This window comes from Halobacillus faecis, assembly GCF_007991335.1.
Classification (GTDB): domain Bacteria; phylum Bacillota; class Bacilli; order Bacillales; family Halobacillaceae; genus Halobacillus; species Halobacillus faecis.
Genome location: NZ_BJYD01000002.1, coordinates 1 through 104,483, shown reverse-complemented (window position 1 = coordinate 104,483; position 104,483 = coordinate 1). Strand labels below are relative to the sequence as shown.

Here is a 104,483-nt window from a genome sequence, read left to right as displayed (position 1 = left end):
TAAAAGTCTCGAAACTGAGTCTTCAAGAAACCTGCCAGTTAGTTTAATAACTCTATTCTCTTCTTTAATGAGATGGTTTATTGGAATTCGTTGTTTTGGTCAATTTGGACTTCGCCCTGGTCGTTGATGGTACATAAAGATATTTCCTTGAAAGAATGAAATCCTTGTTTTCGGACTTCATTTACAAGCCACTGTTTGTTTTTTCGAATTGTTTGAAGGCCACTGTATTGCACTTCGCCATCAGCAATTAATACAACTGCATAATCAGAGCTTCCGTCATCTTTCGTTTCGAATACAGACAGCTTCCCTGATGGTTCCAAAATAGCGTAAGCAACGTCTCCGACTTGTTGAATGCCATGTTCTCGTAATTGTAATAACAAATCGTTGAAATTATAACGTTGCCGTCTCATCTCTTTTTCATCTACTTTTCCATGTTTAATAATGATGGAAGGTTTTCCATCGAACCAATTTCTAAACCGCTGGTTTTTCAAAGAAATCCATGCACTCCCTATTTGAATCGCAAGGAGGACAGCCATGGGGACGATGGCTTTCCAAATAGCTTCACTTGGATTTTCGATAAGAAAGACCGCAATTTCAGCGAGCATAATAAATACGACCAGATCCATAACACTAAGTTCACCAATTTCTCTTTTTCCCATAAATCGAAAAACAAAAAGGATGATCAAATAGGTGATAAGCGTGCGAATGATAATGCTGAATACGAGCAATCCGAGCACAACCTTTCCTAAAGGTTTCCCTCTAGTTAACATCACCTATTTTTCCTGTTTTATTAGAGGAATGGAAGCAAATAGCGGAACCAGACGTAAATGGATGATACCACTAAGGAAAGGATTAAAACCGGAAAGCCGTAAAGGGAGAACTTTATGAAAGGAATCGGTTTATTATGGCTGGCAGCTAAGCCGGCAACAACCACATTGGCGGATGCTCCGACAAGTGTGCCGTTTCCTCCAAGACATGCCCCTAGCGCTAAAGACCACCAGACTGGATCAACGTTCATCATTCCATATCCTTGAAGTTCTTGAACGACAGGAATCATAGCGGCAACGAACGGTATATTGTCAACTACACCCGAAAGGATTCCTGCACTCCAAAGCATCACCATCGAAGTGACCGGCATATCCCCGCCAGAGATCCATACCATTCCTCTAGCTAATTCATCAATGACTCCAACCGTCTCTAATCCACCTACAAGCATAAACAAGCCCATGAAGAAAAATAATGTCACCCATTCAACTTCTTGAAAGACATGTTCAACATCAAGCTCTTTCTCAGACAAAAACAACAATAAGAGTGCTCCACTGACGGCAATAGTCGTAATATCCATATGGATAAATGGATGCATCATGAAACCGACGATGGTAAGAAGCATGACTGAGATGGATTGGAAGAGCAATGGAGACATTTTCAAGTGTTCTTTTGCATCTACTCTCATTAAATCTTCGGCTAATGCCTGATCATACGAAAGGCCTTTGCGGAACAACAAGATGACGCCTATTGTTACGAGGATAAAGATAATTAATACCACCGGACCTAGATGATAAAGGAAGGAAACAAAGCTGAAATGGTCCACCGCCTGTCCGATCATAATGTTCGGTGGGTCACCAATAAGCGTAGCGGTCCCCCCAATGTTAGAGCTGAAAATCGTCATGATGAGATAGGGAAATGCCGGTAGCTTCAAGCGATCTACGAGTGTTAATAACACAGGTACAAACAAGAGGACCGTCGTAACATTATCTAAAAAAGCAGACCCCACCGCAGTAAACAGAGCGGTTACTAGCAACAGAGGAACAGGCCTTCCTTTTACAAGCTGCGCTAACCAAATAGCTAAAAAAGTGAAAATTCCTGTCTTTTTTGTGATAGAAACCAACACCATCATAGAAAAAAGGAGGGCAACGGTATCCCAGTCTATAAAACCAAATGCTTGTTCCCACTCATAAATCTTTGTCATTAAAAGAAGTACGCCACCTGCTACAGCTACCAGTGCACGGTTTAACTTCTCCGTCATAATCAGTACATAGCTAGCTACAAAGATAAGGATTGCGAGTACAGTTGACATAGATCTTCCCCTTTTTGGACGGACTTTACTAATACTTATTCAAGTCCAGAGGAAAATATCTGCTTCTATCTATAGAGTTTTCGTGCATATAGATAAAAGTGACAAGCATATCAAGGGGGGATAGGATGAAAAAGCTATTGTCAGGGGTCCTGGGGTATGGAGTCGGCTCTATTTTTATTCTCATGATTGTGTTTGCTGGCGTATTAGCACTTTTACTAAGGTTCACTGGAATGGAATATGAAACGCTCAATCAAATGGCATTAGTCGCCGGTATTAGCATACTCGCCATTGGGGGCATGCTCGCTGCCTATAAGGGGGAGCAAAAGGGATGGCTCTCTGGAGGGATGACAGGGCTGATCTTCGTCAGCGCCATGATTTTATTTCAGGTTGTTTTTGAAAACTCCTGGGTGTCCCTGCCTCAGTTGAGTTATTTTGGAGGACTGGTTCTTGCGGCCTGGCTTGGAGGAATGATAGGGGTCAACCTACCGCGAAAAACTGTAAAAAGATGATAAAACGTAAAATCCCGCTACAAGGATATGTAGCGGGATTGCATTTGATTAGCTCAATTTTTCACGTACGGACGAACGATCGAATTTCAGTTGAGTACCATCTTGTACAGAAATTACAAGAGTACCTTCATCAATCGCATGAATCGTTCCGTGAAGTCCTCCGATTGTTATAACTCTATCGCCTTTTTGGAGGTCCGACTGCATTTGTTGTACTTGCTTCTGTTTCTTTTGCTGCGGTCGAATCAATAGGAAATAGAAAATGACAAACATTAGAATAATTGGCAATAAACCCACTAATGTATCCATTTATTTTCCCCCTTTCTAAAAGTTCTTTGCGTTTGGTTTGTTGAAACCATACATTTCAAAGAATTCTTCTCTAAAGTCACCGAGTCGATCTTCTCTAATGGCTTCACGCACTTGCCTCATTAAGTTTAACAGAAAATAAAGATTATGATAAGTCGTAAGTCTGAAACCGAATGTTTCGTTAGCTTTGACTAAATGGCGGATATAAGCCCGGCTGTAATTTCGGCATGTGTGGCAATCACAATTCTCATCAATTGGACGGAAATCACGCGCGAATTTCGCGTTTCTCACCACGAGTCTTCCCTCAGAGGTCATCAGCGTCCCATTTCTTGCAATTCGTGTTGGGAGCACACAGTCAAACATATCAATGCCCCTGATGCTTCCATCAATTAAGGAGTCCGGTGAACCAACACCCATCAGGTAACGGGGCTTTTGATCCGGCATAAGAGGCGTAGTGAATTCAAGCACACGGTTCATGACGTCCTTCGGTTCACCCACAGACAGTCCCCCGATCGCATAACCCGGAAAGTCCATGGATGTCAGGTCCCGAGCACTCTGACGGCGGAGGTCTTCATACTCTCCACCTTGGATGATTCCGAACAAGCCCTGATCATGCGGACGCTTGTGTGCTTCCAAGCAACGCTCAGCCCACCGGCTTGTACGCTCGACAGAATCTTTCATGTACTTATGCTCGGCTGGATATGGGGGACACTCATCAAAGGCCATCATAATATCCGGTCCAAGGGCATTTTGAATGTGCATTGCTTTTTCCGGAGATAAGAAAAGCTTTTCTCCACTAATATGGTTACGGAAATGGACACCTTCCTCTTCAATCTTTCTAAGATCACTCAAACTGAAGACTTGGAATCCGCCAGAATCGGTTAGGATAGATCCGTTCCAGTTCATGAACTTGTGAAGACCGCCCGCCTCTTCAATGATGTCTTCTCCGGGACGGAGCCACAGGTGATACGTATTCGAGAGGATGATTTGTGCGCCCATGCGCTCTAACTCTTCCGGACTCATTGTCTTTACAGTTGCTAGTGTACCGACAGGCATAAACATCGGTGTTTCAAATGACCCGTGTGGAGTATGGACCTTTCCTAGACGTGCGCCTGTCTGCTTACATGTTTTAATCAATTCATATGTGATTGCCATGATTTCTACCCTTTCTCACTCTTGATCCATAAGATCATTTAATGAACATCGCATCTCCAAAACTGAAGAAGCGATACCTTTCTTCTACTGCCTGTTTATAGGCTTCCAAAATAAAATCGCGTCCAGCAAAGGCGCTTACCAGCATGATTAATGTGGACTTCGGCAAATGGAAGTTTGTAATTAATCCATCGATGGCTTTTAGCTGTTGAGGGGGATAAATGAAGATATCCGTCCAACCGCTTGCCTCTTTGAATGTTCCGTGATCACGGATAATCGTCTCGAGGGTTCTCGTTGAGGTCGTCCCAACAGATATGATCCTTCCGCCTCTTTCTTTGACAGCATTCAGCTGATTGGCTGTTTCTTCACTCAACTGATAGAACTCGGCATGCATATCATGTTCCTCCACTTGATCTACACTGACAGGTCGGAAGGTGCCAAGCCCTACGTGAAGCGTCAAATAAGCAATTTCAATTCCCTTTGCCTGCAAATCCTCCAACAGTTCTTCGGTAAAGTGCAATCCGGCTGTAGGAGCAGCTGCTGAGCCTTCTTCTTTCGCATAGACGGTCTGATATCGATCTCTATCAGACAATTGCTCTTTGATGTACGGAGGCAAAGGCATCTCTCCCAGAGATTCCAATACTTCAAGAAAAATACCTTCGTAGCGGAATTTGACCTTGCGTCCTCCATGCTCCTGCAGTTCCGTACACTCGGCTACAAGTTTCCCTTCTCCGAAGACAATCTTTGTACCTACTTTCACCTTTTTCGCGGGTTTGACAAGCACGTCCCACTCATCATCTTCAGTCTGGTGAAGAAGAAGAACCTCGACTTTCCCACCGGTCCCCTCTTTAGCTCCATATAAGCGAGCTGGTAAAACCTTCGTATTATTTAATACAAGGCAGTCACCTTTTTCTAAGTAATCGGTGATTTGAGAAAAATGACGATGTTCAATGGTTTGCTCTGTTCGATCACAAACCATGAGCCGGGAAGCTGTCCGATCTTCCAATGGAACTTGAGCGATCAGCTCTTCCGGTAAATCAAAATCGTATTGCTTAATTTCCATGTGAATCCCCTATTCTTATGTTTAATGTATCAAAATTTCCTTATGAAATAGAAAATCAACGAAAGGACAATGCTCACGATTATGGATGTCATAATCGGAAAGTAAAACGTGACGTTTCCTTTTTTAAAGGATAGGTCACCTGGTAACTTTCCAAATATACTCCATAAAATTCCGATCACGATGAACACAATCCCTATCACAATAAAGATTTTACCAAAGCCCGTCAAGAGCCAGGCACCTCCCTGTTGAAGTGAGCGTAAGCTTTCGGTGTGACCACCCGGCCTCTAGGCGTTCGTTGGATATAACCAATTTGCAGAAGGAAAGGCTCATAAACGTCCTCGATGGTCTGAGGCTCTTCTCCAATCGTTGCGGCTATCGTATCCAAACCTACGGGCCCCCCCTGGAAGCTGTCCATGATTCCTTTCAGCAGCTTGTGGTCGATAAAATCAAGACCTTCCGCATCTACTTGAAGCATTTCGAGTGCTTCCTGCGTCGTTTCCTTGCTGATGACAGTCTCCCCTTTTACCTGAGCAATATCGCGGACACGCTTCAACAAGCGGTTGGCAATTCTTGGTGTCCCTCTCGAACGACGTGCCACTTCGACAGCTGCCGCAGCATCGATTTCAACAGAAAGGATTTCTGCTGTCCGTTCTACAATTGCACAGAGCGCCTTCGTATCATAATATTCCAGACGGCTGTGCACTCCGAAACGATCCCTCAGAGGGGCAGAAAGCAATCCGGCTCGAGTCGTGGCTCCGACCAAAGTGAAAGGCGGAAGGTCAAGTCTTACGGATCGCGCGCTTGGACCCGTACCTACAACAATATCAAGACAAAAATCTTCCATTGCAGGATAGAGGACTTCTTCAACAGAACGTGGAAGGCGATGGATTTCATCAATGAAAAGAACATCTCCTGGTTCCAATGATGATAGAATCGCTGCTAAGTCCCCGGCTCTTTCAATGGCTGGACCAGCTGTTGTCCGAAACTGTACGCCCATCTCATTTGCAATAATCGAAGCAAGTGTTGTTTTACCTAAACCGGGAGGTCCATACAACAACGCATGATCAAGCGGCTCGTTTCTCATTTTTGCCGCTTCAATGAAGATGCTTAGATTATTTTTCACCTGATCCTGACCAATATACTGCTTCAGAGTTTCTGGTCGCAAACTAAGCTCAATCTCCTGATCGGTATCCTGTTGTTCCCCAGATATCATGCGATCTTCCAACATTCATCCCTCCTCACCTTAAGATTTCATCAATAGTTGCAGCCCTTGTCTGACATAATCATCTACGCTGCCATGTTTGGCTTTTTCAAGTTCTGTACGGACAAACTTCACTTCTTTTTCTGTGTACCCTAACGCTTTTAATGCTTCGATTGCGTCGTCTACTACGGCCCTTTTCTCTTTCGAGGTCAAATCTTCCTGATAGAAAAGGGTGTCCTCATTATCTTCATCAGGAAGCCAGACAATCAGTTTCCCTTTCAAATCAAGAATCATCTGACGAGCTGTCTTTTTTCCTACTCCCGGAAATTTCGTTAAGTATTTATCGTCTTCCTGCTCAATGGCCGAAACGAATTCTGGTACGCTGACTGTTCCAAGAATAGCAAGCGCTCCTTTAGGGCCGATCCCGGAAACGTTAAGTAATTGAGCAAATAGCTGCTTGTCTTCTTTTTTCTTAAATCCAAAAAGCGATTGATTATCTTCTCTTATATAATGGTACGTATGTACTTTGACTTCCTTGTTCATCGAATCTTGAAAATGATATGGATTGGCACATAACACTTCGTATCCAATGCCGCCTGTTTCTATTGTCAACGACCCTTCATCGAGTGTCGTCAATTGACCTTTCACGTAACTAATCATTGTAAAATTCCCTCTCTACCCTTTATTGCTATCCTTCCTATTGTAACATACAAGCACATGTTCGCCCATGAATAAAAGCCGTGAATCCCCCTTGAAACGGCATAAAACAGCCACTATAATTCGTGGCTGTTTCACTTCATTTATACTTCCTCTTCTTTGGAGAATTGACGCACGACCTGCTCAAAATGACGATGATCTTTGATTTTGATGCCCTGTTTCAACTCTTTCTCTCTTTTTGTCTCCAAAGGCTTTATAGGTACAGGTTTAAAGGATTCTATGACTTTTCCCTGATCAGGAAGGCCTTGAAAGACAGCTAACTCCCCATCCTCTGTCAATCCAAAATACCCCGTCTGTTTAGTCAAAGGAGAAATATCATTTACTTTCCTTTGGAAAACTACTTGATCCAATTCCTGTTCTTCAACCGTCCATCCCTCATACGAAGCCCAGAAATCCATCATAGACCAAATGGTTTCTTCTTTCTTCGTGGTCTCTGTCACACCATCTATATAATGCTCTTTCAGAATGACCGTGAGTTTCAAAGGTTCAGGCTTCACCAATGTTACCACCGCTTCTGATTGACTCCCTTTACCCTGGATGACTCTTTGGGGCGTGTTATCTTTAATGGTCTTCTGAGGAGTATGATCGATCATCGCCCAACTCAATACGGCCATCCCTATGGCTAACCCAACAATTAAGGCCCATCGTTTCATGATAGGATCCCCCCTAAATAAAAATAACTTCTGTTTCTAGTGTGTCCAGAAACAGAAGTTATTATCATAGCAACGGGAGATCACGATAATTTTTCTAGAATGGCTTCATCAGCATCAAGGTTGTGATAGACTTCTTGAACGTCGTCATTATCCTCGAGCATATCGATCAGCTTCAACATCTTTTCTACGCCTTCTTCACCGAGTTCCGTATAGGTTTCAGGAATCATGGTCACTTCACTTGTAGTAAATGCATAGCCGCTTTCTTCGAGGGACTGTTTCACATCAGAAAAAGATTCGGGATCTGTATAAATCTCAAATTGCTCTTCTGTTGTTTCCATTTCTTCTCCACCAGCTTCAATAACTTCAAGCATCAGCTCTTCTTCATCTGCCTCGGTGGTCTCTCTGTCAATAACAAGATAGCCCGAGCGGTTAAACATGAAAGAGACGCAACCATTTTCCCCTAAATTGCCGTCGTTTTTATTAAATGCGTGTCTCACGTCTGCAGCTGTACGGTTTTTATTGTCCGTCAATACTTTAACCATGACCGCTACCCCGCCAGGGCCGTATCCTTCATACGTATATTCTTCATAATTGACACCTTCAAGGTCACCGGTCGCTTTCTTAATGGCGCGGTCGATGTTATCTTTCGGCATATTGTTTGATCTTGCTTTATCTACAGCTATGCGCAGCGCAGGGTTGGTTTCTTGATCCCCGCCTCCTTGTTTTGCCGCCATGAATATCTCACGGGCAAGCTTCATGAAGAGTTTTCCGCGTTTCGCATCTTGAGCACCTTTTCGATGCTTGATATTACTCCATTTTGAATGGCCAGCCATTGGACATTCTCCTCTCCCTGACAAATCTTATAGTTTCATGTAACTTTACGTAAGTTTACTTACGCATTGGTCTCTACTCTCTAATATATCACAATCCCCATTTTTCTTGAAAGCGAACCTTATCCCCTATTCTTGGTTGAAGAAGTTCTGAAATCTTTGCCTGATTTTGTCAGGTGCTTCCCTTTCTCTTGCGTTGAAGTTTTTCATTTCATCCCAGCTATTGTTATTCGTATAGACAATCAAATCTTTATCTGTCACTTGCTTTACCTTAGCTTCTATTTTCTCCGGGATCGACTTATCTCTGAGGTCATATGGATTGATCATGACTGCCACATACATACGATCATCGGTTGAATAGGCTTGAGCCATCGTAATTTCTTTCAATTCATTAACTTTCTCCACAACTGCCATGGCATCTTCATTATTGAAATCATTGTCGTGGGAACGATTAGTTTCGCTGTATTTCGCATTTCTAAACTCTTCTTCTGCTGTTCGTTTGAAATAACTGTCTTTCCCTGTAGGAATCTGCCCCCGTCGTTCAATGGCTCCATCTTGTGCGTAACCAAGAGGCTGATAAGGGGAGGATTCATCTTCTTTCGGCTCCGCGGTTTCATCCGCCTGACACGCAAACATGAATAACGAGGTTAACATAAGGATACTAACGATTTTCCACATAAAAACATTCTCCTTTTACCCTTACTATGGGTTCAAGAAGAATGTTTTAGTCTGTCAATATTCGCCAAGCTTATTTCGGAGGAGCAGGAGGCATTTGACGTTTATGGGCAGAGCGTTTGTGCATCGCTTCAATAATCTTTCGGTCTTCTTCAGGGATTTCTTCCCCTTTCAGGTGACGATCAATCATATCATAACTCGTGCCCATTTCGTTCTCATCTGTCTGCCCTTCCCACAACCCTGCACTTGGTTGTTTATGGATAACTTCATTAGGCACACCCAAATATTTAGCCATTTCTCGAACTTCACCTTTGGTGAGGTTGGAAATAGGAACGAGATCCACGCCTCCATCCCCGAATTTCGTGAAGTACCCGGTGTACCATTCGGCTGCATTATCTGTCCCGACCACTAAATATTTATGGTTGGTTGCTATTGTATAGAGAGTACTCATTCGTAAGCGGGCTCTCAAATTAGCATCCGCTAACTTTTCTTGTTCCTCCTTGAAAGAACCAGCATCATTCAATTGCTGTTTAATTGTTTGGAACATGACGTTGTGTGTTTCCGTTAAATCAACGGTCATAACTGGAAGATCGCATGCTTCCACCACGTTTTTTGCATGCACTTGGTCATCGGATTGACTTTTACATGGCATGATGACACCCAAAGAGTTATCGGGGAATGCTCTCTTTATCAGGTTGGCAACGACAGCGGAATCGATTCCACCACTGACCCCGACGACCAAACCTTCTACATTTGCTTCTTTGACTTGTTCCTGAAGCCAGGATACGATTTTTTCAACTTTTTGTTCCACCGGATTGTTCATCCTTTCACACATATGATACCTAATCATAGCATATGCTCAGCATATCGGACAAACTTCTTCCGGTTTTCCCATGCTTTTTCTAATTTTCTCATATGACGGGGCATCGATGCTTCTTCTCTTAAGCTTAAACGGTATCCATATAGCCATTCCCTTAAAAGATCAGCAGGGACGAGAACCCCCTTCCACCAGATTTCCTTGTCAGTAACATGTGGGAAGTATGGCAACAGTGTAGATTTTCTAAGCTCAAGGTATGGTAAAAAACGTTGAGCCAATTGAATGTGATCATATAAACGCGGCCCTGTATGCAAAAGGTCAAAATCAATCATTTTTATATTCTTATCCGCATCCACCATGAAATTATGATGGGCTACGTCACCGTGGAGCCATTCATGACGGTCCCATGCCTTCTCCTCAACTTCCCCCCAGGGATGATCCGTAAAATCCTCCAAGCGCTTGCTCATGCAAGTGTGGAGTTCCTGGAACATTTCCCGCTTCCCTAATTCTGTGAATACATCTTTCGTTTCTTCAAATTGTTCTAAGCGCCTTTCCCATTTTACATACAATGGGTCCTTAGGAATGGATAATACTCCAATCCCCTTGGTCGTTCGATGAAAATGATGGAGAATACGGACCGCTTGTTTTCGATCCTTATGCCGGTTAAAATCTGCATGCCTTCCTTCCACGCGTTCAAATAATGCCCAGTCACAGCCTAATTTACTGATGGTAAAAACACGATCATAGAAAGGATACGGTCTTGCAGCTATTTTATAGGCATAATTCCAGTGATCGAAAAACTCCACTTGTTTTTCAATCACATGAAACCTGCGATATCCCTTCAAAATAAAGGGCTGCCCTTCAAACTTTACTTTATACACCTTCGGTTTGATGGTCTGTTCATATTCAATCGGAAGCTTTTCCTCCGTTTGCATCCATTGAAAAAGGCGATCCGTGTATGAATCGCCCATTCGATGTTCAGCTTTCATCTACATCATCTTCCCTCCAAGGCTGCTGATAACCTTGGCCCATCTGCTGTGGATCCCACTGTCCCATGTGTTGTGGATTCGGTTGACCAAAGCCTTGCTGTGGCTGCCCCCAACCCATGTGGGGAGGTTGCTGCGGTCCATAACCCATTGGATGCTGCATACCCCCATATGGCGCTTGCTCCCATGGCTGTTGAGCACCATAAGGAGAGTGACCCCATGGTCCCATCATTGGCCCATATGGTTGCTGTCCCTGTCCGCCTCCACACCCACAGTCTCCACCTGCTTGCACGCCTTGGACCATATCATCGCTTGATTCATCCCCCATCATGGGCTGCTGCATCGGCATTGGCTGTTGGTACATCGGCATGTGCATGGGCATCATCACAGGATACGGCGGGCAGCAATAATAGTCTGTATGAACCAACTGTGGCTGCATAGGTTGCTGCATAGGTTGTTGCATAGGTTGCTGCTGCATTGGCTGCATCGGCTGATAATAAGGCTGCTCAGCCATAGGAGCTTGTTCCGGAGACTTCATCCCCTTTAATTCCTCCATTTTTTCTCCTTTGACTTCTTCTTTTAGTGCTTCTTTCGGCGATTCTTCTTTCGGTTGAGGCATAGGCATTTGCGGGAGGTGGAAAGTTGTATAATAATTTTGCATCTGCTGATCGATGCTCGGCATGGTAATTGGCATATTCATGTTTATAGGCTGCATCGGCTTCATCGGTTTTTCCATAACACCTTTAGCTACAGGCTTCTTCTCATCTTCTTTAATTTTAGGAATTGGCTTTGGTGTCGTATCTTTATATGGTGGTTGAGAAGGCATTTCCTTCTTAGGTGCTGGTGCTTGCTGTTTAGGGGCTTCTTTCTTAGGAGCTTCTTTTTTCACTTGCTTCGTACCTTGAGGGACTTTGATCTTCATACCCGGCATAATCATATCAGGATTGGAAAGCTGGGTATTCATGGATTTCAACTGTTCAAAGTCGACCCCGTATTTCTTGGCAATGTTCCAGAGTGTATCTCCTTTTTGTACAATGTGAATTCTCACATCTGCAACTCCCTTCCTGTAATTCTGTAAAAACAATAAGGCAATAATAGCTTCATAACACTCTATGCAACACAAGCCAAAACATTGATGAAAAAGCCTATAATAATTTGATAAAAAATATAAACAAACCCCTGAATCCCTATTAACAAAGGGATTCAGGGGTTATGAAAGCCAAGCTTATTTCACAGGGGCCGGAACATCGACCTGGTAACTCGGATACGTTCCGAGCACCTTCAACTGACAACCTAACGCTTCAAGTTCTGCCTGCACGCCAGGAAAAAGCACGTGATCATAAGGTTGATCAACATCTATTAAGAAAAAGTAGTTACCAAGACCGGTCTTCAGCGGCCTGGATTCAATTTTTGATAAGTTCATTTTTCTCCATGCAAAGGCCGCAAGTACTTGATGCAGGGCCCCGACATAATCCTTCGGTAATGTTACCATGACCGTCGTTTTGTGCTTCGTGACAGGGTGGTCCTTCACTTTCAAAGTGGTCGGTACCTTTTGAACGACTGCAAACCGCGTATGGTTATTGTCATAATCATGGATGTCTGTATCCATAAATGCTAACCCGTTTTGCTCTGCCGCTAAATGATTGGCAATGGCAGCAACACCTGGACCTTCACTTGCTACAATTTCTGCCGCTTTCCCTGTCGAAGCTGTATATTCAACTTCAGCATCCGGGTACTTTGTATGCAAATACTGGTGACACTGGGCAATGGCATGGCTATGAGAATAAACTTTCATGATTTCCCCTTCATGATCCGGATGGACGAGGAGGTGTTGTTTAATTGGGACCGTTAACTCCGCAATAATCGATTGATTTACGTGATGCACGAGGTAATCGACCGTCAAATGTACGGAACCTTCGATCGCATTTTCAATCGGGACAACGGCTGTACTGATCTCCCCTGCTTCTACCGCGTCCAGACAAGCAGGAATGTTTTCGTAACCGATGAACTCTCCACCTTCAAACAAAGCATCCACTGCCATTTTTGTAAACGTACCCTTTGGTCCTAAATATCCAATCCGTTGTTCCGTCATGATTTCCCCTCCAATTAAGCTCCCGTACTTAAGATCTCTACACGATCTACAAAATCTAACTTGTGCAACTGCTGCAACAGTTTTTCTATGCTGTCTTCCATTCCGGAAGTATTCAAAGAAAGCGTCACATTCGCTTTCCCTTGAAGAGGAATTGTCTGATGAATGGTCAAAACATTACAACCCGACTGAGCAACCGTCATTAATAAATTCGACAACGTTCCTTTTCGATCTTCAAGATGGAAAAACAATGTAATCATCTGTTCCTTGACCATCGCCTGAAAAGGAAAAACAGCATCTCTATATTTATAAAAAGCACTGCGGGATAAGCCCACTTGCTGGACAGCCTCAAAAATGGACTCTACTTTCCCCCGCTCTAATAATTCTTTCGCCTCGATGGTCTTCATCATAGCTTCAGGAAGAATGTCGCTACGGACTAAATAAAATTTCTCATTGTAATCCGCCATGAAAAATCCTCCCCTTTAATCGACAAACTCGAATTCATAATCCATTAATCTGACCGTGTCGCCATCTTTCGCGCCACGTTTTCTGAGCGCTTCATCCACACCCATACTCCGCATCTGACGGGCAAACCGGTTGATGGATTGATCATGAGAAAAGTCCGTTCTTTTGAACAGGGATTCAATCTTCTCCCCATAAAGGACATAGGCACCATCATCATCACGGGTAATCTTAAATGGCGCTTCCTCTTTTTCAAATTTGTAGATGACCCGCTCATCCACTTCTTCGACCTGTTCTTCCTGCTTCGGAATTTCATCCAGTTTATCCGCTACGGCATACAACAATTCATCCAGCCCGTCCCGTGTAACTGTAGAAATGGAATAAATGGGAATGTCATCATTGCCAAGCTGCTCCTTGAACAATTCTAAATTGTCTTTTGCATCAGGAATATCCATTTTATTCGCTACAATGATTTGAGGACGATTTTCCAACCGTTGATCATAAGACGATAATTCATTATTGATCGTTACATAATCCTCATAAGGATCGCGGCCTTCCATTCCAGACATATCAATAACGTGCAGCAGCAAACGTGTCCGTTCTACATGCCGCAGGAATTGATGACCAAGACCGACTCCTTCATGCGCTCCTTCGATAAGTCCGGGAAGATCGGCCATCACAAAACTACGATGGTCCTGACTTTCTACAACCCCAAGGTTTGGAGAAAGAGTAGTGAAGTGATAATCCGCAATCTTCGGTTTCGCTGCGGTTACAACGGATAAGAATGTTGATTTACCGACACTCGGAAAACCGACTAATCCTACATCTGCCAACAATTTTAGTTCGACAACAACATCAAGTTCATCTCCTGGTTCCCCATTTTCAGCAATTTCAGGAGCTGGATTTCTAGCTGTAGCAAAGCGAGCGTTCCCTCTTCCACCGCGACCACCTTTAGCAATGACCGCTCTTTGTTTATGATCCGTCAAATCAGCGATCACTTTATCTGTCGCCGCATCTTTCACTGTTGTCCCAGGAGGAACACTGACGACTAATGGGTCAGCGTTCTTCCCATGCTGCTTCTGGTTCATCCCATTCTCACCTTTAGCCGCTTTAAAATGGTGTTGATACCTGAAGTCCATCAACGTATTGAGCCCTTCATCGACTTCAAAAATGACATCTCCGCCATTTCCACCATCTCCACCTGCAGGTCCACCTCTTGGTACGAACTTTTCACGACGGTAAGCCACAAGGCCATTTCCACCGTCGCCACCTTTTACAAATACTTTCACCTGATCGACAAACATGTCTATTCACCTCTTCATTCTATTGTCATTTCAATAGAAAGTTCTTTACTGTCAAAAATCGTTGCAATAAATCCTTCTTCATTGAGCGTTTCTTTTAAACGTTCCGGCTCATGAAACAGACCTTCCCACTCCCAGCTCAACCCAAGTGTATCCTGACCACCTACATAGATGGTACATGTGCCTTCATAAAGTTCTTCATTTCCAATATGTCCATCCATGATTTCAATCATCCGTTTTCCATAAGCCAACAATGTAGGATCATGACGGGATAAATCAACTTCTCCCCTAATGAAATACCGGAGTCGGTAGGTTTTATGTACCCAATTAAAAGATAGCAGCCACAAAGGAAATTTCAGAGCATCACTGTTCAATAATTTCCGTTCTTCTTCTGCCTCTTCTTTAATTTCTTCCATTTGTGCAAGCAAGCGATCCTGCTTTCCCAGGGTAGCGTATCCTTGTAGCAATTGAATTTGATTCATCCAGTCATGACGCTTATGTCTCAGCAGCTCAATGATTTCTTTTTCTTCCATCCTTTCAGCTCCCTCGTTCAACCCATAATAATAAAAAGTATAGCAAAAATCCAAGGAAACAAAAAACCTTAACGTATAGGTTCCGTTACGATTGTGCAGGTGAATGGAGGTCAGTGTGAACCCGCTAATCATCCATGGGTTCATTTGGACTGGTGAATCTCTTTCCCCACAAAAAAATCCCTTTTAACCTGCTGAATAGAAAAATGAAGTTGAAGATATAAAAAAGCCGCGCTTATGCGAAAAGCAAAGCGCGGCTTTTTTGCTGATGGACTATTCGCTTACGCTTCCTGTGCTACAGGATAAACGCTGACTTTTTTACGGTTACGTCCGTAACGTTCGAATTTAACAACACCGTCCACTTTCGCGAACAATGTGTCGTCTCCACCACGGCCAACGTTCGCACCAGGGTACACCTTTGTACCGCGTTGACGGTAAAGGATGGAACCAGCAGTTGCTTGTTGTCCGTCTGCACGTTTAGCTCCAAGACGTTTGGACTCAGAGTCACGACCGTTTTTTGTACTACCTACACCCTTCTTCTGGGCGAAAAACTGCAAATCAAGACGTAGCATGAGTCTTCACCTCCTTATCGTTGGGATATTTTCATATATTGATCGTATTCTTGTTCAATCGTTTCCAAGGACACCTGCATGCCTTCCAATAAGGTTTGAGCTTTTGAATGAACGAATTCATCCAAATCTTCGGGAAGAGTGATTTTTAAATAACCACCTTCACCACCTTGTTCGACATCAGGTTCAAATCCACAAAGACTTATAACAGCATTGACAGCACCGAACGATACAGCTGATACGGCTGCACAGACGAGATCATGACCATAAGGGCCACTCTCCGCATGTCCGGAGATTTCAAAGCCTGTAATGTCTCCTTGTGAGCGAAACATCGATACTTGTATCATCCGATACGAACCTTACGCGTTGATCGCTTCAACGACAAGTTTCGTGTACGGCTGACGGTGACCTTGTTTGCGCTTGTAGTTCTTTTTAGGCTTGTATTTGAAGACAGTCAATTTCTTCTGAAGGCCTTGTTTTTCAACTTTAGCTGTTACAGAAGCACCGTCAACGTAAGGAGCACCAACTTTTGTGTTGTCTCCACCTACGAAAAGAACTTTGTCAAAAGTGACAGATTCACCAGCTTCTACGTCCATCTTTTCAACATAGATCTCCTGGCCTTGCTCTACTTTTACCTGCTTACCACCAGTTTCAATAATTGCGTACATACTTGCACCTCCTCAATATACTCAGACTCGCCATTCAGGTACCGGAAATCGGTTTAAAAACCTGTTCTGTGCGGTTGTAGCAACGGAGTGCTACTAGAATAACAAAACAATGTTACCACAGATCAAAACAAGTTGTCAACATGATATCCGCGACGCTGAACAGCTTCCCGGATCATGTCTAAAGACCCTTCAAGCTCTACTTGATAGCCAGAGATGTCAGCATCCTGCCTAACAAACAGCTCCTGTGGAATTTTACTAGAAATCGGCTCAGAAAGCAATCGTTTTTTGCAATCCATAACCGTCGGATGCACCGCGATCATCAAGGCCTCCGCTTCTCTCTTTTGAAGAAGCTCTCTTTCTAAACGATAAACGGCCGTCTCATCTGTAAAACTCACTTCCCTGGAATTGGCTAATTGAGAATTCAGGCTGTCGTTCTCCCTCTTCCTCGTCATTTCCATAAGCCCTAACCTTGTCATCCCGAACACATTCGTTTTCGTAGGATCGTCTTTCACCAGCCTCCTCATTTCTGAAATGAGCTGTTTCTCATTGTTTTCATTTTTCATTGAAATGAAATCAATAAGAATGATGCCGGATAGATTTCTTAAACGTACCTGCTTTTGAATTTCTTTTGCAGCAAGGATATTGACATCAAGAGCCTGGGAGTTTGAAAAGGACCGCCCTTTAACTTTATGACTGTTGACATCGATCACTGTCATGGCTTCTGTTTCTTCAATGACTAAGCTCACCCCATTGTTCAACTCAACAAGAGGAGTAATGATTTGTTCCTGGAGACGCGACAAGGAAACAGGCAGTTTTCTTTCCACATCATTTTCCCAGCGTATGCGTTCTGCCAACGAAGGAAACTTCTCCTTTAAACGCTTAGATGTGCTCGCATCATCAATGAGCACTTCCTGAATGGTAGTCGCTGGAAATTTACGAATCAATGCATCTGGGATGTTCGGCTCACTCCATAAGCGGCCGATTGGATTTTTCTTTCTCTCATCCAACGTTTTCCACTCATCCCTAAGCCCTCTTAGCTCTTCAATAATCGTCTCGGGGTCCACGCCTCCAGCTGCCGTCCGGATGATACAACCTTCAGCACTTTTCAATTCCTTCTCTAACCATGATTCGACCTCAGCTCTTTTCTCGCTCTCAAGCTTTCGAGAAATAGAAACCTTCCCTTGAGCAAAAGGCTGGTAGACTGTGTACAGTCCTGGCAAAGTCACGTCAGCGGTCAATTGAGCACCTTTGCTCCCAACAGGATCCTTGATCACTTGAACAATAACCCTTTGTCCTACATTCAATGCCGCTGATAATTTCCCTTCACACCAAGGGATCATTTCCTTCCGCAGAAAACCTGAGCGTCCCTCTCCTATATCTATAAAGGCGGCGGCCAATCCTTGTTCCACCCGTTCTACTTTTCCGAAAAAAATAGAGCCCGTGAGCTTTTCAGCACCGGGCCGGTCGATCACATATTCAAGGATTTCCCCATTTTCAATGACCACTCCCGATTTTTCAGCTGCCTTTGTATGTAATAGTAATTGTCTCATGTCATCCCTCATCATATAGCGATTTCAGCAATGTCCCGCACTTTTAAATGGGGCTTCTTTTGTTCAAAGAAAGCCCGGAGACACTCTTGTTCATCTACTATATAGAAAGGATTCGTATGTTTCAATACATACTTGTGGCGCCTGTTGGAGTGAATGTTCTTCAGGACATCACGAACGAGCGTTTCTTCATGAACATTGACGTACTTAGCCTTTAATCTTTCCCTGTCCTGATACGTACAATAAAGAAGATATCGCATCATTGTGTAAGATTTCCTTTTCCACTCGAGGACATTTTCAATGAATAAAAAGGCGGTCAGAAGGATGGCGGCTAACGTCCATCGTCCTTCCGTAAACATCCAGAATCCAGCGCTTACCATGAAAAAGAGAGATAGGCTAAGAGTAACCACCAAACTCACCCTGAATGCAAACAAACGATTCAATAAATAAAAGAGCAGCTTCCCACCATCTAACGGCCAAACAGGGAGCATGTTGAATAGAAAAATGACTCCATTATAAAAGAAGGCGGCGTCTAATAAAGGATGAACACCTATGATGAATTGAATGGTTAGAAGCAGAACAAAGATCCACAAATGCTGGAATGGACCCGCCAGGACCACAAGCACCTGCTCTCGGAAGGGCCTTGTGTTGTGTTCTTCGCTCACGACTGCCCCGCCGAACAGCCAGATTTCCATCTTTTCCACGCGCCAGTCGAACCGTTTGGCCATAAGGAAATGGCCCAGTTCATGAACAATGACTATAGAAAACAAAACGACGAATTCATAGATGGCTCCTGTCAACAAAGCTGAAAGAGCGAGCAAAAAGAAGAGGGGGTGGATATGGATATAGTCGTGAAACTTAAGGACCTTCATTCACTTTGATCACCTGTACTGGATCTAAAAATGTATTGTCTTTTTCGATAGCGAAGAAAAACTCTGCGGCCTGCCCCTCTTCCGCTTTCACGGACCCCAAATCCATTTGTGATTGGACATGTTCATATAAATGGACATCGATGGATGATAAATATCCGTACGTTGTTTTCGTTCCATCTTCATGCTGTAAGACGACGGTCTTTCCTGATTCCGGGTCATTACCTGCAAAAATGACGGTCCCTTCACGCACCGCTTTTACTTGAGATCCATTTTCCGTCGTTAAAATGATTCCCTTTCCGTCATTTTGGAATGAGGTCGTCACCGTACCATTCACCGGCATTGCGAGAGGTTCCTGACCCGTTTCATCTTCGGGTTGAATGACCTGTAAAGGATCTCCGAAACGGTCGCTGTACCATGCGGTTACTTTAGCAAAAGGAAATTCTTCCTGCATTTGGCTGGCCGCCCAATCCCCTGGCACTTTAACAACTGCGAGATCTGTATTTTTTCCTAAAGCAACAACGGCAAACAGTAAAACCGCAAAAAACACCTGCATGCCTATACGGCTCGTTGCACTTGTCGGTTCTTCTTTCTTTACTGGTTTATGGCTATAGCCGTTAACTAGTGGGGGATAGCCATGCATTTCTTCATCCTGTGGTGGAGAGAAACCTCCAGGCGGGCTTGTCCCCTGACGATGCATCTTTCTCTTTTTTCGATCCGCTATATTCTTGCGTACATCACGAATGTTCTTTTTCACAACCAAACCCCTCTCTACGTCTTTTTCTATCAGTCTATGGGACAAGGAGGTGGTTTATTAATTCAAAATAAAAAAACCTGCCACAGGATGTGACAGGTAAAACAATCGTTACGTGCGCATGCCGAAGAATTTCTTCACTTTCGCTAGAACACCTCGTTCTTCATCAAGCTTCATTAGGGGTACCGTTTCCCCTAAAATTCTTCTAGCAATGTTTCGATAAGCAAGAGAAGCTTTGGAATTAGGTTTCATGGCCACGGGCTCGCCACTATTGGATGCTTTTATGACCGCATCATCATCAATAACGATGCCGAGTAGATCAATAGACAGGACATTGACAATTTCGTCCACATCAAGCATGTCCCCGTTTTTCATCATGTGATTCCGGATCCGATTGATTACAAGCTTCGGAGATTCCATTTCTTCTTGCTCCAAAAGTCCAATAATTCGGTCTGCATCACGGACGCTTGATTTTTCAGGAGTCGTAACGACAATCGCCTTATCCGCACCTGCGACCGCATTTTTATACCCCTGCTCAATCCCGGCAGGACAATCGATGACGACATAATCGTATTCTTGCTTTAGTTCCTGAACAATGGCCTTGACCGCTTCTGGAGTCACTTCTGATTTATCTGATGTCTGGGCCGCTGGAAGCAAATGCAGGCAATCAAAGCGCTTATCCGTAATTAAGGCCTGTTTCGTCTTGCAGCGTTCGTTTACGACATCGACAATGTCATAGATGATGCGGTTTTCAAGCCCCATCACGACATCCAAATTTCTGAGACCGATATCAGTATCAACGAGACACACCTTCTTATTCTGCAAGGCCAAAGCGGTCCCCAGGTTCGCAGTAGTTGTCGTTTTTCCGACTCCTCCCTTTCCAGAGGTAATGACTATCGCTTCACCCATTGATCATTCTCCTTTCAAAACTAACCAGATCCGGTCTCTTTTTTACAACCTCTTGAATTCGATCGATACGAATTTTTTCCATGGACTCATCAATGAATCCACATTCCATATACACACCCTCAGATTCATAGTCCGGTGACCGGCTTAATTGATCGGCGATCCTTAGTTGGCTCGGCTGCATGTAGGAGGATGCAATAACCGCATTCGTATCCCCTTCAAATCCTGCATGAGCAATTCCACGCAAACTTCCCATGACAAAAATGTTGCCCGTGGCTTTGATTTGTCCTCCGGGATTCACATCACCAATCAAAAGCAGATCTCCCTTGACTTCAACTAATTGCCCAGACCGGACGGTTTTAGCGACAGGGGTGATTTCCGTATTCTCTTTCCACTCAAGAGCTTCCTTTTTCGTCAAAACGTCTGACTCGATTTTTTCCACCACGAGTTTTTGTTTTTCCCGGACAACCTCTGTGAGCTTTTCTTTTTGTTCTTCATTTAAATACCTATTGCCAAGCTTGATCGTCACACGGATCATCGGATGTTCATCGGTCAGTCCGTTCATTGACAATTGGTTTTGCAATTCTTTTAAAAGGGATGAGTAGGAACATTGATCATCCAAATGCAAGGTCAGACCGTCTCTTGTTCCTTTAATCATCACCTTTTGTACATTAGCAGCCATAGGCTCTTTCACCTCAAACCTCAAACATTTCCACCAGATTAGATATTGCTCACTTCTTCTCCCCAGGCATACACTTTTTCCTTCACGAGTGGATAGAGGAGGATAAAGAAAATCATATTCGCTGCCAAGGTCGGCAGCAGCCTCAATAGAGCGTAATCTCCCCAAGTCATGGATGTAATTTGTACGAATGAATAAATGATATAAAGCATCGTATCAGCTAAAGCCACTCCGACGACAGCCAATAAGGATGCCGCAAAAAAATTGGCGTGCAGCCACTTGTTTAAACCATGTATGGTATAGATGATCAAGGTATATGTAACCATATATACCCCGAGCACGCCCGTGTAGACGACATCAATCAATAAGCCGAAAGCAAGACCATACCAGACAGCATTGTACGTATCGTCCTTGTCATAGAAAATCGCAATAATCAGAAGGAAAATCAATATCCAATGCGGGGTCATCAGCAAATCAGAGTAAACAAGATTAGCTGGCAGCATACTCATGGCCATCCCCTGCATGATCAAGAAAAACAAACATAGGAGTGCAATGAAGTATCGACTCATGATGCTTCTTCCTCCTGTTCAGGTTCCGGATCTACCGTTTCTGCTGTACGATCCACTACCATCACATGGTTGATATCAAACAGATCGGCAAACGGTTCTACATAAGCGGTTTGTGTCAGACCAAACTGATCATTGACGACTTCTTCGACCGTTCCAATTCTCAAGTTGCTCGGGAAAACGCCTCCTAATCCAGAAGAGATGACCGTGTCGCCCGGCTTGAGCTCTTCATCAAGCTTAATCTCCTCTAGCAATAGACGCCCCGTTTCATCATCATAACCTTCAATCAGACCGAAAGCTTCATCCTGATCCTCCCGAACGACCCAAGCAGAAATTTTGTTCGAACGATCGAACCCGCTTAAGAGTTGAACGGTGGAATGAAAAGCCCCAACGGACTTAATTTTCCCGATTAGGCCGTCACTTGTCATGACAGCCATATCTTTTTCAACGCCGTGCTCTTCTCCTTTGTTAATGGTCATCTGCTCAAACCAACGGTCTGAACTTCTTGCAATCACCGTTGCCTGCACGGGAGAATAGTCACTCAAACTATCGGACTTATCCAATGTTTGCTGTAGTTCATCAATTTCACTACGAAGTCTTTGGTTTTCCTGAATGACACCTTTGTATTCAGAAAGCCTTGCTTTCAATACTTCGTTTTGTTCATAAACACCAAACATGTCTTGAATATTTTCAATGGTATTGTCTACAAGACTGACCGGTTTATGGAAGACGGTTTGCATCCAACCGATCGAATCCTGTAGAAATTTTTCAGGTGTGCTTAACGAATCACGGTCACGGATTGAAAAGCCAATCAATGCTACGAGTACGATAAATCCTACTAATACAATCATCAGTCTTTTTCTACGAAATAACGAAGGCATAACGAGTTAAACTACTCCATTTTCGCCCGGCTTGCTACATTCGGCTGGGAACGGAAATGATGGATATACTCCAAAGACTTCCCTGTTCCAACCGCCACACAATCAAGTGGATTGTCGGCAATAAATACGGGCATGTTCGTTTCTTCACTGATGACTGTATCGATGTTCCTTAGCAAGGCGCCTCCCCCGGTAAGGACAATCCCGCGCTCCATAATATCCGCTGCCAGTTCTGGAGGTGTTTTTTCTAACGTGTTCTTGACCGTTTCAATAATTGAATCAATCGTATCTTTCATAGCACTTACTATTTCATCACTTTGGATTGTAATGGTTTTCGGCAAACCACTGAGCAAATCCCGTCCCCTAATATCCATTTCGTCAACTTCGGAGACTTCTCCTGCTCCACCCAATTCCATTTTCACTTCTTCAGCCGTCCGCTCACCAATCATCAAATTGTACTTCTTGCGTACATGCTGAATGATGTTGTCATCCATCTCATCTCCGGCAACACGGATGGACTGGCTTGTAACGATTCCACCAAGAGAGATAATCGCCACCTCTGTTGTGCCACCACCAATATCAACGACCATGCTTCCGGTTGGTTCCCACACAGGAAGGCCTGCACCGATCGCTGCCGCAAACGGTTCCGCAATCGGATAAGCTTCTTTTGCTCCCGCCTGTTTCGTCGCATCAATGACCGCACGCTCTTCAACCATCGTAATGCCTGAGGGTACACAGACCATGACATTCGGTTTACTTGCAAAAGAGGAACGCGTTTTTAACGCCTTTTTTATATAATATTTCATCATTTGAGCAGTCGTATCATAATCGGCAATCACGCCATCCTTCATCGGTCGGATAACATTTATGTAACCTGGCGTACGCCCGATCATATTTCGTGCATCATTTCCGACAGCTTCGATGTCACCGGTTTGTGTATTTTTGGCAACAACAGAAGGCTCTCTGACAATGACCCCTTTTCCTTTCAAAAAGACAAGTGTATTGGCAGTGCCCAAATCAATTCCTAAATCTTGAGAGAATCCAAAAATCCCCAATAATATCTTCCTTTCTAAAACCCGTTTTCCTATCAACGGGGGTTAGGCATCTATATAGAATCATGATTAGAAGAAGCGCCTATTTATAAGAAAATCCTATAAATGGCGCTTTTTCTTTTTCATCTATTTAATTATACGAAAAATCCACAAAAATAGATAGTGTTACAAATAGCCTTTTTCTTTAAGGCTAATGAATTTGCGATCACCAATGACAAGGTGATCCAATAATTCAATGCCAATCATCTTTCCGCATTCTTTCAATCTGCGTGTCACTTGGATATCTTCTTGTGATGGAGTCGGGTCTCCGGAAGGGTGGTTGTGGGCGCATATGATGGAGGCGGCAGACCTTTTCACCGCTTCTTTGAACACCTCTCTAGGATGGACAATCGAAGCATTCAAGCTGCCGATAAAGATGGTTTGTCTATGGAGGACCTGGTTTTTCGTATTTAAAAACAAACAAATGAAGTGTTCCTGCTTTAAATCTCTCATTTCTTCCATAATAAAATCCGCCCCGTCTTCCGGGCTTCTAATCATATAACGTTCCACAGGTTTCATCTTCTGCATTCGTTTCCCTAATTCAATCGATGCCAGGAGCAGAACCGCTTTTGCAGATCCAATCCCCCGGATAGCTGTCAGTTCTTCAATCGTGGCATCTTTCAGAAGCATGATCCCTTCAAAATGGACAAGAAGCCGGTTGGAAAGCTCCATGACAGACTCACGTTTGGTTCCACTTCCTAACAGGATAGCGAAAAGTTCTTGATTGGATAAATGAGAGGCTCCGAGCTCAATCAGCCGTTCTCTCGGCCGGTCTTGTCTCGGAACATCTTTAATCATTACACTTGTTTGAGTCAATGATTCGCATCCTTTCCTTCTAAGTCCCCACGCAAGAAGGAATCACTCAGGGAAGATGCCTAACCTCTTAAGTTCACGTGCGACCCGTGACAGTGGCAAACCGACTACACTGTAATAATCTCCATTAATTTTCTCAACAAACAAGGACCCTTTCCCTTGGATGCCGTATCCTCCTGCCTTATCCCAAACCTCTCCTGTCCGTATATAGGCATCAACCTCTTCTTCTGACAACGCGTAAAAGGTCACTTCTGTCTGGACATAAAACAGATCCACGGATTGGTTTGTCTTTAAACAAACTCCCGTATATACCTTGTGTGTCGTACCACTTAATGTTCTTAGATACAACCTTGCTTCTTGATCATCCTTAGGTTTCCCTAAAATTTCACCATTCAAAGCAACGACAGTATCCGAAGTGAGCAACACCTCACTCTCATCAACCTTTACGTTTTCAGCCTTTACCCTTGCCAAGTGAAGAACGGCTTCTTCGGGTGACATCCCTTCCTCGATCACTTCTTCAGCGTTCGAAGGGCGGATATCAAACTCAAAGCCTGCAAGCTCAAGGAGTTCTTTTCTTCTTGGGGATTGTGATCCTAAAACTAAGCGCTTCATCCCAAACCTCATCCTCTCTACACATGGGGCTCGTTCTATTCTACAAGATTTCCATGAGACAGTAGATTATAGAAAGAACCATCTTCTACAAGAAAAAGATATAAAAAAAGAGTTTCCCGTTAAGAAAACTCCTTTTTCCTTAGAATATCACGTGGTGTATTCCTTATTCTAATGATTGAGCAACTTTTAACCAATTGATATTGGTATCATCCTGAGATTCCCATTCATTCAAAGCTTGTCCAAGTGATGTATTCTCACCCACTTCATCCATGAGTTTTTTTCTTTGATTTTCGGAAAAATCTTTCATTGCATGTGTCTCCATCGGAGTAACCAGTTCTTGCGGAATTTCTTTTTCAATCGTTACAACAAAGGGTTTCACATAGGTTTCAATGCTCTTTGCCGCAAGACGTCCAGCAATCTGATCGGCTTCCTGTTTATTCGCTGCACTCCCAACAAATAAATAATATTGCCCATCCCTCTGCCAGACGATGGAGGGTACAAGGAGAGCTGTCAGTTTGCTCTTCCATTCATTCGCTTTTCCCTCTGTGGAAAAAGCCCCTGCTTGAACGATATACGTATCAAACGTCTGCGTAGGACCACTTGGAAGATCAGACATGGGCTCCTCTTGAGAAGCGACCACTTCTGTACCTGTGTTCCCCTCACCAGACACTGGCACGGTTTCCGTTCCTGTCGTAGAAGAATCTGTCAAAGACACAAACATACGAAGCAGCAAGAAACCAAGCCCAAGACTGACAAAAAGGGCGGTCAAAGCTGTTGTGATTAACGGCCTGACTGGTGTTGAAGAAAAGCGTTTCTTTTTAAAAGGAATGTGGTACACCCGGGTTGCAGGACGTTCATCTTCCTTATCTTCCTCAACTGCTGCGGCTTGTTCCTTTTGTGTCCGAACAACCTCATGTTTCGTTTCCTGCTGATGTTCGTTCCGAAATGAGATGGAGATCTTATTTTTGGAATCCATGGTTTGATCACTCCTGCAAGGTTTGTTCCCACCCTATCACAGGAGTTTTAAAAACCACGCTGAAATTTGTCAGTAGGTCTTCGACAATTTTGGCTTACAATTGACTCTCAATTTCTGATTCTGAGGGTTCTTCCTCTTCTTCTTCACTATCACGATTTCCCTCATCTACAATCTCTTCCTCATCCACTTTCTCTGTTGTTGTAGATACACGTTGGTTCGGATCATCCCATTGTTCCATGGTGAAAGGGTCCACCTTATTCGGACTTCCACCGTAATGGTATTGCGGTGCTTCATTCGCGAGGCTGGCATATAATGGCTGATAATAGCTATTCATGACGATGGAATAGCCCAGTTCATTTTCGCTTTCAGGTGCATCAAACTGGATCGACTCGATCTGTATAACCCGTGATAAAGATTGAATCTCACTCATAAAAGAGACCATTTCATCATAATTTTCAGAAGTCACATCAAGGGTGAATTGAAGGGTATGTAGACCTTCAATGAGTCGCTCCGCCTCATCTTCCACAGGCTCATCAACTACATCTTCATTTAAATTCTCTTCCTCACCGTTATTGACGCCATTTTCCTCTCGGTTATTCTCTGTTGCTATTATAGGGATAACTGACTCTGAATCAGAAATAGCCATACTGTTGATTATGCTCGTTGTGGCATTTTCTGCCCGATCAAGGCCAATCAATAGTTGATCCATAAGAGGAATAACCGGCAACTCCTGCTGAATGGTACGAGAAGTGAGGATTTGTTCTCTTTCGGTACCTTTCTGATTGTTCTCTATAGCGGAAAGAATCTTTTGTTCTTGAGTTAAGATGGCTTCTTTTTCCACCACCTCTTCCTGGTATGGAGCCAGGATGACTCTCTGACCGAGTATGTAGAACACTAGGACAAGTACGACTCCTGCAATGATGATCCATAGACTTTGACGATTCCATTCAATCTTCATTGGGGAGACACCCCCTCAGCAGCGAGCGTCGATTCTTCGAGAACAATATAATAACTTGCTATGTAACGAGGTTGATAATCATACAAATCTTCTGTATCGTCCACAACATCCGTATCTACTCCGGCCAATTCCACATCAGAGATAAATGATTGTTGAATTAAGGTATTCGTGTATTTCGCCGCTTCCTGGATGGTATCGAACCTTACATTCACAGTGACTTCAGAGGCACCGGTTAACGCGAATGATTCAAAGAACCCTCGCTCAGGCAGCAAGGAAACAAGCTCTTCCACCACAGGAATGGTAGGGATAACCGTGCCTTTCAGCTGCTCGAGGGAATTTTTCAACTGTTCTCTTTCGGTACCTTCTCCTCCAGATGTGGCTGCAAAACTTTCCTGCTCAACCTGTACCTGCGAAATCCGCTCGTCCAAGCGAGAAGATTCTTCGACCAGGCTTGCCTTTTGAGCATTGAATACGATTCCCAAGACTAATAAAAGGAGAGCAAAGAAAGTGACAACTAAATACGGGAGGATATTTCTCTTTTCTTTTTGTTCCAGTAAATTAATTTCTACTACCATTCTCTCATCCCCCTTATGGCTTGATGGACAATCCAATCGCATCCATGTATTCAACGCTCGCAGGTTGGTCTGAATTCAAAAATACGTCTGCATCTTTCAAGGCGGCGACCTGGATCCCTCTTTCTTCAAGCAACTCTCTTACCAGACCATTCTCCGGCCAGTCTCCAGTGAGAAGGACTTTGGATACGGAGGCTTCTCCATTCATCACAGAGAATTTGTAAAAATCCATGATTCTTTCCACTTCATTCAACTGATCATAAGTAAATTCAGTCGGACCGCCGCCATCATCCCCCTGCCAAACGTAACGGCCGTTTTCCCTTTTCCATAACGTCATAGAAAGCGGACTTCTTGTGTGATTGATAAATGCCGGTACATGCTCGTTAAAGACCGTCAACACACACCCGTCCAAGTTCCAGTCGATGATCAGAAGGTGTTCCCCCTCTGACGTTAAATCCAAATACTCGTATAGACGATAAATAGAAAGGGCACTAATATCCGCCGCTTTCGTTTTCAGTTTGGCATCACTAAAAACCTGGTCTAACATACGGATTTGTTCTTCTGGAAAAGCAAAAAGAAGCAGTTTTTTCTTTTCTTCATTCTCACTCATCACACTGAAATCAAATGCAGGGTCATCAAAAGGGAGGTGCAGCGTTTCGCCCAATTGCATATACAAAAAGCCTTTGATTTCATCATTCTTCACATGAACGGGTACTTCATAAGGACGAACAACAACCGAGTGATCCGGTACAGTAAAATAGAGCGATTTGTTGCTCCATCCTTTCCCCTCAATAAAGTTCTCAACGATTCGGGCAAGCTCCCTGGAGTCTTTGATTTTCCCGTCCTCCATAATATGAGGAGGGAGAACAATCTCTCCGGTGTCGTCGATTTCCCACGCATTCTCTGATTTAGAATACACATAGCGAATGCAGTGGTTTTTGATTACGAAATTCACCCGACCGCTTGAATTAAAAAAACGAAACAAAAGTCTCTCCTCCTCCTATAAGAAAAATGCATCATAATAAAGTCGTAATAGATCAAAGCCGAAAAGGTAACAGATGACTGCAGCGAGTACAATGGATGGGCCAAATGGAAAAGGATCTTTCCTCCCAATCACTTTGAATCCCAATAAAGTCAGACTAACAACCGTTCCTATTAAGGTCGCTAGAAATAATGTAAGTAAAGTTAGTTTCCAACCAAGCAGGATGCCTAACGTTCCTAACAGCTTCATATCCCCTGCACCCATACCGCCCTTACTCAGTAAAATAATCACAAAGATGATGGCAAAACCGGCTAAAGCACCATATATGGAGTCATACCATGGTTGTAATGGATGAATCGTCCGGTAGATGATAAAGCATCCCGCAAAAAAGAGTAACAGTTTATTTGGGATCAACATGTAGCTGATATCACTCACTGTCACGATCACCCCCAGGGAAATCAGCAGAAGCCCACCTGCTAATTCCCATGATAAACCCAGATTTATGTATGCCACTAAAAAAAGAACCCCTGTGACTAGCTCAACGAGAGGGTATGCCATCGAAATGGAATGCTGACAGTGTCTACATTTACCTTTGGAAATGAGGTAAGAAAAGAGTGGGATTAAGTCTCTGGCTTGTAGAGGTGTGGAACAGTGGGGACAAGCGGAACGTGAGGTTGTAAATGGGATGTTTTTTGGTAAGCGTAGACCGATGACGTTGAGAAATGAACCTAATAAAACTCCAAATGAAAATATGTAAAGCATAATTATTGTACTCATATATATCTCCTAAGATATCAATGGGGCTGCATAGTTACAGCCCCTTTTATTTTTTATCGGCTGTTTAATTGGTCTTTTGTCAAGCCACCAATATAGGTGGTTCCACCTTCTCCACCTGTACCGAGAGTAACATTATAAGTTACTTGGTCATTAACACCTTCTTCGTTATCCTCAGCAGTATCTTCCCCAATTACAACTTCTGCAGGGTTATATACACCATCTGTTTCTGGATCTTGAGGGACAGCGTCCAAATACCCAAGGTTTACTAAGTTTTGAGCTGTAACTGTATCACCAACTCCAACCTCTCCGCTTACGTGAGCTAGTCTAGCAGACTCTAATAGAGACAATGCGTTTGCATCATGTGCATCCTCCTCCGTATTACCAATAATACTCCCTATGGCTGGAATAGCAATCGCAGCAATAATCCCCAAAATAACAATAACGGCCAAAAGCTCAATCAACGTGAAACCTCTCTCATTCTTTAACATTTCTCTCAGCTTCTTCATTTTCTCTCTCCTTTTAGAGTATTTTCGAATTTCTGCCAATGGATATGTACTACTTTTTTCATTAGCAAAAGGTCCTATGTTCATTATAAAGGATAAAATGTGTGCAAACTAGCATTTTTGCACATTCTTACGAATTCTTAATTAATCGTGTCAAAGATTGAAAACATCGGCACTGCAATAGCTGCAACGATTCCCCCTACGACAAGTGCCAGGACTAGGATCATCAGAGGCTCAATTAACGTTTTTAATCGATCGGTTGTATATTCAAGCTCAGATTCATAGAATTCAGCTACTTTTGAAAGCATGTAGTCTAGAGAACCTGTCTCTTCTCCTACAGCCATCATTTGAATAACCAGAGGCGGAAAAATGGGATACTCCCGCAATGGATCGGACAGGTTATTCCCTTTTTCCAGCGATTTGTAACTATTCATAATTGCTCGTTCGACCACTTTATTCTCGACAACGTTTTGTGTCACTTGTAGTGATTTTAAAATGGGCACAGAACTATTCATAAGAGAACTTAATGTACTTGTCATCCGTACTAAAGCAGCTTTTTGTATTAATGGTCCAAACACAGGGATTTTCAACTTTAATACATCCAACGTATATTGCAGTTTCGGGTTTCGATCTACGAGCAACTTAAAAGCAACAAATAAAACCACCGGGATAAGAATCACAACGTACCAAAAGCTTTGAAAAAACTGGCTCATACTAAGCGTGAGCTGAGTGATCCAGGGAAGCTCTCCTCCCATTGTGTCAAACATGCTTGCAAACCTGGGAACGACGAAGGTTAATAGGAAAATGACGATACCGATGGCTATTAGACCAACCACAAGCGGGTAGGTCAAAGCTGAAATGATTTTCTGCCTTGTGTCGTACTGTTTCTCATAATAAACCGCCAAGCGTTCCAGGATGTCATCGAGATTACCTCCGACTTCCCCTGCCCGTACCATATTAATGAATAAGTTGGAAAAAATTTTCGAATGAGAAGCTGCTGCTTCAGAAAACGCTCGTCCACTTTCCAACTGATCACTGATGTCATAGAGAGCTTCACTTAATGCACGACTATTGGATTGTTTGGCAAGAATTTTTGTCGATTCAAGTAAAGAAATCCCCGCTCTAATGAGCGTAGAAAATTGCCTTAGGTATATGACAAAATCCTTAGGCTTTACAGGGCTTCCTATTTGGATGTCCTTCAGGAAGATACTGTCGATTTCTTTAATCTCCGAAATGGTAATGCCCTTCTCTTTCAATGACATGACCGCTTCTTTTCTAGAATTTGCACGCAACCTGCCCTTTTGAGCTTTGCCGAGAAGACTGCGTCCTTGATAGGAGTAATAGGGCATACTATAAGCCCCCTTCTTTCAAGTATGGCGCCGCATCACGTTCATCAATGACTTTTTCTTTAAGCAATTCCTGGATTGACATCTCGAGCGTTTGCATGTGCTGAGCCTTAGAGGTTTGCATCACATTTTCAATTTGGTGTATCTTCTCAACTCTAATCAGATTTTTTACTGCAGGTGTATTCAACAGAATTTCAACCGCAGCTCTTCTCCCCTTTTTATCTAAACGACGGAATAAGCGCTGAGAAACAATCGCCTGCAAAACGTTTGCAAGCTGGACCCTCACCTGCCCTTGCTGGTTTGGTGGAAAAACATCAATAATACGATCGATTGTGTCTGGGGCATTCGTCGTATGTAAGGTCCCGAATACAAGGTGACCGGTCTCGGCCGCCGTCAGTGCTGTTGAGATTGTCTCAAAGTCCCGTAGCTCCCCAACCAAAATCACATCAGGATCCTGACGAAGACATGAACGTAAACCATTCGCAAAATTTCTTGTATCGAATCCGACTTCCCGCTGATCTACAATGCAATTTTTATGGTTATGGGTGTACTCAATGGGATCCTCCAGAGTGATGATATGCTTACGAGCGGATTGGTTAATGTAATCAACCATCGAAGCGAGGGTCGTAGATTTCCCTGATCCTGTTGGGCCGGTGACGAGAACAAGCCCTTGGGCGTAGCTGCTGATCTTCTTTAATACTTGTGGCATATGGAGGTCTTCAATCGAAGGAATCTCTCGTGGAACAATCCTAACCGCCATCGACAGACAATTCCTTTGATAGTAAATATTTATCCGAAACCTTGAAACGCCTGCAATCCCATACGATACATCCACTTCACGGTTACTCACCAACTGTTGGTGTAAATCCTCAGATAAGATCGCCTTCGCCATCCCGTCCGTATCTACTGGTTTTAATGGGTTTTTCCCATACTTCCTTAACTGACCGTGGATCCGGAATATCGGAGGCACTCCAACTGTCAAATGAATATCGGAGGCCTCATATTCGTTCGCAACCGTCAGGAGCTGATTAAATTTATCTTTCACGTCTTACCACCTCGCTAGTCGACTTTTGCGACGCGAAGCACCTCTTCTAACGTCGTCAGTCCCTGCTTTACTTTCAACAAACCATCATCTAATAAGAAAAGCATGCCCTGCTTCAATGCGTAACGCCGGACTTGGTCCATACTGCCATTGTTCATCATCATCGTCCGGATTTCATCATCAATAACTAACACTTCTTGAATAGCCATACGGCCGCGGTATCCTGTATTTTGACAGCTGTCACAACCCGATCCTTTGTAGATGGTATCTGCCGTCATTCCACGTTTTTGAAACTGTCTTTTCTCCATCTCTGTCAGTGCATGTGCCTGCCTGCAATCCCGGCAAATTTTCCTGACTAACCGTTGTGCGACCACGCCCGATAAGGAAGAAACGACTAGATAAGGCTCTACATCCATATCGAATAAACGAGGGATTGTCGCTATCGCACTGTTCGTATGTAACGTACTCAAAACTAAGTGCCCCGTGAGAGAAGCACGAATGGCAATCTCTGCTGTTTCTGAATCCCGAATCTCACCGACCATCACGATATTAGGGTCCTGACGTAAAATCGAGCGGAGTCCTTTAGAGAAGGTTAATCCAATGGATGTGTTTACCTGGACTTGGTTCAGTCCTTCGATTTGATACTCAACAGGATCCTCTACCGTGATGATGTTGACATCGTCTGTATTTAAGCGATTCAAGGATGCATAAAGCGTTGAAGATTTTCCCGAACCCGTAGGACCTGTGATTAAGATGAGTCCAGAGGGCTGCTCAATCAATTGCTTATATTTCTGTGCATTGATCTTGTTAAAGCCAAGGTCTTCGATTGAACTCAATGCATTCGAAAGGTCAAGGATCCGAATGACGACTTTTTCACCATAGACTGTAGGAAGGATGGAGATTCTTAAATCAACCGGTGACCGATCAACGTTTGTTTTGATCCGCCCATCCTGTGGCAACCGGTTTTCAGTAATGTTTAGATTAGCCATGATCTTCACACGGGCGATCAGACTGTTTTGGAAAGACTTCGGTAACGTGCGTTCCGTCCTTAACACACCATCGATCCTGTATCGGATCAAAACCCGTGATTCTTGAGGGTCAATATGGATATCACTCGACTTAAGTTGGACACCCGCTTGGAGTAACTGGTCCACTAATTTAATCGCAGGTGCTTCATCCGTGTCTTCTTCATTTTCATCGAGACTCGAATCATTCAAATTATAATGGCGGTTAACGGCTTGGAGAATTTCATGCTTCGTTGCAATGACAGGAGAAATTTTAAAACCCGTAGATATTTTCAGATCATCGATAGAAAAATAGTCCATCGGATCAGCCATGGCTACAGTCAACTCCTCCCCTTTCCGTTGAATAGGAACAAGGAGGTTCCGAAGGGCAAATTCTTTACTTACTATGCTGATCACATTCGGATCAATAGGAAAATGAAACAAAGAAACGTGTGGTATACCCAGTTGGAATTCTAACACTTCAATCAATTGCTTTTCTGTTACGTAACCTTTTTCTACAAGTACGTCACCAAGCTTCTGGGTCGGCTTTTTGCTTTCCAAAGCTTCCTGGATCTGGTTCTCTTCAATAATTCCCGCGTCTTTTAGCAAATCGCCTAACCTTTTTCTCTTGATCATGACCAGCTCACCCTTTTTCTTCTATCACTTAGATTCTCCATCAGGAACGACTTCCCAGATCCCATCCTCATTTTTCTGCAATGACTTAGAATCACTGGATTTCCCTTCCCCGTCATCTTCTTCGGCACTATATTCTTCATCTTCAGAATTAGAGCGATTGTCTCCTGTTTCCGATTCAAAATTCTCTGCTGAACTCCCCTCTGAATCAGGAGGGTGCTCTTCCACTCTGGCTACCGGTGGGTAATAGTCTTCTGAAATAAACTCCTCTGCTCCATCGGATAAAGACCTGTCGATCCGATAAACCGATACGACCTGACCATCTTCTCCTTCTTGTAAGAGGTTAAATGTCTCATCATTTACAAGAGAGGAATATTGAATGATTGTTTTAGGTGATATTTCTTCACGATCCAACAACTGAACATGAAAGTCAGAGGTTGTCGGGTACCCGACCCATTGAACCTCAAGATTTCCACCCTCTACACTTACAGACAACTGATAGTCCCCGGAGAAAGGGTTGTACACTTTCAAGTCCTGACCTTGTTTCAGGTCTACATTCGCTTCCATACCTATTTCTGAGTACTCCGGCAATCGGTGACTGATATGTCTTTCCTGTATAATCATCCCTGCCTTAACACTCGCTCCATAAATCCCAGATGCCAGCACATCGAGGGAAACTTCATCGTAAATTCCATCACGATTTAACAAGCGGTTGAACGAAAAGACGGTCCCATCTTCAAACTCTTCTCCATCAAACAACTGTACCGCTCGTTCCATACTCGCTTCTTGTGGAATCACGACCATTTGCCCACCTATGCTTTCATATAGTGATGCCGCATTCCCTTTCACAAAGTCATAAGCGACATACTCTAGAGGTGAATCCACCATTTGTGCTGCATCTCTTTTCAGAGTTTCAATGAATTGTCCTTCCGAAAACTCCGCAGCGAGAGAAACATCCATATATGATTTCAAATCCTTCAAATAAGACTCATCAATGGTCACCTGGATATCACGAATGGTTGTATTCATTGCTTGTTCAACCGTTGATGCTACATCGAATTGAATCATTTCCGTATCAACGGTCAGTTCCTTCCCATCCACCTTGACAACAATCGAATGATTGTCTTTCCAGTTTTGTACCTTCTCTGAGAGCAGTTGAACTGCTTCTCCCCTACTTTTTTCTGAGACGTTAACAGAAGCAATCACTGTATTCTCCGGGAGGTGTTTTCCAGTGGTGACGTATTGAATAGCTGCTGAACTACCGATTGTAAAAAGAAACATCGACATCCCAACAGCAACTACTAAAGAAAGCAGCTTTAGATTCAATGATTGTTTCAACGTTTAACACCTCCTCTGGATCTATTTAAATTACTTTACATTCATGCTCAATTCGACCATGACACTCGGACCGTACTGCTTTAATTGATCAATTTCAGATTTAGTCAAGACCGCGCCTTTTGTAACAACGGTCTCCCCTTGGGAATTTACGATATTTTTTGTCGCTTGTTTCCCTTCCAGCAATTCATCCTGCTTACGGTCGAGATCATCCACACGCTCTTGGTTAGCGGTTGTAGAGAAGTGAAGGGTTTTCTTTGATTCTACTTGTGAGGGAGCTTTCTCCACTTCCCTAGTTTCCACTTCTCTTGTTGAAAACTCTTCATTTAGGATGATCAGGTTTTCACCATAGGTAATAATATACTCCGAAGAGACTTCAAAGTTGTTTTGCTCAGCTGTACTCACATCTACAGAGATGATTTGTCCATTCGTTTCGTTAACATAGTACTCCGTAATTTCTCCAACTAACTCTCCGACTCTCGTCATTACTCGAGCTCCTGTAATAGAAACCTTTTTATTAATCAATTGATTCGCAATCGGAATCTCATTTAAATCCAATATGGAATGACTGCTTTCAACCGTAATCGCATATTCTCCGATTCCGATGATTTTTTGGAATGGAATTGCCTTGACACTTACCTGCCAGTCTTCATGCTCTACCGTCAAAAAATCTACAGAACCTTTTTCTGGATTGATTACGATTGACTTCACTTTGCCGATCTCTTCCCCGGCCGAGATACTTATAATTGGAAAACCGATAATTTCTACGCTTTTTTTCATACCTTCCTACACACCCATCATTGTTTTATAAATTGACCTTGTTGTTTCAGTACATACCTTAACTCTTCGACAAGCAGGGAGTATGATGCGAACCTTTCAATCAACTCACCAACAAATAATTCAAGCTCATCTGATTTTTCGTACTTGATATAATACTTTATTAAGTATTTAGAGACAGAGTAGTATTCCAAATCTGGTAGGTTCTCAGATAGATGAGCTTTAACACAATTTTCATACTCAACTCCTGTCATTTGTGCTTCCATATATTCTATTTTCTTAATCATTAAATCAAGGAGCTGTTTCCTTAGCGTTTCATCTGCCACCAATATTTCCACTGGACCTTCTTTGAGAGCAAGACTGTCCTCGTTATCTTCAATATCCGATTCCAAATCATAATTGGTGGATGATTGAATATGTTCCTCCTGATTACTTGGAGGTATTTCTTTTTCCTGATCGGTCATTTCCCGGGTAATATCTTTGTCAGAATCTGTTGGTTTGTTGATTTCATTCATGACATCTTCTTCAGATTCAATATTTTCTTCCTCGATCCTATCGTCTATATCCTCCATATCATTCGGAAGCTCTTCGACTTGCACAGGTTCAAGTCCGAAAGCATTCTCTCCAATGTCTAGTTGGAGGTTCCTTTCCGCCATTAACTCTTCTTCTGTATCAACCTCGGATTCCTCAAGTCCTTCCCCAATGACTATACTTTCTTCTTTTATTCTTAACTGCGCAATCTCTTCGTCTAATAGAAAGCCTTCATCAGCATCGTCGGTATAGCTGAGCTTATCATCTAGCATTTCTATATCTTGGACATTCGAAGTTGGTTGTTCATTCTCTTGAATGACTTCATTATGCTCGTCCAAGTCAACTTCAGTGTCTATGTACGGCAAAGATTTTTCGTCTCCTACTTCAATAGCGGGAATTCCTTTTTGTTCTTCCTTCTTTTCATAGTCTTCATATAGAGAATGGTCCTCTTGTTGAGATTCTCTATCAGACAGAGGGGGTGTAACTTCTGACAAATCTTCATCCTCTAAAATATGCCCTTCACCACTTTCGTTAGGTTGCACCTCTTCATCCCCCCCGCTATCAAGGTGACTCTTTTGCACACCTGATGGATCGCTGGTGAGTTCTTGTCTATCCTCAAAGACGTGGGATGCTTTCTCCTGTAGTAGGATTGCACATACAACACCAAGGGTAAGCACAGCAAAGATCCCCATCCAGAACGTATAGGTAATTGTAGCAAGCAGCGCTAATGAGCTAATTAAAGCCCCTGTAAGCCACAAAATCATCCGGCCTTTCATAGCTAATTGCAATGGAATATATCGAAGAATGATAAATGCAATAGCAATGGTTGCTAGCCATATTAGTAGATCTGTCACTGCGTTGCCTCCTTCCTTTATTGACTATAAAAGTGTTGATCGATTTCTTTTACTGTTACTTTTTCAACGGTAGGTATCCCATCAGGTGGATTTAGAATAAGTCCTTGAGCATACTCTATGGTCAGCCTTGATAATTGTGGATTAATAGAATCTTGATTATTCTGGACATACAATGGATCACGGTTAGTTGAGAAGTTGGTGGAACCAGGGAAATAATTGTTACTGGACGATCCTTTTACAGCATTTAATGTTACATTTCTTCCATATACGCCTCCTAGGATCTTCAAGTTTGAGCCGACCCCGTAGATATCTAAATGGCTGTTCGTATAAAAAAAGGCATTTATTGTTTTCGGTTCATTGTTATACAAATTATTATTCGCGATTCTTAATTCCCCTTCACTTACTACAACGAGTGTTCCACCACTTTCGTTGGACAAGTTTTCTATACGTCCTCCCAACCGAGTGTAAAGTGTCCCGTTCATATTTAAGTCTTCTCTTATATCAATCTCATGATTTGTGTAGAGGCTTCCTTGAAAAGTCAGATTGCTGATATCAATCCCGCATTTATTATTTTTAGAGTTGTTTCCATTACAATTTTCATTTGTGGGATATCCATTGATATACATAAACTTTCCTTCTGGCAATAGGATGGTTCCAGTTAAGGTCGCATTTTCATGAACATAAATAGATCCATCAACAGTGAGTGATGACTCATCATTTCCATCCGGTTCAATTGTTATGTTCCCATCCACGATCAAGTTCCCATCCACTTTTAAGGTAGACCCTGTTAATTTGAGATCACCACGGATATAGGTATCTCCATAAAACCGATCGGGAGCTTTCGGAGACTTCCCTTGTCTTTCATAACCTTTTTTGATGACCTGATAGCCTTCAATCTCTTCTATATTGCCAGGATACCCTCTCGCGTTAATCTTGCTCATTGGGTCATTTTTTTTCTGATTAATATACTCTAATACCTTTAGCGGGGCAACATCAGGGTTTTCATCTACTATCCTAGGTTTCATTTCAAAGTAGGCGTCCAATTCCTCTTCTGAAATTTCCCAATCCCAAAGCCAGCCCGGGATCTCATACTGTCCCTTGACTGCCAAGTCCCCCTGGATCGATGGGTATGAAGTTTCAGCCCAAAGGCTATAGGCATTTGCTATAAAATTGGCCTCATCATGCAGCCTTAAATCATTACCAACAAAGACATCTCCCTTAATAAAAGGCGCACCATTCAACTTCATATCTCCAGGGGTAACAGCCCCATACCTGAATACATCCGCAATTGTAGAAATCGTAAATGTACGGACTAACGTTTTATTCGAACCTTCAACATCAACCTCTATGTCAATCCTTTGTAAAAAAACACCATTCTCTCCGTCTTTTAGGATCTTCTTCTTAATGAAACCATCCTCACCTAACTCTTGCTCTGCTTGATGAATCACACGGTTAATTTTACTAATCACCCCGCCTAAACCAGGAGTCGCTTCTGAAAGATCATCATTGATTTCATCGACACCCTTCATGATATGGGCCTGAGCTTCCTGTACGATCATTTCAGCGTCCGCTTTTGTCTCGATAAAATCAGTATTGGCAGAAGAAAATCGTTGAGAACCGATCGTATAACTCATCAAACTCAATCCTAAGATACTAAAGATGACAAACATAATTAGCACGGTAACAAGGACATAGCCATCTTCATTTTTAAAAAGGTTTCTCATTATCATCACTCAGTCCCAAGGCGAAAGATTTTTACCAGGTTGTAGGTTTCATCTGTATTTTCTTTAAAAATTTCTAAATGGACCGTCAACTTTTCACCATCAAGCTCGAATGTTGTATTAGATAAGTCCATATCATCAGCATTTTGCTGAATATCGTCGATAAATAAATGACCATTCTGAATGGAGACGTCTGTTGTTTCTTCTATGTAAGCAAAAGTTGAATCTTTGTCCATGCCATTTAAACGAGTCGAGGTTGCTTCGAAAGTTTGAAAGGTTGTTGGGTCATCGTTTTGGATTTCAATTGAATCCACATTGATCAAGTGTTCTTCTAAGCTTAAGATGAGGATATTCGCTTCTTTTCTTAGTTCGGTTTTTGTAGAGGACTTTTCAACGGCACCTGTGACGAAGTAGAACGCATGATAAGCAGCTACCATAACAATCATAGAGAGACTGATGACTGCAAGAAGTTCTACCAATGTCATCCCTTTTTCGCTTTTGATATTCATCGCTCAACATATCCTTCTAATCGAGTCTCCTTATTGTTTGACGACACTGTAACGACAATTTTTGTTAAGTAGTCACTCAAACTCGTCTTATCAGGATCAGTCACCAGTACTCGACCTTCATATTGTTCGACGCTTGAGGCCGACGGCAATTCCAGCAGTTCAGGGATGTTCACTACTATTTCCCCCTTGCCTTTCTCATCTTCCAAATCTTCCAGAGATTTAGATTGATAGGTTTTCAATAAACCATCAGCAATTTCCATGGTCGTAAAGTCCGCATCAATCGTATTGGATTGTGTCATTGTATTCATGACCATTTGTGTAGAGACAATGAATACGACAAGAAGCAAAGCCATAGCAACAACAACTTCTACTAGTGAGAATGCATTCTCCTTCCTAAAATCAGGCATTCGCCTTCTCTCCCAACTCACATCTAATATCAAAATTATAACGTATATATAGGACTTTGTCCTGTGAGAATTCGACAAATTACCCACTATGTACACAAAAAAACTGTTCAATAATAATCATTGAACAGTTTGAATGAGTTCCTTGTAACTTGCTACACGATCTCTCCCTCTTTGTTTTGCCCCAATATACATCGCTCGATCTGCTTGACGAATTAAATCAAATGCTTCTTCACAATGATCAGGATACGTAGCTACACCAATACTTGCTGTAACAAATACAGAGACAGGCTCTTTTGATTCATGGATATGTAAGTGGGAAAGAAACGGTTTTTGTGTGATGTGTGAGCGTATAGAATGGGCCGTTTCTAAAGCTTCCTCTTGATGATATCCCGGCAAAAGAAGCACAAATTCTTCTCCTCCATACCTCGCTAGTGTGCCATGTTCAGGTACTATCTCATGGAGCCTCTTCGCTAATGAAGCAAGGATTTCATTGCCACTTTCATGTCCGTATGTATCGTTCACACGCTTAAAGTGATCAATATCCAATAAAACGAGGGAAATGGGTTCTACATTCTCTTGCTGTTGATTGATTTCAAAAACGTTCACAATGTGGTCCTCAAAGAATCGATAATTGTATAAGCCCGTAAGTGCACAACGCTCACTTTCTGCTTTTGTTTTCTCATAGTGCCTGGCATTATCGATCGCCACACCTAAATAGTTGCCCAGTATATTTACGATCATAAACTGAAACTGCAGGAAAGCTCTCTTTTTGGTGGAGTAGATTGTAATGACTCCAACAATTTCCCCGTTTCTTTCTACAGGTACAGACAAGACCGTTTCAGCGCGGTCAGGCGTATATTGATTTTCTAAGTGGGACCATTCTGATTTCTTTTTATAGAAGACGCTTTCCCCTCCCTTCCATGTATTGCCACTGATGCTTTGACCCATGGAAAGTTGGATATTAGGAAAATCGATTTCACCGGAGCGATCAAAAAAACGAATCAGCTCCAACCGTTTGTCTTTTTTAACATCATACACATAAATATAATCCACAGGAAGCAGTTTACTCAATCGATCGACGAAGACATCAAGCACTTCTTTGACTCCGAGTTTTCCCGTCAGTTCATGCCCGATAATACTCGTCTCTCTTAAATATGTATTCACTTGATTACTGTTGTGGTAAAGCATCATCATCCCTGAAATGAAAACGAAAGGAATACCGACAAAGAAAATCGCACTCATGCCGAATTCTGTATAAACGATATAAAGCACAAAACCAATGGGCAGGACAAGACCCGATGTCAGTAGTTCCCAGACAAAGCCTCTGTCGTTCCATTTAATCTCTTTTTTATATAGTACATTGGCTACAAATTTAATTGAGAATTGGTTGAGCACAATTTGTGAAAGTGCATAACTCACGATGGGGATGGCATCCCCGATATCACTCACAGCTGATGGCCCGTGCGTTCCACCTAGAGCATAATAGATCCCAGCGGACACTACGGATATTAGTAAAAACATAAACAAGTTAATGGGCAATCGATGAAGGTTTGTTCTACCAAGCCTCATTTTTGCCATTAATGCTAAAATAGCCACTTGAGAAACGATAATTTCTATGAAAAGTCCATAGTATAAAAAAACTGCAAATGCGATTCCCTGCGTAAAAAATACGGGGTGGTCTCCGATTTGCAGCGGAAATAAAGCTACGATGGAAGCAAGGATGATAAACGCAACAATCTCGATCCTGTTTCCTTCTAATACGGGGGATAACCACAAGTACAAGTAAACTAAACTAGCTGGCCATATCGATGCCCATACCATCCAAACTACATATTTCTTTTGCTTCGTCATCCTACCACCCCGCCCCAAGGACCTATACTATTAACCAAAAGAATATTCAGAACATTCCTATACTAGCATAAATTTTCATTACATTCAAAATATTTCCTCGCCTGGGAAATAAAATACAGCGATCCCGTAATAAGCAGGATACCCTCTTCTCCAACATCGATAGAGGCGTTACGAATGGCCTGCCTGAAATCTTCAACAGCGATTGTCTCTTTAATCGGAGAGTACTCAGCAAGCTCATGGCCTTTTAAAGCTCTCGGAAATTCAAAAGTTGTCATATAAGCTTTGTCGACAACACTCTCCAGCTGTCTTAACATTTTTTTCACAGGCTTGTCTTCCAGTGCAGAATAAACGAGAACAATATACTTGCCAGAGTAATGACGCTTCACCGTTTCAACAAGAGCACTCGTCCCCTCTTCATTATGAGCGCCATCTATAATCGTCAAAGGCTTGTCCTTCATTTTCTCGAACCTCGCGGGCCATCGGGTAGATGCAATTCCTTTTTCATAAAGACTTCGGTCTATTTGAACCCCAAGAGACCTTAACACTTCTGCAGATTGAATAGCTAAAGCCGCATTTTCTACCTGATGAGGTCCTTTCATTGGACTTACATAGGCCTGAGAATGGAACGATTCATTTGAGAAAACAAACTTCTCGCCTTCCTTCCTGCTATCCTGATGGACGACATCAAAATCATCTCCAAGTCTGAACATCTTTGAATGACATGACCTTGCTTTGTTGGTAATCATATTTATGGCTTCCTGCTGCTTAACCGCAGTAACTACAGGGATGGAAGGCTTGATGATCCCCGCTTTTTCTTCAGCGATTTCTTCAATTGTAGACCCAAGAACATTCATATGATCATGTCCAATATTCGTAATAACGGATAGAACAGGAGTTAGGATATTCGTTGAATCAAACCTTCCTCCCAAACCTGTTTCAATGATCACAAAATCAAGGGAAGCCTCAGAAAAATACAACATGGCCATGGCTGTTATAATTTCAAATTCTGTAGGTTCACCTAAAGACGTTTGTTTTAATTCTTCAGATAGAGGTTTGACTCTAAAAGCTAATTCAGCCAAAACTTTATCTGGAATAGCTTGGCCATCCACACTGATTCGCTCATTAAACTTCTCTATGTAAGGAGAAGTGAAGGTGCCAACAGACATCCCTTGCTGTTGAAGGATATGCCGAAGAAAAGAGAGGGTGGACCCTTTTCCGTTCGTTCCTGCGATATGAACAGCTTTGAATTTTTTCTCTGGGTGATCGAGCCTCTCCATCATCCATTCCATCCGCTTCAAACCTGGCTTCACTTTAAATTTCTCTCTGGAGTGAATCCAATCAATGGCTTCCTCATACTGCATGTTCTATTCCCTCTTTTCAAAAAAGGAGAGTACTCCGTAGAATACCCTCCTCCTCCATTATGCTTTTAACTCTTTGATTCGCGCTTCTACTTTAGCACGCTTATCCAGGTAGTCTGTTTCTTTTTTGCGTTCTTCTTCAACGACATGTTCTGGGGCTTTACTTACGAAACCTTCATTGGAAAGTTTCTTTTGAACACGTGTGACTTCCTGATCCCATTTCTTCCATTCGTTCTCAAGACGCTTGATTTCATCTTCGATATTGATCAAGCCAGCTAATGGAAGATACAATTCCGCTCCTGTAATGACAGCAGACATCGCTTTTTCAGGGGCCTGCAAGTCTGTGGCAATCGTCAATTCACTAGGGTTGCAGAACCTCTCTAAATAGTCGCGGTTCTTCTCAAGTTCATTGACGATCGCATCGTCTTTTGCCTGGATCATCAGCTGGATCTCTTTGGACATCGGTGTATCCACTTCTGAGCGGATATTACGAACAGAACGGATGATGGAAACAAGACGATTCATCTCTTCCACCGCTTCTTCATTATGGAAATCTTCCCTTACCACCGGCCATGATGCCTGGGTAATGGACTCACCTTCATGAGGAAGGTGCTGCCAGATTTCTTCTGTAATGAAAGGCATAAATGGATGAAGCATCCGCATCGTCTGATCGAGTGTGTACGCAAGAATGGAACGGGTCGTATGGATACGCCCTTCGTCTTCTCCATACAATGGCAGCTTCGCCATTTCAATATACCAATCACAGAAGTCATCCCAAATGAAGTTGTAAAGGTGACGGCCAGCTTCCCCGAATTCATATTTATCAATGTTTGTTGTCACATGCTCAATGGTTTGGTTGAGACGAGTCAAAATCCATTGATCAGCTACTGATTTTTCACCAGTGATATCAATATCTTCATATTTCAAATCACCCATGTTCATCAAGGCAAAACGAGAAGCGTTCCAGATCTTATTAGCAAAGTTCCACGTTGATTCTACCTTCTCCCAGTGGAAGCGCAAGTCCTGACCAGGAGATGATCCTGTGGACAAGAAATAACGAAGAGAATCGGCCCCGTATTTATCGATGACATCCATCGGATCGACACCATTTCCAAGCGATTTACTCATCTTACGTCCTTCTGCATCACGAACAAGTCCGTGAATAAGAACATCATTAAATGGACGCTCATTCGTAAATTCAAGCGATTGGAAAATCATACGGCTAACCCAGAAGCCAATGATGTCATATCCTGTAACGAGTACATTGGTTGGGAAGTAGCGCTTATAATCTTCACTATTTTCATCTGGCCACCCCATTGTCGAGAAAGGCCAGAGGGCGGAGGAGAACCAAGTATCAAGCACATCTTCATCCTGCTTCCAGTTTTCTGGATCTTTCGGTTCTTCCTTGCCCACATATACTTCGCCAGTTTCTTTATGGTACCAGGCTGGTATACGGTGACCCCACCATAATTGTCTGGAAATACACCAATCTCTTGTATTCTCCATCCAGTGTAGATATGGCTTTTCAAATCGATCCGGGACAAACTGTACTTGATCGTCTCCCTTTTGCAAATCGATGGAAGCATCAGCAAGTGGTTTCATATCAACAAACCATTGTGTGGAAAGATAAGGTTCAACGACTGCCCCGCTTCGCTCAGAGTGACCAACCGAGTGCATGTGTTCTTCGATTTCAAAGAGAACACCGTCCGCTTGTAAATCCTTCACGATTTGTTTCCGGCATTCAAAACGATCCATGCCTTTGTACTTGCCGGCGTTCTCATTCATCGTTCCGTCTTCATTCATAACAAGGATTCGTTCCAAGTTGTGACGGTTACCGATCTCAAAGTCGTTAGGGTCGTGCGCTGGAGTAATTTTCACAGCACCAGAACCAAACTCCATATCGACATAATCATCAGCTACAATTTCGATTTCACGGCCGACAATCGGCAGAATCGCTTTTTTACCGATCAGGTGCTTGTAGCGATCATCTTCCGGGTGCACCGCAATGGCTGTATCCCCAAGCATCGTCTCCGGACGTGTCGTCGCAATCTCAATCGTGCCTTCTTCATCTTTCAATGGGTAGCGCATATGGTAAAAGGCACCTTGCACATCTTTATACTCCACTTCAATATCAGACAAAGCGGTTTGGGTGGCAGGGTCCCAGTTGATGATGTACTCTCCTCGGTAAATCAGACCTTTCTCATAAAGGGTGACAAACACTTCTTTAACCGCTTCAGAAAGACCCTCATCAAGAGTAAAACGTTCACGAGAATAGTCCAGTCCAAGCCCGAGTTTTTCCCACTGGGCACGAATGAATTTCGCATACTCATGCTTCCACTCCCACGATTTTTCGAGGAATTTTTCACGGCCGAGGTCATGACGGGAGATGCCTTCTTCACGAAGTTTCGCATCCACTTTTGCTTGTGTAGCAATCCCCGCATGGTCCATGCCTGGAAGCCATAGTACATCATAGCCCTGCATCCGCTTCACACGTGTCAGGATATCCTGTAATGTCGTGTCCCACGCATGACCGAGGTGCAGCTTCCCTGTTACGTTCGGCGGTGGAATGACGATTGTATAAGGTTCCTTGTTTTTATCTCCTGTAGCTTCAAAAAATTTACCATCTACCCAGTACTGATACCGGTCCTTTTCAACAGCGGCCGGATCATACTTTGTAGGCATTGAAAGATCTTGTTGATCCATGTGATCTTCCTCCTTTTATTCTCTTTATAAAAATAAAAAACCCTTTCATCCTCAAAAAGGACGAAAGGGTTCATTTCCGTGGTACCACCTTTAATTTACAGGAAGTCATTCCTGTACACTTAAATAAAAATAACGGCTTCTAACCGGCTTCTCCTACTCATTGTTCAAAGAAGCTGCATCAAGGGCGACCTTCCATGAACAGGATTCCTGGAAAACTCTCACCATTTGTTTTCCTCTCTGAAGGACTGTTTATGTACTCTTCCCTATCTAAGCATTTCACGTATAAAGACTATATTACATATTGTATATAAAAAAGAGGCATTTAGTCAACTACATCAAAGAAAAAGGCGAAAACCCCTGAGCAGATTGCCCAGGAGCCATTACCCTCCTATGAAAAGAGGTGCTTTTTATGAGTCGTTTGTATCGATATCGTCTGCCCCCTTGGTGCAGAACATGGTTGTTTGTCATTGAAAAATCTTTGCTTCCTATCGTTATTTTTCAGGCGCTGCGCACCATCATCTTCCCGACTACGTTCGATATCTTCCTACTCGGATTGGTCCTCGGTTTGTATCTCGCTTTCAAATATAAATGGATTTAGTTCGGAATATACACAATCTGCCCAGGTGAAACATCGTCTTTATAATCGTTGACTCGTTCTAATTGTTTCACAGATACCTCATACTTTTCTGCTATGGACGACAACGTTTCTTCTTCCTGGGCAATGTACATTTTCATCTGTGTGTACGTGTCCTCTCTGTTCGGGAACAGGTGTTTAAAAATTTGTTTGATGCCGTCCATTCCACCAGGTGCCTGTGCACTTTCCTGATCGGATTCCTCGCTGCTGGACTCCTCCACTTCTTCTACACTAACCTCGCCCCATTCACTACTATCATAAGAAGGCTCTTCAGGTGCAGCATGAACGTTTTCCTGTGCATGACCGAAAAACTCGGGAAAGCTTTGAGATTTTTTGTAAAACCATCTTCCGTCGTCCTCTTCTTCTTTCTGCTCTTCTTCATTGATTCGGAAAATAGGCGCTTCCCGTTCCGGGATTACAGGAGATTCCTTTGCACTTTCTTGTTGGAAATTGACAGGACCAACCGTTGCTGATTCATCGAACGTTGGTTCATTTGACGCTTCCTGTTGTTTTTCTTCCAGCCCGTTAATGTTTACATGGGCATGAAGACGAAGCTGACGATTAGCTGGAAGTTCGTAATCAAAACTTTCAATGTCAATTAGCACATCTTCTAAATTTGATACTCTTTCTAAAGGCACAGTGATTTCTACCGGAAAAGAATGGTTAAATGTATGAATCCCTTCTTCTAATGGTTCAACTACATCCATGGTTCGAACAGAAGGTGCAAGAGGACTCTCATCCTGTGCATCCTGGCTTCCCGTTGGAATGTATTCGCCTGCAAGATCGACGGTCCCTTTCAAACGGACCTCATCTCCAAGCTCTTCAATAGTAATTTCAGGTTCTAATGATATACCGATTAACTCTCGAACGCCCTGTCCTTCCTTGAACCATATGGATTCATCTAAATAAAAGGAAAATACATTTTGTTTGTTTTGCAAAGTTCGGTCCCCTCCCTAAGGTAATAAACACTTTTCTCTATTATCACCTTATGCGAGAGTTAAAGTAATATACATAACGAAAGCGCATGGGGCATCCCCCATGCGCTTTAATTATTTCGCTTTCATTTGTGAAAAGACTATCTCAGCCGCTTGAATCGTTTTCTCGATATCTTCATCCGTATGTTTAACAGATAAGAACAGCCCTTCAAATTGAGAAGGCGGCAAATACACCCCTTCTTCAATCATTCCTTGGAAATAACGTGTGAATAATTCCAAGTCTGATTGGTTGGCTGTTTCAAAGTTCGTTACAGGTTCGTTCGTAAAGAAGAAACCGACCATGGAACCTGCCCGGTTCACTGTCAGTGGAATGTTGTGCTTTTCAGCGGCTTGCTCGTAACCTTCAATTAAGCGGTCTACTTTTTTGTTGATGGCAGCATACGCTTCTTCCGTCATTGCAGAAATCGTTTCGAAACCTGCCGTCATTGCGAGTGGGTTTCCAGAAAGCGTACCTGCTTGATAGATATCACCGACGGGAGCGACCCGTTCCATAATTTCCCGCTTTCCACCATAGGCTCCTACTGGGAGACCGCCTCCAATTACTTTACCAAGACAAGTCATGTCAGGCGTCACATCAAAGTGGCCCTGAGCACTGTAGTAACCAACACGGAAGCCAGTCATCACTTCATCAAAGATGAGGACCGTTCCATTGTTTTCTGTCATTTTCCTCAGCTCTTGCAAGAAGCCTTCGTTTGGTGGGACGACACCCATGTTGCCAGAGACAGGCTCAATAATGACAGCGGCCAAATCGTCTCCAAACTCTTCGAAAACATAACGAACGCTTTCTAAGTCATTGTAAGGGACGGTAATCGTATTTTGTGCAATAGATTCCGGTACACCAGGAGAGTCCGGCAGTCCAAGAGTGGCTACGCCAGAGCCTGCTTTGATCAGCAAGGAGTCTCCATGGCCATGATAATTCCCTTCAAACTTCAAGATTTTATCCCGGCCTGTGTACCCGCGAGCCACACGAAGGGCACTCATTGTTGCTTCTGTTCCTGAGTTCACCATACGGAGCATCTCAATAGAGGGTACTCGTTCTTTGACAAGGGATGCCAATTTGTTCTCCATTTCAGTAGGAGCACCGAAGCTCGTACCATTCGCTGTCACTTTAGTTAAGGCTTCTGTCACCTTTTCATCGGCATGGCCTAAAATTAATGGACCAAAGCTCAAAACATAATCGATATACTCGTTGCCATCGAGGTCATAGAGTTTAGAACCTGCACCCTTTTCCATAAAAATCGGGTCCATCTGGACAGATTTAAATGCGCGTACAGGGGAGTTCACTCCACCCGGCATTAATTCTACTGCTTTTGTATAAGCTTGCTTTGAACGATCAAATGTTTTCATTATACGACACCCTTTCTGTCCGCGTTATTGATTTAAATAACGAGCCGCATCTTTTGCAAAATAAGTAATGATGAGGTCCGCGCCTGCTCGCTTCATAGAGGTCAGCTTTTCAAGAACGATCTCTTCTTCATTGACCCAGCCATTTTGGGCTGCTGCTTTGATCATAGAATATTCACCACTGACATTGTAGGCGACCAATGGCAAATTGAAACGATCTTTCACTTCACGCATAATGTCAAGATAAGCCAGAGCTGGTTTAACAATCAAGAAATCCGCGCCTTCCTCAACATCTGATTCTGCCTCCCTTAATGCTTCCAGACGGTTCGCTGGATCCATCTGGTAGGCACGGCGGTCACCAAATTGAGGGGAGCTGTGGGCCGCATCACGGAATGGACCATAGAAAGAAGAAGCATATTTAACCGCGTAAGACATAACTGGGATATGGCTGAAGCCAGCTTCATCAAGCCCCTGACGAATAGCCGCAACAAAACCATCCATCATGTTCGATGGGGCAATGATATCTGCTCCTGCTTCTGCTTGTGTGATGGCCGTTTTCGTAATGTAAGTCAAAGACTCATCATTGGCAATATCCCCATCACGGACAATTCCACAATGACCATGATCGGTGTACTGACATAGACACGTATCAGCGATCACGGTTAAGGAAGGAAAATCTTTTTTGATTTGACGGATGGCGCGTTGCACAATCCCTTCCTCATGATAGGCTTGACTTCCTACATCGTCTTTTTCTGCTGGTACACCAAAGACAATAACGGATTTAATATCCAAACTTACCAACTCGTCCATTTCCTCGTTCAAGTGATCGAGGGAGACTTGATGGACTCCCGGCATCGAAGCAACAGGATTTTTGATGTCTTCTCCTTCTACAACAAAAATCGGATAAATTAAGTCTTCCGTACGAAGATGGGTCTCCCTCACAAGCGCTCTCATAGAATCCGTTCGGCGCAAGCGACGGTGGCGTTTGAACTGCAAATCTTTCATATTTATCTTTTCCCTTCGTTAGAAAAATAGTATGTCATTTGTTTCAGCAGATGGGGGATCGTGAACTGTTCGGGAACATGTATGTTGGTAAACCCACATTTTTCTGCTTCATTGGCTGTCGTCGGACCAATACAAAAACAAGGAATCTCCGCACCTTGGTCCTTGACCATAGACACAAACGCGCGGACAGTCGACGGACTTGTAAAGGTTAGTGCATCAATCTTTCTTTCCTGAATCCACGTAAGGAGTTCAGGCTTTTTGCTTTCCACTAGTAGCGTATCATATACAGTCATGGAATGGAAAAATACACCCTTGTCCGCAAACATGCGGGGAAGAGCGTCTCTTGAACGACTCCCTCTTATGTATAAAATGGGACCAGGCAAAGGCTTTTTTGCTAGAAACTCTTCCCCCATCGAAGATGCATGATATTTTGAAGGGATGAAATCAGCCTGAAATCCATAGTCGCTTAAACGTTTCTCGGTTTTTGATCCGATGATGGCAAACTTTAGATGTGGTGGAACCTTAACGCCGTACCTTTTTAGAAGCTCGAAAAAAAACTTCACGCCATTCGCGCTTGTGATAAACACCCAGGAATAGTCGTGAAGTCGTGTCAAAATCTCTTGATGAGATTCAGAATCATTCAATTGGAACGAGAGAAGTGGAGCATGATAGACAACTCCACCTTCTGCTTCTATTCTCTCAATAAATGAGCGTGCTTGGGACTGTCCTCTCGTCACGAGAATTCTCTTCCCTTGCAATGGCTGCATTATTGGTCATACTCCTCTTTAGCACGATCCACTATCTCCTGTGCTCCTTGAGCTTTCAAACGATCGGCTGCTTCTTTTCCAACTTCAATGGGATCTGTACCTGAAACCGTTTCATGTAAAATGGTTTTTCCATCAGGTGTGCCGACAAGCGCCGTTAAAACGATCTCCTCCCCTTTACGGTAGGCATAACCACCGATTGGAACCTGACAACCTCCATTCAGATCATGAAGGAATTTACGTTCAGCAGACACCGTTGTTTCTGTGTACTCATGATTTAACTTTTTAAGGAAGTCGCGTAACTCTGAATCGTTCTCGCGGCATTGAATCGCCAGTGCTCCCTGCCCAACAGCAGGAACGCAGACATCAGGCTCAAGATATTCAGTTACGACGTCATCATCCCAGCCCATGCGTTTTAAGCCTGCAGCGGCGAGAACAATCGCATCGTAGTCCTCTTCCTTACACTTACGAAGGCGTGTGTCAATATTTCCACGGATCCACTTGATTTCCAAGTCTGGACGGACGGCCTTAATTTGAGAACCGCGTCTCAAACTGCTCGTCCCAACGATTGCTCCAGCAGGAAGATCTTTAAGAGCAACGTTTCCATTTGAAACAAAGGCATCACGGTGATCTTCACGGATTGGTACAGCCGCTACCATCAAACCTTCTGCAACAACCGCCGGCATATCCTTCATACTATGAACCGCCATATCGATTTCTCCATCGTACATCGCCTGTTCAATTTCTTTAATGAAGAGCCCTTTTCCCCCAACTTTAGAGAGGGTGACATCAAGGATTTGATCCCCTTTCGTCGATATTCTCTTAATTTCAAATTCATAAGATGGATCGATCTGTTTCAACTGATCGATTACCCATTCTGTTTGGGTAATTGCTAAATTACTTTTACGTGATCCGATGACGATTTTTCTCAAAACATTTCCTCCTCGATACTAAAAATGAAAGTTAGATAAAGAGCCAAATAAAAAGAAGTTGATCAATAGAAACAAGAATGCTGCTGCATTGAATATGGCAATTGTTCTTCCCTGATACCCCTTTATGACTCTCAGCGTCAAATAAACGATATAGACGACTAATACGAGTAACGATCCAAGCGTCTTAGAATCATACCAGTAAAAAGCTGCCGTAGAAACATATCCCCAAACGACTCCGAGAATGATGGCGATTAACAACAAAGGGACACCTAATATGATGGACACATAAGAAAAATGATCCAGCTTTGTTAAATCACCAAGCCGGAATAATTTTGCGTCCCACTTCTTTTTCTTAAGTAAGCGGTACTGCAATAAATACATAACGGAGAAGATAAACGATAGAGTGAAAAAACCATAAGAAATGATCGCTAAACTGACATGGATGACAAGCAACTCATTGACAAGAGCCACTCCCCTGTTTTCCAATACATTTTGTGCCCTCGTAGAAATGTGAATGATCATGATCAAGAAACCGACCACATTAGTAAAAAACACGAGGAAGTCCACTTTAAAAAGTCTATTAATAATAAGAGAGAATGTCACTAAAATCCATGAATAAAAATATAATCCATCATAAACCGTCATAATTGGAAAATCATCTTTAACAAAGACCTGCGAGAGCAGAAAAAAGGTCTGCAAAACCCAAACCATACTAAGTAACCAGAAGGCAGTTATATTCGCCTTCCGGTTATTCTGTACAAAATCGATGAAGTATCCAATGATACTCAAACCATATAGAAAAAGGATAAGTTCGTACACCCATTTGAATTCAAGCATTTCACTTCCACCTTATGAATGGGCTACAGGGCTGATCATGGAGATGGAATCACTGGCCTCTGTATCGTTCTTCACCTTCGCGTTGTTCTTTTTTTCCTGTTCTTCCGCCTCTTTTTTCACTTGTTCTTCTATACCGAAGATCTGAGTGAATAAACGCAAGGTTTCCTCTGAATCTGGCTGTGCCGCCATTTCCTTCGCTTGAGAGATCGGTTCTTTCAACATCTGATTAATGATACTCTTGGTGTGTTTACTCAATACTTTCCGTTCGCGATCGGTCAATTCCGGCATCTTTCTCTCAATACTCTTCATCGTTTCTGCCTGGATATTCAAAGCTTTTGAACGAAGAGCTGAAATTACAGGAACAACACCAATCGTTTGTAACCATTGCTTAAACTCCACAATTTCTGCTTCAATCATGATTTCTATTTCTTTTGCAGCTTGTTTCCGGAGAGCAAGATTGGCATCTACAATCCCTTGTAGGTCATCAATGTCATACAGGAAGACACTTTCCAGAGATTCCATTGCAGGATCTAAATCTCGTGGAACAGCAATGTCTACAAAGAAGAGAGGTTTTCCTTTTCGTTTTTTGTGAATAGGTTCCATCTTTTCCTTCGTAATGACATAGTCTGTTGCACCAGTGGAGCTGATGACGATATCCGCATCTTCCAACACACGCTCAAGCTCGTCCATCGTGTGCGGATGACCGTTGAATTGACCAGCTACGTTTTGGGCTTTAGCTAACGTACGGTTGACGACCGAAACTTTTCGGACACCGGAACCATGAAGGTTCTTGGCAGCTAATTCCCCCATTTTCCCTGCACCCAGAATGACGATATGCTTGTGAACTAGATCACCAAAAATCTTTTTAGCAAGCTCTACAGCCGCATAGCTAACAGATACAGCGTTTTCACCGATTTCCGTCTCTTTATGTCCTTTTTTCGCCATGGTGACCGCTTGACGGAACAACTGATTGAAGATGGTTCCTGTTGTTCCAGCCTCCTGTGCCTGCAGAAAAGATTGCTTCATTTGACCGAGAATTTGAGTTTCTCCAAGAACCATAGAGTCCAGACCCGACGTCACGCGCAGCAGGTGCTCAATCGCTCCATCCGTTTCGTAAATGGAAAGAAAAGGAGAGAACTCTTCTTTGTCGATCTCAAACCAGTCAGATAGAAACTGTTTAATATAATAACGGCCTGTGTGGATTTGATCCACAACCGCATAGATTTCCGTTCGGTTGCATGTAGAAATAATCACATTTTCCAAAACACTCTTTTGTACATTGAGGTGCTGCATGGCTTCTGTCAGCTCATCCTCAGAAAATGTGAGCTTCTCGCGAATTTCCACAGGGGCTGTTCTGTAATTAAGACCGATAGCTAAAATGTGCATTTCATCTACCCCCATTAAACGTTCAAAACTTATCACATATCCATTAGTATAGCACAAAATCCGGACGATTTTTCATTAGAAATATGAACAGATTTTGAATCCCTTATGATAGGATAAAATTAGATGATATAGAAAATAATAACGATTTGTTTAGAAGAACTTTAAATTATAATCCGTTTGTAATATACCAAAACCTACGCATAATCGCAAGGATGCGACATTTTTGTACAATAGAAAAGGATGTGTTGATGCTGAATAAGCAAAATTCGCTTATAGGACTTTTATTCATAGGGTTGGGCGTTTACTATTTCCTTCGTCATCTCAATATTCCCGAACTGACCCCATTCTACTCATGGCCTACCTTAGTAATATTCATAGGACTGGCCTTTCTATTACATAGCTATTGGGCAAAAGATCATTCTTCTTTGTTTACCGGAGTAATTTTGGCTGGGTTCGGTCTGCATTTCGCAGCTGTTGACTATGTCCCTTTCTGGCGCGACCACTGGGGCATGTACCTTGTTATTGTGGGTGTAGCTTTTCTATTGCATTATAGAAAAACGAAAAATGGGTTGGTTCCTGCCCTTCTATTTCTTGGCATCGGTTTGTTTGCCATGTTCGCCCCTACCAGCCCTGCTTGGTTTCAATGGATTCAGGGCGTTTTTCAGCTGATCGAACGTTTCTGGCCCCTTGCCCTGATCGCTTTTGGCTTTTACTTATTAAAAAAGAAATAATCAATCCTTCACTAAAGCTCTCGTTTGTGGAAGACTCAGTTCCGAGATGTTTTCAGGGTTCGTTACCCAGGTTGAGCGTTAGGGGTGGCTGGGAAGTTACTCGCTTTCCGGTGGGGGGCGCCGCGCTCCCGCGGAAAGCGAGCTATTCCCCGTATCCCCCATTCACTCAATAAAAGTCTCGAAATCGATTCTTCCACAAACCTGTCATTTTCTTTCGTAACTTCTATGAAAGAATTAATACACAACCCCCATAGAGGCGGCCTCTGGGGGGTTGTGTATTATAAAATAGAGCTTAGAAAGGCTTGGGTTCGTTCTTCTTGTGGATTTTCAAACAAGTCTTTCGGAGCTCCTGACTCTACGATTTTTCCGTCATGCATATAAACGACACGGTCAGCGACTTCTCTTGCAAATCCCATCTCGTGCGTAACGACAACCATTGTCATTCCTTCCTTCGCGAGATCTTTCATTGTAGCAAGAACTTCTCCGACAAGTTCAGGGTCGAGCGCTGATGTTGGCTCATCAAACAGCATGATTTCTGGTTTCATTGCAAGAGCTCTAGCGATCGCTACCCTTTGTTTTTGACCACCTGAAAGTCTTGATGGGTAGTCATTGGCTTTATCACCAAGTCCAACCTTCTCTAAGAGCTCCCGGCCTTCTTTTTTCGCCTGGCTTTTAGATATCCCTTTCACTTGGGTCGGTGCTTCAATAACATTCCCTAAAACCGTCATGTGCGGGAATAGATTAAAGTGCTGGAATACCATCCCCACTTGCTGTCTAACTTTGTTGAGATTATCTTTTTTAGGATCAATCTGCTCTCCTTTAATAAAGAGCTCCCCGCTATTTTTCATTTCTAAAAAGTTTAAACACCGGAGCATTGTACTTTTCCCGGACCCGCTGGCCCCGATCAGTACGACCACTTCACTTTCTTCCACGTGGAAGTCGATATCCTTCAGGACATGTAGATCCCCAAACGATTTATTCAATTTATTAACTTGAATCATTTGTTCTGACAATTGCGTTTCCTCCTCTGTTAGTCACTCACAGCCATTTTCTTCTCAATCGCACTGACAACAAGTGTCAGAAGGAATACGAGAATCAAATACCATACGGCACTTACGAGCAACCAGGTCATATAGTCGAATGTATTGGCCCCTTGTGTGGTGGCTACAGCAAAGATCTCGGAGACACCAATGAATGCAGCCAATGATGAATCCTTCAAACCAATGATAAACTGATTCCCAAGCGGAGGCAATGCACGTCTAAAAGCCTGAGGCAGAATAATACGACGCATCGTTAAAGTGCCGCTCATTCCAAGAGAGCGACCCGCTTCTGTCTGGCCTTTGCCAATCGATTGGATGGATCCTCGGAAAATCTCTGCAATGTACGCGCCATTGTGGAAGGCAAGTCCAAGAGCTACAGACCAGAATCCACTGATCATCCACACTTCTGTCAGTCCATAATAGAACACGAAGATCTGAACAATTAGAGGGGTGCCCCTAACCACATAAATATATATATATGCAAGCCATTCCAAAGGCTTGATTTTGGATATTTTCATGAAAGCAAACATTAAACCAATAACGATTGCGATTAAAATGGAGACCGCCGTAAGGGCCAGGGTCATCTGGGCGGCTTCAAAGAACATTCCCCGACTATCTATAAGTGCTGTCCAAAAATTCGCTGAATACAAATACAATTCAAATCAACTCCTCTATAATGTCAAAAAGAGTACGCCCATTGCGCACTCTTCTTAACTTCGGTCTTCAACTGAAAAACGAGCGTTTACTCTGGCAATGTCGTAATGTCTTCCCCAAAGTATTCTTTACTGATTTCAGCAAGGGTTCCATCTTCACGAAGTGTTTCTAGAGCTGCATTGATTTCTTCAAGTAAGGCTTCGTTTTCTTTTGCAACGGCAACCGCCTGTTCACTACGCTCAATCATTTCTTTTGCTTCAATTTCAAGTCCTTCTCCAGAAGCTTCCTTACCCGTCAGGAAGTCTGTGATTACAGCGTCATGGCGACCTTTGGCCAGGGATTGCAAAGCAACCACATCACTATCATAAGTCTTGATGTTATCTGTCACTTCTTCTGCATATGTGCTATATGTCGAACCTTTTGAAATAGCGATTTCCATTCCTTCTAAGTCTTCTAATGTTTCCACATCACTATCGGCACGCGTGAAGATTTGTGCGCCTGAATAATAATAAGGTGTAGAGAAATCTACTTCCTGTTGTCTTTCTTCTGTAATGGTGTGACTTGCGACTGCCGCGTCAAAACGACCTGTCTTCACACCTTCTACGATACTTGCGAATTTTTGTTTTTGAGGATTTGGTTCCAAGCCCAACTCCTCTGCAATGGCATTCGCAACATCAATATCAAAACCTGTCATTTCCCCGCTTGCATCTGTCATACTGAATGGGCGGAATTCACCAGAAGCTGCAAACGTAAACTTCCCTTCCTCTACAAGGTCATAGGCTGTTTCTTGTGATGATTCATTACTAGAATCATTTTCGTTTGTATCCCCTGAAGTTTCTCCTTCATCTTCACTGCCACCGCATGCAGCCAGTGTAATAATCATGAAGATGCTCAGGGTGATCATTAGTAAATATTTTTTCATAACCAAAATTCTCCCCTTCATCAATTTGTCATTTTTCTGTAATAATAGCGACACTTTAAATTATATCTAGTTATCTAACAATTCCCAAAATTACACATAGTCCAAAATCTACGAAATAATGCTGATAATAGACATGACCTGCAAAATGCCAGACTTTTCGTACAAATGCATGAATTTGCTCTAATATAATAGATATTTGCATGAATATACATGCACACTAAAAAAACCACTTCCCTGTGTAGAGAAGTGGTTCTGTTATTATAAATTCAAATGGGAAAGCATGGTTCTCCATGCTACATCCTTACCTTCACCGGTTTCGGATGAGAAGGGGATCAATGCATCCTCCTCTTCCATTTCCAAGTCATCAAAGATCATCTTCAGTTGTTTCTTCCGTTGACCCTTTTTGATTTTATCAAGCTTTGTAGCGATTACCATAACAGGGAGCTCAAAGTGCTTCAAATAATCATACATCAATTGATCATCTTCTGTTGGTTTATGACGGATGTCAATAATCAAAGCTGTTGCCCTCAACTGCTCACGCTCTGCAAAATATTCTTCCATCATCTCTCCCCACTTCGCACGTTCCTTTTTAGAAACTTTCGCATACCCGTATCCAGGTACATCAACGAAGTGAAATTTATCATTAATGATGTAGAAATTTAATGTTTGAGTCTTACCGGGTTTTGATGAAGTCCGTGCTAAATTCTTACGTTGGATCATCCGGTTGATAAATGAGGATTTACCAACATTCGATCTTCCTGCCAGTGCAATTTCAGGAATCGGTGTTTTTGGGTACTGCTTTTTGCTCGCCGCACTGATGACGATGTCAGCCGAGTTAACTTTCATGTACTGCCTCCGTTAATGCTTGTTCTAAAACTTCATCCAAATGTTTCACAGGGACAAAAGTCAAACCTTCCTTGATGCTCTCCGGAATGTCTTCCAAATCCTTTTCGTTCTGATCTGGTATGATGATCTTTGTCAATCCTGCACGGTGGGCGCTCAATGATTTTTCCTTTAAACCGCCGATAGGCAAAACGCGGCCTCTTAATGTGATTTCACCTGTCATCCCCACTTCTTTCCGGACCGGGCGGCCTGTTAAGGCAGATACGAGTGCAGTCGCCATCGTAATGCCCGCGGAAGGTCCATCTTTCGGGGTCGCGCCTTCAGGGACGTGAATATGGATGTCGTTCTTTTCTACAAACTCAGGATCAATGTTCAGTTCGTTCGCTCTTGATCGAATATAGCTGAAAGCCGCTTGTGCGGATTCCTTCATCACATCTCCGAGTTTCCCTGTTAATGTAAGGTTCCCTTTTCCAGGGTATATGGAAACTTCGATAGATAGTGTATCTCCACCAGCTGTCGTATAAGCAAGACCAGTAGCTGCTCCAATCTGGTCTTCCAGTTCCGCACGTCCATAACGGAATTTCGGGCGGCCAAGAAGCTCTTCCAGTTGCTTCTCCGTCACAACTACTCGTTGTTTTTCTCCAGAGACGATGATTTTGGCAGCTTTCCTGCATAGGCTGGCTAATTCACGCTCCAGCCCACGGACACCCGCTTCTCTCGTATAGCGACGGATCAATTTTAAGAGCGCATCATCACGTAATTGCAACTGCCCTTTCTTCAAACCATTTTCCTTTACCTGCTTAGGAAGTAGGTGCTCTTTCGAAATATGAACCTTTTCAACTTCTGTATATCCAGCAATGGTAATAATCTCCATTCTGTCACGCAATGGTCCAGGAATGTTCGAAATATTATTAGCTGTGGCAACAAACATCACCTTAGACAGGTCGTAGTTTTCTTCAATGAAGTGATCGCTGAACGTTCCGTTTTGTTCGGGGTCGAGCACTTCCAACATGGCTGAGGAGGGATCTCCTCTGAAGTCACTTGCCATTTTATCGATTTCATCAAGTAAAAATACAGGGTTCACGGTCTCAGCACGCTTCATTCCTTGAATGATACGCCCAGGCATAGCGCCAATATATGTTCTACGGTGGCCGCGGATTTCAGCTTCATCACGGATTCCACCTAAAGAGATCCTTACGAATTTTCGATTGATGGAACGAGCGATGGACTTGGCAAGGGAGGTTTTCCCTACCCCTGGTGGTCCAGCCAGACACAAGATCGGTCCTTTAATCGTTTCAGTAAGCTTTTGAACGGCTAAGTATTCGAGGACGCGTTCCTTAACCTTTTCCAAACCATAATGATCTTCGTCCAAAATCTTTTCTGCACGGTTCACATCCAGGTTATCTTCCGTTTCATTCGACCATGGCAAGGCTACAAGCCATTCAATGTAATTTCGGATGACTGAACTTTCCGCAGAGCTTTGTGGTACTTTCTCATACCTTCCAAGCTCTTTGTATGCTATTTCTTCCACTCGTTCAGGCATATTGGCCTGCTCTATTTTTTCTTTAAGCTGAGCTACCTCGCCAGATTTTCCGTCTTTATCACCAAGCTCATTTTGGATCGCTTTCATTTGTTCACGCAAATAATATTCCTTTTGCGTTTTTTCCATGGATTTTTTAACCCTTTTTCCGATCTTTTGCTCAATCTGCAAAACTTCACGTTCGTTCCCAATCATGTCGACAAGCTTTTGAAGACGCTCCTTCACATTCGCTGTTTCCAGAATCGACTGCTTTTCTTTCAGTTTCACAGGCAGGTGGGAAGCGATCATATCAGCCATGTGACTCGGTTCATCGATGTCGGAGACGGTATTAAAGGTTTCCTGACTTACTTTTTTAGAAACTTTCACGAATTTCTCGAATTGATCCATAAGCGTTCGCATGAGAGCTTCTTCTTCATTCTCCCCTACATGCTCATCCTCAATTTTTGAGATATTCGCGTGATAAAAGTCTTCATCATCGACTAATTGGTCAACACGGGCTCTATACAGACCTTCTACAAGGACTCGATTGGTGCCGTTCGGCAATTTAACCATCTGTTTTACTCTGGCAATCGTTCCGATCTCATATAGGTCATCTTTCGATGGTTCATCAATATTCACTTCTTTTTGAGACACGAGAAAAATTTCATTGTCATCCATCATGGATTGCTCCAACGCTTGTACCGATTTTTCACGCCCCACATCCAGGTGAAGGACCATAGAAGGGTACACAAGCAACCCTCTGAGAGGAAGTAGAGGTATCTTCTTTCTCTGTTTGTCTGTCATTTCTTGCACCTCCGATTATAGCAACTACGTATTTTCATCATATATAAATGTACTTGGAAAGTAAACGAAACGGCCCCAAATGATTCCAACACCGAAATCCCCTAACTAATTACTGTCAAGGGGCTCACTCCTCTAATACTTTATTATGAACAGAAACCTGCCTTTCATGCTTATGTAGCCATCTGTCTCTTTTATAATACAGAAGCCGTGCTACAACGTTTTCGTAGCACGGCTTCTTGGATTTTATTCCTTAAGGTTTACGCACTCTCTTTAGGAGATTGTTTATTCTCATCTTCAACAGTGCCATCTGTTAAGATCAGCTTAGGACGTCCATTTTTAGCAGTGACTGTCTCTTTTGTGATGATACATTTCTCAATATCATCGCGCGAAGGAAGTTCATACATAACATCCAGCATGATTCCTTCAATAATAGAGCGCAATCCACGAGCCCCTGTCTTACGTTCTATAGCCAGACGTGCGATTTCACGAAGCGCATCTTCTTCCATCTCCAATTCGACATGGTCGATTTGGAACAGCTTTTGATATTGCTTCACAAGAGCATTCTTCGGTTTTGTAAGAATTTCTACAAGCGCATCTTCATCAAGCTGCTCGAGGCTGCCGATTACTGGAAGACGACCGATGAATTCTGGAATCAAACCATAGCTCAACAAGTCCTCTGGCAGCACTTTTGTAAGCAATTCTTTCTTCTCTGCTTCATCAGCTGCTTGTTCAGAACCAAAGCCAATTACTTTACGCCCTAGACGACGCTTAATAATCTGGTCGATGCCATCAAATGCTCCTCCAACGATAAACAGAACATTGGTTGTATCGATTTGGATGAACTCTTGATGAGGATGTTTACGTCCACCTTGTGGAGGTACACTCGCCTGTGTTCCTTCAAGGATTTTAAGAAGCGCTTGCTGCACCCCTTCACCCGACACATCTCTTGTAATGGAAGGGTTTTCTGATTTACGAGCCACTTTATCGATTTCATCGATATAGATAATTCCTTTTTCTGCTTTCTCAACATCATAGTCTGCTGCTTGGATCAACTTCAACAGAATGTTTTCAACATCTTCACCAACATAACCGGCTTCTGTTAGGGAAGTGGCATCAGCGATTGCAAATGGTACATTCAGGATACGTGCCAATGTTTGAGCAAGTAGAGTTTTACCGCTACCTGTAGGTCCAAGCATGAGGATATTACTTTTCGCAAGTTCTACATCATCATTTTTTACCCCTGCATTGATACGTTTATAGTGGTTATAAACCGCTACGGACAAGTTCTTTTTAGCTTGATCCTGACCAATGACATAATCACTGAGGATTTCGCGGATTTCTTGAGGTTTGGGTACCTCTTTGAATTCCACTTCTTCTTCATTACCCAGCTCTTCTTCAACGATTTCCGTACATAGTTCAATACATTCATCACATATATATACGCCAGGTCCTGCTACGAGTTTACGGACTTGTTCCTGACTTTTACCGCAGAAAGAACATTTCAATTGTCCTTTTTCATCGTTAAATTTAAACATTCGTTTCACCCCTTATTATAATGACGCAATCGTTGCGACTGAAGTTTCATGATACGATGCTTACGTTTCCACTTCACTTCTTTTGCCCATCATATCAGATTAACTTCAAACAAAAAAGCAATACCTTTTCAGAGGTGTGCGCAACTCATCCTGCACCTTCCTCATTATGTAATTCAACTGCAGATAAGTCAAACAATGGAGCATCAATACTATTGTATGTAAACAGCTGGAGAAGTATCAACTATCTTCCCCATTAATCTCTTTCTATATACTCTATACTATAGAAATATATGAGAAGACAAGGTACGAAACATGCACCTTGTCTTCTTAGTTTATTATTCAGCTTTAGAATTTGCAACTAGAACGTCAATCGCTTTACGGACTTTAAGATCTTCTTTGATCATGTCTGTGTTTCCGCCAAGCATTTGAGTCAATTGCGCAACGTCTGTTTGATACATGGAAGCCATGTTCTCAAGTTCAGCGTTCACATCTTCTTCAGATGCTTCGACATTTTCTGCTTCTGCAATTGCTTCAAGAGTCAGGTTCGTCTTCACGCGCTTCGCAGCATCTTCTTTCATTTGCTCACGAAGGGCATCTTCGTCTTGACCAGTGAACTGGAAGTACATGTCCTTAGTCATCCCTTGCATTTGTAGACGCTGTTCGAATTCTTGAACCATGCGGTCAAGTTCTGTATCCACCATCGCATCAGGAATTTCAACTTCTGCATTTTCAGAAGCTTGTGTTACAAGCGTGTCACGCTTGCTGTTTTCAGCATCTGTTTTCTTCTGCTCTTCTAGACGCTCACGAGTTTTTGTCTTCAGTTCTTCAAGAGATTCGACCTCTTCGTCGACATCTTTCGCGAATTCATCATCAAGCTCAGGAAGTTCTTTTCCTTTTACTTCGTGAATTTTAACTTTGAAAGTAGCCGATTTACCAGCTAGATCTTCTGCATGGTATTCTTCAGGGAAAGTAACTTCAACGTCTGTTTCTTCTCCTGCTTTTTTACCAACCAGCTGCTCTTCGAAACCTGGGATGAAAGAGCCAGAACCAACTTCTAGGGAGTAGTTGTCTGCCTGTCCACCTTCGAATGCTTCGCCATCAACGAAACCTTCGAAATCCATAACGACTGTGTCGCCATTTTCAACAGCTGCATCTTCTTTCACAACTAGCTCTGCTTGACGTTCTTGCATTTGCTTCAGTTCGTTTTCAACATCTTCATCAGATACTTCAGTATCCTGCTCTTCTACAACAAGACCTTTGTAGTCGCCAAGCTTCACTTCTGGCTTCACAGTAACTTCAGCTGTGAATACAAGGTCTTGACCTTTTTCGATTTGTTTCACGTCTACATCTGGACGATCAACAGGTTCGATTCCAGTTTCTTCAACAGCTTCTGTATAAGCTTGCGGAAGAACGATATCAAGGGCATCTTGATAAAGGGACTCCACTCCGAAACGCTGTTCGAAAAGTTTACGTGGTACTTTACCTTTACGGAAACCAGGTACTTGTACCTGTTGAACTACTTTTTTGAAGGCTTGGTCAAGTGCTTTGTCGAACTCACTTGCAGGTACTTCTACAGTCAAAGTACCCTGATTGCCTTCTTGTTTTTCCCATTTTGCTGACATAAAAAATTCCCTCCAACATCTATTCATTCATTTTCGTCCGAAGACGATGATCTGATGATTCTATGACTCTTTTTACATACGAATCTCGTTTGCAACCACTACATTATAACATAATCCTACAGCCTTTCAAGCCGTGACCTGTTCATTTATTCCCCTATGATCAATACGTAATGTTGTTCACATAGCTCAATTTCAGATTTGTATTTCTCCACGTTCTCTAATTCGTCATTTACAGACAACGGGAGCTGTAAATACTCATGTCCTAATTGTTTAAGGGCTTCAACGATTACCGGGACTTCCTTTTCATTAGGAAATATTGGATACCGGACATAGCAATAATGATATAAAAGACGATTAATCATCTCATACATCGTCGGGTTGTTTTGTTCGATTTGACCAAGTCTCATTTGTATTTGTTTAATGATGTAATCGGAATGAAGCTGTGTTAATTCCGATGGGACAATCGTTGAGGTCTGCCCAAATTTTTTGATGGTCAACTCTTCACTCCAACCTGCATCCCGGAACCATTCCAATATGGAGGATTTAATAATCGGGTGGACGGTTTCTTTCATTAAAATCCGTTGAAAATCCTCCTCAAAAGGGGCAGGGGATTGTTTTCTCAATTGGTCAAGTGCATGCCATTGCTTATGTATATCATCAGAATTCAAGGCTTGATGAAATTCATCAAAATACTTCGTACCTTCTTCTTTATGGCGATCTTCGAGAAGTTTCCGGCTTACCTCAAACATTTGCCAGAGTTGGGTACGACTTTGATGAGGAATATCCTCGGATTCAAATACTTCTTCCAAAAGGTTAATGATTTCTTCATACTGATTACTTTGAAATAAGATGGTGATATAGATATGTAAATAATGGTAGTACTGTTCATAATCTTCTTTCATTTGCTTTTGGCACAACTCTTCCGCTTCATCAAACAACCCAAGTTCAATCCAACTCATCAAAAGGCCTGTGATCACATCCGCATTCGCAACGCCATACTCCACAAGAGGCTCCAAGGCTTCTGAAGCGTCTTTATACCTTTTTTCCTTCAAAGCTTCCAGCCCTACTCGTTCCAGAGTGGTTTTCCATTTTGGGAACATGACTAAGTTCCCGTTTTTATTTTCCATAAGACACCCTTCCCTAGAGTTTATACTTCCCTCATTTTAACCCTACTGTATGTTTTTCAAACCTCTATTCATTCAGCTTATTAGGATATACTAAAGTATATTCACAACAAACACAAAGAAAACACTTCTACTTTCTATATAAATGGAAATTGCGTCATCATTCGTTGTTTACAGACATAGATGGACACTTCCTTTAATCATTCGTAAACTTTATCTCAATATAATATCCTAATTTGTTTCATCTTAGCAAAAAACAGGACTTTTTACTCATGATGTTTTCATTTTTTTTGCTAAAATTAGTGAATGTGAATAAAATTTCACCGAATTATAAATTTAAGGGGATGTATCGTTTTGTCATTGCTAGATGATCAAACATTGCTGGAAACGTACATAGAGTCCGTGAAACTTCAATTAGATGATGAATTCGTCCACTTACTGACGAAAGAAATTGATAAGCGATCTATGAAATTGCCTAAAGAAAATCTCCAACTTACATGAATCGACACCAAACGTTCGATTGAAATGGGAACGTTATTATAGAGGAATATAGAAAGGGTGTGCATACCATGCACACCCTTTTTTTATTGATTAGAGGTTGAGTTGCCCTGGCGTTGTCCAGACATTTTAGCAATGCTTGGGATCACGTTCTGCAACTGTCCTGCCTGACCAGTCATCATGCTGTAGGTGGCAGCACCGATTCCGATAGAAGCGACAATCGGCAACCACTGAACATTCTTCTTCTCCATCCTGATCACTCCTCAAATCGCTTGGCCTAAGAGCCATTCCTATTGTGTGCTTGAGAAGGTGCACGTATGAGAGTTAAAACCATCTTCTCTATCCTTTATTTACCTTTAAGAAATATGCGGATTAAGAATAGGGGCCAAAGAATGATCCAACCTAATAGCACGAACATATATATGGACTGCTCTTCTCTAGTCTGGTCTACAGGTTCTTTTTGATGAAAGCAAAAAAACACTCCAATCAGGATATATGTGAAAGCAATCAAACAAATCACCCCTTCTACACCTTAGCGTATGAAGAATACGTGACATGTGCCTCATGTTGAGCACACCTTTTGTTGTTAAACATGATAAAATTAATGTAGAGGTGATTGGACATGGAACGGATCATCCTGTTTGACGGGGAATGTAATTTTTGCAATCAAAGTGTGCAGTTCATTATTAAGAGAGATCCAGAAGGACGTTTCAAATTTGCTTCTCAGCAAAGTGAAGTTGGAGAATCAATCATGCGGGAATATGATGTTCCTAATGAAGTGGACAGCCTGGTCCTCATTGAAGGTTCTAAGGCTTACCTTCAATCCACGGCTGCCTTAAGAATATGTAAAGGCTTGAAAGGTTTTTGGAAATTTGGATTTGTTTTCATCCTAGTCCCTAGACAGATTAGGGATTGGGCATACAAAATCTTTTCAAAAAACCGATATGATTGGTTCGGTAAACAAGAGACCTGCCAACTGCCATCACCTGAGATGAAGAAACGTTTCTTATGAGCTCTCTGAAAAAAAAGAAGCGTCCAGACCCTTATTTCTGGACGCTTCTTTCGTTTTTATATCTCTGACCCGTGCTATTAAACGAATACAACGCTTTCTTTTGGATATCGAGAAATTGATTCACATGATATCCAAAGTTCCAGTTTGGCTCCATTTTTCACGCTCCGGACCAAAAACTAGTTTACAAAGCTTTAACCTACAGATCCTTTTCCATCTTTTAAATCAGCAAATGACCTCGAAATTGTGACATTTTTCTAAAAAAGTGACTAATAATTACTTACCAACTATTCCATAGGGTAAAATTATTTTAAAAAAAGGAGAAGTCCTATGGATTGTGAGAAACTAAGAAATGAAATTGAAGATAAAAGAAGAGAGATGTACCAAGCGTATCTCATCGATCAAAATTACTCCAATGCTCTTGTTAAATCTCAGGAACTGGATGCTATGCTCAATAAATTCAGAACGATGTGTCAAAAACCATTTATGATTGCAATGTCCTTGGTCATGCTTTAAATCTGAAGACTGTATAATGGTAAATGTGCATGATAACAAAGATGAATATTGATTTAACATCAATAAAAAAGCTGTTTCCTTTGCTAAGCAAAGGAAACAGCTTTTTTCATTTAGCGTCCCAGGAGAGATTCGAACTCCCGACCCACAGCTTAGAAGGCTGTTGCTCTATCCAGCTGAGCTACTGGGACATGGAATAATATGTAGTTGAATGTGCAAACTTTTGTCGGCTGTCGTCCCGATTTCATGAGTAAATTCAAGATGCTTTGAAATCGGTACGTTGTAGCATCGCTTCGGAGCATATTCGATCATGCTCTATCCAGCTGAGCTACTGGGACATACTCTTGAAAAGTTTAAGTTATGTAATGGAGCGGGTGAAGGGAATCGAACCCTCGTCATCAGCTTGGAAGGCTGAGGTTTTACCATTAAACTACACCCGCATAGTTAAAAGTTAACTTTTAAGAGAACAAGTTTTTGTTGCTGTCTTGTGAAGCGGACAAGAATTATTATATTAAGGATATGGAGAAATGTCAACAGGTTTGCAGCAAAGAATTTAATTCTTCGCTGCAAGCACTGTTGTCATGTGCAAGTCAGGCATAGGGTCGCCGTTCACATGATAAAATTGCAAATGTACGTCGCTTAGGTTATTCCATTCTAGAATCGCATAGGTTGGTTCTTCCCGATCTCTCGGAAGCCTTGCGCTGCCTGGGTTAATGAAAAGCGTGTCACCGACTTTTTCTGCCCCTGCTTTATGCGAGTGCCCGAAACAGGCAACTTGAGCACCAACTTCTTCTGCACGATACGAGAGCGGCATCAACGTGGACTTGATCTGATGCAGATGTCCATGAACAACCAAAAACGTTATTTCCCCCACTTGAAGGGTCTGTTCTTCTTCCATTTCCGGTTCGAAATCACAGTTCCCTTTTGCATAAGAGAAGCCTTCCAGTTCTTTGGAATCATAAGCGAGTTCAGAATCTCCGCAATGGATCATGGCATCGACATCCTGATGTCTTTTTTTAATTTCCACCACTTCTTTTTTTAAACCGTGGGTATCACTTACTATTAAAACTTTTGGCATACGACTCACCTCAATTAGCTTTGAGTTTTCAACCACTCTTCAATTTGTTGTATGGCGTGGTGTCGGTGGCTGATTGCGTTCTTCTCTTCAGAGGAATGTTCTGCCATTGTGCGGGATGATCCTTCCGGTATAAAGACAGGATCATAACCGAAACCATTCGTGCCTTGAGGTTCGCCCGCAATCGTACCTTCACATGTCCCTCTTCTGACAAAAGTGTCTTCTCCTGGCCTAGCGACCGCTACGGCACACACAAACCGTGCTGAACGTTCTTCTTCAGGTACTTCTTGTAGCTCTTTTAAAAGTTTTTCTGTATTCTTCCCGTCATCTTTCTCTATACCTGCATAGCGGGCAGAATAAACACCTGGTTCTCCGTTCAACGCGTCGACTTCCAATCCTGAATCATCAGCCACAACAGGGACCCCAAAATGCTCTGCCATCGCTTCGGCTTTAATGACCGCATTTTCTTCAAATGTTGATCCTGTTTCTTCTATATCGATGGAACGATCAATATCTAACAAGGATCTCACAGAAATATTGTACTTTGAAAACATCTGACGGAACTCATCCACTTTCCCTGGATTCTTCGTCGCTACGATCAGTTCCTTCATTTATTTAGCTGCCTCTGCTTTTGTACGGATGACGTCTGACCATTCTCCGATGGCTTCTTCCTGGAGTTTGATTAGGTCTGCAACGCCTTCTTCTGCAAGAGACAACATCTTATTCAGTTGCTGCATAGAGAATGTTGCTTCTTCTCCAGTCCCCTGCAACTCAACAAATTCACCTTTACCCGTCATAATGACGTTCATATCCACCTGTGCTTTACTGTCTTCTTCATAACAAAGATCAAGGATCTCGTTGCCACCAGGTAATACACCTACAGAAATAGCTGTCAAGAAATCTGTAATCGGCAGTTCTTTGATCGCTTTTTTATCCACTAGTTTACCTAAAGCAATAACGACGGCAACAAAGGCTCCAGTAATGGAAGCTGTACGTGTTCCTCCATCAGCCTGGATGACATCACAATCGACCCAGATGGTACGCTCGCCGATTTTATCTAAATCTACAACGGCACGAAGGGAACGTCCAATTAAACGTTGGATTTCCATCGTACGGCCAGAAACTTTCCCTTTTGAAGACTCACGGATATTTCTTTGTTCGGTTGCACGAGGCAGCATTGCATATTCAGCTGTAATCCAACCTTTTCCTTGTCCACGTAAAAAAGGAGGTACACGATCCTCTACGCTGGCATTACAAATTACTTTCGTATCTCCAAAGCTGATCAGTACGGACCCTTCTGGATGCTTCACATAATCTGTTTCGATTGTTACTTTTCTTAGTTCGTTGACTTCCCGATGATCATTTCTCATCAGTAACGACCTCCTTTTACCTACACCATTATCCTTGCCCATCTTAACACAAATTACATGCGTGAGGTAGTTAAAGCTCAAATGGAAAAGCGCTTCAAAAGCTTTTCACTTTTGAAGCGCTTTATGATTGTATTTATTGACTACATGGCTTCTGCGCCATTAATATCCTGTCTTGAAACAGGCTCAGCCAAAGGCTCTCCAGCCTCATTGAACACTTGTTCTGTTCCATCGACATGAACCTCGACGGATTCAACGTCTGCTTGATCAGTAAGACTCATGACAAGGCTTGCTAATGCCGCATCAGATAAAGAGGGTTGCTCGTCCACACTCGTCAGTATGTTCTCATTGAAGGACACGGTCAGAACCCCGTTTTCAAGCTTGGAGTTGACCAATTGTGCTCCTTCATTGAATGGGTTCATCAGTGCACTCCCAAGTTCAGGGCCTTCGAGTAACGCCTGAACCATTGCGGTATATTCGTCACTTCCCTTTGCTACTCGGGTAGTCACAGGGACTTGATAAACCTGTTCTCCATTTTGAGCAGGGAAGTAAACCGTGACCGCTTCACTGTTTATAATATCAGTGTTGTTCCCTACACTATGGTTGATCCCATCAGCCCGGGAGACCCCTTTTGAAATTGGGGTCCCGTCGACAGGCATCACTTGTTGTTCGTGACCGTTGATCCAAAGTTTGATTCGTTTCACATTTTCGAACTGAGTCAGTGTATAGGTCATAGCTTGTAAAATCTTCTCTTCATCTTCAGCCGCATAGTTTTTAAATTCTTCCGATACATCCACCACAAGCGTGCCATCCTCTTTGGCATTCACTCCAAGAATCTCTGTTCCAGCAGGAAGAACCGCTTCAAAACCATTCGGCAGTAAATTCGTTACAGGTCCATCTTTCACCATATACTCAAGTGCCTGTGTAGCAACCTCTTCTGAGGCCGGCAGTTCTAGGGTTTGTGGTGCAACCATGCCGTTCGCGTCCATTAAATAAACCTCACGAGCGACTGTGGCTGAAGAAGCATCACCTTCTGCTCCTTCTCCATCTTCCCCTTCTGTATTTTCACCTTCTCCTTCAGGTTGAGGTTCATCACTACTCGGATCTGGCGTTGTTGTAACCGCCTCTTCAGGTGTATCCATTTTCTCTAATGATTGCTCTCCTTCAAAAAGGCAGCCTGAAAGTAACCCTGTACTCAACAGCAATAAAACCGCGAGTATAAAGGGTTTGTAGCCGTAATTCTTCATAGTTTTCCCTCCTGAGATAGATTGTACTACCATATATACGAGCCCCTCGAAGGATTAGACCAGAGAATTTCATGTAAGAGAATGCGATGTTTATTGAAAAAGTGTACACCGGCTTCCTGACTTACACTTCATATACGTGCCTGGCTTCGTGATCACCACTTCACATGACTTTCAACAAAAAAAGCTCTGCTTAGTAAGCAGAGCTTGGAACATGTTCAATTTGAACGGATTTAAGAATTTGAACGGGTTCTTCAAACCAACTATTTGCAACTAAACGGAACTTTTCGATATCCCCCGTCGAATAAAATTCATGAATAGGAGACTCGTTCCCTTTCTCTAAAAGTTTATGGTATGCAAGGATCAGGCTGGCCTCCCTTGCTGTCTCTTCTCCTGAACTAATCACTTGTATATGATTTCCCATCTCTTTTTGCACGAGGTCCTTAATCAAAGGATAATGGGTACAACCTAAAATAAGGGTGTCGATATGATTCATCTCTTTCAGAGGTTGGAGCGTATTGGAAACGATTCCTTCTGCTTTCGGACCCGCGAGAATTCCGTCTTCCACCATTGGTACAAAAGGAGGGCATGCAAGGCCATTGACTCGTATGTTTTGGTCAATGGCAAAAAGTGCATTTGGATACGCTTTACTTTCGATTGTTCCTTCCGTACCGATTACACCAATTCGTTTATTACGACTGAATTTAATAGCTGCACGGGCTCCCGGTTCAATGACACCAATCACAGGGATATCCAGCGTTTCCTGAAGTTCTGTAAGCGTATAGGCCGTGGCTGTATTACAGGCAATTACCAACATCTTTATATTTTTCTCTAATAAGAAATTGACCATTTGCCAAGTGAATGCCCGCACTTCCTCCTCAGAGCGAGGACCATATGGACATCTTTTTGTGTCACCTAGATAAAGAAAAGTTTCTTTGGGTAATTGGCGCATCAATTCTCTTGCCACCGTTAAACCGCCCACGCCTGAGTCTATTACTCCTATTGGTTGTTTCAATTCGCATCCCTCTTTTATATCTTAGTTGTCTGTTTCCTTGTCTGTCTCTTTCATGTTTTCATGGAGAACGTGGAGTAAACGGTTGAGTGTTTCTACGTCTTCTTCCGGCACGCCTTTCAAGACTTCTTCGAGGTAATTCTGACGTTTCTCAATCACCTCATGGATGATTTTCTCTCCTTTTTCCAATACATGAATACGGACAACACGGCGGTCTTTAGGATCACGAATTCTCTCTACAAGCTCGTTCTTTTCCATACGGTCCACAAGGTCTGTTGTCGTGCTGCAAGCAAGGTGAATATAATTGGAGAGCTCTCCTATCGTCATGTCTCCCTTTTCTAAAAGCCACTGGAGAGCAACGAATTGTGGAGCTGTAATTGGATAATGGTTTAAGATAACTCGTCCTCTTTGTTTAATAATTCCGGCTATGTATCTCAATTCTTTTTCTACATCAGCCATCATGGACGTCTGTTGTGATTTTGTCACATTCAGCACTCCTAACGAAAATACTTTATAAATTCCATTCTCATGGTTTGAGCAGAAAAATTCAAGGTCTAACTTCTCTTTATAAGAAAAACCCTTTCAGGTATGGCTGCGTTTTACGCGACCCTACCTGAAAGGACCCTCTCCATCTCAAAAGCAATGGTTTGCTGTTCTATGGAGATCACAATTCCAGTTCTCCCATACGCAGAAGTTCTACCACTGCCTGGGAGCGCCCTTTCACCCCTAGCTTTTGCATTGCGTTCGAGATGTGATTCCGCACAGTTTTCTCTGAAATGAAGAGCTCTTTTGCGATCTCACGTGTCGTCTTATCCTGTACTAGAAGCTCGAAAACTTCTCGCTCCCGCTTGGTAAGAATTTGTGTTGGCCGATAGCCGTCCTCCTTCACAAGCGTACCCCTCCTTGTTGTCCCTGAGCTTATATGAGGGGAATTATTTAGTCTCTGTATCGTATGAACAGGAGGGTCGCCCTGTGCTACGCTTTCACGATTTAGACACAAGCCCGAGTTCTTGTGCTTTAAAGAGCGCCTCTGTACGCGATCTTACATTCAGTTTATTAAAAATTCCAGTTAAGGTGTATTCAACACTTCGCTGCGACATGTGAAGGGTTTGTGCGATTTCTCTGTTGGTATAACCAGAGGCTACTTCCTGTAAAATAGACTGTTCTTTTTCATTTAATGAAAACCCATTGCCTTCTTCTGCGTTTGAAGGAGTACTTACACTCGCTTCTGATCTTCGTAACTGTTTAAACAAGTGGATAGGAATAACTACCTCATCTCTGCATGCACAACGAATCGCGGTTACCAGTTGCTCACTAGTTGCCGTCTTACTGACAAAACCATTAATATCTGCTTCTACTAACATATTAAAATGGGTGTTCAAATCAAACCCTGTATAAATAAGGAGCTTAAGATCAGGGTAGGACTTACGAATTTTCTTCGCCAGCTCAATTCCGTTTATTCCCGGCATGTATAAATCCAATAAAACCATATCATAGTCTTTTTCTTTTAGAAGGGGTTCTACCTTTTGATTTTCATGGGTCACATCTACTTTCATGTCCCCTTCTTGCTCGAGCATCGACTTCGTACCTGCCCCTACAGCAGGATGATCATCGACGATTAACACATTCATCATACTTGGACCTCCCTTTTTATTTCGATTGGGAACGTAATCATCGTCTTAAACCCTTCGCCTGGTGCTGTCTCTATTTCCAGGTGTCCATTCAGACCATTGACCCGTTGTTCAATACCTGATAACCCAATGTGTGAGAATAAATCACGTTGAACCGAATAGTCCATGCCTTTTCCGTTATCGGAATACAAAAGCATCACTTGATTTCCCTGGCTGGATAATGAGAGTTTAACAATCTTTGCATCCGAGTGTTTCATGGCATTTGTCAAAAGCTCTTGAACAACTCGGAAAATAGCTAAAAGCCGCTCCTGATCGAGTTCTGCATCAAAACGTTCATCCGTAAAATAGACGGTAAAGTTTGAGCGGAGCTGATATTGATGAATCAAATTTTTTAATGATTGAACAAGTCCCATCTCCTCAATGAATGCCGGACGCAGCTCGTTACATGTCTCGCGTATCAAGTGAATACTATCGAGGAGAGACTCTTTATAAACCATCAATTCTGCATGTAAACTTGGAGTTAGATCATTTCTTTGCCTGATCAAATCATCCATCTTTCTGTAAAGGTACAGTTGCTCTTGAAGCACCGTGTCATGCAAATCAATGGATAGCTGTTTTCTTTGATTTTCAGCGATCGTGAACAGTAACCTGGAAAGCCAGGTTGGATACTTCTGAGTCTGGTCACTTCTCAATTTGCGAAGTTCTTTTAAAAGATCTTCAATTGTGTTCATGTTTTGAATGGCAATATTTGCATTATGAGAGATCGTTTGCAAATACGTCTTCTCATCGCGGTTCAAGTTTGTGTAATCTTTTTTGCCTTTACACCACATCATAGTCAGCTTTTCTAATGAATAGCCAACAATGACTCCAAATCCCTTCTCCGTTTCAATCACCGAACCAATATCATAATGGTGATTATTCAAATGCTCATCAAAATGGTCGATGATGTCCCCTGGAATCTGGTCATAGACACAGTACATATTTCGTTTATTATGCTTGGAATAAATGTAAATATCTCGAACATTCAGTACATTTTTCACTTCATCACGCATGACTTTCATTAAGTCCACCGCGTTGGATTGGTCCTTCATGTCCTGAGCCATTCGGTGCATGCTTTCCTGATAACCATAGCGAGCGGAAAATAAATACCGCTGAAGTTTGAAATCCAGCACTTCTTTCGCTGATAGAAATATGACTAAAGAAGATTGAAACAATAGGAACATCTGAATGTAACTGACAACGTATAGATCTTCTTCAACCAGCCAGCCAATTGTAAACATGAGCGCTATACTAGGAAGGACGGAAAGGATCATATAATACCGGACACGTGTCATGACAAAATCAATATCAATCAATCTTTCTCTCGTCACCAAATACAGGAAGGTGATCGGTAAAGCGATGAGGAACATAGCTCCAACTTCAAGAGAAATCACCTTCACCCCGAAAGCAAGGGCAGGAATTAAATAAAGGAAAATGTAAGGAAAGAACGCGATCGTCATTCCTACAGCCATATATTTGAAAATAGGTCCTACCGCTACACCTTTGTGAATATACAACCCTCGGTAAATGATATAAAAAGAAATAATATACAAAACTAAAAGCAACTGGCCAGGAACAGGCTCAAAAAATGCTGGATAAGATTCAGTGAGAAGGAAGTAGCCTTCTAATAAAGATACAAGTCCTACAGTAAGGTATAACAAGTACACCATTTTCTTAGAAAACCAATAAATGTCCAACTCCTGAAAATAATTATATAAGAAATGAATTAAAATGACAGGCGAAAACAAGAACAACCCCGTGTTCAAAAACAACCCGTACAAATCATCTCTTACAGCCCCGCCGTTACTTAAATATCCAGTTGCAATAGCAAGAAAGAACAAAATTAACTGTCCCGCTGAATACCTTTTCGGCACCCGTTTATAGACCAAATAGGATATTCCCAGAATGACTAAAAAGAAAAGAGCAGGAAGGACAATATACAATAACCAATGAATGGGACTTGAATTTTCAATATCATTGTAGAGTATTTCTTCTCCATTATGTTGGATCGAAAAGGAGTTCGCTCCCTCTAGTTCATCAAACATTGAAACAGAACGATGTTCTTCTGGGGATGCACCATTAATTGAAATGACTTTTCCCCCGAGAGGAACTCCATGACGGTCTCCCCAACTTCCACTATGTACAGAGGTCACCACGCGCTCTCCTTGTCTATCGTTCACGTCGATCCCAAGGTATGGCTGTGTGACGGATAAAACAATCATGTAACAAGCGGATAGGATAAAAAAGGACAGGACCAGCCACTGAGACCATTTGAAATTAAACATATAAATCCACCTTCGTACATTATTCAACCAAGTCTATTATACTACGGAACTTTCAGCCTACAACCCATTGTCTTTTCATAGAAAGCGAACTGTTTCCCTGATCCCTAAACTCACTCAAACATCCCGCAACTGATTCTTCCAGAATAGGGAGCGGTTGTGAAGGAAATAGATATACATGGTAGAAAAAAAGAAGTCTCCATATGAAATGGAGACTTCTTTTAGTAGTAAAATTATACGCGTTGATCGCTTCCGAAGAAACTTTTGAAAGATTCAATAGCTGTGTCACGGTTAAGTGCAGCGATGGAAGTCGTCAATGGAATTCCTTTTGGACACGCTTGAACACAGTTTTGTGCGTTCCCGCAGCCCATAAGTCCTTCTTCATCCATGATTGTCTGTAAACGCTCGCTCTTATTCATTTCCCCTGTAGGGTGGGAATTGAATAGACGAACTTGAGACAACGGAGCAGGTCCGATGAAGTCAGACTTACTGTTGACGTTCGGGCAGGCTTCCAAGCATACTCCACATGTCATACATTTGGATAGCTCATAAGCCCACTGACGCTTACTTTCTGGCATCTTGGGTCCTGGTCCAAGATCGTAGGTTCCATCAATTGGAATCCAGGCTTTCACCTTCTTCAATGAATCGAACATCCGGCTTCGGTCAACAGCGAGGTCACGGTTGACTGGGAATGTCGTCATAGGAGCCAAGCGGATCGGCTGTTCAAGTTGGTCAACAAGTGCTGTACAGGATTGACGTGGTGTTCCGTTGATCACCATGGAACACGCACCACATACCTCCTCCAAGCAACCCATATCCCAATAAACAGGAGTCGTCGGTTCCCCATCTGCATTGACAGGGTTACGGCGAATTTCCATAAGCGCAGAGATGACGTTCATATTTTCACGATACGGAATCTCGAATTTCTCTTCATAAGATGGTTCATCAGGGTGGTCCTGACGAGTGATGATCATCGTGATCGTTTTATTTTCGCTCATGATCGTTACCTCCTTTATTTACTTTTCGAGTAATCACGTTTACGAGGCTCGATTAAGGATGTATCGACTTCGTCATAACGGAATACCGGCTTATTGTTTTCCTTATCAAAGCTAGCAACCGTTGTCTTCAGCCACTCTTCGTCATTACGTTCAGGGAACTCAGGCTTATAGTGTGCACCGCGGCTTTCATTACGATTGTAAGCACCTTGAGTAATAACACGGGCCAATTGAAGCATGTTCCAAAGTTGACGAGTGAACATCGCTCCCTGGTTGCTCCAGCGAGAAGTGTCATTGATGTTGATACGTTTGTATCGATCCATCAGTTCCACGATTTTTTCATCTGTTTTAAGAAGTTTTTCGTTTTCCCTAACAACTGTTACGTTGTCAGTCATCCATTCTCCAAGTTCTTTATGAATTTGGTAAGCATTTTCATCGCCATCCATGTTCATAATTTCCTCGAATTTATCCTGTTCTTCTTTTACTTTCTCTTCAAACAGCTTGGATGTCATATCATCCGCCAGTGTTTCTAGTCCATCAATATATTTAACTGCATTCGGTCCAGCTACCATTCCACCAAAAATGGAAGATAGAAGTGAGTTTGCCCCGAGTCTGTTCCCGCCGTGTTGAGTATAATCACATTCTCCGGCAGCAAAAATACCAGGGATATTGGTCATTTGGTCATAATCGACCCACATGCCACCCATAGAGTAGTGCACTGCAGGGAAAATCTTCATCGGTACTTTACGCGGATCATCGCCTACGAATTTTTCATAGATTTCAATGATTCCGCCAAGCTTAACGTCCAATTCCTTTGGATCTTTATGGGAAAGGTCAAGATACACCATGTTTTCACCATTGATTCCAAGCTTTTGATTGACACAAACATCAAAGATTTCCCGTGTCGCAATGTCACGTGGAACGAGGTTTCCATAAGCCGGATATTTCTCTTCTAAGAAGTACCAAGGCTCCCCATCTTTATATGTCCATACGCGTCCACCTTCACCACGAGCGGATTCACTCATAAGGCGCAGTTTGTCATCCCCAGGAATGGCTGTCGGGTGAATTTGAATGAATTCCCCATTAGCATAGTCTACGCCTTGTTGATAAAGGGCACCTGCTGCAGATCCTGTATTGATGACAGAGTTCGTCGACTTACCGAAAATGATTCCAGGTCCGCCTGTTGCCATGATAACTGCATCTGCTGGGAAGGCCTTAATTTCGTGGTCACTAAGGTTCTGACCAATAATGCCTCGGCCTACACCATTGTCATCGACGATTGCGGATAGGAATTCCCAGTTTTCATATTTCGTTACTAGCCCATTCACTTCGTGGCGACGCACTTGTTCATCAAGAGCGTAAAGAAGTTGTTGTCCAGTCGTTGCTCCAGCAAATGCTGTACGGTGGTGTTGTGTTCCACCAAAACGACGGAAATCAAGCAATCCCTCCGGTGTACGGTTGAACATAACGCCCATACGATCAAGCAAGTGAATAATTCCTGGTGCTGCATCACACATCGCTTTTACTGGAGGCTGGTTAGCTAAGAAGTCGCCTCCATAAACTGTATCGTCAAAGTGTTCCCATGGGGAATCGCCTTCCCCTTTCGTATTAACTGCCCCGTTGATTCCGCCTTGGGCACATACAGAGTGAGAACGCTTAACAGGAACAATGGAAAGCAAGTCCACGTGAACCCCTTGTTCTGCTGCTTTAATTGTTGCCATTAGGCCGGCTAAACCACCACCGACAACAACAATATTACGGTTTGTCATGATTGAAGCTCACTCCCTTGAATACTAAAAATCTACCGTTTTGTGATTAAAATTTTCATTGACTATATGCCATATGCGAATTGAATCAGTGTACGAACACCAACATAAGAAATCGCAAGGAAAATGATGATGCTTGCATAGGTCATAATCTTCTGTGAGCGAGGTGATACTGTAATTCCCCAGCTGACAAAGAACGACCAAAGACCATTAGAGAAGTGGAAAGTCGTTGAAATGACCCCTACTATGTAGAACCAAAAGAAGAAAGGTTCAGTAAGGATGCCTTCCATCAACGAATAGTTCAATTCTGCCCAACCGAAACCAATAGCAATTCTCGTTTCCCATACATGCCATGCAATGAATATGAGTGTGATGATTCCAGTGATCCGTTGGAAGATGAACATCCAGTTCCTGAAATAACCGAAGTTAGATAAATTACTTTTCGCTGTGAAAGCAATATACACTCCATAAATAGAGTGGAACAACAGTGGCAAAAAGATGATAAAAGTCTCCAGTACATAACGATATGGCAAGCTCTCCATAAAATGAGCTGCAGCGTTAAATGCTTCTGGTCCACGTGTTGCAAAATAGTTCACAGTCAAGTGTTGGATCAAAAAGATCCCGATCGGGACGACTCCCAAAAGTGAATGCAGTCTTCGATTAACGTATCCGCGTGTTCCCGCCATATTTACCCCCCTCAAGATGATAACAGTTTGAATATGAACATTTTTCAGACAGTTAAGCGCTTTAATTTAGCGTTAAAAATAATAGGAAAAGCCCCTCTTCCCTTCTTACTTGTCTGACCAATGTACAATTTGTGACATGTTTATTGTACTTCTATCCCGTATGAGCGTCAAGAAAGCACGTTCATAATTTGCTCGAAAATACACATTTATTTCCTTTCGATAAAAAGGGACAATTTTTATTGCACCGAACCTCGTTTCGAGTGATAATAAGGAGAGAAAGGACTGAGCGTTTTGAAAGAATCTACGAAGCTAACAACTGGCAACATTTCATCGCTTGTAGGGACAGGCGCAGGTTTTGATTTGATGCGTTATTACACCCTTCCGGACTTCTTAGGGAAAGATGCCCCTTACCTCCTTTATTATATGGGGAAAAACATGGCTAGACAGACAGAGATCAGCACCATGGATGAACTCTATGAGTTTTTCCAGTACATGGGCTGGGGAGAGCTTGTTTTAGTCAAAGAAAAAAGAAAAGAAATGGTTTTTAAGTTGAGCGGCCATATGATAGAGAAGAGGCTGAATCAAAAGATGTTTGAAGTCGATTTTCGCATGGAATGTGGGTTTATGGCAGAAATCATCTGCCAAATGAGTGATCATACATATGAATGTTTTGAAGAAAAAAACCACAAAGAAAACTTTGTTGAGATTAAAGCACTAAAAGGATAAATAAAGAAAGCAAAGAACCAGCTGTTATTCTTCAGCTGGTTCTTCTACGTTGTCCTGATTCAGATGGATAAGAATCGTGTTAGCCACAGGCTCAGGAACGCCTAATTTTGTAATATCCTCAATGGAAGCATTTTTAATTTCCGTAACAGACTTAAAGTGTCTCAACAACAACCGCCTACGCTTTTGACCGACACCTGGAATACGATCCAATTCAGATTGAATAGCACCTTTGCCCCGAAGTTGCCGGTGAAAAGAAATAGCGAATCTGTGTACCTCATCCTGGATTCTCTGGACCAGATAAAATTCTTGGGACTGACGATCAAGGTCGATAGGACTTGGAGGATCTCCATATAATAATTCACTGGTTTTGTGTTTATCGTCCTTCGCTAATCCGCATAGAGGAACGTCAACCCCAAGTTCATTCTCAAGCACATCAAGAGCGGCGGTCATCTGGCCTTTCCCACCATCGACCACGATTAAATCAGGGAGGGGAAGATTTTCTTTTAACACCCGCTTATATCTTCTTCGAATTACTTCTCTCATGGTTTCATAGTCATCAGGTCCTTCTACATCCCTGATCTTATACTTCCTGTACTCTTTCTTCTGAGGTTTTCCATCAATGAAAACAACCATGGCTGAGACAGGATCGGCCCCTTGTATATTGGAGTTATCAAAAGCTTCGATCCGATGAGGTGTTTCAATGTGGAGATGATCCCCAAGTGCTTCCACAGCTTTAATGGTCCGCTCTTCATCTCGTTCAATCAAAGCAAATTTTTCTTCCAAGGATATCTTTGCGTTTTTCATAGCAAGCTCAACTAATTCTTTTTTCCGACCACGCATAGGAATGAGAACTTTCGTATCTAATGCTCCTTCTAGAACATTCACGTCCGTTGCAACCGGGACGAGGACCTGCTTAGGATATGGATGGTTTTGATGCAAGTAGAAGCGTCCGATATAGCTGATGAATGTTTCTTCTGGATCATCGAAAAATGGAAACAGTGTGACATCCCTTTCGATGAGTTTCCCTTGGCGGACGAAAAAGACCTGGACACACATCCATCCTTTATCATAGGAATAACCGAAAATATCCCTGTCAACTTGATCATTCATGGTCATTTTCTGCTGTTCCATGACAGACTCGATGTGCTCAATTTGGTCCCTTAATTCTTTTGCACGTTCAAAATCAAGCTCTTCTGAAGCTTCGAGCATCCTCTTTTTTAAATCTTTCTTGATATCTGCATGACCACCGTTCAGAAAGGACGTTATATTTTGCACAATGTCTTCATTCGTTTTTTTAGAGACCTTATACTCACATGGTCCAAGGCACTGGTGCATGTGGTAATAAAGACAAACACGGTCGGGCATCGTATTACATTTTCTTAATGGGTACAATCGATCTAGAAGCTTTTTTGTTTCCCTTGCAGCAATGACGTTTGGGTAGGGACCGAAATACTTCCCCTTATCTTTCTTCACATTTCTTGTGACGATCAGCCTGGGGTGTCTCTCTGCTGTCACCTTCAAATATGGGTAAGTTTTATCATCTTTTAATAAAACATTGTATTTTGGATCGTATTTTTTTATCAAGTTCATTTCTAATATTAAAGCTTCAATTTCTGAAGTAGTCACAATATATTCAAAATTGATGATTTCACGGACAAGTCTCTGTGTCTTTCCATCATGTGCACCGGTGAAATAGGAGCGGACTCGGTTTTTTAAAACTTTAGACTTCCCTACGTAAATGACTGTATCATTTTTATCCTTCATCAAATAACAACCAGGCTGGTCCGGCAAAACAGCCAACTTCTCTTTAATTGTTGAGTTCATATAGTTCACTCCATGACTTGTAGATTATATATTGGGAAATACCACAACTATGGAACAAGTATGCAGGTTCAATCGTCTGGACCAACTTAAGCAACGTCTCGAGTCATAAATATCACGCAAAAAGCTGCTTAAGATCTTGAACCTGAGAATATCCTGAAAAGATGATGAAAGCCGCGCTGCTTGGCAACGCGGCTTTCATGGTAACTTCATTCATTAAGAATGTTTTTGAATCAGTTCAGCCAGGGCCTCTTTTGGTTGGAAGCCGATAACTTGATCAACCACTTGACCATCTTTGAACAGAAGGAGTGTCGGGATACTCATGACACCGAATTTACCTGCTGTTTCTTGGTTTTCGTCAACATCAAGCTTGACGATTTTGACTTGATCGCTCATTTCCGCATCCAATTCCTCTAATACGGGTGCAATCATTTTACAAGGTCCACACCATGGTGCCCAGAAGTCAGCTAGGACAAGACCTTGATTTGTTTCTTCTGTAAAGTTTTGATCAGTTGCTTTTACAATTGACATTCTATAATTCCTCCTCGACCTAATAGTCTGTTAAGAGTATATCACTATCTATTTTTAGTGACTAACAATTTGTTTATACCTTATTTAAACATGGAATAAAGCCGAAGCCAAATATTTGGCTTCGGCTTTGAGATTAGGCGTTTACTTTCATTTCTTTAATTTCTTCAATTAGTTTAGGCACAACATCGAACAGGTCACCAACTATTCCATAATCCGCTACATTGAATATATTGGCTTCTGGGTCCTTGTTAATCGCCACTATGACCTTAGAGTTTGACATTCCAGCTAAGTGTTGAATGGCTCCAGATATGCCACATGCAATATACAAGTCTGGCGTAACAACCTTCCCTGTCTGACCGATTTGTAAAGAGTAGTCACAGTAACCAGCATCACAAGCACCACGGGAGGCACCGACTGTACCGCCAAGGACCTCGGCAAGTTTTTCCAGCGGTTCAAAACCTTCCGCACTCTTCACGCCACGACCGCCTGCGATGATGACTTTCGCTTCAGAAAGATCGACACCATCTGAAGACTTGCGGAGGACATCTTTAATAATTGTACGGATATTCGAGATTTCCACTTCTTTTTCGGATATACTTCCTGCTAAAGAATCATCTCTTGTAAGAGCGGGGATGTTATTTGGACGAATGGTCGCAAACACAAGTCCTTCTGTAACCACTTTCTTCTCAAATGCTTTCCCTGAGTAGATTGGACGTGTGAAAACAACGTCTCCACCCTCTGCGATTACTTCAGTAGCGTCTGAAATTAATCCAGACTCAAGTTTACTTGCAAGTTTCGGAGTCAAATCCTTACCAATTGCAGTATGACCCATAATGATCCCTTCAGGTGATTCATCTTGGATAACCTGATATACAGCTTGACCATAACCATCAGATGTATACGTTTTCAAATCTGGGTTTGAAACAGTGATTACTCTTGACGCCCCGTAGTAAACCATCTCCTGACCCATTTCACTTAAATCACCGTCTCCACAAAGGACACCAACAACTTCTCCCCCATCACTGACGATATTCGCTGCTGCAATGGCTTCAAATGTAACATTACGAAGGGATCCTTCTCTAGCTTCCCCAATCACCAAAACTTTTTTACTCATAAAGATTCTCCTTTCCCTTGTCTATTTAAAGTACTTTCGCTTCTGTTTTTAATAAAGATACAAGTTCTTTTACTTGATCATCGACTTCTCCTTCGAGCACTTTTCCGGCTTCTTTTTCAGGTGGAAGGAAAATTTCAGTCGTTTTCGTTTTTGGCTCGACGTCATCTTCATCAAGATCAAGGTCATCAATCTCCAGTTCATCGAGTGGTTTTTTCTTCGCTTTCATGATTCCTGGCAAAGAAGGGTACCTTGGCTCATTCAAACCTTGTTGACATGTAACCAGGACAGGAAGTGTCGTTTCAACCTTTTCGACATCTCCTTCAACGTCACGTTCAATGTTAACTGTCGTGCCATCAATTTTAATATCCGTGATCGTCGTCACACATGGCATATCCAGACGTTCGGCAAGACGAGGACCTACTTGGCCACTTGCTTCATCAATGGCTACGTTTCCGCCAAGAATAATGTCGACATCTTTATCTTCAAAGAATGCTTCAAGAATCTTAACTGTTGTGAACTGGTCACCTTCTTCAAGGTCATCTTCCGTGTTAATCAGAACCGCTTTATCCGCTCCCATGGCAAGAGCTGTCCTGAGTTGTTTCTCTGCTTCTTCTTCTCCAATTGTTACAACTGTCACTTCACCGCCGTGCTCATCGCGCAGATTAATGGCTTCTTCTACCGCATACTCATCGTAAGGGTTGATGATGTATTCTGCCCCGTCATCAGCAATTACTCCATTACTTACAGAGATTTTTTCCTCTGTGTCGAACGTTCTTTTCAACAAAACGTAAATATTCATGTCTATATACCTCCTGGACTATTGATTTTTAAATTCTGGTTTTCTTTTTTCAATAAAGGCTTGGATGCCTTCTTTAGCATCTTCATTTCCAAAGACCTCTCCAAAAGCTTCCGCTTCGGCATTGTTCCCTGCTTCAAACTGAGAGGTATGAGCATACGGAATCAATTTCATCACATGGTGAATCGTTGGCCCGCTCTTCTGGGCAATGGCTTTAGCCAGTTGTCCTGCTTTCTCAAAGAGTTCCTCATTTGAAAAGCTTTGATTTGCCAGACCCACTCGTGCAGCTTCTTCCCCGCTAATGGGCACACCTGTCAGGATCATTTCATAAGCTTTCGCTGTGCCTACATGTCTCGGTAATCTTTGGGTACCTGCAAAGCCAGGAATAATTCCAAGATTCAATTCAGGCAAGCCTAACTTTGCATCATCCGCTACATAGCGAATGTGGCAGGACATGGCTAGCTCAAGGCCCCCACCTAGTGCTGCTCCATGAATAGCAGCAATTACTGGGACGTGCAAATTTTCTATTCTGCTAAACAATTGCTGCCCCTTAGCTGCCAAGCTCTTGTAATCATCTGCTCCTTGGAGAGAAGTAAACTCCTTGATATCTGCTCCTGCGGAGAAGAAGCGTCCTTCCCCTTTAAGAAGAATGGCTTTTATGGAAGGATCGCTCTCAATCTGGTCCAGTTCCTTGGAAAGATCCTGAAGGATGGAACTGGACAATGCGTTTGCAGGTGGGCTCTGAATCGTGATTTCTGCTACATTTCCTTTTACCTGTGAAGATAAAGTTGACAAATCATCATCACCTTTCTCACTTATCATGACGGGCTAATCCATTCACAATTAAGCTATGGACTTCTTTTGCCTGTTCTTCTATGTTATATCGCTGCTCCTTCATCACCCAGTTTGTCACCGTCTCATCCATCGTTCCAAAAATCATTTGACGTACAAGACGGCGATCCAGGCCACTACGAAACAGCTCCTCTTCGACACCTTCTTCAACAATTTGATCAATGACGTTTAAATAGCGCTTCAATACATGGTTGATTTTTTGTCTCAACTCTTTATTCGATTGGCGCAATTCCAACTGTGTCACAATCGCGAGGTGGTGATCGGCAGCCAGCTGTTCAAAATGGGTTTGAATTAAAGTTAGAAGCTTTTGTTCCGCTGACTGCTTAGAGGTTGTTTCCTGCTCAATCTTTTCTATGAACTGCCCCATTTTTTCTTGAAACAATGATACAAGGATATCTTCCTTGTTTTTAAAATAAAGATAGATGGTTCCATCTGCCACTCCCGCTTTTTTCGCGATCTTAGAAACTTGAGAAGAGTGGTAGCCATTTTCAGCAATGACTTCGACAGCTGCATCAATGATTTGTTTGAACTTCGGTTTATTTTTCTTCAATGGTATATCTCCTTGCTTTTGCGAACTGAAAAATGAATGAATCATCATTCACTTATTATTCTACAAGCAAAGAAATATTCTGTCAACTTTCTTTTTTTAGTTTATTGAATACTTTCGGATTCCTCATACTTACGCTTTTCTTCATCGATCAAAGTCCTCCTCAAGATTTTACCGACTGCTGTTTTGGGTAACTCGGATCTAAATTCATACAAACGCGGAACTTTATAAGAAGCGATGTTTTTACGGCAATATTCATTCAGTTCATCTTCCGTAATTTCACTTCCCTGTTTTTTAACGATGAAGGCTTTAACAGTTTCTCCACGATACGGATCAGGAACTCCTACCACAACCGCTTCTTGAATCTCAGAATGCTCATAAAGGACTTCTTCTACTTCACGTGGGTAGATGTTATACCCACCTGCGATGATCATATCTTTCTTCCGATCCACGATATAAAAGTATCCAGCATCATCCATATACCCCATATCCCCAGTGCGGAACCAGCCATCCTCACTGAGAACCTGAGCTGTTTCTTCCGGCCTGTTCCAGTAACCTCTCATTACTTGAGGACCTTTGACAACGATTTCTCCAATCTCCCCATTCTCAGCCTCTTCATCAGCATCCATCTTATAAATCTTCGCGTCCGTATCCGGCCACGGTACACCGATGCTTCCACTCATACGCTGCCCCCATACGAGGTTAGAATGAGTTACTGGTGAGGTTTCCGTCAACCCATACCCTTCAACGAGCCGACCACCAGTCACAGCTTCGAAACGTTCTTGAACTTCAACAGGCAACGGAGCCGATCCACTTATACAAGCTTCAATTGATGAAAGGTCATATTTTTTCAAGTTCGGGTGGTTCAACAAGGCAATATAAATCGTAGGAGCTCCAGGAAATAAGGTCGGTTTTTGTTTTTCGATGACTTTCAAAACATCTTCCGGTTCGAACTTTGGCATAAGAATCATTTTGTTCCCCATCATGACAGAAAGGTTCATGACCGAAGTCATCCCATATACATGGAAGAACGGTAGTATAGCGAGAACGGTTTCTTCACCGTCTTTGCACTTGTACAACCATTTCTTCGACATCTGCGTGTTGACAATTAAATTGTAATGAGTAAGCATGACACCTTTTGGAAAACCAGTCGTTCCTCCGGTGTATTGCAATAAAGCAAGATCCTCTTTTGGATCAACCTTTACTTCTGCGACGTTTCCGCTTGCGTTTTTCAAAATATGAGTCCATAGATGGGTATCTGTAGACTGTTCTGGTTTGACAAGTACTTGATATTGCCGTTTTTGAATAAAAGGATAAATTTTATTTTTTGGGAAAGGAAGGTAATCTTTAATACCTGTCACGATGATATGTTCAAGAGGGGTATCAGGTTTGATGTTGGCTGCCTTTGGATAAAGAATATCAAGGCAAATGATCATCTTGGCTCCTGAATCATTCATTTGATACTCCAATTCCCTTTCCATATAGAGAGGGTTTGTCTGGACAACAATTCCTCCAGCCATAAGGACTCCATAATAGGAGATGACGGATTGAGGGCAGTTCGGCAACATGATGGACACACGATCGCCTTTTTTCAACCCAAGGTCCTGCAAATAACTGGCTAAAGCTTGTGCCTGTTCATAAATTTCTTTATAGTCCAACTCCTTGCCCATAAAATAAAGCGCTTTCTTTTCTCCGTAAACTTCAGCACTTTCTCTAAGGTAATCATGGAGTGGTTGTTCTTTGTAATCAATGGTGACAGGGACTTCTGGTGGGTACAACTTGTGCCATGGACGTTGAAAATCACTCATTTTGACAGACCTCCCTAATAATTGTCTTCTCTCCTATTATAACGACTAAAGGCTCATATTTGAATTATTATTTAAAAAATTGAAAATATTGCCCTGAAAATCAACTTCATTCTTGCACATAAGCTCCCGATTGTAAGACTCAGTTTCGAGACTTTTGTTGAGTGGAAGGGGGCTGCGGGGAATAGCTCGCTTTCCGCGGGAGCGCGGTGAGTCTCCTGGGACTTCGTCCTGTGGGGTCTCACCGTGCACTTTTTTTCCCGCAGGAGTCTCGCCATTCCCCTCCGCCCCATTACCATATAAGTATCTCGAAACCACGTGCGGAAAAGGGAGCCTTTATTTTGCAAGGAAAACAATGCAATATGCATCTTTCCACCGCTAATATGAATACAAAAAGCATGTTATAGAGCGCTTTATGACTATAGATCATGATTTGTTACAGATTCTTATACTCGGTAAGGGGTTCGTTTCACGCATATATCGAATGGGGTGGTTGGGAAGCTGCGAGACTCCCGTGGGGGAAAGGAGATAGGCAAGATCCCGCAGGGCGGTAGCCCGAGGAAGCTCGCCACTCCCCCACAGGAAAGCGAGTAGCTTCCCAACCACCCCTGGCGCTCAACCCGGGCAACGAACCCCTGAAAGTCTCGAAACTGAGTCTTTAAGAATCCTGCCATATACTTTAATATCTATTACAACATTAACATAAAAAATAAGAAGCCCGATTATAATCGAGCTTCTTGGTTGATGATGAATCCTATACTTATATGATAAAAAACAGGATGCCGACGATGAGAAAGGCCGCGGCAACGACCATTAATATTTTGGCTAAGGTTTCCACTGTCTCTCTCCTTAAATGATATTCGCTCCAATCACATACGAAAGGCCGATGGAAATGATCAAGGAAATAAATCCAACGGCACGGTTGTCATTTGCAATTTCCTCATCAATTTTAAAAGATGGGGTTAAGAATTCAAAAATGAAATAACCGCAAAGGAGAAGGGCAAAACCATACAAGCCCCACCCCATCGTTTGGGTGAGTGAGTCGTTATGTTCAATTGAAAAACGAAAGATGTTTGCAATTCCAAATAGTTTCCCCCCGGTCGCCATCGCTACAGCAATGTTGCCTTTTTTGATTTCTTCCCAGTTATTATAGGAAGTAACGATTTCAAATATCGCCATAAAAAGAACTAAGCAAAGAACAACAACACTGTAACGAGCGGCGGTTTCCACTAACGTGTATTCCCAAAAATTACTCATTCCTCCGCTCCCTTTTTAATGAATTACCGAAACTCAAGTACGGTCACTCCACTTCCACCTTCATTCATGCCTCCTGCCCGATGGCTGGATATGCTACGGTGATTTTTCGCAAAATTTTGAACGGCTGTCCGAAGAGCGCCCGTCCCCTTTCCGTGGATAATGGATACTCGTGGATAGCCTGCTAACAGAGCGTCATCAATGTATTTTTCTAAACGGTTTAACGCATCTTCATATCGTTCGCCACGTAAATCTAGTTCTGTTTTCACATGGAAGTTCTTCCCTTTGACTGTCGCCATAGGCTTTTCTTTATATGGTTGCTTGGCCTTTACGAATTCAAGTTCTTTCCGTTTGGCTTTTACTTTCATTACACCAACCTGGACCTGGTATTCATTCTTACCTGTCTGTTCCACAATGGTCCCTTGCTGGTTAAGAGTCAGTAGTTTCACTTCATCTCCAGGGTTCAACTCTTTCGACTCTTTCTTAGGTGCTGGAGCTGCTTTCGGTTTCTTTTTCGCTAGTTCAGGCTGCGCCTCGTCAAACATCTTTCGAGCTTCAATCCATTCATGTTCTTTCATTTGTGCCTGTGATTTCATATTTCGGATCTCGCCGACGATTGTTTCCGCTTCTTCTCTGGCCTGTCGAATAGCTTTTTCTGCTTTTTGTTCAGCCTTCTCATATAACTTTTCACGTTGATCTTCGAATTGGTCCCATTTTTGCTTCAATTCATTCCGGAGCTCTTCCGCTTCTGCAAGCAATCGTTCTGCTTCTTCATAATCCTGTTCTGCTCCCCGTTTCGATTCCTCTAATGAAGCAATCATATTTTCAACACTCTGAGAATCCACACCGATATGGCCTTTTGCGGATTCAATCACGGATTCTCTTAAACCTAAGCGTCTGGAAATCTCAAACGCATTGCTTCGACCTGGAACGCCGATCAACAAGCGGTAGGTCGGTTTTAGGGTTTGAATATCAAATTCCACCGAAGCATTGATAACATCGGGACGATTGTAGCCATAAGCTTTCAATTCTGGATAGTGCGTCGTTGCGATGACCCGGGCTTTCCGGTTAACCACTTCATCTAGAATGGACATCGCAAGAGCGGCACCTTCCTGCGGATCCGTTCCAGCACCAAGTTCATCAAACAAGACTAAGGACTGATCGTCCACTTTATCCAAAATGTCTACGATATTGGTCATGTGGGAAGAAAAAGTAGATAAGCTTTGTTCGATGGACTGTTCATCTCCGATGTCTGCATAAACCTCTTTGAATACAGCCATCTCACAGCCATCCAATGCGGGTACCTGTAGGCCGGACTGTGCCATCAGCGTACACAAACCTACGAGTTTGAGAGTAACCGTTTTCCCACCTGTGTTTGGACCAGTTATAACAATGGATGTGTAGTCCGTACCTATTTCAATGTCATTGGGCACGACTTCTTCTTCAGGTATTAGCGGGTGTCTCGCTTGTTTTATATCGATGCGACCTTCGTCATTCATCTTAGGCATGGCTGCTCTCATCTGCTTGCCTAACTTCGCTCTGGCAAACATAAAGTCCATATGCCCTAAGCCATTGACGTTTTCATATAAGGGTTCATGGTTTTCCGCAATCGCATCGGAAAGTTCTTTCAAGATTTTCTCAATCTCATTTTTTTCTTGGACACGGGCTTCCTGCAGCTGGTTATTCAAATCAACGACCGTTTGAGGCTCTATGAACAATGTAGCCCCAGAAGATGATTGATCATGGACAATCCCGCCTATGGATCCTCGATATTCTTGTTTAACAGGAAGAACATACCGTTCATTTCTTATGGTCACAATCGCATCGGAAAGCATTTTGGATTTAGATTTTGTAAAAGACTCCATTTTGTCCCTTACCCGGCTTTCATAAGTACGGATTTTTGAACGAATGAACCTCAATTTTTCAGATGCCCCGTCCATAACTCCTCCATGGTCATCAATACAGTTTCTGATTTCACTCTCCAGTTCTCTTAATGGAGCAATTTTAGAAACCATATCTCTTAAAATCGGCATTTCCGGTTCTTCCATGTCTTCAATGAAACGCTTCAGTTGTCTTCCACCATAGATCGTACTGGCAACATCTAAACATTCGAGAGCGCTCAAAGTACCGCCGATTGTGGTTCGCTTCAAGCTTGGTTTGATATCAAAAATACCACCAAGTGGGACATGGCCTTTCAAACGCAGCACTTGTCCAGCTTCATCCGTTTCCATTTGCAAGTGGCGAACCTCTTCCAAATCAGAAGATGGTTTCAAGGCGGCTGTTTTTTCTTTACCCAAGGAAGATGCTGCTTGTTCGTTCAATTGTTCTATAATTTTTTTGAATTCTAGTACATGAAGGATGCGTTGATTCATGTGTAACCGTCTCCTTTATTACTCCTTATGGATCTTGAACTTATCCATCAACTGTTCTTTCGTCCACGTATTAATGACTGAATCTTTTCTCAGCCACCCTTTTCGAGCTGCTCCAACTCCTATTTTCATATGCTCCAACATTGGATAACTGTGAGCATCCGTATTAACAGCAATGTTCACGCCCTCTTCCTGAGCTCTCATCAACCATTCCCAACTCAAGTCCAGCCGGTTGGGGTTCGCGTTGAGTTCAAGGATGGTCCCTGTTCGCTTCGCTCCTTCAATCAATGCTTCTAGGTCCACGTCATAGCCTTCACGTCGGCCGATTAAGCGTCCGGTCGGATGAGCGATCATATGGACATGAGGGTTTTCGAGGGCATTGGTCAACCTGTCCATAATTTGTTCCTGTGATTGCTGAAAGCTTGAGTGGATGGATGCGATGACAAAGTCCATTTCCTTTAGGAACTCATCATTAAAATCCAGAGATCCATCTGGAAGAATGTCCATTTCAATACCAGCAAAGATATGGAAATCTTCCATTTCTGCATTCACCTTTTCAATCTCTTTCCTTTGCAGGCGTAACCGTTCCTCATTCAAGCCGTTTGCTACACGCAAGTATTTTGAGTGATCAGTAATGGCGATGTAGTCATACCCTTTCGCTTTTGCTTTCTCTGCCATTTCTTTGATGGACTGAGCTCCATCGCTCCAAGTCGAGTGCATATGAAGATCCCCGCGAATATCATTCAATTCCACGAGTTCGATAGGTTCTTTGAATTTCTCTACTTCCCCATAATTTTCTCTAACTTCAGGGGGAATGAAATGAAGACCGAAGTGTTGGAAAAATTCTTCTTCCGTTTCAAACGTTTGGACTTCTCCCGTTTCCACTTTTTCAATCCCATACTCACTGATTTTTTCATCGTTCTCTTTTGCCAGTTGTCTCATAGCTACATTATGGTCTTTGGATCCAGTGAAATGGTGTAAAGTCGTAGCAAATTCTTCTGGTGCTACAATACGGAAATCAATGCCTATATCATAGCCCTCATTGACAACTATAGAAACTTTCGTCTCACCGGAGGCAATAACCTCTTTAATATCTGGATAAGCCAATAACTCATCTCGAGTTTCAACAGCATGTTCAGAAGCAATGATGAAATCTAAGTCTTTAATCGTCTCACGCATTCTCCTTAAACTTCCCGCCCTTGAAAAGCGCGTGAATGTTTTCCCTTGTTCCAAAAAACGCTCAATTTTCTCAGCTAATGGAAGCATGACAGCAATCGGTAGACGTTCGGGGCGTGCTCCTGCTTCTTCAATCGCCTTCAACATCTTTTCAGCAGACTTTTTACCGAAACCATCCAGTGCTTCTACTTTTCCAGCCTCCAGAGCTTCCTTCAGCGTCTCTGCATCGGTCACACCTAACTGTTGGTAAAGTTTCGCCAATTTCTTTCCACCGAGACCTGGAAGATCAAGTAACGGGACAAGGCCAGCAGGGACTTCTGCCTGTAATTGTTTCAACGTATCTGATTCCTCGTTTTCCAAGTATTCATCAATGACCGTTGCCGTACCTTTTCCGATTCCTTTCATTTTGGTGAAATCATCGATCTCACTTAATGATCTGTCATCACGCTCTAAGGCTTGGGCAGCCTTACGGTAAGCAGAAATTTTAAAAGGGTTTTCCCCTTTCAATTCTAAGTAAACAGCGATTTTTTCCAACAGTTTAATGACTTGCTTTTTATCGATTGCCATGATTCAACGACTCCTTCACGTTTTATCCTGTTTACAAGCTGAAAAAGAGCCGCCATGATCATAATCATAGCGGCTCTACCTGTACTTTCATCCTAAAGTCTTACTCAGCCAGCTACATGTTCAATCCACAGCGTTTTCAATTGTTCTGAAAAGACTGGTGTGTGTTCGATGATCAGCTGTGCAAGAATCGATCCGTCCAAAGCACTTTGCACTCCAGCAAGAGGTACAAGCGCAGCTATGTACAGCACCACGAATAAGATGACATAATTTTCAATAAAGCCCAAAATTCCACCCAACAATGTGTTCAACGAATGCAGAATCGGCAGTTCCGAAACAAAGTCCAACATGGACGCAATAATATGTAAGATGATTTTGGCTCCAAAAAAGATAATGGCAAAAGCAACAGCGTTATAAAAGGCTTGTTCCAGAGGCAGATTTTCTAAAAAGATCGCCCAGGAAGAATCCTGAGGCAGTTCTGGATATGGGACCCATAACGTAAGTTTCGGAGCAAGGTCATCATAGTAGATGACAGCGAGTACAAAGGCTACAATAAATCCGATAAGATGGAAAAGCTGGAGGATAAAACCTCTTTTCAAACCTGTTATTACACCAATAAACAAAATAAACAATAACAATAAATCAATCATTTTACCCTCTGTCCTCTTTCTCTTTCTTTTCAATATAATTCATAAGTTCTGTACATTCTTCCTTTAATTTCATATATTCATTCATCGTATTCACAGCGGTCAAAACGGCGAGCTTTGCCGTATCCAGGCTTGGATTTGCTTCATGGATCTCTCGCATCTTTTGATCCACCAGACTGGATACCATACGGATATGATGGGGCTCTTCATGACCAACTATAGTGTAAGATCGTTTGTTGATCTCCACTGTAATTCTTTTTTTCTCTTGGTCTGACTGCGACACATTCATACCCCCTAGTTTCTCTCAATCCTAAACTTTATATTAACACGAAGCTTGACAAATAGGAAACCAATACGGATGTTTTTCGCAAATGTTCTCTTTTGCCATCCACTTTGCTATACTAATCCTATCATTTTAGACAGAAAGGAATCCATTATGCCCCAAGTTGTATTGAAATTACCTGCCTCTACACTAGAGAAGATGAAGAAGTATTACGCCTCAAGCCAAAAAAACTGTCCCCCAACGGCACTGTTTGCAGCTAAAACAGCGAACTGTACGATTACAGCCTACAAATCAGGCAAGGTACTTTTCCAAGGTCAGAAACCAGAAGAAGAGGCTGAGAAATGGGGAACCGTTTCTACCATGGCCTCCGGAGGTCCGAACAAAAGCAAGAATAAACACCATGCTTATCATCCAGATCAGGAGCTTTTCGTAAGCTCACATATTGGATCTGATGAAGCGGGGACCGGTGACTATTTTGGCCCCATAACTGTAGCAGCCGCTTTTGTTACAAAAGAACAAATCTCACAATTGAAAGCGATTGGTGTCAAAGATTCAAAAAACCTTTCCGATGCCCAAATTACCAACCTGGCGAAAGATATTGTGGCTATGAAAATTCCATACAGTCTACTAAGGCTGCCAAATAAAAAATACAACCAGTGGCAGAGGAAAGGCTGGAGCCAAGGAAAAATGAAAACCATGCTCCACCATCAAGCCTTGAACCGTCTGCTTGAGAAGATTGCACCTAAAAAACCAGATGGCATATTAATTGACCAATTCTCAGAACCAGATGTGTACAAGAAACACCTGAGAAGTGAAAACCAGCAACTTCAAGAACATGTTTACTTTATGACAAAAGCGGAAAGTTATTCGATAGCTGTCGCAACTGCTTCCATCATTGCAAGGTCTGCTTTTGTAAAAGCGATGAATCAGATGGAATTTGATACAGGTCTTCCGATACCAAAAGGAGCTTCTGGAAAAGTAGATCGTGCTGCAGCGGCTATCATTGAAGCTTACGGTGAAGAAAAGCTGGATGAGTTAGCTAAAGTTCACTTTGCCACCACGGAAAAAGCGAAGAAATTTGTTAAATAATCAGTGTTGCTTATACAAAAAGCTCAGAGTTAAGAAAACTCTGAGCTTTTTTTGTTTATCTTTTGGTTTATCCACGAAGCTCAGCCTGATGCTGATTTTTCACCGCTTCCAGGATAGCATTGTGAGCCTCTTCTACTTCTTGATCCTTCAATGTACGAAGTGGATCCAGGTAAAGCAGACGGAAAGCGAGAGACTTCTTCCCTTCATCTAAATGTTCACCCTGATATAGGTCGAATACTTGAACATCCTTCACTAATGGACTTCCAGCCTCTGCAATCGTCTTCTCAATTGATCCTGCAGTGACATTTTCATCAACGACAAGCGCAATGTCACGTGAAACAGAAGGGTGCCGAGGGATGGTCTGGAATTTCTCTTCTTTCTTATACTCCTCAATGAGCGCTTCCAAATTCACATCAAAGACATAGGTTTCTTTCAATCCAAGCTGTTTTTGAAGCTTCGGATGAACCTGCCCAACGAAGCCGATGACTTCTCCATTGACAGACAGGGTTGCCGTACGTCCTGGGTGCATATGATCCAACTTCGTTTTTTCATAAGTGAAAGGAAGGTCCAGCAGTTCACTTAATCCTTCCAATATACCTTTAGCAACGAAAAAGTCCACTGATTTTTTCTCCTGTTGCCATGCATGTGAGAGCCATTCCCCTGTCAATGCGCCTGATGCACGCAACATTTCCTGCGGCTGTTTCGTTACTTTTTCCTCTTCACTGATAAACACGGTACCCACTTCATAGAAAGCAAGGTTTTCTTGTTTACGTGCCACATTATAGGATAAGGACTCTAACAACTCAGGAACCATGCTCAATCGAAGCGTTCCATGATCTTCACTCATAGGCATAGCTAGAGCGACAGGGCTTACGGATTTTCCTTTCACTTCAGGACTGACAAGCATTTGAGCTTTATCCTTATGAGTAAGGGAATAAGTGATGGTCTCATGAAGTCCTGCACCTTCAAAGTATGCTTTCACTTTACGTTTCAGCAGTTGCTCAAGCGTCAGGCCTCCTGCTTGAGACGCACCTTGTGGAAGCGTGTACGGAAGATTATCGTAGCCATAAATCCGCGCCACTTCTTCTAGCATATCTTCAAAGATTGTAATGTCTCCACGGCGTGTCGGAACAGATACCTGGAACTCATCCCCATTTTGATCATAATTGAACTGAAGACGACGGAAAATGTCAGCGATATCTTCATTAGAAATTTGGGTTCCAAGTCGATTGTTGATGGTGCTCGTGTTTACAGTGACTTGCTTTTCAGAACGGTTCAGTTCGTCATGGGACACGACACCTTCCAAGACCGTTGCTCCTGCATATTTTGCAAGAAGTTCGCAGGCTCTCTTGCCCGCACGTTCTACACGATTTGGATCGACACCTTTTTCAAATCGTGTACTGGACTCACTGCGAAGTCCGTGATCTTTAGAGGCTTCACGTACAACGGATGGGTGGAAAAATGCGGCTTCTAAGATGATTGTCGTTGTATCATCTTGTACTTCAGACTCCGCTCCGCCCATGACACCAGCGATAGCGTGGGCTTTTTCTCCATTCGTAATGACAAGATGATCACTTTTCAGCGTACGCTCCTGATCATCAAGCGTCGTTATCTTCTCTCCATCTTTCGCACGACGTGTAACGATGGTATTCGAGCCAAAGCGATCATAGTCGAAAGCATGAAGGGGCTGACCATACTCCATAAGTACATAGTTCGTAATATCCACCACATTGTTGATTGGACGGATGCCTGCAGCAGTCAGACGGTTGCGCATCCATAGTGGAGATGGCCCCACTTGAACGTCCTTAATAATGAAAGCTCCATAATAAGGGTTCGCCTCTGAGTCATCCACAACAACAGAGACATGGTCTGCTGCTTTTTCTTTGGACGTTTGGACATTTTCATCAGCCAATTCATACGTACCATCGATCGCCGCTGCCACTTCATAGGCTACGCCTGCCATGCTTAGAGCATCCGAACGGTTTGGTGTCAAACCAAGCTCGATGATTAAATCATCAAGATTCAACAAGGATACAGCATTGGCTCCAACTTCCACGTCTTCAGGAAATACAAAAATACCATCCGCGTATTCTTTCGGGACATCTTTTTCATCGACTCCAAGCTCCTGGAGCGAACAGATCATTCCATTCGATTCTTCTCCACGCAGCTTCGTCTTTTTAATTTTACAATTCCCTGGAAGAACCGCTCCCGGAGTCGCTACAGCCACTTTTTGACCTTCAGCAACGTTCGGTGCGCCACAAACAATCTGAAGCGTCTCTTCTCCTACATCCACTTGGCAAAGGTTCAGTTTGTCGGCGTTCGGATGTTGTTCACAAGAACGAACATACCCGACCACAACACCTGTGACCTCCTCTGCTACAGGTTCAACACTTTCCACTTCAATTCCGGTCTTCGTAATGATTTCTGCCAGCTCTTCTGGCGAATAACGACTGACATCAATATATTCTTGCAACCAGTTTAATGATACAAGCATGGTTTTATTCCTCCTTTAAGCCTTGTGATACTGTTCTAAGAATCGAACATCATTCGTGTAGAAGTGACGGATATCATCCACTCCATATTTCAACATGGCGATTCGCTCTGGCCCCATACCGAATGCAAATCCGGAATATTCTTTCGGATCATAGCCTGCCATTTCAAGCACGTTCGGATGAACCATTCCCCCACCGAGAATTTCAATCCAGCCGGTGCCTTTGCATACCGAGCAGCCTTTACCTCCACAAACTTTGCAGGAGATATCCATTTCTACAGATGGCTCTGTGAATGGGAAGAAGCTTGGACGCAGACGGATTTCACGATCCGCTCCGAACATTTGCTTCGCGAAGGCATTCAGCACGCCCTTCAAATCGCTCATTCGGACGTTTTTATCAACTAAAAGACCCTCAATTTGTGTAAATTGGTGAGAGTGCGTAGCATCATCTGTGTCACGACGGTACACTTTACCAGGACAGATCATTTTGACGGGTTCACTGCCATCTTTAGCTCCCATTGTCCGTGCTTGAACAGGAGACGTATGGGTACGCATTAAAAGTTCTTCCGTAACATAGAAAGAATCCTGCATATCCCTAGCCGGGTGGCCTTTCGGAAGATTCAATGCTTCAAAGTTGTAATAATCTGTCTCCACTTCAGGTCCTTCTTTGATTTCAAAGCCCATACCGATGAAGAGGTCTTCAATTTCTTCTACGATGCTCGTCAATAAGTGAGGCCCGCCGACTTTTACAGGACGAGCAGGGAGTGTCACATCAATGCTTTCTTCTTCCAATTGCTTTTCTAGTTCCGCATCCTCAAGCGCTGTTTGCTTGGTCTCAATGGCTTGCGCAATACTTTCACGTACATCATTAGCCAATTGACCGATGACCGGACGCTCTTCTTTAGACAATTTCCCCATTCCTCTAAGAACTTCTGTAATCGGACCTTTTTTCCCTAAGTACTCGACTTTTACATCTTTCAAGCCTTGAACTGAATCCGCCTGTTCAACTTTCGCCAGAGCTTCCTGTTGCAGCTCTTCTAAACGTTCCTTCATGCTTTTTTCCTCCTTTAAATCGTATCGTTCTATTTTCCTTCCTTTTGTTGAAATTCTTAACTGTATGAACGGCAGGAAAATAAAAAAAGCCCCCTCCCTTAGAAAAGGGACGAGACTTGTATGGTCGTTTCGCGGTACCACCCTTGTTGGCACAATGACATGTGCCCACTTTGATGAAAATAACGGATAAAATCCGGGCCTATGGCCAGCTCCAGAGTGAAATTTCGATACCTGCCACGTTAGAAGCACTTCCAGTCCAAGATGCTTCCTCCCTATAACGATCTACATTCATCTACTTTGCTCTATCTAAGCTTTTCACTTTTAAATTTTTATCAACTGAATATATTATAGTCAAAGAAGGTTATGGATGCAACCTCATCCCTTTAAATGATACATAAGAACAGCACCAGCAATCCCTACATTCAGAGACTCCGCCTGTCCATATATCGGAATATAGACCCGTTGATCAGCTTGGGTTAAAAGATTCTCCTGAATCCCCTGTCCTTCATTCCCTACAATGAGCGCAGCTTTAGAAGGAGCTTGCAGTTGTTGAAAAGGAACAGCATCCTTAAGAGCAGAAGCCAGAATCTGAACCCCATCTCTTTTCATTGGTTCTATAAACTCTTCTAGCTCTCCTGAGAGGACAGGGATATGAAAAATGGATCCCTGTGTAGCCCGGATGACTTTATCATTGTAAACATCAACGGTACCTGAACCTAAAATCACCTGGTCGAAACCTGCTGCATCGGCTGTCCGGATCAGTGTACCTACATTCCCAGGATCCTGCACGGAGTCAAGCATTAAAGTTAATGCGGCTTGATCTACAGATGATTCCTTCTGTTTGACGACTGCTGCAATACCTTGAGGTGTTTCAGTTTCTGAAATAGCCTGAAACACAACATCATTCACCATTACCGTAGGAATATCTGTGGGGGTCGAAAAATCCGTTCCTTCACGAACAATCATTTCAACGATTTCCCAATCGCTTTTTAACACCTCTTCTACGAGATGAAAACCTTCTACAATAAAGGTTCCTGTTTGATTTCTATATTTGCGTTTATGTAGTTTTTTCCATTCCTTCACCTTTGTATTTTGTAAGGAAGTTAACATAGTAGTCCCTCATTTACGTGTTTATTTCTCATTCATCATACATAGCAGGACCATGGTTGGTCAAACTAAAGAAGAATATTCGCGAAGTTATGCAGAAAAGGAGGTTGAATGATCCATGAACTTGAACTTAAGAGCAGCGATTCTTTCTAACGTTAGCGGACATAATGCCGAACAATTAGAAGCAACAATCGATGATGCCTTGCAAAAAGGAGAAGAAAAAATGCTTCCCGGCCTTGGTGTTTTTTTTGAAATGTTATGGAAAGAATCCGATGAACAAGAAAGACAAGAAATTCTGGATACTTTAGAGCAGGGATTGAAGCAAAATCAATAATAAAAAGCCAACCTGAAGAAGGTTGGCTTTTTACATCATTGCATTAGTTAAATGTTATTTCCTGCACTTTATCTGCATCAAGGCCTTTTATGACTTCAACAATTAAACGTACCGCATTTTCAAAGTCATCACGGTGAAGCATTGCTGCATGGGAGTGGATGTAGCGTGTTGCGATCGTAATGGACAATGCAGGAACACCATCATGACTTAAATGAATCGCACCAGAGTCCGTTCCACCGCCTGCAAGAGAATCAAATTGGTATGGAATCTCATTGGCATCGGCCGTGTCTGTTACAAAATCCCGAAGACCTTTATGTGAAATCATAGAAGCATCATAAAGGATGATTTGAGGACCTTCGCCCATCTTGCTTGAGGCATCTTTGTCTGACACGCCAGGTGTATCACCAGCAATTCCAACGTCAACACCAAAAGCAATATCCGGGTTAATCACATTCGCAGACGTACGTGCTCCACGAAGACCCACTTCTTCCTGAACGGTTCCAACACCATAGACGATATTCGGATGTTTTTCACCTTTCAACTGCTTCAATACCTCAATAGCGATCGCACAACCAATACGGTTGTCCCAAGCTTTGGCAAGAAGCATTTTCTCGTTTTTCATTTGGGTGAATTCAAAGTACGGAACAACTGAATCTCCTGGTTTCACTCCAAATTCCATCGCTTCTTCTTTGCTTGATGCACCAATATCGATGAACATGTCTTTAATGTCTACCGCTTTTTTCCGTTGCTCCGGAGGCAGGATATGTGGTGGTTTAGATCCAATAACCCCTGTCAAATCTCCATTACGTGTCATAATAGTCACACGCTGGGCAAGCATTACTTGGCTCCACCAGCCTCCGACAGTTTGGAAATAAATATAGCCATTGTCATCAATACGGGTAACCATGAAGCCTACCTCATCCAAGTGACCTGCTACCATAACGCTCGGGCCTTTTTTATTTCCTACCTTTTTCGCGATTAAACTGCCTAAATTATCTGTAAACACTTCATCTGCGTAAGGAGCGATGTACTGCTTCATCACATCACGTGCTTCCCGCTCATTACCAGGAACGCCTTTAGCATCCGTCAAATCCTTTAACATTTGCAGTGTTTCATCTTTTTTAGCCATATGTAATCATTCCTCCTTTTCCTATCCAATGGATATTATATACCTTTTGAAGCGATTTCACAAAAAATTCAGTTTCCTGACCATCAATACCCTTTATCTTGCCGTTCAAAATTGATAGCATTTTTCCTTTCGTACGCTTCAATCAATTCTTTCTCAGTGATTCCTAACGTAAGTCCAAGTATTAAATAATCATAAAAAGCTTTTACATAGGATTGTTCGTCCTTTTCCATCCTCAAATTTTCAATCGAAGAATAGACAGATAGAAAAGCTGTTGTCTGGGAATCGGATTCCACGAGTTCAGTTGATGTATAACGATACTGTAGATCCAAACCTAAAGAAAGGAGGAAATGGACTCCATCCACATACTCTTCCAATATCACAGATTTGTCACTCGGCCCTTTCGTACTCCAAAACTTAAAGCATCTGGTTTCATTTGCGAGCTCCCCTAACTCGACAAGCAGAGCCAATACTTTTTCCTCAACTTTTTGTCCTCTTTCAATCCTGTGCTGCCGTTCTATATAATGATCTAATTTTCGCTGCATATCATACAAACTTGCCCAATTCATGATCGATCTCTCCTTCATACTGCCTTTTTACTGTTCTGCTTATGAGTGAAGTGTCTGGACGCCGGAGCAAGACGAACCTTTTCCCGGTGCCTTAGAACCCTCACGAACATCTTGAAAATGAACACTCCTGCCACATGCTTGAATCATCAGCATAAGCATCAAGCAGAGACATATAAAAAATTTTCTAATTAAATGTATCATTTTTTGAAACAAAAGGATACGTTCATCCGTATGGAAGCAAAAGAACAGTTTACAGGGAGATGAAAGAAATGATCATCCTATTATTCCGGTTGCTCTTACTGATTGCCATAGCCTTCATTATTTATACCGCCTATAAATTCATAGTCAATCCAAAGAGAAAATTAGAGCTTGCCAGAGACAAAAAACAATTTTACTTTCATGATAACAAAGAGAATACAAAAGAGAACTTCTTGATGACGCTAAAAGGACATGTCTTTGAAGGAGAGAAATACTTAGGAACCACAGAGGATTCGTTTGAAGTCATTAACATTAGCGTGAGTGTACACAACCCTGAAAAGTTACAGGGCCTGGACAGAGAAGATCTTTATTTTATGGAAAAAGAAATATTGATTCGATACCCTTATGCTTCCATCGAGTGGAAACATCCAATGAACCGATTAATCATTCAGCCATTAAAGAATCACGATGAAAAAAAGCCTCACTCCTTTGAGTGAGGCTTTCCTTTATGGACTCGTCTGGAAAAAGTCCCTCCATAAAAAAACTTCATATTTTTTGCGTATCAAGAAACATACCCCAATCAAAGCTCCCGAAAAGAGAATCATCATTGGAATGGAAAACAAGGATATCCATTGTCCCACAGACGTATAAACAACGGCCAAAGGCAAGTTTGCAAACAAGGATGATTTCGCATATTCTTTAAAGTCTGCACTGATTTCCAATAAACAGTATGAAAGTAAATGAAAATGAATAAAAGGTACAAGTCTTAAGACTGCGACCTGTTTTACCGTCAAATGAGAGTTCTTATTCAACCATTTTTCTTTTAAGGATCTCAATTTCTTAAAGCCAGAAGGAACGAGCCTGATGGTGCGATAAAACAATAAACTAGAAAGCATTGTACCCACCACCGAATAGGCACTTCCAGCAATCGGACCAAACAAAACGCCACCCGTGATACAAACGAGCATAACAGGTAAAAACAAAAAAGGACGCAATAAATGAATAGCGATAAATAAGAGCGGTGCCCAGGCTTCTTGATGTTCTAACCATGCAAAAATGGCACTTGTTGTTTCGCCCATCTCATCCCCCTCCCTGTCTACATAATATGACAGAGTAGCTAGAGATAGAACCGATGCACCAGGTAGGCCACTCCAGCGATATAGAAGAGGCTTAGGATTGGGAAACCGAGTTTGAAGGAGGTATGTTTCGTTTTATGCCTGAATACACTCATTCCAATCCATCCCCCAAGAGGTCCCCCTGCTAAAGCTATCCCCCACAATTTCTTTTCTTCAATACGCCAGGACCCTCTTTTAGAACGACGTTTATCTACGCCCATCATAATGAAAAGGACCAGGTTGATGACCAGTCCATATATACTAACAAGGATCACAACATCCATAAAAATTCCTCCCCCACTCTAGACCATTTGTAAAATAAACGGCTCAAAAATGAACCTTCCAAAATAATGTACTATGTAAATGACTAAATTTACGAGTATAAAAAAGAGCCATTTCCTACCGATCGGAAATGGCCCTTTATCACTGTCATTTTATTACTTAAGAGCAGATTTAGCTTGCTCTGCTAGGCTTGCGAAACCTTGCTCATCGTTTACAGCAAGATCAGCTAGCATCTTACGGTTAACTTCAACACCTGCAAGCTTCAAACCGTGCATTAGACGGCTGTAAGAAATGTCGTTCAAACGCGCTGCAGCGTTGATACGAGCGATCCATAGCTTACGGAAGTCGCGTTTTTTCTGACGACGGTCACGGTAAGCATACTGACCTGACTTCATTACTTGTTGTTTTGCAGTTTTGAATAGTGCATGTTTTGAACCATAATAACCTTTTGCTAGTTTAAGGACACGGTTACGACGTTGGCGTGTCACTGTTCCACCTTTTACTCGTGGCATGGGAATCCCTCCTATTTAAATCAATCTATATTAGTCGTTTGGAAGCATGTGCTTGATGCGGCGGTAGTCTCCAGCAGAAACTAGTGCATCTTTACGCAACTTACGCTTTTGTTTTGTAGATTTGTTCGCGAACAAGTGGCTAGTGTAAGCGTGAGAACGTTTCACCTTACCTGTTCCAGTCTTTTTAAAGCGTTTTTGAGAACCTTTATGGGTTTTCATTTTTGGCATGTGAATTTCCTCCTTTAACTTGATACAATTCCTTACTTCTCGTTAAGAGGAGCAAGCATTAAGAACATACTACGACCTTCCATTTTAGGCTTGGTCTCAACTTGGGCAATGTCTTTGCACTCTTCCGCCATGCGTTCAAGTACTTTTTGTCCAAGTTCTTTGTGTGTGATCGCACGACCGCGGAAACGGACAGATGCTTTCACTTTGTCACCTTTCTCCAAGAACTTACGTGCGTTACGAAGTTTTGTGTTAAAGTCGTGGTCTTCAATCCCTGGGCTGAGACGAACTTCTTTAACTTTGATGACCGTTTGTTTCTTGCGAGCTTCTTTCTCTTTCTTTTGCTGCTCGAAACGATATTTACCGTAGTCCATCACTCGGCAAACCGGAGGCTTCGCATTTGGTGCCACCATAACAAGGTCAAGATTCGCATTTGCTGCAATATCAAGAGCTTCGTTACGTGATTTAACTCCAAGTTGCTCACCATTCACGTCGATTAGACGAACTTCACGGGCACGGATTTTTTCATTAACGTTCATGTTATCCTTGCTAATATCGAGCCACCTCCAACAAATTTTAGAAAACTTATATGAGATCTGTCATCGACAAGATTTCCTAATGCAAATAAAAAAAGTGTCGGTACACATACTGCACCCACACGACTCCTAATAATCAAAGGAATAAGTGACCTGCCAACTGCGCTGTGCGTCGATCAGGTGAGAAGCGGGTGCTCCTACTTGTCTCTAGATCCGTTCATTCAGTTACCTAAATTATAATAGCATGCCTTATGATGCATGTCAACAACTAAACTCCGCCGACATGACTACTTAAACTAGGATAAGGCATGCACCCACAAAAATCAAGGCTTTTTTAGCTAGCGCCCCAAACCACCTTCTTCAACTAAAGCTCCCTTTTCTTGAAGACTCAGTTTCG

The 104,483-nt window shown here is 42.6% G+C and carries 109 protein-coding genes, 2 tRNA genes and 4 other annotated features; of the genes, 10 read left to right on the top strand and 101 right to left on the bottom strand.

Features of this window, described 5'->3' with window-relative positions:
• Positions 1–77: 77 nt before the first annotated feature.
• Positions 78–770: a DUF421 domain-containing protein gene (locus HFA01_RS01050; RefSeq protein WP_146812744.1), complete on the bottom strand. Its 693-nt coding sequence runs from the start codon at positions 768–770 to the stop codon at positions 78–80.
• A gap of 20 nt (positions 771–790) precedes the next feature.
• Entirely contained in the window at positions 791–2,077 is a 1,287-nt protein-coding gene (locus tag HFA01_RS01045; protein ID WP_146812737.1) for an ArsB/NhaD family transporter, read from the bottom strand.
• Between the two features lie 125 nt (positions 2,078–2,202).
• Here HFA01_RS01045 and HFA01_RS01040 point away from each other — a divergent pair, with 125 nt between their 5' ends.
• Positions 2,203–2,586, top strand: a complete 384-nt coding sequence (locus HFA01_RS01040) for a TIGR04086 family membrane protein (RefSeq protein WP_146812736.1) — start codon at positions 2,203–2,205, stop codon at positions 2,584–2,586.
• Positions 2,587–2,634: 48 nt separating this feature from the next.
• On the opposite strand, the gene yajC is transcribed toward HFA01_RS01040, so the two are convergent.
• The 47 genes from yajC to HFA01_RS00805 form a co-directional block, all read right to left on the bottom strand.
• The gene (yajC, locus tag HFA01_RS01035) at positions 2,635–2,892 is read right to left on the bottom strand and encodes a preprotein translocase subunit YajC (RefSeq protein WP_089652641.1); all 258 of its coding nucleotides are present in this window, start codon (positions 2,890–2,892) and stop codon (positions 2,635–2,637) included.
• A 15-nt stretch (positions 2,893–2,907) separates the two neighbouring features.
• On the bottom strand, positions 2,908–4,047 hold the full coding sequence (gene tgt / locus HFA01_RS01030) for a tRNA guanosine(34) transglycosylase Tgt (protein ID WP_146812735.1): 1,140 nt from the start codon (positions 4,045–4,047) through the stop codon (positions 2,908–2,910).
• A gap of 31 nt (positions 4,048–4,078) precedes the next feature.
• Positions 4,079–5,104 (bottom strand): tRNA preQ1(34) S-adenosylmethionine ribosyltransferase-isomerase QueA, encoded by a 1,026-nt coding sequence (gene queA / locus HFA01_RS01025; RefSeq protein ID WP_146812734.1) that lies wholly within the window; start codon positions 5,102–5,104, stop codon positions 4,079–4,081.
• Between the two features lie 29 nt (positions 5,105–5,133).
• On the bottom strand, positions 5,134–5,331 hold the full coding sequence (locus tag HFA01_RS01020; RefSeq protein ID WP_146812733.1) for a DUF2905 domain-containing protein: 198 nt from the start codon (positions 5,329–5,331) through the stop codon (positions 5,134–5,136).
• Positions 5,328–6,329 carry a Holliday junction branch migration DNA helicase RuvB gene (ruvB, locus tag HFA01_RS01015; protein ID WP_146812732.1) on the bottom strand — a complete coding sequence of 334 codons (1,002 nt, stop codon included), beginning with the start codon at positions 6,327–6,329 and terminating at the stop codon, positions 5,328–5,330. Before ruvB ends, HFA01_RS01020 begins: the two co-directional genes overlap by 4 nt.
• Before the next feature lie 18 nt (positions 6,330–6,347).
• Positions 6,348–6,965: a Holliday junction branch migration protein RuvA gene (ruvA, locus tag HFA01_RS01010; RefSeq protein ID WP_146812731.1), complete on the bottom strand. Its 618-nt coding sequence runs from the start codon at positions 6,963–6,965 to the stop codon at positions 6,348–6,350.
• 140 nt (positions 6,966–7,105) lie between these two features.
• Entirely contained in the window at positions 7,106–7,675 is a 570-nt protein-coding gene (locus HFA01_RS01005; RefSeq protein ID WP_146812730.1) for a BofC C-terminal domain-containing protein, read from the bottom strand.
• Between the two features lie 80 nt (positions 7,676–7,755).
• Positions 7,756–8,508 (bottom strand): YebC/PmpR family DNA-binding transcriptional regulator, encoded by a 753-nt coding sequence (locus HFA01_RS01000; protein WP_146812729.1) that lies wholly within the window; start codon positions 8,506–8,508, stop codon positions 7,756–7,758.
• Between the two features lie 126 nt (positions 8,509–8,634).
• The gene (locus HFA01_RS00995; RefSeq protein WP_146812728.1) at positions 8,635–9,183 is read right to left on the bottom strand and encodes a YhcN/YlaJ family sporulation lipoprotein; all 549 of its coding nucleotides are present in this window, start codon (positions 9,181–9,183) and stop codon (positions 8,635–8,637) included.
• Between the two features lie 70 nt (positions 9,184–9,253).
• A complete protein-coding gene (gene nadE / locus HFA01_RS00990) occupies positions 9,254–9,991 on the bottom strand; it encodes an NAD(+) synthase (RefSeq protein ID WP_146812727.1) in 738 nt (245 codons plus the stop codon).
• A 35-nt stretch (positions 9,992–10,026) separates the two neighbouring features.
• Complete coding sequence (locus tag HFA01_RS00985) at positions 10,027–10,986, bottom strand: aminoglycoside phosphotransferase family protein (RefSeq protein WP_146812726.1); 960 nt, start codon at positions 10,984–10,986, stop codon at positions 10,027–10,029.
• On the bottom strand, positions 10,976–12,031 hold the full coding sequence (gene safA / locus HFA01_RS19190; RefSeq protein ID WP_146812725.1) for a SafA/ExsA family spore coat assembly protein: 1,056 nt from the start codon (positions 12,029–12,031) through the stop codon (positions 10,976–10,978). Before safA ends, HFA01_RS00985 begins: the two co-directional genes overlap by 11 nt.
• A 177-nt stretch (positions 12,032–12,208) precedes the next feature.
• Positions 12,209–13,075 (bottom strand): prephenate dehydratase, encoded by an 867-nt coding sequence (gene pheA, locus HFA01_RS00975; RefSeq protein ID WP_146812724.1) that lies wholly within the window; start codon positions 13,073–13,075, stop codon positions 12,209–12,211.
• 14 nt (positions 13,076–13,089) lie between these two features.
• Positions 13,090–13,539, bottom strand: a complete 450-nt coding sequence (gene thrR / locus HFA01_RS00970; protein WP_089652653.1) for a transcriptional regulator ThrR — start codon at positions 13,537–13,539, stop codon at positions 13,090–13,092.
• Positions 13,540–13,554: 15 nt separating this feature from the next.
• Complete coding sequence (gene obgE / locus HFA01_RS00965; protein ID WP_146812723.1) at positions 13,555–14,838, bottom strand: GTPase ObgE; 1,284 nt, start codon at positions 14,836–14,838, stop codon at positions 13,555–13,557.
• A 14-nt stretch (positions 14,839–14,852) separates the two neighbouring features.
• Complete coding sequence (locus HFA01_RS00960; RefSeq protein WP_146812722.1) at positions 14,853–15,368, bottom strand: Spo0B domain-containing protein; 516 nt, start codon at positions 15,366–15,368, stop codon at positions 14,853–14,855.
• A 278-nt stretch (positions 15,369–15,646) separates the two neighbouring features.
• Complete coding sequence (gene rpmA, locus HFA01_RS00955; protein ID WP_035509352.1) at positions 15,647–15,937, bottom strand: 50S ribosomal protein L27; 291 nt, start codon at positions 15,935–15,937, stop codon at positions 15,647–15,649.
• 14 nt (positions 15,938–15,951) lie between these two features.
• Positions 15,952–16,281 (bottom strand): ribosomal-processing cysteine protease Prp, encoded by a 330-nt coding sequence (locus tag HFA01_RS00950; RefSeq protein WP_146812721.1) that lies wholly within the window; start codon positions 16,279–16,281, stop codon positions 15,952–15,954.
• A gap of 12 nt (positions 16,282–16,293) precedes the next feature.
• The gene (rplU, locus tag HFA01_RS00945; protein WP_146812720.1) at positions 16,294–16,602 is read right to left on the bottom strand and encodes a 50S ribosomal protein L21; all 309 of its coding nucleotides are present in this window, start codon (positions 16,600–16,602) and stop codon (positions 16,294–16,296) included.
• A 13-nt stretch (positions 16,603–16,615) separates the two neighbouring features.
• Positions 16,616–16,688, bottom strand: a sequence feature (ribosomal protein L21 leader region).
• A 36-nt stretch (positions 16,689–16,724) separates the two neighbouring features.
• On the bottom strand, positions 16,725–18,152 hold the full coding sequence (locus HFA01_RS00940) for a ribonuclease E/G (protein ID WP_167506123.1): 1,428 nt from the start codon (positions 18,150–18,152) through the stop codon (positions 16,725–16,727).
• A gap of 11 nt (positions 18,153–18,163) precedes the next feature.
• Positions 18,164–19,021, bottom strand: a complete 858-nt coding sequence (locus tag HFA01_RS00935) for a site-2 protease family protein (protein ID WP_146812718.1) — start codon at positions 19,019–19,021, stop codon at positions 18,164–18,166.
• On the bottom strand, positions 19,008–19,775 hold the full coding sequence (locus tag HFA01_RS00930; protein WP_146812717.1) for a M23 family metallopeptidase: 768 nt from the start codon (positions 19,773–19,775) through the stop codon (positions 19,008–19,010). The genes HFA01_RS00935 and HFA01_RS00930 overlap by 14 nt, the downstream gene beginning before the upstream one ends.
• 108 nt (positions 19,776–19,883) lie before the next feature.
• Positions 19,884–20,681, bottom strand: coding sequence for a septum site-determining protein MinD (gene minD, locus HFA01_RS00925; RefSeq protein ID WP_146812716.1), 798 nt, complete (start codon positions 20,679–20,681; stop codon positions 19,884–19,886).
• Complete coding sequence (gene minC, locus HFA01_RS00920; RefSeq protein WP_146812715.1) at positions 20,674–21,360, bottom strand: septum site-determining protein MinC; 687 nt, start codon at positions 21,358–21,360, stop codon at positions 20,674–20,676. Before minC ends, minD begins: the two co-directional genes overlap by 8 nt.
• A 38-nt stretch (positions 21,361–21,398) precedes the next feature.
• Positions 21,399–21,926: a rod shape-determining protein MreD gene (gene mreD, locus HFA01_RS00915; RefSeq protein WP_146812714.1), complete on the bottom strand. Its 528-nt coding sequence runs from the start codon at positions 21,924–21,926 to the stop codon at positions 21,399–21,401.
• Complete coding sequence (gene mreC / locus HFA01_RS00910; protein ID WP_307725364.1) at positions 21,923–22,774, bottom strand: rod shape-determining protein MreC; 852 nt, start codon at positions 22,772–22,774, stop codon at positions 21,923–21,925. The genes mreD and mreC overlap by 4 nt, the downstream gene beginning before the upstream one ends.
• 41 nt (positions 22,775–22,815) lie before the next feature.
• Positions 22,816–23,856: a rod shape-determining protein gene (locus HFA01_RS00905; protein ID WP_281290413.1), complete on the bottom strand. Its 1,041-nt coding sequence runs from the start codon at positions 23,854–23,856 to the stop codon at positions 22,816–22,818.
• Between the two features lie 162 nt (positions 23,857–24,018).
• Entirely contained in the window at positions 24,019–24,690 is a 672-nt protein-coding gene (gene radC, locus HFA01_RS00900; RefSeq protein ID WP_146812742.1) for a RadC family protein, read from the bottom strand.
• 60 nt (positions 24,691–24,750) lie between these two features.
• Complete coding sequence (locus HFA01_RS00895; RefSeq protein ID WP_146812711.1) at positions 24,751–25,317, bottom strand: Maf family protein; 567 nt, start codon at positions 25,315–25,317, stop codon at positions 24,751–24,753.
• Positions 25,318–25,480: 163 nt separating this feature from the next.
• Positions 25,481–26,293, bottom strand: coding sequence for an SPOR domain-containing protein (locus HFA01_RS00890; RefSeq protein ID WP_146812709.1), 813 nt, complete (start codon positions 26,291–26,293; stop codon positions 25,481–25,483).
• Between the two features lie 94 nt (positions 26,294–26,387).
• Complete coding sequence (locus HFA01_RS00885) at positions 26,388–27,251, bottom strand: hypothetical protein (protein ID WP_146812707.1); 864 nt, start codon at positions 27,249–27,251, stop codon at positions 26,388–26,390.
• A complete protein-coding gene (locus HFA01_RS00880) occupies positions 27,248–27,826 on the bottom strand; it encodes a PilN family protein (protein WP_146812705.1) in 579 nt (192 codons plus the stop codon). Before HFA01_RS00880 ends, HFA01_RS00885 begins: the two co-directional genes overlap by 4 nt.
• A 13-nt stretch (positions 27,827–27,839) precedes the next feature.
• A complete protein-coding gene (gene pilM / locus HFA01_RS00875) occupies positions 27,840–28,808 on the bottom strand; it encodes a type IV pilus biogenesis protein PilM (RefSeq protein WP_146812703.1) in 969 nt (322 codons plus the stop codon).
• A gap of 15 nt (positions 28,809–28,823) precedes the next feature.
• Complete coding sequence (locus HFA01_RS00870; RefSeq protein ID WP_371860298.1) at positions 28,824–29,567, bottom strand: prepilin peptidase; 744 nt, start codon at positions 29,565–29,567, stop codon at positions 28,824–28,826.
• Between the two features lie 68 nt (positions 29,568–29,635).
• The gene (locus tag HFA01_RS00865) at positions 29,636–30,088 is read right to left on the bottom strand and encodes a prepilin-type N-terminal cleavage/methylation domain-containing protein (protein ID WP_218027755.1); all 453 of its coding nucleotides are present in this window, start codon (positions 30,086–30,088) and stop codon (positions 29,636–29,638) included.
• 137 nt (positions 30,089–30,225) lie between these two features.
• A complete protein-coding gene (locus HFA01_RS00860) occupies positions 30,226–31,434 on the bottom strand; it encodes a type II secretion system F family protein (protein ID WP_146812697.1) in 1,209 nt (402 codons plus the stop codon).
• Position 31,435: 1 nt separating this feature from the next.
• The gene (locus HFA01_RS00855; protein ID WP_146812696.1) at positions 31,436–32,476 is read right to left on the bottom strand and encodes a type IV pilus twitching motility protein PilT; all 1,041 of its coding nucleotides are present in this window, start codon (positions 32,474–32,476) and stop codon (positions 31,436–31,438) included.
• A gap of 14 nt (positions 32,477–32,490) precedes the next feature.
• Positions 32,491–34,113: a GspE/PulE family protein gene (locus tag HFA01_RS00850; RefSeq protein ID WP_146812694.1), complete on the bottom strand. Its 1,623-nt coding sequence runs from the start codon at positions 34,111–34,113 to the stop codon at positions 32,491–32,493.
• A 24-nt stretch (positions 34,114–34,137) separates the two neighbouring features.
• A complete protein-coding gene (locus tag HFA01_RS00845; protein WP_146812692.1) occupies positions 34,138–35,448 on the bottom strand; it encodes a VanW family protein in 1,311 nt (436 codons plus the stop codon).
• A gap of 30 nt (positions 35,449–35,478) precedes the next feature.
• A complete protein-coding gene (locus tag HFA01_RS00840) occupies positions 35,479–36,225 on the bottom strand; it encodes a PRC-barrel domain-containing protein (protein ID WP_146812690.1) in 747 nt (248 codons plus the stop codon).
• A gap of 17 nt (positions 36,226–36,242) precedes the next feature.
• Positions 36,243–37,607: a hypothetical protein gene (locus tag HFA01_RS00835; protein ID WP_146812688.1), complete on the bottom strand. Its 1,365-nt coding sequence runs from the start codon at positions 37,605–37,607 to the stop codon at positions 36,243–36,245.
• Positions 37,608–37,624: 17 nt separating this feature from the next.
• The gene (locus HFA01_RS00830; RefSeq protein ID WP_146812687.1) at positions 37,625–39,241 is read right to left on the bottom strand and encodes a bactofilin family protein; all 1,617 of its coding nucleotides are present in this window, start codon (positions 39,239–39,241) and stop codon (positions 37,625–37,627) included.
• 95 nt (positions 39,242–39,336) lie between these two features.
• Positions 39,337–39,837, bottom strand: coding sequence for a PulJ/GspJ family protein (locus tag HFA01_RS00825; protein ID WP_146812685.1), 501 nt, complete (start codon positions 39,835–39,837; stop codon positions 39,337–39,339).
• Entirely contained in the window at positions 39,834–40,244 is a 411-nt protein-coding gene (locus HFA01_RS00820; protein WP_146812684.1) for a PulJ/GspJ family protein, read from the bottom strand. Before HFA01_RS00820 ends, HFA01_RS00825 begins: the two co-directional genes overlap by 4 nt.
• Before the next feature lie 117 nt (positions 40,245–40,361).
• The gene (locus HFA01_RS00815; RefSeq protein ID WP_146812683.1) at positions 40,362–42,095 is read right to left on the bottom strand and encodes a sensor domain-containing diguanylate cyclase; all 1,734 of its coding nucleotides are present in this window, start codon (positions 42,093–42,095) and stop codon (positions 40,362–40,364) included.
• Between the two features lie 62 nt (positions 42,096–42,157).
• Positions 42,158–43,456 (bottom strand): bifunctional folylpolyglutamate synthase/dihydrofolate synthase, encoded by a 1,299-nt coding sequence (locus HFA01_RS00810; RefSeq protein WP_146812681.1) that lies wholly within the window; start codon positions 43,454–43,456, stop codon positions 42,158–42,160.
• A 57-nt stretch (positions 43,457–43,513) separates the two neighbouring features.
• The gene (locus HFA01_RS00805; protein WP_146812680.1) at positions 43,514–46,156 is read right to left on the bottom strand and encodes a valine--tRNA ligase; all 2,643 of its coding nucleotides are present in this window, start codon (positions 46,154–46,156) and stop codon (positions 43,514–43,516) included.
• 53 nt (positions 46,157–46,209) lie between these two features.
• Positions 46,210–46,435 (bottom strand) — a binding site (T-box leader).
• Positions 46,436–46,565: 130 nt separating this feature from the next.
• On the opposite strand from HFA01_RS00805, the gene HFA01_RS00800 reads away from it, so the two are divergent.
• Positions 46,566–46,754 (top strand): YszA family small membrane protein, encoded by a 189-nt coding sequence (locus HFA01_RS00800; protein WP_089652686.1) that lies wholly within the window; start codon positions 46,566–46,568, stop codon positions 46,752–46,754.
• Here HFA01_RS00800 and HFA01_RS00795 read toward each other — a convergent pair.
• The 7 genes from HFA01_RS00795 to hemA form a co-directional block, all read right to left on the bottom strand.
• Positions 46,751–47,728, bottom strand: a complete 978-nt coding sequence (locus HFA01_RS00795) for a LysM peptidoglycan-binding domain-containing protein (protein ID WP_146812678.1) — start codon at positions 47,726–47,728, stop codon at positions 46,751–46,753. The two genes, HFA01_RS00800 and HFA01_RS00795, sit on opposite strands and share 4 nt — an antisense overlap.
• A gap of 111 nt (positions 47,729–47,839) precedes the next feature.
• Positions 47,840–49,132, bottom strand: a complete 1,293-nt coding sequence (gene hemL / locus HFA01_RS00790) for a glutamate-1-semialdehyde 2,1-aminomutase (RefSeq protein ID WP_146812676.1) — start codon at positions 49,130–49,132, stop codon at positions 47,840–47,842.
• 24 nt (positions 49,133–49,156) lie between these two features.
• Positions 49,157–50,134: a porphobilinogen synthase gene (gene hemB / locus HFA01_RS00785; RefSeq protein WP_146812675.1), complete on the bottom strand. Its 978-nt coding sequence runs from the start codon at positions 50,132–50,134 to the stop codon at positions 49,157–49,159.
• 2 nt (positions 50,135–50,136) lie between these two features.
• On the bottom strand, positions 50,137–50,901 hold the full coding sequence (locus HFA01_RS00780; RefSeq protein WP_146812673.1) for a uroporphyrinogen-III synthase: 765 nt from the start codon (positions 50,899–50,901) through the stop codon (positions 50,137–50,139).
• Positions 50,901–51,830 carry a hydroxymethylbilane synthase gene (hemC, locus tag HFA01_RS00775; protein WP_146812671.1) on the bottom strand — a complete coding sequence of 310 codons (930 nt, stop codon included), beginning with the start codon at positions 51,828–51,830 and terminating at the stop codon, positions 50,901–50,903. The genes HFA01_RS00780 and hemC overlap by 1 nt, the downstream gene beginning before the upstream one ends.
• 18 nt (positions 51,831–51,848) lie before the next feature.
• Positions 51,849–52,667, bottom strand: coding sequence for a cytochrome c biogenesis protein (locus HFA01_RS00770; protein ID WP_146812670.1), 819 nt, complete (start codon positions 52,665–52,667; stop codon positions 51,849–51,851).
• Positions 52,668–52,679: 12 nt separating this feature from the next.
• Complete coding sequence (gene hemA, locus HFA01_RS00765; protein WP_146812668.1) at positions 52,680–54,053, bottom strand: glutamyl-tRNA reductase; 1,374 nt, start codon at positions 54,051–54,053, stop codon at positions 52,680–52,682.
• Between the two features lie 248 nt (positions 54,054–54,301).
• Here hemA and HFA01_RS00760 point away from each other — a divergent pair, with 248 nt between their 5' ends.
• Positions 54,302–54,784, top strand: coding sequence for a LiaI-LiaF-like domain-containing protein (locus HFA01_RS00760; protein WP_246139235.1), 483 nt, complete (start codon positions 54,302–54,304; stop codon positions 54,782–54,784).
• A 278-nt stretch (positions 54,785–55,062) separates the two neighbouring features.
• Here HFA01_RS00760 and HFA01_RS00755 read toward each other — a convergent pair whose 3' ends face one another.
• The 8 genes from HFA01_RS00755 to HFA01_RS00720 form a co-directional block, all read right to left on the bottom strand.
• Positions 55,063–55,785, bottom strand: coding sequence for an amino acid ABC transporter ATP-binding protein (locus tag HFA01_RS00755; protein WP_167506124.1), 723 nt, complete (start codon positions 55,783–55,785; stop codon positions 55,063–55,065).
• A 29-nt stretch (positions 55,786–55,814) separates the two neighbouring features.
• A complete protein-coding gene (locus HFA01_RS00750) occupies positions 55,815–56,429 on the bottom strand; it encodes an amino acid ABC transporter permease (protein ID WP_146812740.1) in 615 nt (204 codons plus the stop codon).
• Between the two features lie 137 nt (positions 56,430–56,566).
• Entirely contained in the window at positions 56,567–57,400 is an 834-nt protein-coding gene (locus HFA01_RS00745) for a transporter substrate-binding domain-containing protein (RefSeq protein ID WP_146812665.1), read from the bottom strand.
• A 258-nt stretch (positions 57,401–57,658) separates the two neighbouring features.
• Positions 57,659–58,246: a ribosome biogenesis GTP-binding protein YihA/YsxC gene (gene yihA, locus HFA01_RS00740; RefSeq protein WP_146812663.1), complete on the bottom strand. Its 588-nt coding sequence runs from the start codon at positions 58,244–58,246 to the stop codon at positions 57,659–57,661.
• A complete protein-coding gene (gene lon / locus HFA01_RS00735) occupies positions 58,236–60,566 on the bottom strand; it encodes an endopeptidase La (protein WP_146812662.1) in 2,331 nt (776 codons plus the stop codon). The genes yihA and lon overlap by 11 nt, the downstream gene beginning before the upstream one ends.
• 257 nt (positions 60,567–60,823) lie before the next feature.
• Positions 60,824–62,101, bottom strand: coding sequence for an ATP-dependent protease ATP-binding subunit ClpX (gene clpX, locus HFA01_RS00730; protein WP_146812660.1), 1,278 nt, complete (start codon positions 62,099–62,101; stop codon positions 60,824–60,826).
• Positions 62,102–62,436: 335 nt separating this feature from the next.
• Complete coding sequence (gene tig / locus HFA01_RS00725) at positions 62,437–63,723, bottom strand: trigger factor (RefSeq protein ID WP_146812659.1); 1,287 nt, start codon at positions 63,721–63,723, stop codon at positions 62,437–62,439.
• A gap of 146 nt (positions 63,724–63,869) precedes the next feature.
• Positions 63,870–64,850 carry a tetratricopeptide repeat protein gene (locus HFA01_RS00720; protein ID WP_146812657.1) on the bottom strand — a complete coding sequence of 327 codons (981 nt, stop codon included), beginning with the start codon at positions 64,848–64,850 and terminating at the stop codon, positions 63,870–63,872.
• A 351-nt stretch (positions 64,851–65,201) separates the two neighbouring features.
• Between HFA01_RS00720 and sda the strand changes: the two genes are divergently transcribed.
• On the top strand, positions 65,202–65,348 hold the full coding sequence (sda, locus tag HFA01_RS00715; protein WP_246139234.1) for a sporulation histidine kinase inhibitor Sda: 147 nt from the start codon (positions 65,202–65,204) through the stop codon (positions 65,346–65,348).
• Positions 65,349–65,431: 83 nt separating this feature from the next.
• Here the strand turns inward: sda and HFA01_RS18750 are convergent, their stop codons facing one another.
• The gene (locus HFA01_RS18750; RefSeq protein ID WP_167506122.1) at positions 65,432–65,605 is read right to left on the bottom strand and encodes a hypothetical protein; all 174 of its coding nucleotides are present in this window, start codon (positions 65,603–65,605) and stop codon (positions 65,432–65,434) included.
• Between the two features lie 362 nt (positions 65,606–65,967).
• Here HFA01_RS18750 and HFA01_RS00710 point away from each other — a divergent pair, with 362 nt between their 5' ends.
• Positions 65,968–66,357, top strand: coding sequence for a thiol-disulfide oxidoreductase DCC family protein (locus HFA01_RS00710; protein WP_146812654.1), 390 nt, complete (start codon positions 65,968–65,970; stop codon positions 66,355–66,357).
• 327 nt (positions 66,358–66,684) lie between these two features.
• Positions 66,685–66,870, top strand: a complete 186-nt coding sequence (locus HFA01_RS00705; protein ID WP_146812653.1) for an aspartyl-phosphate phosphatase Spo0E family protein — start codon at positions 66,685–66,687, stop codon at positions 66,868–66,870.
• Positions 66,871–66,984: 114 nt separating this feature from the next.
• Here the strand turns inward: HFA01_RS00705 and HFA01_RS00700 are convergent.
• From HFA01_RS00700 to HFA01_RS00635, 14 genes are all read right to left on the bottom strand, one after another.
• Positions 66,985–67,058 (bottom strand) — tRNA-Arg (locus HFA01_RS00700).
• Between the two features lie 175 nt (positions 67,059–67,233).
• Positions 67,234–67,307: transfer RNA gene (locus HFA01_RS00695), tRNA-Gly, on the bottom strand.
• 113 nt (positions 67,308–67,420) lie between these two features.
• Complete coding sequence (locus tag HFA01_RS00690; RefSeq protein WP_146812651.1) at positions 67,421–67,945, bottom strand: YfcE family phosphodiesterase; 525 nt, start codon at positions 67,943–67,945, stop codon at positions 67,421–67,423.
• Positions 67,946–67,959: 14 nt separating this feature from the next.
• Positions 67,960–68,553, bottom strand: a complete 594-nt coding sequence (locus HFA01_RS00685; RefSeq protein WP_146812650.1) for an XTP/dITP diphosphatase — start codon at positions 68,551–68,553, stop codon at positions 67,960–67,962.
• A complete protein-coding gene (gene rph / locus HFA01_RS00680; protein ID WP_146812648.1) occupies positions 68,554–69,312 on the bottom strand; it encodes a ribonuclease PH in 759 nt (252 codons plus the stop codon).
• 140 nt (positions 69,313–69,452) lie between these two features.
• Positions 69,453–70,556: a GerMN domain-containing protein gene (locus HFA01_RS00675; RefSeq protein ID WP_146812646.1), complete on the bottom strand. Its 1,104-nt coding sequence runs from the start codon at positions 70,554–70,556 to the stop codon at positions 69,453–69,455.
• Positions 70,557–70,746: 190 nt separating this feature from the next.
• Positions 70,747–71,568, bottom strand: a complete 822-nt coding sequence (racE, locus tag HFA01_RS00670) for a glutamate racemase (protein ID WP_146812645.1) — start codon at positions 71,566–71,568, stop codon at positions 70,747–70,749.
• 21 nt (positions 71,569–71,589) lie between these two features.
• Positions 71,590–72,051: a MarR family winged helix-turn-helix transcriptional regulator gene (locus HFA01_RS00665; RefSeq protein ID WP_371860297.1), complete on the bottom strand. Its 462-nt coding sequence runs from the start codon at positions 72,049–72,051 to the stop codon at positions 71,590–71,592.
• 178 nt (positions 72,052–72,229) lie between these two features.
• The gene (locus HFA01_RS00660; RefSeq protein ID WP_008635211.1) at positions 72,230–72,454 is read right to left on the bottom strand and encodes a helix-turn-helix domain-containing protein; all 225 of its coding nucleotides are present in this window, start codon (positions 72,452–72,454) and stop codon (positions 72,230–72,232) included.
• A 94-nt stretch (positions 72,455–72,548) separates the two neighbouring features.
• Complete coding sequence (locus HFA01_RS00655) at positions 72,549–73,199, bottom strand: response regulator transcription factor (protein ID WP_146812644.1); 651 nt, start codon at positions 73,197–73,199, stop codon at positions 72,549–72,551.
• A complete protein-coding gene (locus tag HFA01_RS00650; protein ID WP_146812643.1) occupies positions 73,196–75,520 on the bottom strand; it encodes a sensor histidine kinase in 2,325 nt (774 codons plus the stop codon). Before HFA01_RS00650 ends, HFA01_RS00655 begins: the two co-directional genes overlap by 4 nt.
• 230 nt (positions 75,521–75,750) lie before the next feature.
• Positions 75,751–76,515, bottom strand: coding sequence for a succinate dehydrogenase iron-sulfur subunit (gene sdhB, locus HFA01_RS00645; RefSeq protein ID WP_146812641.1), 765 nt, complete (start codon positions 76,513–76,515; stop codon positions 75,751–75,753).
• A 14-nt stretch (positions 76,516–76,529) separates the two neighbouring features.
• Positions 76,530–78,281: a succinate dehydrogenase flavoprotein subunit gene (sdhA, locus tag HFA01_RS00640; protein ID WP_146812639.1), complete on the bottom strand. Its 1,752-nt coding sequence runs from the start codon at positions 78,279–78,281 to the stop codon at positions 76,530–76,532.
• 62 nt (positions 78,282–78,343) lie between these two features.
• A complete protein-coding gene (locus HFA01_RS00635) occupies positions 78,344–78,964 on the bottom strand; it encodes a succinate dehydrogenase cytochrome b558 subunit (RefSeq protein ID WP_089652712.1) in 621 nt (206 codons plus the stop codon).
• A gap of 291 nt (positions 78,965–79,255) precedes the next feature.
• Between HFA01_RS00635 and HFA01_RS00630 the strand changes: the two genes are divergently transcribed.
• A complete protein-coding gene (locus tag HFA01_RS00630) occupies positions 79,256–79,690 on the top strand; it encodes a YslB family protein (protein WP_246139233.1) in 435 nt (144 codons plus the stop codon).
• A 24-nt stretch (positions 79,691–79,714) separates the two neighbouring features.
• Here the strand turns inward: HFA01_RS00630 and uvrC are convergent, their stop codons facing one another.
• The 12 genes from uvrC to zapA form a co-directional block, all read right to left on the bottom strand.
• Entirely contained in the window at positions 79,715–81,514 is a 1,800-nt protein-coding gene (gene uvrC / locus HFA01_RS00625; RefSeq protein ID WP_146812636.1) for an excinuclease ABC subunit UvrC, read from the bottom strand.
• A gap of 213 nt (positions 81,515–81,727) precedes the next feature.
• Complete coding sequence (trxA, locus tag HFA01_RS00620; protein WP_146812635.1) at positions 81,728–82,042, bottom strand: thioredoxin; 315 nt, start codon at positions 82,040–82,042, stop codon at positions 81,728–81,730.
• A gap of 133 nt (positions 82,043–82,175) precedes the next feature.
• A complete protein-coding gene (locus tag HFA01_RS00615; protein WP_146812633.1) occupies positions 82,176–83,156 on the bottom strand; it encodes an electron transfer flavoprotein subunit alpha/FixB family protein in 981 nt (326 codons plus the stop codon).
• A gap of 25 nt (positions 83,157–83,181) precedes the next feature.
• The gene (locus HFA01_RS00610) at positions 83,182–83,955 is read right to left on the bottom strand and encodes an electron transfer flavoprotein subunit beta/FixA family protein (protein WP_146812632.1); all 774 of its coding nucleotides are present in this window, start codon (positions 83,953–83,955) and stop codon (positions 83,182–83,184) included.
• 18 nt (positions 83,956–83,973) lie between these two features.
• Entirely contained in the window at positions 83,974–84,747 is a 774-nt protein-coding gene (locus HFA01_RS00605; RefSeq protein WP_146812631.1) for an enoyl-CoA hydratase, read from the bottom strand.
• 16 nt (positions 84,748–84,763) lie between these two features.
• Positions 84,764–85,354, bottom strand: a complete 591-nt coding sequence (fadR, locus tag HFA01_RS00600) for a fatty acid metabolism transcriptional regulator FadR (RefSeq protein WP_115822610.1) — start codon at positions 85,352–85,354, stop codon at positions 84,764–84,766.
• Positions 85,355–85,455: 101 nt separating this feature from the next.
• Positions 85,456–87,159, bottom strand: coding sequence for a long-chain-fatty-acid--CoA ligase (locus HFA01_RS00595; RefSeq protein WP_146812629.1), 1,704 nt, complete (start codon positions 87,157–87,159; stop codon positions 85,456–85,458).
• Between the two features lie 846 nt (positions 87,160–88,005).
• Positions 88,006–88,413, bottom strand: a complete 408-nt coding sequence (locus HFA01_RS00590) for a DUF350 domain-containing protein (RefSeq protein ID WP_146812628.1) — start codon at positions 88,411–88,413, stop codon at positions 88,006–88,008.
• A 23-nt stretch (positions 88,414–88,436) separates the two neighbouring features.
• Complete coding sequence (locus tag HFA01_RS00585; protein ID WP_146812627.1) at positions 88,437–90,782, bottom strand: endonuclease MutS2; 2,346 nt, start codon at positions 90,780–90,782, stop codon at positions 88,437–88,439.
• A gap of 18 nt (positions 90,783–90,800) precedes the next feature.
• Positions 90,801–92,522, bottom strand: a complete 1,722-nt coding sequence (gene polX, locus HFA01_RS00580) for a DNA polymerase/3'-5' exonuclease PolX (RefSeq protein WP_146812626.1) — start codon at positions 92,520–92,522, stop codon at positions 90,801–90,803.
• A 104-nt stretch (positions 92,523–92,626) separates the two neighbouring features.
• Complete coding sequence (locus HFA01_RS00575; protein ID WP_146812625.1) at positions 92,627–93,169, bottom strand: CvpA family protein; 543 nt, start codon at positions 93,167–93,169, stop codon at positions 92,627–92,629.
• A gap of 1 nt (position 93,170) precedes the next feature.
• Entirely contained in the window at positions 93,171–93,455 is a 285-nt protein-coding gene (gene zapA, locus HFA01_RS00570) for a cell division protein ZapA (protein ID WP_089650576.1), read from the bottom strand.
• Positions 93,456–93,602: 147 nt separating this feature from the next.
• On the opposite strand from zapA, the gene rnhC reads away from it, so the two are divergent.
• Positions 93,603–94,538: a ribonuclease HIII gene (gene rnhC, locus HFA01_RS00565; protein WP_146812624.1), complete on the top strand. Its 936-nt coding sequence runs from the start codon at positions 93,603–93,605 to the stop codon at positions 94,536–94,538.
• Between the two features lie 67 nt (positions 94,539–94,605).
• On the opposite strand, the gene pheT is transcribed toward rnhC, so the two are convergent.
• From pheT to HFA01_RS00550, 3 genes are all read right to left on the bottom strand, one after another.
• A complete protein-coding gene (gene pheT / locus HFA01_RS00560) occupies positions 94,606–97,032 on the bottom strand; it encodes a phenylalanine--tRNA ligase subunit beta (RefSeq protein WP_146812623.1) in 2,427 nt (808 codons plus the stop codon).
• 15 nt (positions 97,033–97,047) lie between these two features.
• Positions 97,048–98,082: a phenylalanine--tRNA ligase subunit alpha gene (gene pheS / locus HFA01_RS00555; protein WP_146812622.1), complete on the bottom strand. Its 1,035-nt coding sequence runs from the start codon at positions 98,080–98,082 to the stop codon at positions 97,048–97,050.
• 102 nt (positions 98,083–98,184) lie between these two features.
• Positions 98,185–98,400: a binding site (T-box leader), on the bottom strand.
• A 57-nt stretch (positions 98,401–98,457) separates the two neighbouring features.
• Positions 98,458–99,192 carry a TrmH family RNA methyltransferase gene (locus HFA01_RS00550; protein ID WP_146812621.1) on the bottom strand — a complete coding sequence of 245 codons (735 nt, stop codon included), beginning with the start codon at positions 99,190–99,192 and terminating at the stop codon, positions 98,458–98,460.
• A gap of 115 nt (positions 99,193–99,307) precedes the next feature.
• Between HFA01_RS00550 and sspI the strand changes: the two genes are divergently transcribed.
• Positions 99,308–99,523 (top strand): small acid-soluble spore protein SspI, encoded by a 216-nt coding sequence (sspI, locus tag HFA01_RS00545; RefSeq protein ID WP_035509556.1) that lies wholly within the window; start codon positions 99,308–99,310, stop codon positions 99,521–99,523.
• Positions 99,524–99,566: 43 nt separating this feature from the next.
• Here sspI and HFA01_RS00540 read toward each other — a convergent pair whose 3' ends face one another.
• Together HFA01_RS00540 and HFA01_RS00535 are read right to left on the bottom strand one after the other, a co-directional pair.
• Complete coding sequence (locus HFA01_RS00540; protein WP_089650571.1) at positions 99,567–100,652, bottom strand: M42 family metallopeptidase; 1,086 nt, start codon at positions 100,650–100,652, stop codon at positions 99,567–99,569.
• A gap of 83 nt (positions 100,653–100,735) precedes the next feature.
• Positions 100,736–101,218, bottom strand: coding sequence for a dUTP diphosphatase (locus tag HFA01_RS00535; RefSeq protein ID WP_146812620.1), 483 nt, complete (start codon positions 101,216–101,218; stop codon positions 100,736–100,738).
• Positions 101,219–101,487: 269 nt separating this feature from the next.
• Between HFA01_RS00535 and HFA01_RS00530 the strand changes: the two genes are divergently transcribed.
• Entirely contained in the window at positions 101,488–101,913 is a 426-nt protein-coding gene (locus HFA01_RS00530; protein WP_146812619.1) for a sigma-w pathway protein ysdB, read from the top strand.
• Positions 101,914–101,922: 9 nt separating this feature from the next.
• On the opposite strand, the gene HFA01_RS00525 is transcribed toward HFA01_RS00530, so the two are convergent.
• From HFA01_RS00525 to infC, 5 genes are all read right to left on the bottom strand, one after another.
• Positions 101,923–102,495, bottom strand: a complete 573-nt coding sequence (locus HFA01_RS00525; RefSeq protein WP_146812618.1) for a TVP38/TMEM64 family protein — start codon at positions 102,493–102,495, stop codon at positions 101,923–101,925.
• A 38-nt stretch (positions 102,496–102,533) separates the two neighbouring features.
• The gene (locus HFA01_RS00520; protein ID WP_371860295.1) at positions 102,534–102,815 is read right to left on the bottom strand and encodes a DUF1294 domain-containing protein; all 282 of its coding nucleotides are present in this window, start codon (positions 102,813–102,815) and stop codon (positions 102,534–102,536) included.
• 153 nt (positions 102,816–102,968) lie between these two features.
• Positions 102,969–103,325, bottom strand: a complete 357-nt coding sequence (rplT, locus tag HFA01_RS00515; RefSeq protein ID WP_089650567.1) for a 50S ribosomal protein L20 — start codon at positions 103,323–103,325, stop codon at positions 102,969–102,971.
• Between the two features lie 30 nt (positions 103,326–103,355).
• The gene (gene rpmI, locus HFA01_RS00510) at positions 103,356–103,553 is read right to left on the bottom strand and encodes a 50S ribosomal protein L35 (protein WP_079479460.1); all 198 of its coding nucleotides are present in this window, start codon (positions 103,551–103,553) and stop codon (positions 103,356–103,358) included.
• A 32-nt stretch (positions 103,554–103,585) separates the two neighbouring features.
• A complete protein-coding gene (gene infC / locus HFA01_RS00505; protein WP_146812617.1) occupies positions 103,586–104,089 on the bottom strand; it encodes a translation initiation factor IF-3 in 504 nt (167 codons plus the stop codon).
• A gap of 82 nt (positions 104,090–104,171) precedes the next feature.
• Positions 104,172–104,295, bottom strand: a sequence feature (ribosomal protein L20 leader region).
• Positions 104,296–104,483 lie beyond the last annotated feature (188 nt).

Coding starts and splice junctions, on each gene's coding strand:
- HFA01_RS00705 (WP_146812653.1), top strand. CDS start 66,685: ATGGATTGTGAGAAACTAAGAAATGAAATTGAAGATAAAAGAAGAGAG.
- yihA (WP_146812663.1), bottom strand. CDS start 58,246: ATGAAAGTTAACTCGGCTGACATCGTCATCAGTGCGGCGAGCAAAAAG.
- hemA (WP_146812668.1), bottom strand. CDS start 54,053: ATGCACATTTTAGCTATCGGTCTTAATTACAGAACAGCCCCTGTGGAA.
- rplT (WP_089650567.1), bottom strand. CDS start 103,325: ATGCCACGAGTAAAAGGTGGAACAGTGACACGCCAACGTCGTAACCGT.
- pheS (WP_146812622.1), bottom strand. CDS start 98,082: ATGAAGGAACGTTTAGAAGAGCTGCAACAGGAAGCTCTGGCGAAAGTT.
- HFA01_RS00815 (WP_146812683.1), bottom strand. CDS start 42,095: ATGACGAAGCAAAAGAAATATGTAGTTTGGATGGTATGGGCATCGATA.
- HFA01_RS01050 (WP_146812744.1), bottom strand. CDS start 770: ATGTTAACTAGAGGGAAACCTTTAGGAAAGGTTGTGCTCGGATTGCTC.
- uvrC (WP_146812636.1), bottom strand. CDS start 81,514: ATGAACTCAACAATTAAAGAGAAGTTGGCTGTTTTGCCGGACCAGCCT.
- HFA01_RS00890 (WP_146812709.1), bottom strand. CDS start 26,293: ATGGATTCCAAAAATAAGATCTCCATCTCATTTCGGAACGAACATCAG.
- minD (WP_146812716.1), bottom strand. CDS start 20,681: ATGGGTGAAGCGATAGTCATTACCTCTGGAAAGGGAGGAGTCGGAAAA.
- tig (WP_146812659.1), bottom strand. CDS start 63,723: ATGTCAGCAAAATGGGAAAAACAAGAAGGCAATCAGGGTACTTTGACT.
- mreC (WP_307725364.1), bottom strand. CDS start 22,774: ATGATTGTATTAGTAGGATTTATCGTACTCGTAGCATTGATTGGCTTT.
- sdhA (WP_146812639.1), bottom strand. CDS start 78,281: ATGACAAACCGTAATATTGTTGTTGTCGGTGGTGGTTTAGCCGGCCTA.
- HFA01_RS00530 (WP_146812619.1), top strand. CDS start 101,488: ATGATCATCCTATTATTCCGGTTGCTCTTACTGATTGCCATAGCCTTC.
- HFA01_RS00935 (WP_146812718.1), bottom strand. CDS start 19,021: ATGAAGGTCCTTAAGTTTCACGACTATATCCATATCCACCCCCTCTTC.
- HFA01_RS00650 (WP_146812643.1), bottom strand. CDS start 75,520: ATGTTTAATTTCAAATGGTCTCAGTGGCTGGTCCTGTCCTTTTTTATC.
- HFA01_RS00885 (WP_146812707.1), bottom strand. CDS start 27,251: ATGAAGATTGAATGGAATCGTCAAAGTCTATGGATCATCATTGCAGGA.
- HFA01_RS00755 (WP_167506124.1), bottom strand. CDS start 55,785: ATGATTCAAGTTAATAAATTGAATAAATCGTTTGGGGATCTACATGTC.
- HFA01_RS00655 (WP_146812644.1), bottom strand. CDS start 73,199: ATGATGAATGTGTTAATCGTCGATGATCATCCTGCTGTAGGGGCAGGT.
- minC (WP_146812715.1), bottom strand. CDS start 21,360: ATGGCTGCTAATGTACAAAAGGTGATGATTAAAGGAACAAGAGACGGT.
- HFA01_RS00585 (WP_146812627.1), bottom strand. CDS start 90,782: ATGAATCAACGCATCCTTCATGTACTAGAATTCAAAAAAATTATAGAA.
- yajC (WP_089652641.1), bottom strand. CDS start 2,892: ATGGATACATTAGTGGGTTTATTGCCAATTATTCTAATGTTTGTCATT.
- lon (WP_146812662.1), bottom strand. CDS start 60,566: ATGACAGACAAACAGAGAAAGAAGATACCTCTACTTCCTCTCAGAGGG.
- HFA01_RS01000 (WP_146812729.1), bottom strand. CDS start 8,508: ATGGCTGGCCATTCAAAATGGAGTAATATCAAGCATCGAAAAGGTGCT.
- HFA01_RS00960 (WP_146812722.1), bottom strand. CDS start 15,368: ATGGAAGAAAAAGAAATCATTGAGCTGCTGAGACATAAGCGTCATGAC.
- obgE (WP_146812723.1), bottom strand. CDS start 14,838: ATGTTTGTCGATCAGGTGAAAGTATTTGTAAAAGGTGGCGACGGTGGA.
- mreD (WP_146812714.1), bottom strand. CDS start 21,926: ATGAGTCGATACTTCATTGCACTCCTATGTTTGTTTTTCTTGATCATG.
- HFA01_RS01045 (WP_146812737.1), bottom strand. CDS start 2,077: ATGTCAACTGTACTCGCAATCCTTATCTTTGTAGCTAGCTATGTACTG.
- HFA01_RS00615 (WP_146812633.1), bottom strand. CDS start 83,156: ATGAGTAAAAAAGTTTTGGTGATTGGGGAAGCTAGAGAAGGATCCCTT.
- HFA01_RS00840 (WP_146812690.1), bottom strand. CDS start 36,225: ATGAAAAAAAGCGTAGAAATTATCGGTTTTCCAATTATAAGTATCTCG.
- trxA (WP_146812635.1), bottom strand. CDS start 82,042: ATGTCAATTGTAAAAGCAACTGATCAAAACTTTACAGAAGAAACAAAT.
- HFA01_RS00805 (WP_146812680.1), bottom strand. CDS start 46,156: ATGGATCAACAAGATCTTTCAATGCCTACAAAGTATGATCCGGCCGCT.
- HFA01_RS00820 (WP_146812684.1), bottom strand. CDS start 40,244: ATGCCTGATTTTAGGAAGGAGAATGCATTCTCACTAGTAGAAGTTGTT.
- rnhC (WP_146812624.1), top strand. CDS start 93,603: ATGCCCCAAGTTGTATTGAAATTACCTGCCTCTACACTAGAGAAGATG.
- HFA01_RS01005 (WP_146812730.1), bottom strand. CDS start 7,675: ATGAAACGATGGGCCTTAATTGTTGGGTTAGCCATAGGGATGGCCGTA.
- HFA01_RS00690 (WP_146812651.1), bottom strand. CDS start 67,945: ATGCCAAAAGTTTTAATAGTAAGTGATACCCACGGTTTAAAAAAAGAA.
- HFA01_RS00525 (WP_146812618.1), bottom strand. CDS start 102,495: ATGGGCGAAACAACAAGTGCCATTTTTGCATGGTTAGAACATCAAGAA.
- HFA01_RS00535 (WP_146812620.1), bottom strand. CDS start 101,218: ATGAATTGGGCAAGTTTGTATGATATGCAGCGAAAATTAGATCATTAT.
- radC (WP_146812742.1), bottom strand. CDS start 24,690: ATGATTAAAGATGTTCCGAGACAAGACCGGCCGAGAGAACGGCTGATT.
- HFA01_RS00870 (WP_371860298.1), bottom strand. CDS start 29,567: ATGCTTTACATATTTTCATTTGGAGTTTTATTAGGTTCATTTCTCAAC.
- HFA01_RS00985 (WP_146812726.1), bottom strand. CDS start 10,986: ATGAAAGCTGAACATCGAATGGGCGATTCATACACGGATCGCCTTTTT.
- clpX (WP_146812660.1), bottom strand. CDS start 62,101: ATGTTTAAATTTAACGATGAAAAAGGACAATTGAAATGTTCTTTCTGC.
- HFA01_RS00825 (WP_146812685.1), bottom strand. CDS start 39,837: ATGAATATCAAAAGCGAAAAAGGGATGACATTGGTAGAACTTCTTGCA.
- HFA01_RS00780 (WP_146812673.1), bottom strand. CDS start 50,901: ATGCAGCCATTGCAAGGGAAGAGAATTCTCGTGACGAGAGGACAGTCC.
- HFA01_RS00595 (WP_146812629.1), bottom strand. CDS start 87,159: ATGAGTGATTTTCAACGTCCATGGCACAAGTTGTACCCACCAGAAGTC.
- HFA01_RS00520 (WP_371860295.1), bottom strand. CDS start 102,815: ATGGATGTTGTGATCCTTGTTAGTATATATGGACTGGTCATCAACCTG.
- sspI (WP_035509556.1), top strand. CDS start 99,308: ATGAACTTGAACTTAAGAGCAGCGATTCTTTCTAACGTTAGCGGACAT.
- ruvA (WP_146812731.1), bottom strand. CDS start 6,965: ATGATTAGTTACGTGAAAGGTCAATTGACGACACTCGATGAAGGGTCG.
- HFA01_RS00745 (WP_146812665.1), bottom strand. CDS start 57,400: ATGAAAAAATATTTACTAATGATCACCCTGAGCATCTTCATGATTATT.
- HFA01_RS00610 (WP_146812632.1), bottom strand. CDS start 83,955: ATGAATATTTACGTTTTGTTGAAAAGAACGTTCGACACAGAGGAAAAA.
- HFA01_RS00760 (WP_246139235.1), top strand. CDS start 54,302: ATGCTGAATAAGCAAAATTCGCTTATAGGACTTTTATTCATAGGGTTG.
- sdhB (WP_146812641.1), bottom strand. CDS start 76,515: ATGAGCGAAAATAAAACGATCACGATGATCATCACTCGTCAGGACCAC.
- rpmI (WP_079479460.1), bottom strand. CDS start 103,553: ATGCCAAAAATGAAAACCCATAAAGGTTCTCAAAAACGCTTTAAAAAG.
- HFA01_RS00550 (WP_146812621.1), bottom strand. CDS start 99,192: ATGTTAACTTCCTTACAAAATACAAAGGTGAAGGAATGGAAAAAACTA.
- HFA01_RS00895 (WP_146812711.1), bottom strand. CDS start 25,317: ATGAAGCGCTTAGTTTTAGGATCACAATCCCCAAGAAGAAAAGAACTC.
- HFA01_RS00850 (WP_146812694.1), bottom strand. CDS start 34,113: ATGATCAAGAGAAAAAGGTTAGGCGATTTGCTAAAAGACGCGGGAATT.
- hemB (WP_146812675.1), bottom strand. CDS start 50,134: ATGAAAGATTTGCAGTTCAAACGCCACCGTCGCTTGCGCCGAACGGAT.
- HFA01_RS00880 (WP_146812705.1), bottom strand. CDS start 27,826: ATGGTAGTAGAAATTAATTTACTGGAACAAAAAGAAAAGAGAAATATC.
- pheT (WP_146812623.1), bottom strand. CDS start 97,032: ATGCTTGTATCATTAAACTGGTTGCAAGAATATATTGATGTCAGTCGT.
- HFA01_RS00720 (WP_146812657.1), bottom strand. CDS start 64,850: ATGGAAAATAAAAACGGGAACTTAGTCATGTTCCCAAAATGGAAAACC.
- HFA01_RS00830 (WP_146812687.1), bottom strand. CDS start 39,241: ATGAGTTATACGATCGGTTCTCAACGATTTTCTTCTGCCAATACTGAT.
- HFA01_RS00950 (WP_146812721.1), bottom strand. CDS start 16,281: ATGATACAAGTATCGATGTTTCGCTCACAAGGAGACATTACAGGCTTT.
- HFA01_RS00710 (WP_146812654.1), top strand. CDS start 65,968: ATGGAACGGATCATCCTGTTTGACGGGGAATGTAATTTTTGCAATCAA.
- pheA (WP_146812724.1), bottom strand. CDS start 13,075: ATGACGGAACAACGGATTGGATATTTAGGACCAAAGGGTACGTTTACA.
- HFA01_RS00865 (WP_218027755.1), bottom strand. CDS start 30,088: ATGAAGAAGCTGAGAGAAATGTTAAAGAATGAGAGAGGTTTCACGTTG.
- HFA01_RS00590 (WP_146812628.1), bottom strand. CDS start 88,413: ATGAGTAATTTTTGGGAATACACGTTAGTGGAAACCGCCGCTCGTTAC.
- queA (WP_146812734.1), bottom strand. CDS start 5,104: ATGGAAATTAAGCAATACGATTTTGATTTACCGGAAGAGCTGATCGCT.
- HFA01_RS00940 (WP_167506123.1), bottom strand. CDS start 18,152: ATGAGACAATTACTATTACATACAAAGGCAGCTGAAAAATCGGGAGTG.
- rpmA (WP_035509352.1), bottom strand. CDS start 15,937: ATGCTACGTCTTGATTTGCAGTTTTTCGCCCAGAAGAAGGGTGTAGGT.
- zapA (WP_089650576.1), bottom strand. CDS start 93,455: ATGAATGTGTCGCAGTCAGACCAAGAGAAAAAAAGAATTACAGTGGAG.
- HFA01_RS01040 (WP_146812736.1), top strand. CDS start 2,203: ATGAAAAAGCTATTGTCAGGGGTCCTGGGGTATGGAGTCGGCTCTATT.
- HFA01_RS00860 (WP_146812697.1), bottom strand. CDS start 31,434: ATGCCCTATTACTCCTATCAAGGACGCAGTCTTCTCGGCAAAGCTCAA.
- rplU (WP_146812720.1), bottom strand. CDS start 16,602: ATGTACGCAATTATTGAAACTGGTGGTAAGCAGGTAAAAGTAGAGCAA.
- HFA01_RS00635 (WP_089652712.1), bottom strand. CDS start 78,964: ATGGCGGGAACACGCGGATACGTTAATCGAAGACTGCATTCACTTTTG.
- HFA01_RS00575 (WP_146812625.1), bottom strand. CDS start 93,169: ATGATTGATTTATTGTTATTGTTTATTTTGTTTATTGGTGTAATAACA.
- infC (WP_146812617.1), bottom strand. CDS start 104,089: ATGAACGTTAATGAAAAAATCCGTGCCCGTGAAGTTCGTCTAATCGAC.
- polX (WP_146812626.1), bottom strand. CDS start 92,522: ATGGCAATCGATAAAAAGCAAGTCATTAAACTGTTGGAAAAAATCGCT.
- thrR (WP_089652653.1), bottom strand. CDS start 13,539: ATGGCGGATTACAATGAGAAATTTTATTTAGTCCGTAGCGACATTCTT.
- rph (WP_146812648.1), bottom strand. CDS start 69,312: ATGAGAAATGATCATCGGGAAGTCAACGAACTAAGAAAAGTAACAATC.
- HFA01_RS00800 (WP_089652686.1), top strand. CDS start 46,566: ATGAGTCGTTTGTATCGATATCGTCTGCCCCCTTGGTGCAGAACATGG.
- HFA01_RS00685 (WP_146812650.1), bottom strand. CDS start 68,553: ATGAAGGAACTGATCGTAGCGACGAAGAATCCAGGGAAAGTGGATGAG.
- HFA01_RS00675 (WP_146812646.1), bottom strand. CDS start 70,556: ATGAAGAATTACGGCTACAAACCCTTTATACTCGCGGTTTTATTGCTG.
- HFA01_RS00770 (WP_146812670.1), bottom strand. CDS start 52,667: ATGCTTGAATTCAAATGGGTGTACGAACTTATCCTTTTTCTATATGGT.
- hemL (WP_146812676.1), bottom strand. CDS start 49,132: ATGAAAACATTTGATCGTTCAAAGCAAGCTTATACAAAAGCAGTAGAA.
- HFA01_RS00995 (WP_146812728.1), bottom strand. CDS start 9,183: ATGTGGAAAATCGTTAGTATCCTTATGTTAACCTCGTTATTCATGTTT.
- HFA01_RS00750 (WP_146812740.1), bottom strand. CDS start 56,429: ATGTTCTTTGAAGCCGCCCAGATGACCCTGGCCCTTACGGCGGTCTCC.
- HFA01_RS00810 (WP_146812681.1), bottom strand. CDS start 43,456: ATGCAGTATGAGGAAGCCATTGATTGGATTCACTCCAGAGAGAAATTT.
- HFA01_RS00540 (WP_089650571.1), bottom strand. CDS start 100,652: ATGGCTAAAAAAGATGAAACACTGCAAATGTTAAAGGATTTGACGGAT.